The organism is Nonomuraea sp. CX421 (assembly GCF_059358955.1).
This window is the reverse complement of record NZ_JCADBK010000010.1, coordinates 1-114,776: the sequence shown is the minus strand read 5'-3', so window position 1 is coordinate 114,776 and position 114,776 is coordinate 1. Positions and strand designations below refer to the sequence as shown.

The 114,776-nt window shown below is 72.3% G+C and carries 98 protein-coding genes (1 of these 98 running past the window's edge); 49 read left to right on the top strand and 49 right to left on the bottom strand.

The window, feature by feature from the left end; all coding sequences use genetic code 11:
* Window positions 1-171 carry the 3' end of a phosphoenolpyruvate--protein phosphotransferase gene (gene ptsP, locus AC5L3X_RS19890; RefSeq protein ID WP_494858674.1) on the top strand. It extends 1,455 nt beyond the left edge of the window, so only the last 171 of its 1,626 coding nucleotides appear in the window; the start codon falls outside the window, past its left edge; it ends in the stop codon at window positions 169-171.
* On the opposite strand, the gene AC5L3X_RS19885 is transcribed toward ptsP, so the two are convergent.
* The gene (locus AC5L3X_RS19885; protein ID WP_494858672.1) at window positions 168-3,182 is read right to left on the bottom strand and encodes an AfsR/SARP family transcriptional regulator; all 3,015 of its coding nucleotides are present in this window, start codon (window positions 3,180-3,182) and stop codon (window positions 168-170) included. The two genes, ptsP and AC5L3X_RS19885, sit on opposite strands and share 4 nt — an antisense overlap.
* A 184-nt stretch (window positions 3,183-3,366) precedes the next feature.
* Here AC5L3X_RS19885 and AC5L3X_RS19880 point away from each other — a divergent pair, with 184 nt between their 5' ends.
* Together AC5L3X_RS19880 and AC5L3X_RS19875 are read left to right on the top strand one after the other, a co-directional pair.
* Window positions 3,367-11,880, top strand: a complete 8,514-nt coding sequence (locus AC5L3X_RS19880) for a golvesin C-terminal-like domain-containing protein (protein WP_494858671.1) — start codon at window positions 3,367-3,369, stop codon at window positions 11,878-11,880.
* Window positions 11,881-11,942: 62 nt separating this feature from the next.
* The gene (locus AC5L3X_RS19875; RefSeq protein WP_494858669.1) at window positions 11,943-12,392 is read left to right on the top strand and encodes a hypothetical protein; all 450 of its coding nucleotides are present in this window, start codon (window positions 11,943-11,945) and stop codon (window positions 12,390-12,392) included.
* A gap of 13 nt (window positions 12,393-12,405) precedes the next feature.
* On the opposite strand, the gene AC5L3X_RS19870 is transcribed toward AC5L3X_RS19875, so the two are convergent.
* Window positions 12,406-14,880 carry an ATP-dependent Clp protease ATP-binding subunit gene (locus tag AC5L3X_RS19870; protein WP_494858667.1) on the bottom strand — a complete coding sequence of 825 codons (2,475 nt, stop codon included), beginning with the start codon at window positions 14,878-14,880 and terminating at the stop codon, window positions 12,406-12,408.
* Window positions 14,881-15,113: 233 nt separating this feature from the next.
* Here AC5L3X_RS19870 and AC5L3X_RS19865 point away from each other — a divergent pair, with 233 nt between their 5' ends.
* A complete protein-coding gene (locus tag AC5L3X_RS19865) occupies window positions 15,114-15,803 on the top strand; it encodes an HAD family hydrolase (RefSeq protein ID WP_189122951.1) in 690 nt (229 codons plus the stop codon).
* A gap of 148 nt (window positions 15,804-15,951) precedes the next feature.
* Window positions 15,952-17,376, top strand: coding sequence for an NADP-dependent phosphogluconate dehydrogenase (gene gnd, locus AC5L3X_RS19860; RefSeq protein ID WP_494858665.1), 1,425 nt, complete (start codon window positions 15,952-15,954; stop codon window positions 17,374-17,376).
* Window positions 17,377-17,454: 78 nt separating this feature from the next.
* Here gnd and AC5L3X_RS19855 read toward each other — a convergent pair whose 3' ends face one another.
* Window positions 17,455-18,237: an acyl-CoA thioesterase domain-containing protein gene (locus AC5L3X_RS19855; protein ID WP_494858663.1), complete on the bottom strand. Its 783-nt coding sequence runs from the start codon at window positions 18,235-18,237 to the stop codon at window positions 17,455-17,457.
* Between the two features lie 70 nt (window positions 18,238-18,307).
* On the opposite strand from AC5L3X_RS19855, the gene AC5L3X_RS19850 reads away from it, so the two are divergent.
* A complete protein-coding gene (locus tag AC5L3X_RS19850) occupies window positions 18,308-18,739 on the top strand; it encodes a type II toxin-antitoxin system PemK/MazF family toxin (RefSeq protein ID WP_494858661.1) in 432 nt (143 codons plus the stop codon).
* A 47-nt stretch (window positions 18,740-18,786) separates the two neighbouring features.
* Here AC5L3X_RS19850 and AC5L3X_RS19845 read toward each other — a convergent pair whose 3' ends face one another.
* Window positions 18,787-19,194: a cupin domain-containing protein gene (locus tag AC5L3X_RS19845; protein WP_494858659.1), complete on the bottom strand. Its 408-nt coding sequence runs from the start codon at window positions 19,192-19,194 to the stop codon at window positions 18,787-18,789.
* Window positions 19,195-19,320 (bottom strand): hypothetical protein, encoded by a 126-nt coding sequence (locus tag AC5L3X_RS19840; protein WP_494858657.1) that lies wholly within the window; start codon window positions 19,318-19,320, stop codon window positions 19,195-19,197.
* 150 nt (window positions 19,321-19,470) lie between these two features.
* On the opposite strand from AC5L3X_RS19840, the gene AC5L3X_RS19835 reads away from it, so the two are divergent.
* The 5 genes from AC5L3X_RS19835 to AC5L3X_RS19815 all read left to right on the top strand — a co-directional run bounded on the left by AC5L3X_RS19835 (window position 19,471) and on the right by AC5L3X_RS19815 (window position 24,063).
* Window positions 19,471-20,220: a DUF3152 domain-containing protein gene (locus AC5L3X_RS19835; RefSeq protein WP_494858656.1), complete on the top strand. Its 750-nt coding sequence runs from the start codon at window positions 19,471-19,473 to the stop codon at window positions 20,218-20,220.
* Window positions 20,221-20,336: 116 nt separating this feature from the next.
* Window positions 20,337-21,455, top strand: coding sequence for an MBL fold metallo-hydrolase (locus tag AC5L3X_RS19830; protein WP_494858654.1), 1,119 nt, complete (start codon window positions 20,337-20,339; stop codon window positions 21,453-21,455).
* 117 nt (window positions 21,456-21,572) lie between these two features.
* Window positions 21,573-22,487, top strand: coding sequence for a pirin family protein (locus AC5L3X_RS19825; protein WP_494858653.1), 915 nt, complete (start codon window positions 21,573-21,575; stop codon window positions 22,485-22,487).
* A 146-nt stretch (window positions 22,488-22,633) separates the two neighbouring features.
* Window positions 22,634-22,960 carry a hypothetical protein gene (locus AC5L3X_RS19820; RefSeq protein ID WP_494858652.1) on the top strand — a complete coding sequence of 109 codons (327 nt, stop codon included), beginning with the start codon at window positions 22,634-22,636 and terminating at the stop codon, window positions 22,958-22,960.
* A 329-nt stretch (window positions 22,961-23,289) separates the two neighbouring features.
* Window positions 23,290-24,063 (top strand): hypothetical protein, encoded by a 774-nt coding sequence (locus tag AC5L3X_RS19815; protein WP_494858651.1) that lies wholly within the window; start codon window positions 23,290-23,292, stop codon window positions 24,061-24,063.
* 67 nt (window positions 24,064-24,130) lie between these two features.
* On the opposite strand, the gene AC5L3X_RS19810 is transcribed toward AC5L3X_RS19815, so the two are convergent.
* The 3 genes from AC5L3X_RS19810 to AC5L3X_RS19800 form a co-directional block, all read right to left on the bottom strand.
* Window positions 24,131-25,132 carry a coiled-coil domain-containing protein gene (locus AC5L3X_RS19810; protein WP_494858650.1) on the bottom strand — a complete coding sequence of 334 codons (1,002 nt, stop codon included), beginning with the start codon at window positions 25,130-25,132 and terminating at the stop codon, window positions 24,131-24,133.
* A gap of 155 nt (window positions 25,133-25,287) precedes the next feature.
* The gene (locus tag AC5L3X_RS19805) at window positions 25,288-25,812 is read right to left on the bottom strand and encodes a hypothetical protein (RefSeq protein WP_189123153.1); all 525 of its coding nucleotides are present in this window, start codon (window positions 25,810-25,812) and stop codon (window positions 25,288-25,290) included.
* A 2-nt stretch (window positions 25,813-25,814) separates the two neighbouring features.
* Window positions 25,815-26,576, bottom strand: coding sequence for a bestrophin-like domain (locus AC5L3X_RS19800; RefSeq protein ID WP_494858648.1), 762 nt, complete (start codon window positions 26,574-26,576; stop codon window positions 25,815-25,817).
* Window positions 26,577-26,846: 270 nt separating this feature from the next.
* Between AC5L3X_RS19800 and AC5L3X_RS19795 the strand changes: the two genes are divergently transcribed.
* A complete protein-coding gene (locus tag AC5L3X_RS19795) occupies window positions 26,847-27,197 on the top strand; it encodes an avidin-fold protein (protein WP_494858647.1) in 351 nt (116 codons plus the stop codon).
* A 31-nt stretch (window positions 27,198-27,228) separates the two neighbouring features.
* On the opposite strand, the gene AC5L3X_RS19790 is transcribed toward AC5L3X_RS19795, so the two are convergent.
* Window positions 27,229-27,864, bottom strand: coding sequence for an Lrp/AsnC family transcriptional regulator (locus AC5L3X_RS19790; protein WP_189122961.1), 636 nt, complete (start codon window positions 27,862-27,864; stop codon window positions 27,229-27,231).
* A 108-nt stretch (window positions 27,865-27,972) separates the two neighbouring features.
* Between AC5L3X_RS19790 and AC5L3X_RS19785 the strand changes: the two genes are divergently transcribed.
* From AC5L3X_RS19785 to AC5L3X_RS19755, 7 genes are all read left to right on the top strand, one after another.
* Window positions 27,973-29,547, top strand: coding sequence for an ABC transporter substrate-binding protein (locus tag AC5L3X_RS19785; RefSeq protein WP_494858645.1), 1,575 nt, complete (start codon window positions 27,973-27,975; stop codon window positions 29,545-29,547).
* 19 nt (window positions 29,548-29,566) lie between these two features.
* Window positions 29,567-30,679, top strand: a complete 1,113-nt coding sequence (locus tag AC5L3X_RS19780) for an ABC transporter permease (protein WP_225262331.1) — start codon at window positions 29,567-29,569, stop codon at window positions 30,677-30,679.
* Window positions 30,676-31,542, top strand: coding sequence for an ABC transporter permease (locus tag AC5L3X_RS19775; RefSeq protein WP_189122963.1), 867 nt, complete (start codon window positions 30,676-30,678; stop codon window positions 31,540-31,542). The genes AC5L3X_RS19780 and AC5L3X_RS19775 overlap by 4 nt, the downstream gene beginning before the upstream one ends.
* Window positions 31,539-32,399, top strand: a complete 861-nt coding sequence (locus tag AC5L3X_RS19770) for an ABC transporter ATP-binding protein (RefSeq protein ID WP_494858644.1) — start codon at window positions 31,539-31,541, stop codon at window positions 32,397-32,399. The genes AC5L3X_RS19775 and AC5L3X_RS19770 overlap by 4 nt, the downstream gene beginning before the upstream one ends.
* Window positions 32,396-33,301, top strand: a complete 906-nt coding sequence (locus tag AC5L3X_RS19765) for an ABC transporter ATP-binding protein (protein WP_189122965.1) — start codon at window positions 32,396-32,398, stop codon at window positions 33,299-33,301. Before AC5L3X_RS19770 ends, AC5L3X_RS19765 begins: the two co-directional genes overlap by 4 nt.
* A gap of 52 nt (window positions 33,302-33,353) precedes the next feature.
* On the top strand, window positions 33,354-34,331 hold the full coding sequence (locus AC5L3X_RS19760; protein WP_494858643.1) for a M24 family metallopeptidase: 978 nt from the start codon (window positions 33,354-33,356) through the stop codon (window positions 34,329-34,331).
* A gap of 96 nt (window positions 34,332-34,427) precedes the next feature.
* The gene (locus AC5L3X_RS19755) at window positions 34,428-34,736 is read left to right on the top strand and encodes a DUF6401 family natural product biosynthesis protein (protein WP_494858855.1); all 309 of its coding nucleotides are present in this window, start codon (window positions 34,428-34,430) and stop codon (window positions 34,734-34,736) included.
* 41 nt (window positions 34,737-34,777) lie between these two features.
* On the opposite strand, the gene AC5L3X_RS19750 is transcribed toward AC5L3X_RS19755, so the two are convergent.
* Window positions 34,778-35,599, bottom strand: coding sequence for a mechanosensitive ion channel family protein (locus AC5L3X_RS19750; RefSeq protein ID WP_494858641.1), 822 nt, complete (start codon window positions 35,597-35,599; stop codon window positions 34,778-34,780).
* Between the two features lie 161 nt (window positions 35,600-35,760).
* On the opposite strand from AC5L3X_RS19750, the gene AC5L3X_RS19745 reads away from it, so the two are divergent.
* Window positions 35,761-36,351, top strand: coding sequence for an acyclic terpene utilization AtuA family protein (locus AC5L3X_RS19745; RefSeq protein ID WP_189122968.1), 591 nt, complete (start codon window positions 35,761-35,763; stop codon window positions 36,349-36,351).
* Between the two features lie 137 nt (window positions 36,352-36,488).
* Complete coding sequence (gene menC / locus AC5L3X_RS19740; protein ID WP_494858638.1) at window positions 36,489-37,589, top strand: o-succinylbenzoate synthase; 1,101 nt, start codon at window positions 36,489-36,491, stop codon at window positions 37,587-37,589.
* A 43-nt stretch (window positions 37,590-37,632) separates the two neighbouring features.
* On the opposite strand, the gene AC5L3X_RS19735 is transcribed toward menC, so the two are convergent.
* Window positions 37,633-38,943 carry a serine hydrolase domain-containing protein gene (locus AC5L3X_RS19735; RefSeq protein ID WP_494858636.1) on the bottom strand — a complete coding sequence of 437 codons (1,311 nt, stop codon included), beginning with the start codon at window positions 38,941-38,943 and terminating at the stop codon, window positions 37,633-37,635.
* Window positions 38,944-39,203: 260 nt separating this feature from the next.
* On the opposite strand from AC5L3X_RS19735, the gene tuf reads away from it, so the two are divergent.
* Entirely contained in the window at window positions 39,204-40,370 is a 1,167-nt protein-coding gene (tuf, locus tag AC5L3X_RS19730) for an elongation factor Tu (RefSeq protein WP_494858634.1), read from the top strand.
* A 60-nt stretch (window positions 40,371-40,430) separates the two neighbouring features.
* Here the strand turns inward: tuf and AC5L3X_RS19725 are convergent, their stop codons facing one another.
* The gene (locus AC5L3X_RS19725) at window positions 40,431-43,361 is read right to left on the bottom strand and encodes a glycoside hydrolase family 2 TIM barrel-domain containing protein (RefSeq protein ID WP_494858632.1); all 2,931 of its coding nucleotides are present in this window, start codon (window positions 43,359-43,361) and stop codon (window positions 40,431-40,433) included.
* 100 nt (window positions 43,362-43,461) lie between these two features.
* Here AC5L3X_RS19725 and AC5L3X_RS19720 point away from each other — a divergent pair, with 100 nt between their 5' ends.
* Window positions 43,462-44,010, top strand: coding sequence for a dihydrofolate reductase family protein (locus AC5L3X_RS19720; RefSeq protein ID WP_494858630.1), 549 nt, complete (start codon window positions 43,462-43,464; stop codon window positions 44,008-44,010).
* On the opposite strand, the gene AC5L3X_RS19715 is transcribed toward AC5L3X_RS19720, so the two are convergent.
* Window positions 43,955-44,332 (bottom strand): hypothetical protein, encoded by a 378-nt coding sequence (locus AC5L3X_RS19715; RefSeq protein ID WP_494858628.1) that lies wholly within the window; start codon window positions 44,330-44,332, stop codon window positions 43,955-43,957. The genes AC5L3X_RS19720 and AC5L3X_RS19715 overlap by 56 nt on opposite strands.
* Window positions 44,333-44,454: 122 nt before the next feature.
* On the opposite strand from AC5L3X_RS19715, the gene AC5L3X_RS19710 reads away from it, so the two are divergent.
* The gene (locus tag AC5L3X_RS19710; protein ID WP_494858626.1) at window positions 44,455-44,592 is read left to right on the top strand and encodes a hypothetical protein; all 138 of its coding nucleotides are present in this window, start codon (window positions 44,455-44,457) and stop codon (window positions 44,590-44,592) included.
* Here the strand turns inward: AC5L3X_RS19710 and AC5L3X_RS19705 are convergent.
* The 3 genes from AC5L3X_RS19705 to AC5L3X_RS19695 form a co-directional block, all read right to left on the bottom strand.
* The gene (locus AC5L3X_RS19705; RefSeq protein ID WP_494858624.1) at window positions 44,558-45,802 is read right to left on the bottom strand and encodes a M20 metallopeptidase family protein; all 1,245 of its coding nucleotides are present in this window, start codon (window positions 45,800-45,802) and stop codon (window positions 44,558-44,560) included. The genes AC5L3X_RS19710 and AC5L3X_RS19705 overlap by 35 nt on opposite strands.
* A 91-nt stretch (window positions 45,803-45,893) precedes the next feature.
* The gene (locus AC5L3X_RS19700) at window positions 45,894-49,277 is read right to left on the bottom strand and encodes a phosphodiester glycosidase family protein (protein WP_494858622.1); all 3,384 of its coding nucleotides are present in this window, start codon (window positions 49,275-49,277) and stop codon (window positions 45,894-45,896) included.
* Between the two features lie 84 nt (window positions 49,278-49,361).
* On the bottom strand, window positions 49,362-51,569 hold the full coding sequence (locus AC5L3X_RS19695) for a hypothetical protein (protein ID WP_494858620.1): 2,208 nt from the start codon (window positions 51,567-51,569) through the stop codon (window positions 49,362-49,364).
* A gap of 337 nt (window positions 51,570-51,906) precedes the next feature.
* Here AC5L3X_RS19695 and AC5L3X_RS19690 point away from each other — a divergent pair, with 337 nt between their 5' ends.
* Both AC5L3X_RS19690 and AC5L3X_RS19685 read left to right on the top strand, forming a co-directional pair.
* Window positions 51,907-52,515 carry a hypothetical protein gene (locus AC5L3X_RS19690; protein WP_494858618.1) on the top strand — a complete coding sequence of 203 codons (609 nt, stop codon included), beginning with the start codon at window positions 51,907-51,909 and terminating at the stop codon, window positions 52,513-52,515.
* A 252-nt stretch (window positions 52,516-52,767) separates the two neighbouring features.
* Window positions 52,768-53,490 (top strand): VIT1/CCC1 transporter family protein, encoded by a 723-nt coding sequence (locus AC5L3X_RS19685; protein WP_189122980.1) that lies wholly within the window; start codon window positions 52,768-52,770, stop codon window positions 53,488-53,490.
* Window positions 53,491-53,507: 17 nt separating this feature from the next.
* On the opposite strand, the gene AC5L3X_RS19680 is transcribed toward AC5L3X_RS19685, so the two are convergent.
* The 6 genes from AC5L3X_RS19680 to AC5L3X_RS19655 all read right to left on the bottom strand — a co-directional run bounded on the left by AC5L3X_RS19680 (window position 53,508) and on the right by AC5L3X_RS19655 (window position 60,833).
* A complete protein-coding gene (locus AC5L3X_RS19680) occupies window positions 53,508-54,143 on the bottom strand; it encodes a LysE family translocator (RefSeq protein ID WP_494858616.1) in 636 nt (211 codons plus the stop codon).
* 37 nt (window positions 54,144-54,180) lie between these two features.
* Window positions 54,181-56,367, bottom strand: a complete 2,187-nt coding sequence (locus AC5L3X_RS19675; RefSeq protein WP_494858615.1) for an alpha-galactosidase — start codon at window positions 56,365-56,367, stop codon at window positions 54,181-54,183.
* A gap of 58 nt (window positions 56,368-56,425) precedes the next feature.
* Window positions 56,426-58,057 (bottom strand): glucose-6-phosphate isomerase, encoded by a 1,632-nt coding sequence (gene pgi / locus AC5L3X_RS19670; protein WP_494858614.1) that lies wholly within the window; start codon window positions 58,055-58,057, stop codon window positions 56,426-56,428.
* 97 nt (window positions 58,058-58,154) lie between these two features.
* Entirely contained in the window at window positions 58,155-59,861 is a 1,707-nt protein-coding gene (locus AC5L3X_RS19665) for an IlvD/Edd family dehydratase (RefSeq protein WP_494858612.1), read from the bottom strand.
* A 48-nt stretch (window positions 59,862-59,909) separates the two neighbouring features.
* Window positions 59,910-60,377, bottom strand: a complete 468-nt coding sequence (locus AC5L3X_RS19660) for an ATP-binding protein (RefSeq protein ID WP_225262217.1) — start codon at window positions 60,375-60,377, stop codon at window positions 59,910-59,912.
* Window positions 60,378-60,407: 30 nt separating this feature from the next.
* Window positions 60,408-60,833 (bottom strand): ATP-binding protein, encoded by a 426-nt coding sequence (locus tag AC5L3X_RS19655; RefSeq protein WP_189122985.1) that lies wholly within the window; start codon window positions 60,831-60,833, stop codon window positions 60,408-60,410.
* Between the two features lie 90 nt (window positions 60,834-60,923).
* Here AC5L3X_RS19655 and AC5L3X_RS19650 point away from each other — a divergent pair, with 90 nt between their 5' ends.
* The 4 genes from AC5L3X_RS19650 (at window position 60,924) to AC5L3X_RS19635 (ending at window position 66,194) form a co-directional block, all read left to right on the top strand.
* Window positions 60,924-63,227, top strand: a complete 2,304-nt coding sequence (locus AC5L3X_RS19650) for a phosphoketolase family protein (RefSeq protein ID WP_494858611.1) — start codon at window positions 60,924-60,926, stop codon at window positions 63,225-63,227.
* Window positions 63,203-64,372, top strand: coding sequence for an acetate/propionate family kinase (locus AC5L3X_RS19645; RefSeq protein ID WP_494858610.1), 1,170 nt, complete (start codon window positions 63,203-63,205; stop codon window positions 64,370-64,372). The genes AC5L3X_RS19650 and AC5L3X_RS19645 overlap by 25 nt, the downstream gene beginning before the upstream one ends.
* Window positions 64,373-64,542: 170 nt before the next feature.
* Window positions 64,543-65,025 (top strand): cation:proton antiporter regulatory subunit, encoded by a 483-nt coding sequence (locus AC5L3X_RS19640; RefSeq protein ID WP_358472246.1) that lies wholly within the window; start codon window positions 64,543-64,545, stop codon window positions 65,023-65,025.
* Window positions 65,026-65,090: 65 nt separating this feature from the next.
* On the top strand, window positions 65,091-66,194 hold the full coding sequence (locus AC5L3X_RS19635; protein ID WP_494858608.1) for a cation:proton antiporter: 1,104 nt from the start codon (window positions 65,091-65,093) through the stop codon (window positions 66,192-66,194).
* Window positions 66,195-66,251: 57 nt separating this feature from the next.
* Here the strand turns inward: AC5L3X_RS19635 and AC5L3X_RS19630 are convergent, their stop codons facing one another.
* Window positions 66,252-67,106 (bottom strand): helix-turn-helix domain-containing protein, encoded by an 855-nt coding sequence (locus tag AC5L3X_RS19630; protein ID WP_189122990.1) that lies wholly within the window; start codon window positions 67,104-67,106, stop codon window positions 66,252-66,254.
* Window positions 67,107-67,254: 148 nt separating this feature from the next.
* On the opposite strand from AC5L3X_RS19630, the gene AC5L3X_RS19625 reads away from it, so the two are divergent.
* Both AC5L3X_RS19625 and AC5L3X_RS19620 read left to right on the top strand, forming a co-directional pair.
* Window positions 67,255-67,854, top strand: a complete 600-nt coding sequence (locus tag AC5L3X_RS19625; RefSeq protein ID WP_494858606.1) for an NADPH-dependent FMN reductase — start codon at window positions 67,255-67,257, stop codon at window positions 67,852-67,854.
* A gap of 61 nt (window positions 67,855-67,915) precedes the next feature.
* On the top strand, window positions 67,916-69,328 hold the full coding sequence (locus AC5L3X_RS19620; protein WP_494858604.1) for a dihydrolipoyl dehydrogenase family protein: 1,413 nt from the start codon (window positions 67,916-67,918) through the stop codon (window positions 69,326-69,328).
* Between the two features lie 5 nt (window positions 69,329-69,333).
* Here AC5L3X_RS19620 and AC5L3X_RS19615 read toward each other — a convergent pair whose 3' ends face one another.
* Both AC5L3X_RS19615 and AC5L3X_RS19610 read right to left on the bottom strand, forming a co-directional pair.
* Window positions 69,334-70,008 carry a DedA family protein gene (locus AC5L3X_RS19615; RefSeq protein WP_494858602.1) on the bottom strand — a complete coding sequence of 225 codons (675 nt, stop codon included), beginning with the start codon at window positions 70,006-70,008 and terminating at the stop codon, window positions 69,334-69,336.
* Window positions 70,009-70,163: 155 nt separating this feature from the next.
* Entirely contained in the window at window positions 70,164-71,102 is a 939-nt protein-coding gene (locus AC5L3X_RS19610; RefSeq protein WP_494858853.1) for a fatty acid desaturase family protein, read from the bottom strand.
* 326 nt (window positions 71,103-71,428) lie between these two features.
* Between AC5L3X_RS19610 and AC5L3X_RS19605 the strand changes: the two genes are divergently transcribed.
* The 4 genes from AC5L3X_RS19605 (at window position 71,429) to AC5L3X_RS19590 (ending at window position 74,455) form a co-directional block, all read left to right on the top strand.
* Window positions 71,429-71,872 carry a CBS domain-containing protein gene (locus AC5L3X_RS19605; protein ID WP_494858600.1) on the top strand — a complete coding sequence of 148 codons (444 nt, stop codon included), beginning with the start codon at window positions 71,429-71,431 and terminating at the stop codon, window positions 71,870-71,872.
* A gap of 187 nt (window positions 71,873-72,059) precedes the next feature.
* Window positions 72,060-73,406 carry a TrkH family potassium uptake protein gene (locus AC5L3X_RS19600; RefSeq protein ID WP_494858598.1) on the top strand — a complete coding sequence of 449 codons (1,347 nt, stop codon included), beginning with the start codon at window positions 72,060-72,062 and terminating at the stop codon, window positions 73,404-73,406.
* The gene (locus tag AC5L3X_RS19595) at window positions 73,399-74,058 is read left to right on the top strand and encodes a potassium channel family protein (RefSeq protein ID WP_494858596.1); all 660 of its coding nucleotides are present in this window, start codon (window positions 73,399-73,401) and stop codon (window positions 74,056-74,058) included. Before AC5L3X_RS19600 ends, AC5L3X_RS19595 begins: the two co-directional genes overlap by 8 nt.
* Window positions 74,059-74,167: 109 nt before the next feature.
* Window positions 74,168-74,455 carry a HesB/IscA family protein gene (locus AC5L3X_RS19590; RefSeq protein ID WP_189122996.1) on the top strand — a complete coding sequence of 96 codons (288 nt, stop codon included), beginning with the start codon at window positions 74,168-74,170 and terminating at the stop codon, window positions 74,453-74,455.
* A gap of 64 nt (window positions 74,456-74,519) precedes the next feature.
* Here AC5L3X_RS19590 and AC5L3X_RS19585 read toward each other — a convergent pair whose 3' ends face one another.
* On the bottom strand, window positions 74,520-75,500 hold the full coding sequence (locus tag AC5L3X_RS19585) for an acetylxylan esterase (RefSeq protein WP_189122997.1): 981 nt from the start codon (window positions 75,498-75,500) through the stop codon (window positions 74,520-74,522).
* A 104-nt stretch (window positions 75,501-75,604) separates the two neighbouring features.
* Between AC5L3X_RS19585 and AC5L3X_RS19580 the strand changes: the two genes are divergently transcribed.
* Both AC5L3X_RS19580 and AC5L3X_RS19575 read left to right on the top strand, forming a co-directional pair.
* A complete protein-coding gene (locus AC5L3X_RS19580; protein ID WP_494858593.1) occupies window positions 75,605-75,880 on the top strand; it encodes a hypothetical protein in 276 nt (91 codons plus the stop codon).
* Between the two features lie 39 nt (window positions 75,881-75,919).
* A complete protein-coding gene (locus AC5L3X_RS19575) occupies window positions 75,920-77,257 on the top strand; it encodes an alpha/beta fold hydrolase (protein WP_494858591.1) in 1,338 nt (445 codons plus the stop codon).
* A 130-nt stretch (window positions 77,258-77,387) separates the two neighbouring features.
* Here AC5L3X_RS19575 and AC5L3X_RS19570 read toward each other — a convergent pair whose 3' ends face one another.
* On the bottom strand, window positions 77,388-77,837 hold the full coding sequence (locus AC5L3X_RS19570; protein WP_494858589.1) for a GlcG/HbpS family heme-binding protein: 450 nt from the start codon (window positions 77,835-77,837) through the stop codon (window positions 77,388-77,390).
* 211 nt (window positions 77,838-78,048) lie between these two features.
* Between AC5L3X_RS19570 and AC5L3X_RS19565 the strand changes: the two genes are divergently transcribed.
* Window positions 78,049-79,782 (top strand): PucR family transcriptional regulator, encoded by a 1,734-nt coding sequence (locus tag AC5L3X_RS19565; protein WP_494858587.1) that lies wholly within the window; start codon window positions 78,049-78,051, stop codon window positions 79,780-79,782.
* 51 nt (window positions 79,783-79,833) lie between these two features.
* On the opposite strand, the gene AC5L3X_RS19560 is transcribed toward AC5L3X_RS19565, so the two are convergent.
* The 5 genes from AC5L3X_RS19560 to AC5L3X_RS19540 are packed head-to-tail and all read right to left on the bottom strand — an operon-like array spanning window position 79,834 to window position 83,840.
* Window positions 79,834-80,208, bottom strand: a complete 375-nt coding sequence (locus AC5L3X_RS19560) for a Rieske (2Fe-2S) protein (protein ID WP_494858585.1) — start codon at window positions 80,206-80,208, stop codon at window positions 79,834-79,836.
* A 13-nt stretch (window positions 80,209-80,221) separates the two neighbouring features.
* Window positions 80,222-81,418: an NAD(P)/FAD-dependent oxidoreductase gene (locus tag AC5L3X_RS19555; protein WP_494858583.1), complete on the bottom strand. Its 1,197-nt coding sequence runs from the start codon at window positions 81,416-81,418 to the stop codon at window positions 80,222-80,224.
* Window positions 81,415-81,741, bottom strand: a complete 327-nt coding sequence (locus tag AC5L3X_RS19550; RefSeq protein ID WP_494858581.1) for a Rieske (2Fe-2S) protein — start codon at window positions 81,739-81,741, stop codon at window positions 81,415-81,417. The genes AC5L3X_RS19555 and AC5L3X_RS19550 overlap by 4 nt, the downstream gene beginning before the upstream one ends.
* Entirely contained in the window at window positions 81,738-82,433 is a 696-nt protein-coding gene (locus tag AC5L3X_RS19545; RefSeq protein WP_494858579.1) for an iron-containing redox enzyme family protein, read from the bottom strand. Before AC5L3X_RS19545 ends, AC5L3X_RS19550 begins: the two co-directional genes overlap by 4 nt.
* A gap of 9 nt (window positions 82,434-82,442) precedes the next feature.
* Window positions 82,443-83,840: an aldehyde dehydrogenase family protein gene (locus AC5L3X_RS19540; protein WP_494858851.1), complete on the bottom strand. Its 1,398-nt coding sequence runs from the start codon at window positions 83,838-83,840 to the stop codon at window positions 82,443-82,445.
* A gap of 345 nt (window positions 83,841-84,185) precedes the next feature.
* Between AC5L3X_RS19540 and AC5L3X_RS19535 the strand changes: the two genes are divergently transcribed.
* Entirely contained in the window at window positions 84,186-85,763 is a 1,578-nt protein-coding gene (locus AC5L3X_RS19535) for a hypothetical protein (protein ID WP_494858577.1), read from the top strand.
* Here the strand turns inward: AC5L3X_RS19535 and AC5L3X_RS19530 are convergent.
* Genes AC5L3X_RS19530 through AC5L3X_RS19520 form a run of 3 tightly spaced genes read right to left on the bottom strand, consistent with a single transcriptional unit; the run spans window position 85,760 to window position 88,243 of the window.
* Window positions 85,760-86,578, bottom strand: a complete 819-nt coding sequence (locus tag AC5L3X_RS19530; protein WP_494858575.1) for a MerR family transcriptional regulator — start codon at window positions 86,576-86,578, stop codon at window positions 85,760-85,762. The two genes, AC5L3X_RS19535 and AC5L3X_RS19530, sit on opposite strands and share 4 nt — an antisense overlap.
* A gap of 45 nt (window positions 86,579-86,623) precedes the next feature.
* Window positions 86,624-87,385: an ABC transporter permease gene (locus AC5L3X_RS19525; protein ID WP_494858573.1), complete on the bottom strand. Its 762-nt coding sequence runs from the start codon at window positions 87,383-87,385 to the stop codon at window positions 86,624-86,626.
* A 9-nt stretch (window positions 87,386-87,394) separates the two neighbouring features.
* Window positions 87,395-88,243, bottom strand: coding sequence for an ABC transporter ATP-binding protein (locus tag AC5L3X_RS19520; RefSeq protein ID WP_494858572.1), 849 nt, complete (start codon window positions 88,241-88,243; stop codon window positions 87,395-87,397).
* 165 nt (window positions 88,244-88,408) lie between these two features.
* Here AC5L3X_RS19520 and AC5L3X_RS19515 point away from each other — a divergent pair, with 165 nt between their 5' ends.
* Window positions 88,409-89,422: a hydroxyacid dehydrogenase gene (locus AC5L3X_RS19515; RefSeq protein ID WP_494858570.1), complete on the top strand. Its 1,014-nt coding sequence runs from the start codon at window positions 88,409-88,411 to the stop codon at window positions 89,420-89,422.
* Window positions 89,423-89,535: 113 nt separating this feature from the next.
* Entirely contained in the window at window positions 89,536-91,929 is a 2,394-nt protein-coding gene (locus AC5L3X_RS19510; RefSeq protein ID WP_494858568.1) for a penicillin acylase family protein, read from the top strand.
* A gap of 52 nt (window positions 91,930-91,981) precedes the next feature.
* On the opposite strand, the gene AC5L3X_RS19505 is transcribed toward AC5L3X_RS19510, so the two are convergent.
* The 10 genes from AC5L3X_RS19505 to AC5L3X_RS19460 all read right to left on the bottom strand — a co-directional run bounded on the left by AC5L3X_RS19505 (window position 91,982) and on the right by AC5L3X_RS19460 (window position 103,246).
* Window positions 91,982-93,091 (bottom strand): ABC transporter ATP-binding protein, encoded by a 1,110-nt coding sequence (locus AC5L3X_RS19505; RefSeq protein ID WP_494858567.1) that lies wholly within the window; start codon window positions 93,089-93,091, stop codon window positions 91,982-91,984.
* The gene (locus tag AC5L3X_RS19500) at window positions 93,088-94,866 is read right to left on the bottom strand and encodes an ABC transporter permease (protein ID WP_494858565.1); all 1,779 of its coding nucleotides are present in this window, start codon (window positions 94,864-94,866) and stop codon (window positions 93,088-93,090) included. Before AC5L3X_RS19500 ends, AC5L3X_RS19505 begins: the two co-directional genes overlap by 4 nt.
* A gap of 67 nt (window positions 94,867-94,933) precedes the next feature.
* Window positions 94,934-96,016 carry an ABC transporter substrate-binding protein gene (locus AC5L3X_RS19495; RefSeq protein WP_494858564.1) on the bottom strand — a complete coding sequence of 361 codons (1,083 nt, stop codon included), beginning with the start codon at window positions 96,014-96,016 and terminating at the stop codon, window positions 94,934-94,936.
* 161 nt (window positions 96,017-96,177) lie between these two features.
* Window positions 96,178-96,882 carry a response regulator transcription factor gene (locus AC5L3X_RS19490; protein ID WP_494858562.1) on the bottom strand — a complete coding sequence of 235 codons (705 nt, stop codon included), beginning with the start codon at window positions 96,880-96,882 and terminating at the stop codon, window positions 96,178-96,180.
* Between the two features lie 9 nt (window positions 96,883-96,891).
* Window positions 96,892-97,782 carry a sensor histidine kinase gene (locus tag AC5L3X_RS19485; protein ID WP_494858560.1) on the bottom strand — a complete coding sequence of 297 codons (891 nt, stop codon included), beginning with the start codon at window positions 97,780-97,782 and terminating at the stop codon, window positions 96,892-96,894.
* Between the two features lie 151 nt (window positions 97,783-97,933).
* Window positions 97,934-98,440, bottom strand: coding sequence for a methyltransferase family protein (locus AC5L3X_RS19480; RefSeq protein WP_494858559.1), 507 nt, complete (start codon window positions 98,438-98,440; stop codon window positions 97,934-97,936).
* A gap of 77 nt (window positions 98,441-98,517) precedes the next feature.
* A complete protein-coding gene (locus tag AC5L3X_RS19475) occupies window positions 98,518-99,447 on the bottom strand; it encodes a hypothetical protein (protein ID WP_494858558.1) in 930 nt (309 codons plus the stop codon).
* A 270-nt stretch (window positions 99,448-99,717) separates the two neighbouring features.
* Window positions 99,718-100,428, bottom strand: coding sequence for an ABC transporter ATP-binding protein (locus AC5L3X_RS19470; RefSeq protein ID WP_494858556.1), 711 nt, complete (start codon window positions 100,426-100,428; stop codon window positions 99,718-99,720).
* Between the two features lie 58 nt (window positions 100,429-100,486).
* Window positions 100,487-102,274, bottom strand: coding sequence for a dipeptide/oligopeptide/nickel ABC transporter permease/ATP-binding protein (locus AC5L3X_RS19465; protein WP_494858554.1), 1,788 nt, complete (start codon window positions 102,272-102,274; stop codon window positions 100,487-100,489).
* Entirely contained in the window at window positions 102,275-103,246 is a 972-nt protein-coding gene (locus AC5L3X_RS19460; RefSeq protein WP_225262208.1) for an ABC transporter permease, read from the bottom strand.
* Window positions 103,247-103,442: 196 nt separating this feature from the next.
* On the opposite strand from AC5L3X_RS19460, the gene AC5L3X_RS19455 reads away from it, so the two are divergent.
* Entirely contained in the window at window positions 103,443-105,041 is a 1,599-nt protein-coding gene (locus tag AC5L3X_RS19455; protein WP_494858552.1) for an ABC transporter substrate-binding protein, read from the top strand.
* Window positions 105,042-105,109: 68 nt separating this feature from the next.
* On the opposite strand, the gene AC5L3X_RS19450 is transcribed toward AC5L3X_RS19455, so the two are convergent.
* The 3 genes from AC5L3X_RS19450 to AC5L3X_RS19440 are packed head-to-tail and all read right to left on the bottom strand — an operon-like array spanning window position 105,110 to window position 108,715.
* Window positions 105,110-106,702 carry a PucR family transcriptional regulator gene (locus AC5L3X_RS19450; protein ID WP_189123011.1) on the bottom strand — a complete coding sequence of 531 codons (1,593 nt, stop codon included), beginning with the start codon at window positions 106,700-106,702 and terminating at the stop codon, window positions 105,110-105,112.
* Window positions 106,692-107,444 carry a GNAT family N-acetyltransferase gene (locus tag AC5L3X_RS19445; RefSeq protein WP_494858550.1) on the bottom strand — a complete coding sequence of 251 codons (753 nt, stop codon included), beginning with the start codon at window positions 107,442-107,444 and terminating at the stop codon, window positions 106,692-106,694. Before AC5L3X_RS19445 ends, AC5L3X_RS19450 begins: the two co-directional genes overlap by 11 nt.
* Window positions 107,441-108,715, bottom strand: a complete 1,275-nt coding sequence (locus AC5L3X_RS19440; RefSeq protein WP_189123013.1) for a serine hydrolase domain-containing protein — start codon at window positions 108,713-108,715, stop codon at window positions 107,441-107,443. The genes AC5L3X_RS19445 and AC5L3X_RS19440 overlap by 4 nt, the downstream gene beginning before the upstream one ends.
* A gap of 118 nt (window positions 108,716-108,833) precedes the next feature.
* Between AC5L3X_RS19440 and AC5L3X_RS19435 the strand changes: the two genes are divergently transcribed.
* Genes AC5L3X_RS19435 through AC5L3X_RS19420 form a run of 4 tightly spaced genes read left to right on the top strand, consistent with a single transcriptional unit; the run spans window position 108,834 to window position 113,074 of the window.
* Window positions 108,834-110,354, top strand: coding sequence for an N-acyl-D-amino-acid deacylase family protein (locus AC5L3X_RS19435; protein ID WP_494858548.1), 1,521 nt, complete (start codon window positions 108,834-108,836; stop codon window positions 110,352-110,354).
* Window positions 110,355-110,374: 20 nt separating this feature from the next.
* Entirely contained in the window at window positions 110,375-110,965 is a 591-nt protein-coding gene (locus AC5L3X_RS19430; protein WP_494858546.1) for a GNAT family N-acetyltransferase, read from the top strand.
* Window positions 110,966-110,967: 2 nt separating this feature from the next.
* The gene (locus tag AC5L3X_RS19425) at window positions 110,968-112,269 is read left to right on the top strand and encodes an RNA polymerase sigma factor (RefSeq protein WP_494858545.1); all 1,302 of its coding nucleotides are present in this window, start codon (window positions 110,968-110,970) and stop codon (window positions 112,267-112,269) included.
* 43 nt (window positions 112,270-112,312) lie between these two features.
* On the top strand, window positions 112,313-113,074 hold the full coding sequence (locus AC5L3X_RS19420; RefSeq protein ID WP_189123016.1) for an SDR family NAD(P)-dependent oxidoreductase: 762 nt from the start codon (window positions 112,313-112,315) through the stop codon (window positions 113,072-113,074).
* Between the two features lie 27 nt (window positions 113,075-113,101).
* Here the strand turns inward: AC5L3X_RS19420 and AC5L3X_RS19415 are convergent, their stop codons facing one another.
* The gene (locus AC5L3X_RS19415) at window positions 113,102-113,287 is read right to left on the bottom strand and encodes a hypothetical protein (protein WP_494858543.1); all 186 of its coding nucleotides are present in this window, start codon (window positions 113,285-113,287) and stop codon (window positions 113,102-113,104) included.
* Window positions 113,288-113,540: 253 nt separating this feature from the next.
* Here AC5L3X_RS19415 and AC5L3X_RS19410 point away from each other — a divergent pair, with 253 nt between their 5' ends.
* Window positions 113,541-114,068, top strand: coding sequence for a hypothetical protein (locus AC5L3X_RS19410; protein ID WP_189123018.1), 528 nt, complete (start codon window positions 113,541-113,543; stop codon window positions 114,066-114,068).
* 181 nt (window positions 114,069-114,249) lie between these two features.
* Window positions 114,250-114,654, top strand: coding sequence for a VOC family protein (locus tag AC5L3X_RS19405; RefSeq protein ID WP_189123019.1), 405 nt, complete (start codon window positions 114,250-114,252; stop codon window positions 114,652-114,654).
* Window positions 114,655-114,776 lie beyond the last annotated feature (122 nt).

Sequence of the window (114,776 nt, the reverse complement as noted above, 5' to 3'; positions counted from 1 at the left end):
GGCAAGCCGGTCGGGGTGTGCGGCGAGGCGGCCGGTGATCCGCTCCTGGCGCCGATCCTGGTCGGGCTGGGGGTGACGAGCCTGTCGATGGCGGCGGTCTGCGTGCCCGCCGTACGCGACGAACTGGCCCGCCACACCCTGGACGAGTGCCGCCGCCTGGCGGGTGGTTAGCCGAGCGCGTCGTCCGCCGCGGGCGTCGGGCTCGGCTCGGGGGTGTCCACCTCGGCGAGCAAGGCGAGGGCGCGGCTTCTGCTGGCATCGGCGGTCACCGGGTCTCCGTGCGCGGCCTGCGCGTCGCCGAGCGCGTTGAGCGCCCGCGCCTCCCACAGCGGGCTGGGGATCGCGGCGAAGATCCGGACCGCCTCCGTGAGGTGACCGATCGCCTGGTCGGGCTCACCGCGCCGGTGGTGCGTGATCCCCAGGCCGGTGCGGATGCGGCCGTCGGTCAGGGGTTCGCTGAGCGGCCGGTTGAGGGCGAGCGCCTGGCGGAAGAGGCCGGCGGCGGCTCCGTAGGCGCCGGTCTCCAGCCGCACCAGGCCGAGCGCGTAGCGGGCCTCGGCCTCCTCGCGCGGGTCGCCTAGCTCCTCGGCGATGCCCAGCATCTCCTTGAACATGGCCTCGGCCCGGTCCACCTGGCCTGAGCCGAGCTCCAGCTGGCCCAGCCAGTAGAGCACTTCCGCCCGGACCCGCCGGTCGCCGTCGCGGCCGACCGTGAGCGCCCGTTCGAGGTGCGGCCGGGCCTGGTCGAACCTGCCCATCTCCACCAGCAGCTGGCCCAGTGAGCGCAGCAGGAGCGTCTCGGCGCCGCGGTCGCCCGAGGCGCGGTGCACCTCCAGCGCCTCCTCGTGCCGGGCGACGGCCTGGTCGTAGCGGCCGATCATGCCTTCGATGTGCGCGGCGATGCCCAGGGCGTAGACGCGCCCGCGCGGCTCGCCGACCTCCCGGAAGGTGGTCACCGCCTCGTCGAGCGCGACCGCCGCCTCCGAGTAGTCGTGCCGGTAGGCGCCCAGCATGCCCATGCCCATGAGCATGGTCGCCGTGCCGCGCCGGTTTCCGGCGCGACGGGTGCAGGCGATGGCCCAGCGCAGGGTGTCCTCCCAGTCGTCGTTGTGGCCACGGGTCAGGAACAGCGCGTACGTGCTCGCGACCAGGTCCCAGCACAGCTCGTCCAGCCGGTACTCGGCGGCCTGGCGCACCCCCATGACGATGTTCAGGTGCTCGGTCTCGTACCAGGCGAGAGGGTCGTCATCGATCCGCCCGGCCAGCGCCTCGACGGCGGGCGTCCAGCGCGGCGCGGCGCCGTGCAGGGTGGCGAAGTCGCCGCCGGACAGCGCGATGTGCGCGCGTTCGGCGAGGGCCAGCCAGCCGCCCAGGGCGCGGGCGACGGCCGGGCGGGGGTCCTCGGCGGTCATCTCGCGGGCGAACAGCCGGATGAGGTCGTGCAGGTGGTAGTGCCCGGACACGGTGCCGGACGATTCCAGCAGCCGCACGTCCACCAGCTCGCCGATCAGCTTCCCGGCCTCGGCGAGGGCGACGTCGAGCAGCGCCGCGCACACCCAGCCGGCGAAGTCGGGCGCGTACAGGTGGCTCAGCAGATGCAGCAGGCGGCGGGCCGGCGGGCTGAGCCGCTGGTAGCTGAAGGAGAGACTGACCCGCATCTCGAGGTCGCTGTGCGCGAGCTCGTCGAGCCGCCTGTTCTCGTCCGCGAGCCGGCCGGCCAGCTCCGTCACCGTCCAGCCCGCGTGGGTGATGAGCCTGGCTCCGGTGATGCGCAGGGCCAGCGGCAGGTAGCCGCAGAGCCGGGCCAGCTCGCGGGCGGCGGCGGCCTCGGCGGCGATCCGCGCGGCTCCCACCATCCGGCCCAGCAGCTCGACGGCCTGACCGGCCTCCAGGACGTCGAGGTCGACCAGCCGCGCGCCCGGCAGGCCGGCCAGGCGGGAGCGGCTGGTCAGCAGCACGGCGCAGCCGGCCGTGCCCGGGATCAGCGGGCGCACCTGCGCCTCGTCGGCGGCGTCGTCGAGCACCACGAGCACCCTGCGGTCCGCCAGCCGCGACCGGTACTCCTCGGCGCGCTCCTCCAGGCCGCGCGGGATCTCCGGTCCGGCGACGCCGAGCGCGCGGAGGAAGCGGGCGAGCACCTCGCCGGGTTCGGCCCGCTGGCCCTGCCGGCCGCCGCGCAGGTTGACGTAGAGCTGGCCGTCGGGGTAGGAGCCGGACAGCCGGTGCGCCACGTGCACGGCCAGCGCGGTCTTGCCCACGCCGGCCTGGCCGGCGATGCCCAGCACCGTCACGGCGGCGGTGTCGCGGCGCGCGCGCAGGACCTCCGAGACCTGTCCCGCGATCCGGTCCCTGCCGGTGAGGTCGGCGATGTCGGGAGGCAGCTGGCGGGGGCGGGCCTCCCGCGCCCGCGCCTGGGCGGGCGCGGTGTGGTCCAGCGAGCTGTCGTGAGTCAGAATCGCCCGTTCCAGCTCGCGCAGCTCGGCGCCCGGTTCGAGGCCGAGTTCCGCGACGAGCGCGGCGCGAGTGGCGCGGTAGACCTCCAGCGCCTCCGCCGTACGGCCGTCGCGGTGGAGCGCCAGCATGAGCAGCGCGGACAGCCGCTCGCGCAGCGGATGCTCGCGCACCAGGGCGGCCAGCTCGCCGGAGATCTCGTGGTGGAGGCCCAGACGCAGCTCGACCTCCAGGCACTCCTCCAGGACGGCCAGGCGCTGCTCCTGCAGGCGGCGGGCCTCGGCCACCACGAGGTGGTTGTCGATGTCGGCGAGCGGCTGGCCGCGCCAGAGCGCCAACGCGGCGCGCAGCCGGGCCGCCGCCTCATGCTCGGTGGGCGCCCGGCGTCCCTCGGCGACCTGTTGCCCGAAGGCGAGCAGGTCGAGTTCGTCGGCCGTGGCGCTCAGCAGGTAGCCGTGGGGCCGGGTGGCGATCGTCTGGTCGGGGACGCCGCCGGTGGTCAGGGTCCTGCGGAGCCGCCCCACCCCGTTCTGGATCTGCCGGCGGGCGGTGGCGGGCGGCTGTCCGGCCCAGACGGATTCGATCAGCGAGTCGACGGAGACCAGCCGGTTGGCGCGGAGGAGCAGCACCGCCAGCAGCTCCCGCTGGTTGTGGCCGAGAACGGGGACCGGACGGCCTGACGCCGTGACCTCCAGCGGGCCCAGGATTCCGAACCACGCGACACCGTGCACATTCTCGCCTCCGATCAGGATTCGAGTCGTGTGATGCGGAAGATCAAGTGTAGTAAGGAGATATTGTCATTGCTTGTTTTGATTTGACAGATATTCAGACCGCATTCCTCCTTTGCGGTTATGGCGGATTTATGACGGCGCCTGGCGACACTGAGTCTCCCCGTCCGCCCCGCAGGGAGGCGCCATGTCCCGCCGGTCGTCCGCCACGGCCCTGTTCCCCCTGTTGACCACGGTCTCGCTGGTGCTGGCCGGCCTGACCGCTCCCTCCTCGCCCGCGGCAGCCGCGCAGTCTCCGCGGGCCGCCGAGAGCGTGGCCGGAGCCGTGGCGTCACCGGCCGACCCGCCGCCGGGCCGGCGAGCCGGGCCGGCGAAGCGGGTCAAGGAGCTGACCGGTCAGCGAACCGCCCACCGGCGAGTCTTCGCCCTTGAGGACGGGCGGGTGCAGCACGAGGTGTCGGCGGCCCCTCTGCACTACCGCGACGACGCCGGCGACTGGCGGGCGATCGACACCAAGGTGACGCCGACGAAGCGCCGCGGATTCGCGTTCGGCAACGAGAGCAACAAATTCCGGAGTTTCTTCGGGGCCGAGGCCGGATCCCTGGTGCGTTTCGAGGCCGCCGGCGGCGCGCTGACGTTCGGTGCCGCCGCCGCGGAGCCCGGCCCGCCGCGGGTGCGCGACAGCGTGGTGACGTACGCCGGAGCTCTGGGTGAGGGCACCGATCTGGTCTACGAGGTGGGCCGGGACGCGCTCAAGGAGAAGATCGTGCTGAGCCGGCCGCCGGCGGGCGAGGCGGTCTACCGGTTCACGGTCCGGGCGGAGGGCCTGCGCGCCTGGCAGCGCCCGGACGGTTCGATCGTGTTCCATCGCGGCGACTTCGACGGGCCGCCCGTGCTGGTGATGCCCAAGCCGTTCATGGTGGACTCCGCCGACGACGCCTCCTCCCCGTACGGCAAGGCGTGGAGCGACGCGGTGTCGCAGTCGATCTCGTGGGACGGGGAGCGGCTGCACGTGACCGTCACCGCCGACCGCGGGTGGCTGTCGGCGCCGGGCCGCCGCTATCCGGTGGTCATCGACCCGACGGTCAAGATCGCGCCGCCGCCGACGCAGTCGCAGGACACGATGATCACCTCGGACTCGCCGGACTCCAACCACGACGCCTCGTGGCGGCTGTCCGTGGGCACGACCGACAGCGGGGTGGCGCGGTCGCTGCTGAAGTTCCCGCTGACCGAGGTGCCCTCCGGCACCAGAATCGACTCGGCGCAGTTGCAGCTCTGGTACGACCAGCAGCACACCGACGACACGGCCGCGGTGACCATCGAGGCCCGGCGGGCCACGGCGGCGTGGGACGAGACGAGCGCGACCTGGAACAACGCCTCGGCCCTGGCCGGAGAGCTGGGCACCAACACGGCGCAGGTGGACGACGGCGACCCCTGGCAGACGGCGGCGACGGGCTCGTGGGCCGCCTCGGCGGCCGACACCCAGCACGCGGTCAACGGCGACTTCCTGGTCAGCAGGAACGCCACCACCGGCGACGCCTACACGTGGTATCCGATGGTGACCGAGCCGGGCACCTACCGGGTGGACGCGCACTACGTGACGGGGCCCGACCGAGCGGCCAACGCGCCGTACACGGTGTCGTACGCGGGCGGCTCGGCCTCCTACCCCGTGAACCAGTCGGGCACCGGCGCCGCCGGCGTGTGGCGGACACTGGGCAGCCACCCGTTCGTCGCCGGCACCACCGGGACGGTGCGGCTGGGCGACGTCACCGACGCCGGCAAGGCGGTCGTGGCCGACGCCGTGCGGCTGGTCAAGGAGGCCACGGCGGTCCGCCCGGCCGGGGACGAGAGCAGCGCCTGGCACTCCTTCAGCGTGCGCGACATCGTGCAGGGCTGGCTGGACGGCTCGTACCCCAACCACGGGTTCGTGCTCAAAGCGCGCGACGAGAACACGCCCGGCGCGGGCGGCCCGCGCTACGAGGGCAGTGTCTACGCCTACAACGGCGAGACCGCGACCTACCCGAGGCTGGTGCTGACCTACGGCCGTCCGGGTGTCGAGGTGAAGCCGCCGCGGACGATCCACGCCACCGGGGCGGAGCTGTCGTGGCCGGCCTACGCGGACCCGTGCGCGTTCTGCCCCGACGACGACATCGTGGAGTACCAGGTGCACCGCAGCGCGCGCCAGACCTTCACCCCGTCGGCCGCCACGCTGGTGGCGCCGCTCGCGCCGCAGGCGACCGGCTACACCGACACGTCGGCGGCGCCCACGGCGGCCGACGATCCCGACCCGTTCGGCAACGCCTACTACTACAGGGTCGCGGTCAGGACCCGTGACGGGCAGGTGACTCCGGGGCCGACGCAGCTCGTCCGGCTGCCCAAGGCGGGCCGGGTGACGAAGATCTACCAGTCGGGGGTGGGCGACACCACGCTGTCCTCGGCACTGCCGGACACCAACCTCGACCGGCTCACCGGGCAGCCGTGGCTGTCGGTGGGCAACAACTCCGCCACCCACGGCACCACCCGGGCCCTGCTCAAGTTCCCCGACCTGGGCATACCGTCCTCGGCACGGGTGCTCGACGCCGAGGTGAAGCTGTGGACCGCCGGCGTGACCGGATCCGCCGACGCAACCTGGGAGCTGCGCGGCCTGAGCCGCGACTTCACCGAGAACACCGCCACCTGGAACAGGGCGGCCCAGGGCACCGCCTGGACCACCCCGGGCGGCGACCACACCGCCGTGGCCGGCAGCGCCACCGGCTTCACCAACGACCCGCGCCGCCGCAACCTCAAGGCGACCTCGCTGGTGGCGCAGTGGGTGGCCGATCCCGCCTCCAACCGAGGCATGTTGCTCAAACTGGCCAACGAGGCCACCCCGCTCTCCCGCGCGATCTTCCTGTCCGGCGAAGCCGAAGAGCCGGAGCTGACCCCGCAACTGGTGTTGACCTACCTGCAGGCCACCCCGGAGAGCACCTACCATGTGCCCGACACCCCGCCGGCGCTCACGGCCGACACGACCGTGACGATCCCGGCCACCGTCACCAACACCACCCCGGCCACGCTCAGCCGGGCCGACTGGGTGCTGTCCTACCAGTGGACGCGCCCCGACGGCACCCCGGTGAGCACCCAGCAGCTGCAGACCCCGCTGCCCAGGGACCTGCCCTCCGGCGACACCGTCACCGTGGCCGCCCAGGTCAAGGCGCCTCCCGCGTCGGCCGAGGGCAACCGGCGCGCCGACCACGTGCTGGCCTGGAACCTGTACGACAAGGCCACCGGCACCTGGCTCTCGGCCGCGCCGGCCAACCCGGTCGCCGCGCTCCCCCAGTCGCTGGCGGTGCAGGAGCCCACGTCCGACCAGATCGGGCTGGAGAAGTTCTACGCCTACTCCGGCAAGGCCACCGGAGCCGGCGGCAGCCTGGTCACCAACCTGTACGCCGGCAACGCGGTGTGGTCCTACAACGCCTTCACCAACCCCTCGCGCGGCGTGGCCACCTTCGTCCGCCTGGCCTACAACTCCGCCGATACCTCCGACTCCACCACCGGCTTCGGCTGGTCGCTGCAGGCCGGCTCCCTCGTACGGCTCGCCACGCCACTGGACTTCCACCCCAACCCCAGCCCGACCACCGTCACCCTGACCGACGGCGACGGCACCTCCCACCGCTGGATCTCCGACGGCGCCGGTCAGTGGACCGCCCCCGCCGGAGTGAACCTGCGCCTGCAACGGCTCGTCGTCTGCGCCAACAAGCAGGAGGAGCCGCGCGCCTGGGTCATGACCCGGCCCGACCGCACGCAGTTCTTCTACGACTGCCAGGGCCATCCCACCTCGATCGCCGACAACAACGGCAACCGGCTGGACTTCACCTACGAGGTGCGCAAGTCGAACAACAAGCCGACCAAGTTCCTGCGCTACCTGACCGACCCGGCCGGCCGACGGACCCTCACCCTCGACTATCACGCCAAGGGCGAGGCGTACGACTACATCGACGACACCACCTGGACCCGTAAGCCGGGCACCTCGCTGACCAACCCGCACATCATCGACCACGTCAAGCGGATCACCGACGTCTCAGGCCGCGCGCTCACCTTCGCCTACACCGACAAGGGCCTGCTCGGCGAGCTGATCGACGGCGACGGCACCGCCCAGCCGAAGGTGTTCAAGTTCGCCTACGACATGACCCAGGGCAACAAGAACGTCAAACTCGTCAGGATCATCGACCCGCGCGGCAACGCCACCACCGTCGGCTACCACTCCCGGCCCGAGGACCCGCCCGCGTTCAAGTGGCGGGCCAAGTCCATCACCGACCGGCTCGGCGGTACCACCGCCTTCGCCTACACCGACCCCGACGGCAGCGCCGGCCGGCAGATCCAGACCGTGGTCACCGACGCCCACACCCGTGCCTCCACCTACCTGCTGGACGGCCTCGGCCGGCCGGTGCGGATCACCGACGCCAAGAACCAGGTCACCAAGCTGGGCTGGGACACCGGCAACAACGTGGTCAGGCTGGAGGAGGCCAACGCCGCCGTCACCACCTGGGCCTACGACCCCAAGACCGGCTACCCGACCGAGGTCAGGAACGCCGAGGCCAACAAGAACGGCTGGCCCGGCACTGTCCTCACCTACCAGACCGGGCTGAACGGCTACACGGCCGACCTGACCGGCAAGAGGTCACCGGAGGGCCGTGCCTGGTCGTTCACCTACACCCCTGCCGGGGACCTCGCCACGGTCACCGACCCCGCGGGCACGGCCACGTCCACCGCCGGCGACTACACCACGGCGTACACCTACGACACCTGGGGGCAGTTGCTCACCGTCACGGACGCAGGCGGCAACACCACCGGCACCGCCCCCGGCGACTTCGACCCCACCGGCTATCCGCAGAAGATCACCGACCCGCTCGGCAAGTCCACCACGTACGCCTACGACCCGCGCGGCCAGGTCACCGAGGTCGTCGACCCGCTCGGCGCGAAGACCACCCAGACCTACGACGTCTTCGGCCGGCCGCTCGACCACAAGACGCCCAAGGACCAGGCCGCGGGCGTGTTCGTCACCACCCCGGCGCCCGTCTACGACGCCAACGACAACGTCACCCGCTCCACCGCGCCCAACGGCGCCGTGACCGACGCCGTCTATGACAAGGCCGACCAGGTCTCCCACGTCCTCGCCCCGAAGGACAACGCCTCCCACCCCGAGCGCAGGGCGTCGTTCACCTACGACAGGAACGGCAACCTGCTGACCCAGACCGAGCCCAAGGGCAATCTGACCGCCACGGCCGGCGACCACACCACCACGTACGCCTACGACGAGCTCTACCAGCTCACCTCGGTCACCAACGCCAAGGGTCACAAGCTCAGCTACACCTACGACAACGTCGGCAACCTGTCCAAGGTCTTCGACCCGCGCAAGAACGCCACCCCCGACACCGAGGACTACACCGCCTGGTACTGGTACGACCTGAACCACCGGGTGCGGGCCGCGATCGGCGCGACGGTCAAGGGCAAGGTGACCGACTACGACCGCGACGGCCTGGTCGTCGGGTCCACCGACGAGACGGGCAACAAGACGCAGATCGTCCTGGACGCCCGCGGCAAGCCCGCCGAGGTGCGGATCCCGCACCGGAACGAGGGCGGCACCGTCACCTACCGGACCATCCGCTACGCCTACGACCAGGTCGGCAACCGCACCAAGGTCGTCACCCCGCGCGGCGCCGCCACCGCCGCGGCCGACGATTTCGTCCACCAGACCGTCTACGACGAGCTCAACCGGGTCAAGGAACGGCTCACCCCGTACGACCCGGCCGATGCCCGCCACAAGACCCCGGACCGGACGATCTACTCCTACGACGCGGCCGGCCGGCTGGCCACCGTGTCCGCTCCGCCGTCCAACGGGCAGACGGTCCGCAACGACACCAGGTACACCTACTGGGACAACGGCTGGGTCAAGACCTCCACCGACCCGTGGGACATCGCCGCCTACTACGACTACAACGCCCTCGGCGAGCAGACGGTCCGCATCCTCGGCTCGGCCGGTGGGTCCTCCAGCCGCTGGATGGTCTGGGACCACTACCCCGACGGCAAGCTCAAGTCCCGTTCCGACCTCGGTGTGCCGGTCGGCAGCCAGGTCGTGCTGGTGGACGACTCCGACCTCGGCAACGTCAGGTCCACCGGCGCCTGGACGACGGCGACCACGGGCGGCGGCTTCCAGGGGCACGGTTACCGGACGCACGCGGCGGGCTCGGGCACCGACGCCTTCGAGTGGACCCTGAACGTGCCGCAGGCCGGCGATTACGAGGTCTTCGTCCGGTATCCCGCGGTCACCGGCGCCTCCACCGGCGCCCCCTTCAAGGTGACCCGTCCGGCCGGCGTCACCGACAAGCCGGTCGACCAGACCAGGAACCCAGGGGCCTGGGTCAGCCTCGGCAGCTACGCCTTTACCGAGGGCAACACCGCCAAGGTGTCGCTCACCCAGAGCGCCGCGGGCGTCGTGGTCGCCGACGCGGTCAAGCTCGTACGGAACCACAGCGGCGACACCGACAACGAACGCAAGGACTTCGGCTACGCCTACGACCCGAACGGCAACCTGACCTCGATCACCGACACCAGCCCGGGACGGCGCGTCGACTCCTTCACCGTCGGCTACACCGAGCTGAACCAGGTCGGCGAGGTCAAGGAGCACAAGGACGGCACGGTCAGGAGCACCACGTCCTTCACCTACAACCCCAACGGCGCCCCGGAGACCACCGCCCACGACGGGCGGCACGCCAGATACGACTACGACACGCGAGACCTGGTGTCGAAGGTGACCAGCGGTAGGACCGCCACCGACCCCGCCCCGAAGATCACCACGTTCACCTACACCGACAGGGGCGAACGGCTACGTGAGGTGAAGGGCAACGGCAACACCGTCGACCACACCTACTACCTGGACGGGTTACCGCGCACGCAGGTGGAGAGGAAGCCCGACGGCACCGTGGTGTCCGAGCACACCCTCGCCTACGACCCGAACGGCAACCGCGTCAGCGACGTCGCGAGGACCATGAACGCCGACGACCACGCGGCCTACCTGGCGACGACCTCCGCCTACACCTACGACCCCCGCGACCGGATCGCCACACTCACCAGGACGGGCGCCGGCGCCGGCGCCGAGAGCTATGTCCACGACGCCAACGACAACGTCGTCTCCCAGACCGTGAAGGGTGCCACCAGCACCTTCGCCTACGACCGCAACCGCCTGCTCAGCGCGGCCTCGGGGTCGGTCACGGCCCACTACAACTACGACCCGTTCGGCAGGCTCGACACCGTCACCAGCGCGGGCGCGATCATCGAGCGCAGGACGTACGACGGGTTTGACCGCCTCGCCGAGCACCGCGAGTTCGAGACCGGCGGCACGACGACCACCAGGTACGCCTACGACCCCCTCGACCGCACCGCGGCCAAGACCACCCGCGCCGGCACCGCTCAGGAGAAGACGACCTCCTTCGACTACCTCGGCCTGTCGGGCGAGGTCCTCGACGAGGAGGTCGCGGGCCGGGTCACCCGCTCCTACCAGTACTCCCCGTGGGGAGAGCGCCTCTCCCAGATCAGCACCGGCGCCGATGGCACCGAGGAGCCCGGCTACTACGGCTACAACGCGCACACCGACGTCGAGCAGCTCACCGGGCAGAGCGGCGACACCCGGTCCACCTACGGCTACACCGCCTACGGACAGAACGACGACGCCCGGTTCACCGGCGCCGACAAGCCGGACACCGCCGACCCGGCCAAGGAGCCCGACAGCCCCTATCGGTTCAACGCCAAGCGCTGGGACCAGGCCTCCGGTGACTACGACATGGGCTTCCGCGACTACAGCCCCGGCCTGAACCGCTTCCTGACCCGCGACATGTACACCGGCGCCCTCGCCGACCTGAACCTGACCGCCGACCCGTTCACCGGCAACCTGTACGCCTTCGGCGGCGGCAACCCGATCTCGAACGTCGAGCTCGACGGCCACATCCCCGACGACTGCGTGCGGGGCGGGCTGAGCTGCGGCACGGGGGACGACGGGACCTGGAGGGTCGAGCCTCGCGATCCCGGCCCGACGCCCGCCGAGCAGCAGGCCGCCGCCGAGGCCGCCGCGGTCGCCGACATCGCGGAGCTGGACGAGGCCTACGCGGCCGGCACCGTCGACAAGTACACCTACACCGACCTGCTCGCCAAGGCGCTGGCGCAGTTCATGACGCCGAGGACGAGGAGCAGCGTGACCCTGGCGGTCGGCATGTTCGAGACGCATGAGGGCGAGGAGGTGATCGCCGTGGCGTCCAGCGAGAGCCGCGCCAGCGGAGATCCGTACTTCCGCTCCAGTCTGGCCGAGTACCTGGAGACGCGGGACGACTTCATCCAGGTCGGCGGGACGGAGGGGCACGCGGAGATCAAACTCATCGAGTTCGCGACCTCGCAGGAAGGCTACATCGGCTCCGCCGAGGGCTGGAAGATGACGTCGGTCGGCGCGAGCCGGCCCATCTGCCAGGGCTGCGCGCGGGAGATCTCGGACGAGACCCCCGCCATGACCCGGACCCGCCTGCGCGACCCGCACGACTGGTCCGCGCACATCTACCTCGGCTCCAGGCAGGAGGCCGCCGAGCATCACGCCACCATGGCGGCGACCGGCGCGGCCGGGACTCTGATGGACCTGCGCTCCATGATCCTCAAGTTGACGATCTACCGGAAGTGACCACAGGAGGTGAGGCCGCGGCCGAGTAGAGTCGGCCGCGGATCCCATCGGAAGGAGCACACGTGGCAGCGGCGGGTTTCCCGGCGTTCGAGCCCCTCTACCACCAGATCGTCGCCGCGTACGGCGCCGACGGGGTCGCGTCGCGCACGGCCGGCGTGCTGCGCGGTCTCATCGCCGGGTCCTCCGCACTGAGCCCGGACGACCTGGCCCGGCTGCTCGCCGCGCTCGACGACAGCGGCGGCGGCGCGGCCGCCCGGGCGCTCCATGAGGAGTGGGACGACGACTACCTGCGGTTGTCGGACGAGCGTGGTGACGATCCGGCCGCCCGTGCGGCGCTCTACCGCGGCCTGGAGAGGTCCAGCCTGGCCTCGGCCGTGGCCGAGTTCAGGACCCTCGACTGCCGCGAGTTCCGCGACTTCAGCGTGGTGCTGCGCGAGCTGGGCGTCGGCCTGGACTGGGACCACGAGCGGCTGATCGCCGCCGTCCGGGCGGAGCTGGCCCTGCCCGGCTGACCGTCGCGCCGCGTCAGGCGCCGACCGGTTCCGGGTTGTGCGCGCGCAGGGTGAGCTGGTCGTTCTCGACGTCCACCGTCACCCGGCCGCCCTCCCTGACCTCGCCGGTCAGCAGCATCGTGGACAGCCGGTTGTCCAGCTCCCGCTGCACCGTGCGGCGCAGCGGCCGGGCGCCGAACTCCGGCTGGTAGCCGCGTCCGGCGAGCCAGTCCTTGGCCGCGTCGGTGACCTCCAGCGCCACGTCCTGGCCGCGCAGCCGCTGCCGGGTGCGCTCCAGCATGAGCTCGACGATCTGCCGCAGCTGCTCGCGCTCCAGCCGCTTGAAGATGATCGTCTCGTCGATGCGGTTGAGCAGCTCGGGCCGGAGCGAGTGCCGCAGCAGCTCCATGAGCTGGTCCTCCATCGGCGTCTCCGCCTCCAGGATCATCTGGGCGCCGATGTTGCTGGTCATGATGATGATCGCGTGCGTGAAGTCGACCGTCCGGCCCTGGCCGTCGGTCAGGCGGCCGTCGTCGAGCATCTGCAGCAGGATGTTCATCACGTCGGGGTGGGCCTTCTCGATCTCGTCGAGCAGCACCACGCAGTGCGGGCGGCGGCGGACCGCCTCGGTGAGCTGGCCGGCCTCCTCGTACCCGACGTAGCCGGGAGGGGCGCCGACCAGCCGCGAGACGGTGTGCCGCTCCTGGAACTCGCTCATGTCGAGGCGGACCATGTGGTCCTCGCCGCCGAACAGGGCCGCGGCCAGGGAGCGGGCCAGCTCGGTCTTGCCCACCCCGGTCGGGCCGAGGAACAGGAAGCTGCCGATGGGGCGGCGCGGGTCCGACAGGCCCGCGCGGCTGCGGCGCACCGCCTCGGCGATCGCCACGACCGCCTCGTCCTGGCCGATGACCCGCCGGTGCAGGTGCTCCTCCAGGCGCGTCAGGCGCTCGCGCTCCTCCTCGGTCAGCTGCGTGACCGGGATGCCGGTGCGCCGCGAGACGACCTCGGCGACGTCCTCCACCGTCACCACCGGCACCTCGTCGCGGATCTGCTGGGCGCGCCGCAGTTCGGGGCGGAGCTTGTCCACCTGAACGGTGAGCTCCTTGGCCCGGTCGAAGTCCTCGGCGGCGACCGCCTGGTCCCTGTCGCGGCGCAGCGCGTCGAGTCGCTCCTCCAGGTCGCGCACGTCGTTCGCGGGGGTGCGGGAGCGCAGCCGTACGCGGGCCGCGGACTGGTCCATCAGGTCGATGGCCTTGTCGGGCAGGAAGCGGTCGGCGATGTAGCGGTCGGACAGGACGGCGGCGGCGCGCAGCGCCTCGTCGGAGAGCCGCACCTGGTGGTGGGCCTCGTAGGCGTCGCGCAGGCCGCGCAGGATCTCGACCGTCTCCTCGACGCTGGGCTCGGGGACGAGGATCGGCTGGAGGCGGCGTTCGAGCGCGGCGTCCTTCTCGATGTTCTTGCGGTACTCGTCGATCGTGGTGGCGGCGATGGCGTGCAGCTCGCCGCGGGCCAGGGCGGGCTTGAGGATGTTCGCGGCGTCCATGCCGCCCTCGGCCGACCCGGCGCCGATCAGCGTGTGCGCCTCGTCGATGAACACGATCGTCTCGTCCGCGTGGGCGCGCACCTCGTCGATGACCTTCTTGATGCGCTCCTCGAACTCGCCCCGGTACTTCGTCCCGGCCACCATGCCGGTCAGGTCGAGCCCGATGACGCGGCGGTCCTTCAACGTGTCGGGAACGCTGCCGTTGACGATGCGCTGCGCGATGCCCTCGACGATCGCGGTCTTGCCCACGCCCGGCTCGCCGATGAGCACGGGATTGTTTTTGGTACGCCGCGACAGCACCTCGATGGCCTGCTCGATCTCGTCCTCGCGGCCGACGACCGGGTCGAGCCGGCCCTGCCTGGCCTCCTCGGTCAGGTCGCGGCCGTACTCGTCGAGCGAGGGCGTGTCTCCCCCGCCGGCGCCCCGGCGCTCCTCGCCGCGGGCCATCGCCTTCTGCAGGGTGTCCAGCGTGACGTTCTGCTCCTGCAGGAGTTCGGCCGAGGTGGAGCCGGGGTTGGCGGCCAGGGCGAGCAGCAGGTGCTCGGGGCCGATGTAGGAGGAGCCGAGGGCTCGGGAGATCCGCTGGGCGTCCAGGATCGTCCGCTTGGCGGCCGGGGAGAGCGTCGACGGCGGCGAGAGGGGGCCCGAGCCCTCACCCGTGACGGCGAGGACGCGGTCGTGCAGCCGGCTGACGTCCACGCCCGCGGCCTGCAGCAGAGCACGCGTCTGCTCGGTCTCGGTGAGCGCCTGGAGGAGGTCGAGGGCGTCCAGGTCGGTCGCGCCGCGCTCACCCGCGCGCTCCATGGCGCCGGTCAGGACCTGGCGCGCGGAGTCGCTCAGCAGCTTGCCGATGTCCACCCGTTGCACGCTCGGCCGTGCCGGCGGCCAGGAGTCACCGAAGATCCGCCCCGTCAGCTCCTCGAACCGGCTGAATGGATCCCCACCGAAAAATGACCTATCCGACATCGGGTGTTCCCCTTTCAGGCACTAGGGGACCCCTTGCCGCGTACGTCACAGAACATAGCCAACGGCCAGACGGCGAACCGCAAAGAGTCGGCGACTCCCCTCAGAGCCAGCCCGCCTCGGTGGCGATCCGGACCGCGTCCGTCGGGTGTGCCGCAGCCGATGAGGAGACGATCAGCGCGGCCCCGCGTCCGCCCGCGATGATGATCCGGATCCGGGCGTGGTGTCATGGGGGCATGGACTTCCCGCACGCTCCGGCACCGGCGTTTCTCTTCGATCTCGACGGCACCCTGATCGACAGCGTCTACCAGCACGTGATCGCCTGGCGGCAGGCGCTGTCCGGGATGGGGATCGATCTGTCGGTCTGGCGGATCCACCGGCGCATCGGGATGAGCGGCGGCCTGTTCGTCAGCGCGCTGCTGCGGGAGACCGGGCTGAAGCTGACCCAGGAGCAGATCGACGAGCTGCAGAACACGCACGCCGACGCCTACACCGAGCAGGCCGGCTCGGTCAGGCCGCTGCCCGGCGCCCCGGAGCTGCTGGCCGAGCTGACCTCGCGCGGCGTGCCGTGGGCCATCGCGACCAGCGGCTACGCCCGGACGGCCCGGCTCGCCCTGGGCCTGCTGGGCCTGCCGGAGGACACCCCGCTGGTCACCCGCGACCTGGTACGCCGGGCGAAGCCGGACCCCGATCTGTTCCTGGCCGGTGCGGCATTGCTCGACGTTGACCCGCGCCATGCCATGGTGGTGGGCGACAGCGTCTGGGACCTGCTCGCGGCCCGCCGGGCGGGCTCGCTGGGGATCGGGCTGCTGTCCGGCGGTTACGGCAGGGACGAGCTCGAGCGGGCCGGCGCCTTCCGCGTGTACGCCGACCCGGCCGACATGCTGGACCGGCTCGACGAGCTGGGCGTGCGCCAGAGCGACTGACGGCGCGGGCCAGACGCGGACAGACGCGGACAGGCGCGAACAGGCGCGAACAGGCGCAGACAGGCGTGGGACATGACCGGGGCAGGCGCCGGACATCCGGGCGAACCTCCGGGGCCTGATCGTGCGTATCCACGACAGAGGAGCTGAGATGGACTTGGCGGACATCGGCGTCACCGGTCTGGCGACCATGGGGCGCAATCTGGCACGCAACCTGGCGAGGCACGGCTACGCCGTGGCCGTGCACAACCGGTCGGCGAGCCGTACCCACGACCTGATGAAGGAGTTCGGCGGCGAGGGCACGTTCGTGCCGTCGGAGGAGATGGCGGGCTTCGTGGCGTCGCTGAAGCGGCCCCGGCGCGCGATCATCATGGTCAAGGCGGGCGCCGGCACGGACGCGGTGATCGACCAGCTCGCGGAGCTCATGGAGCCGGGCGACATGATCGTCGACGGCGGCAACGCGCACTTCGCGGACACCCGGCGGCGCGAGGCGGCGCTGCGGGAGCTCGGCATCCACTTCGTCGGCACCGGCATCTCCGGCGGCGAGGAGGGCGCGCTCAACGGGCCGAGCATCATGCCGGGCGGTTCCAAGGAGTCGTGGGAGGAGCTGGGCCCGATCCTGCAGGACATCTCGGCCAGGGTGGACGGCGTGCCGTGCGCCGTCCATGTCGGTCCCGACGGCGCCGGGCACTTCGTGAAGATGGTTCACAACGGCATCGAGTACTCCGACATGCAGCTCATCGCCGAGTCCTATGACCTGCTGCGCCAGGCGCTCGGCGCCACCCCGGCCGAGCTGGCCACGATCTTCCGCGAGTGGAACCAGGGCGAGCTCGACTCCTACCTGATCGAGATCACCGCCGAGGTGCTCGACCAGGTCGACGAGGCCACCGGCAGGCCGTTCGTGGACGTCGTGGTCGACCAGGCCGAGCAGAAGGGCACCGGCCGCTGGACCGTGCAGAGCGCGCTGGACCTGGGCGTGCCGGTGACGGGCATCGCCGAGGCGGTCTTCGCCCGCGCCCTGTCGGGCCACCCGGAGCAGCGCCGGGCCGCCGCTGGGCTGGAGGGGCCGAAGCTGTCCGGGGTGGGCGGGCGCGAGCTGGTCGAGGACGTCAGGCAGGCCCTGTACGCGTCCAAGATCGTCGCCTACGCGCAGGGCTTCGACCAGATGGCCGCCGCCTCCCGGGAGTACGGCTGGGACCTCCAACTGGGCGCGATGGCCACGATCTGGCGAGGCGGCTGCATCATCCGGGCCAAGTTCCTCGACCGGATCCGCACCGCCTACGACGCCGACCCCGGGCTGCCGACGCTGCTGGCCGATCCGACGTTCGCGGCGGCGCTCAACCTCGCCCAGGACTCCTGGCGGCGCGTCGTGACGACGGCCGTCCAGATCGGCGTGCCCACGCCGGGCTTCTCCTCGGCCCTGGCCTACTACGACGGGCTGCGGCGCGACCGGCTGCCCGCCTCGCTGGTGCAGGGACTGCGCGACTACTTCGGCGCGCACACCTATCACCGCGTCGACCGGGAGGGCGCCTTCCACACCGACTGGTCGGGCGACCGCGCCGAACGCCCCGCCTAGCCACCCGGCGCCGCGACGCACGCGCTACGGCGCCACGGCGCACGCGCGATGACGCTACGGCGTCACGGCGCTACGGCCTCACGAGGTCGAGGCCGGTGTGCCGGGCGCCATGGCGTTGGCGACGGCGGTGACCAGGCAGAACCCGATCGGCCCGGCGGCGTCGTGGAACGTGCACTGCCCGGTGGCGATGCCGTCGGCGCTGAGATGGCCGGTCGACTCGACGCCGATCAACTCGCCCTCGGGCAGCCGGCCCAGGGTGAGCGTGTAGTCGGCGTTGATGAACGGGAGGCCGCCGGCGCCGCCGTTGCTGAGCGGGCTGGCAAAGTCGGCCGCCAGCGCCACCCGGGTGAACGGCGTGATCTCCTCGTCGTCCACCAGCGGGTGGCGCTCACGCAGCCAGACCCGATGCGGCCCCGGCTGGGCCCACTCGGTCCGCCACCACAGGTCGAACGGCGGCGTCCACTCGCCGGCCTCCAACGGCGGGTCCTCGGGCGGAGGCTCGTCCCACATGGGAGTGATGAGCCGCTCGCCTTCGGGCTGCGCGCCCTTCCTGAGCAGTACGGCGCCGGCCCGGCCGATCACCCCCTGGTCGGTGCGGATCACGGCGTCGGCCACCCGGATCCTGCGGCCGTCCCTGACCAACTCCGTCTCGACGGTCACCGGCAGCAGCGGGCTGTTGCGGAACAGGTCGACCGTGAGCCTGGCGAAGCTCAGACCAGGCGCGCCGTACTCCTGCTCGATGGCGCGGGCGGCGAGCCCGCCGAGCAGGCGGCCGTGGAGCATGTCGGGGGACCAGGGGCTGCGGGCGTGCGGCTCGGGCACGAACTCGCCCTGCTTACGCGTGAAGAACGCTGACGTCACAGAATCGGATTCTAGTTCTTGCGGTGACTCTCCGCCCAGTCCCCGGCGGCGGGCGCGTAAGATCCCCTGCGTGCGCGATTCAGGTGAAGATCCCAGGCCCGCCAGGGGCGCGGTGCGCGAGATTCACTCGCTCGACGGGGCCGCCCGGCTGTCCTACTCCCCCGACCTCGACGGCCTCGCCGACCCCGGTGAGATCGTCTGGGCCTGGGTGCCCTACGAGGAGGACCCAGGGCGCGGCAAGGACCGCCCGCTGCTGGTCGTCGGCCGCACGGGCCACCGGCTGATCGCCATGATGCTGTCCAGCCGCGGCGACGACGGCGCCGACTGGCTGGAGGTCGGCGCCTGGGGCCGCGACGGCAAGGTGTCCCACCTGCGGCTCGACCGGGTCTTCGTGCTCGACGAGGACGACATCCGGCGCGAGGGCGCCGTCCTCGACGGCGACCGGTTCGCCCGCGTGGCGGCCCGGCTGATGACGATGTACGGCTGGACCGCCGGCCGCTAGCCCCCGCTCCACTCGGTGATCTCGCCCGGGCGTGACAGCGGAAGCCGCTACCCCCTGCTCCACTCGGGGGTCTCCCCCGGCGCGTGACACCGGAAGCCGGGGGCTCCTTCGAGCGCCTTCTCCTCGCCTCCCGGCGTGTAGGTGACGATCAGCCGGAGCGGGCGCCAGGTCGTGTTGTACGTCGAGTGGTCGACGCCCATCGGGATGTGCACCGTGTCGCCCTCGCGGATCGGGAACGGATCGCCGTCGCCGACGGTCTGCTCGGCCTCTCCGGAGACGACGTACAGGATCTCCTCCGCGTCCGGGTGGTTGTGCCGGGCGTGGCCCTGGCCGGGGTTGACCACGACCTCGCCGAACGTGCTGCCCGCTCCCGGGATGAGCGACGGGGTGACGAACCACTTGATCGAGCCCCAGTCGAGCGACATCGTCGACACGGAGTCGGGATTGACCAGCATCTAGGTCTCCAGGCTGTTGAAGGCCGCCACCTGCTCGGTGATGGCGCGTCCGGCGGAAGGAGATCGGCCGGCGAGGCTCCAGGGCGGCCTTCCGCCGCCCGGTGTGCCCGCGAGTTCGGCCGTCATGCTCCGACGTTAACCGGCCGGAGCGCGATCGGCCGGTCACACAGAATCATCACCGGCCCGCCGGACGGGCACGAGCCCGCCTGGCCGCCCCGGGTGACCCGGGCGTCGTATGATCGTCACCTCCCCACGGTGATCGAGTGGGGAGGCGCGTTGCGTCGGTCAGTGGTGCTGGTCCTGATCCTGCTGGCGGCCGGTTGCGGCGCGCAGTCTCCTTCGGCGCCCCCGCCGTCGGCGTCCGAGACCTCCTCCCGGCCGCCCTCGGCGCTCCGCCCGCCGGGGCCGCTCCGGCCGACGGCTCAGCGCCGCCCGGCCCGCGAGCCGTCGCCGGCCGCCGAGGCCAGGCCGGTGAAGGTGCCGTACACCGCCTCAGGCCGCTACTCGGTGGTGCGCGGGAGAGCTCCGGCGCGGCCCGGGCCGGGCGAGGTGGTGCGCTACCTGGTCGAGGTGGAGGGCGGCCTGCCGTTCGACGGCGACGCGTTCGCGGCCGCGGTGCACCGCACGCTCAACGACCCGCGCGGCTGGGCGCCGTTCCAGCGCGTCGACCACGGCCCGGTACGGGTCCGCGTGGCGCTGTCCAGCCCGGCCATGACGGACCGGCAGTGCCTGCCGCTGCGCACCGGCGGCGACCTGTCGTGCTGGAACGGCACCCGTTCGATCATCAACGCGCGGCGCTGGGCCACCGGCGTCCCGCAGTACGAGGGCGACCTGGCCGCCTACCGTGACTACGTGATCAGCCACGAGGTGGGGCACAGCCTCGGCCACGGCCACACCGGCTGCCCCGGGCCCGGGCGGCCGGCCCCCGTGATGGCGCAGCAGTCGAAGTCGCTCGGCGGCTGCCGCCCCAACCCGTGGCCGTACCCCTCGCGGCCGAAGGACCGGCGTCCGGGACATGACCGCTGAACCACGGACACATCAACTGATCAAAATCTATCGCGATATATCGTAGAAATCGGGAACATGGGGAACGGCCCAACCGGTTGAGCACAACAGAACCGATACTCAGGGGAGTGTGAGCGATGGCAGGACTTCGGACGGCACGGCGAATCCTCCTGGGAGGGGCGGCCGTCACGGCGGCGGGGCTGGCCCTTCGCGACGTCCCGGCCGAGCTGGGCGTGCGGCCGCTGACGTCGGGGCCGGACCGGACGGCCAGGATGTGGCGCTCGCCGCAGTTCAGGGACGGCAGGTTCGTCAACACGATGGCGGAGCCGACCGTGGTGAACACGCCACCCCCCGGCCTGGTGCGCGAGCTGGCCAGAAACCGCGAGCAGCGCCGCCCGGCCGGGCCCATCCCGGTGCGCGTCCCGCCGACCGGCGAGCCTTCGCCCACCGGCGTCCGCGCGATCTGGTACGGCCACGCGTCCACGCTGGTGGAGATCGAGGGGCGGCGGGTGCTGTTCGACCCGGTGTGGAGCAGGCGCCCCTCCCCCTCACAGCTGGTCGGCCCCAAGCGGCACCATCCGCCGCCGGTGCCGCTCGCCGAGCTGCCGCGGGTCGACGCCATCGCGATCTCGCACGACCACTACGACCACCTCGACCGGGCCACGGTGCGCTCGCTGACCGCCACGCAGAAGGCGCCGTTCCTGGTGCCGCTGGGCATCGGCGCGCACCTGGAGCGCTGGGGCGTGCCCGCCTACCGGATCATCGAGCTCGACTGGGAGGAGGAGGCCGAGGTGGCGGGGCTGCGCCTCGTCGCGACGGCCGCCCGCCACTTCTCCGGCCGCTCGCTCACCCGCAACGACACGCTCTGGGGGTCGTGGGTGGTCGCCGGGCCGACCAGGCGGGTGTTCTACGCGGGCGACTCGGGCTACTTCGAGGGCTACCGGGGCATCGGCGCCACGCACGGGCCGTTCGACCTGACCCTGATGCCCATCGGGGCCTACAGCCCCGCCTGGCCGGACATCCACATGGACCCCGAGGAGGCGGTCAACGCCCATCTCGACCTCGGTGGCCGGCTGCTGCTGCCGGTGCACTGGGCGACGTTCACGCTCGCGCTGCACCCGTGGGCGGAGCCGGTGGACCGGCTGTGGCGCGAGGCCAAGGCCCGCGACGTCCCGATCGTGGTGCCCCGGCCCGGCGAGGCCGTGGACACCGACGCCACGCCGGCGGTCGACGGCTGGTGGGAGACCCTGGGCTGACCTTCCGGCGGTCGACGACTCGTTGGATGGCGCGGGTGGACGACGCGGGGGTCGCAGGGGGGACGCGGGGGGACGCGGGGGACGCCTCCGCCCGCCGCGCCGCCGTACAGTCAGGGGGTGAGCAACCTGGAACAGGACCCCCGCGAGATCCGGTGCCACGCGGACGCGGCGACCGCGAGCAAGTCGCTGGCCGGGCGCGACGTGCCGCTGGGCGGGCCGCGCGCGATGCGGGTGAGCCGCACGCTGCCCGGCGTGCGGCGGCGCATGATCGGCGCATGGTGTTTCGTCGACGCCTACGGCCCCGAGGTCGCCGCGATGCGGGTGCCGCCGCACCCGCACACCGGGCTGCAGACCGTGAGCTGGCTGGTGGCGGGCGAGGTGCTGCACCGTGACAGCCTGGGCAGCCTCCAGCCGATCCGGCCGGGGCAGCTCAACCTGATGACGGCCGGGCGCGGCATCTCCCACTCGGAGGAGTCCAGCGCGGCGGTGCTCCACGGGGTGCAGCTGTGGGTGGCGCTGCCCGCCGAGCACCGGCACGTCGTGCCCGCGTTCGAGCACCATCCGGCACTGCCCGCGCTCACCGGTCCCGGCTTCGACGCCAGTGTGATCATGGGGTCGTTCGGCGGAGTGACATCACCGGCGACCGCCTACAGCCCGCTCGCGGGCGCCGAGATCACCGTCGCCGGTGACGCCGAGCTGCCTCTCGACCCCGCCTTCGAGCACGGCGTCCTGCTGCTCGACGGCGTGGTGGAGCCGCTGGAGGCCGGCCCGCTGCGCTACCTGCCGCCCGGCCGGGCGAGCCTGCGCGTGCGCGGCGACGGCCGGATCCTGCTGATCGGCGGCGAGCCGTTCGGCGAGGAGATCGTGATGTGGTGGAACTTCGTCGGGCGCACCCACGACGAGATCGCCGGCTTCCGCAAGGAGTGGATGGAGGGCGACGGGTTCGGCTCGGTGACCGGGTTCGACGGCGAACCGCTCCCCGCGCCCGTGATGCCGGGCACCCGGCTGCGGCCGAGGGGCCGGGTCCGCTAGCCGTTCGTCCCGCGCTCCTCCTCGTGGCGTCGCATCGCGGCACCACCGCCACAACCGCCCGCCGCATCAGTGAACTCCCCGCCGCCCAGTCCACTCAGCCCTGAACACGTTACGTAATCGACCGCCTACGGTCTAGGATCATCCGTATGGCCTCCTCCGTCACACAGCTGGAGATTCGCGTGGCGCGCCTCGAGCGCCGCGCGGACAACCAGCGAGAAGACATCAACGTCATAACGTCCGATCTATGCAAGATTCTGGAAACTCAAGATCAAATTCTGAAAACCCAAGACCTCCACTCGAAGTCACTTCAGCACCATTCGCAGATCCTGGACGACCACACCCGGGTCCTGAACGACCACTCTCGGGTCCTGAACGATCACTCTCGGACCCTGAACAAGCACACACGCATGTTCGAGACGCTGTTCGAGCACTTCGGCATCGCCCTCCCCGTGGAAGACAACCTCAGCAACTGACCACGATCCCCCAGGGCTCCAGGAAGCTTCCTGGAGCCCGTTTCTCCATGTTCCCAGGCTTCTCACCGACGGCCGTTGCGGCATCAATCTGATCAGGTCGCAAACTCGCCCGGCCCTGGGCAGGAGACCGGCAAGCGGGTAAAGCTTGATCGTCCACAAGCCGACATGCGGAGGTCTGATGCTGCGACGCTTGCTAGGCGGCGAGATTCGCCGTGCCGCCTCACAAACACACGCCGCCCGCGTCCAAGGAGGGCGACTGCTGAGCGAAGCCCGCGAAGAACTCAACCGCGCGGACGCAAAGGCACAGGTATTGGCTCGTCAACTACTGCATGCGGGCCTCCGACCCACGCGGCGCAGATGACAAGGCACTGCTCTGCTTCACCACACCTGCTCGTGGAGACTCCTACGACTTCGATGTCACCGTGCGGCTGTCGTGGACTTCAGCCGGTAAAAGGCAGGCCGTCAGCCCTCGGGCCGTGGAGTGGCATTACGTCACCAACCAGGTGCGCGGTTGCGTCCGGGCAGAGGCTCGCGCCTTCTCGCCGTTTCGGCCAGGCGAGGCCGAAGCGGCGGTCAACACGGCACTGGACCGGTTGTTCACCGACCTGCCACATCACCAGGTACTGCTGACCTGGAGCGGGAAGGCGGAGATGAGCTCCGTGGCGGAGGTACGCCACCTCCAGCAGAAACGAGTCAAAGAGCTTTATGAGATCAACTCCGGCTCAGCCGCGGCACGACTGCGCGCCGAGCAGACCCACGAACTGCGTCTGGCCTGGGAGGCCTTTCTCACAGAGGCGTCCACCAGTTGGTACGCGCGCTACGCCGTTCAGCTCGCGGAAAACCCCCAGACGGTGGCCGAGGTGCTTGCCACAATGCTCGAAGACCGTGAGAACACCGCCGCCCGCTTCCTCAACAAGCTTGACGCGATGGTAACCGCACATGAGCGGAGCAACGTGTTCGACATGGTGATCGGCAGTGACAGCGCACTGCGGCACGTCATGCAAGTCTTGGGCCTGTCGGTGCCGCCGCGGGACCCCGACCCGCTGCTCGGACCGCCTCCAGATGCGTCGTCCTCCTCAGAGCACGGGGCCGACCACACCTGAGTCGCGCCTTCTGGACACTCCCGCAGTAGAGCACCACCCGCGCAACCCGGGGCAGTCGCCTCGAATGTCAGTAGACCGAGATGTGCGGGTGGTCGTAGTGGTTGGCGGTGGCGCCGCCCCGGTCGGACATCGTGCGCCAGACGCCGGTCCGGGCGTGCCAGATCCGCTGCCGGTAGATGATGTACATGATGCCGAGCCGCTTGGCGTTCTTGATCGCCCAGGCGGCGATCTGGTCGCCGCGCCGCACCTCGGCCGCCGTCGGCATCGCGCCGCCGCGGCTCAGCATGAAGTCGCACGCCCGCCCCAGCGGGTGCTCGCCGCCGTCCTGGATCGCCCGGTAGCACCCGATCCCGTACGGCACCGCGAACCGTTCCTGGATGAGCATCTTGACCAGGCGCATCCGGGGTGTGACGTGGTCGGCGCCCTCGGGCAGCTGCGGGACCCAGGTGCCGTCCGAGCGCCGCACTCCGGGCGCCTGGTGCAACTGGTCGATCTTGTCCCGGATCTTCTCGATCAGCTTCTCGGCCTTGGCCTTGCGCCGGTCGAGGTCCTTCACCTGCCTGCCGAGCTCTTCGGCGCTGGCCGCGGCCTCGTTCCTGGCCTGCTCGTGGCCGTCTCTGACCTGGGCGAACCCGCTCAGCCTGGCGTTCTGGAGGTCCACGAGGTGACGGCTGAGCGCCAGCCTGCCGAGGACGTGGCCCGGGTCCTCGGTGCGCGAGATCATCACCGCCTCGTTGGAGGCGCCGCCGGTGTAGAGGGCGACGGCCATGCTTCGCAGCTGGGTGGACTCGTGGTCGAAGACCTGTTGCGCGGCGGCCAGCTTCGCCTTGGCCGCCTTCTCCGTCTTCTCCGCCTTCTCGTGGGCGATGCGGCCGTTGTAGTAGTCGGCGATCAGCGTGTCCGACTCCTTCTGGAGGGCCGCGAGTTCCTTCCTGAGCTGGGCGACGGTGGGTTTGGGCGCCGCCTGTCCGGGCATCGCGGCCACCGTCACCACCAGCACCGCGATCACCGTGAGGGTGAGGGCTCGGAGCGGACCACACCGCCGGCCGGCGGGGGACGCAACCGCCACGCTTCTCCTTCGCCCGTGGGACAGGGCGGATCCCCGGCGGTCGTGACGAGCCGCAGGGTGCCCTCTTTCGGAGCTGATAGTAGAGGATCACGCGACTTCGCTGGCAATTACCGCGTTTTTGGCGATACGGCCTGAACATGGCCCGCCGGGCGCCGTCAGCGGGCGAAGGCGATGGCGGTGGTGGAGGCGATCACCGTCGTCAGCACGACCATGAGGAGCACGGTGCGCAGCGGGCTGCGGCGTTGGGGAGCGGGCTCGGCGGGCACGACGCGGGGCCGCGCCGCCTCGACCCGGACGGGCTGCGGGGTCGGCTTCGGAGAGCGGGTGGTGCGCACCGGTGCCGGAACTCGGACCTCGGCCCGCACCGCGCGCGGTGTGGGGACCCGCGTGGGTGTGGGTCTGGGCGTGGGCGTGGCTCGGGGGGTCGGCCTGCGCGTGGGGGTCGGTGCGGGCGTCGGCGCGACGGTCGGAGTGGGGGTGACGATCACCGGCGGCACGATCACCGGCGGCGGCCCGCACGACCCGAGGTGGATGCTGACCAGGGGCAGGTCGAGGCAGATGGTCACCCCGAGGAGGCCCGAGGAAGGCGGCCCGCCGTCGGGATCGGCGGCGGCCGGGCCGCTCACGCACAGGGCGAGCAGGGTGCCGGCGAGGAGCAGCGGCGTGCGCCTGACGCCCACGGTCACACGCCTCCGGAGATCCGGGCGAACTGCTGGAGCGCGGCCCGGAAGGCGTCGGGCTCGACCGCGAGCGGCCCGTCGAAGACATGGGAGATGTCCCAGGTCAGATAGGTGCCGAAGCCGAGCATCGCGGCCATCGCGACCAGCGGCAGGATCGCCGCGCCGCGTGGCCGCGCGCCGGCGAGGAACGGGAACACGATGACCACGGCGCCGGTGAGGATGGTGAGCACCAGCACCCCGGGCGGCGGGGTGGTGGCGGCGTCGGCGGTGCGCTGGGCACGCGCGGCGGCCAGCGTGGCCAGGTGTTCCAGCACTTCGGCCTTGGCGTTCAGAGCGGCGTCGTCGGTCGCCTCGATCGCGATGACCCGGGTGCGGAGCGCCTCGAGCCGCTCGGTGGACACCGGGTCCATCCGGCCCTGGCCCATGACCGGCCATTCGTCCCTGACCACGAAGGCGACGTAGTCGCGCAGGCCCGCGCGGACCAGGTCGGGAGCGGGCAGGTCGGTGGCCGACCAGTAGGCGTCGATCGCCGCCTGGCTCTCGGCGTGGGTGTTCTGCCTGGCGGCGTCGGCCGTGGTCCACGGCACGATGATCGCGATGGCGAAGACCAGCAGGAACAGCGCCGACAGCATCGAGCCCGCGTGACCTGCCGAGGTCCCGCCGGGCTCGGGGTCGTCGCTGCCCTTGCCGGTGAACCTGAACAGCAGCGCGGCGAGGGCCACCACGCCCACTGCCGCCGCGACCGCGAGCGTGTACGCAATCATGAAGATCTCCAAACCCGGGGGCGAACACTGACCGTCACCTGACTATCACAGTACGCATCCGGAGTGTTGGCACTACGCGGGTAAAACAGCGGCGAAGCGCGGAGCCCCGTGTCCGGGAGCGCCTCCGAGGGCGTGGCGAGCGACGACTGCGCCGGGAGCCGTCGCATGGCGCCGGGACGGCTGGACGGATCGTCCGGGCGAGGTCCGCGGGCCGCGCCATTCGTCCAGCCGTGTGCGCGCCATCGGGAAATACCAGCACCATGACTCCCCGTGAACCTTCTCAACGGCCGCAGATTCGTGATGGTGAGCTCGACGGCGAGCGCGGTGGACCCGGAACGGCCCACCGAGTTCAGGTACCAGGAGGCGGACGGCGTGGTGTGGGGCAGCTACACCGGCGACACCGTCATCCACGGGCGCTTCGTCGGCACCAGGGACGGTGACGTGGTCTCGATCGCGTACGCGCACGCGCTGAAGGCGGGCGGCAAGGCGGAGGGCCAGGGCAGCAGCCGCATCGAGACCGAGGCCGACGGCAGGCTGCGACTGGTGGAGGAGTTCCGGTTCGAGGGCGACGACACGGTGCACGTGAGCGTGTGCACCGAGGCCGTCGCCCCGCGCGGCTAGCCTGTTCGCCGCCGGACGACCGAGGGACCGCTCACTCGTCCTTCCGCAGGGCGGCGCGGCCCTCGGCTGCGCCGACGAAGCGCATCTTGCCCAGGGGCACGTCGCCCTGGGTCTCCTGCGCGCCGCGCCGGGCGGATCTCGGCTTGCCGCGGTCACTCGGCAGCACGTACGGCCGCTTGAGCACCTCGTCCAGGATGAACACGGTCTCCGTCGCCTTCACGGCCGGGATGCCGGCCAGCCGGTCGGTCACCATGGCGTGCACCTCGGCCACGTCCGCCATCCGCACCAGGATCATCGCGTCGTGCTGGCCGGTGGTGATCGCGCAGTACTCGACCTCGGGCATCCTGGCCAGCTCGGCTCTGAACTGCTTCCACATCTGCTGCCGCACGGTCACGAAGATCAGCGCGGTGATGCCGAGACCGGTCCTGACGTGGTCGATCTCGGCGGTGAACCGCTTGATCGCCCCGTCCGCGCGCAGCGCCTCGAACCGGGTGTAGGCACTGGCCCGGGAGATGCCCACCCGCTCGGCCAGCGCGGACACCGAGATCCTGCCGTTCTCGCGCAGGACCTCCAGGATCTTCAGATGGGTGGCGTCCAGTTCGAGACCGATGCCGATCCGTCCAGACGAAGCACCACCGCTGCCAGCATTTCTGGAAATTTCACTCATTGATACCCCTTGCCCATTTATATACGTCTTGCCGACCAGACAATGCCTGGACGATCTGCCGCACAATCCTCGGCATATACCGACCAATCGTCCATCTGGAGGACACACATGGCGACCCGCTCGCAGACAGCGGCTGTGCTGCTCGCCGGTGCACTCGCCCTCGCCGCCTGCGGAAGCGGCGGCGCCCAGGCGCCCGCGGCCCAGAGCGGCGCGAAGACGCTCGTCATCGACACGTCCTTCGACCTCAAGACGGCCGACCCCGGCCGCACGTACGAGCCCACCGGCCTGATCGTGGGCAAGGCCACCTATGAGACCTTGCTCACCTTCGAAGGCGCCGACGTGACCAAGCCGGTGCCCGCGCTGGCCGAGTCGTACGAGCTGTCGGAGGACGGCAAGGTCGTCACGCTCAAGCTGAAGCAGGGCGCGACGTTCGCCGACGGCTCGCCGATCACGGCGGACGACGTGGTCTTCTCGCTCACCCGGGTGCGCGACATGAAGGGCACCCCGTCGTTCCTGCTCGACGGCGTCGAGGTGGCCAAGACCGACGACACGACGGTCACCCTGACGTCGAAGGCGCCGAACCCGGCCCTGCCGTACATCCTGCCGAACCCCGCGCTCGGCATCCTCAACAGTAAGGCCGCCCAGGCCAACGGCGCGACCGCGGACGCGCAGGACAAGGCCGAGCAGTACCTGAACGCCAACTCCCTGGGCTCCGGCCCGTACACGATCGAGTCGTTCAACGTGAGCAGCCAGGTCGTGCTCAAGGCGAACCCGAAGTACCACGGGACCAAGCCCGCCTACGACAAGGTCGTGATCCGCAACGTCGAGGCGGCCACGCAGAAGCTGAACGTGCAGCGCGGCGACAGCCAGGTGGCGCTCAACCTGTCCGGCGACCAGGTCACCGGCATGCCGTCGACCCTGCAGGTCAAGAAGACGGCCTCGGCCAACGTCATCTTCCTGCTGGCCAACCAGAACTCCGGCGTCAGCAAGACCACGCCCAACCCGAAGTTCGTCGAGGCGGTGCGCAAGGGCGTCGACTACGCCGGTCTGCTGGAACTGGCCGGCGAGGGCGCCACGCAGGCGCCCGGCGTGATCCCGTCGCAGCTGCTCGGCGCGCTGCCCGCGGACGAGGCGCCGAAGCGTGACGTCGAGGGCGCGAAGGCGGCCCTGGCGGCCAGCGGGCTGTCCAACCCGACGGTCAAGCTGGAGTTCCCGTCCGAGCTCACCGTCAACGGCCTGTCCTTCCAGCCGCTGGCCGAGCGGGTCCAGGCCAACCTCAAGGAGGTCGGCATCACGGTGGACCTGGCGCCGGCGCCGGTGACCGTCGCGCTGGACAACTACCGCAACGGCAAGGAGGAGATGGGCCTGTGGTACTGGGGCCCGGACTACCCGGACCCGAGCGACTACCTCGTGTTCACGCCCGGCAAGACGGTCGGCGAGCGGGCCGGCTGGAAGGCCGGTTCGGACAAGACGATCGAGGAGTCCGCCGAGAAGGCGGCGGCCGCGGTGGGCGACGACGCGCGCAAGGAGGCCTACGCCGACATGCAGCGCAAGCTCAACGCCGCGGGCCCGTTCATCCCGCTCCTCCAGCCGAGCCAGAACATCGTGACGGCCGCCTCCGTGACGGACGTGGAGTACCACCCGGTGTGGACGGTCGACATCGCCGACCTCGGCGCCAAGTAGGACCAGCGACGTGTCCGAGATGGACGACGCCACGGGCGCGGCGGCCTCCCCGCCGCGCCCGTCCGGCGATCCCCCGCCCGCCACGGCCCGCAGCCGGCGGCGCGGCGGGACGCACCCGCTCGCCCGGTTCCTGATCCGGCGCATCCTCACGGCCGTCCTGCTGGCCTGGGGCATCACGCTGGTCACCTTCGTGCTGACGAACCTGGTGCCCGGCGACCCGGTGGCGGCCAACCTGGGCCAGCGAGCGCTGGGCGACCCGGCCATCGTCGCCCAGTGGCGGGCCGAGCACGGGCTGGACAAGCCCCTCTGGCAGCAGTACGGGCTCTACCTGCAGGGCCTCGTCCAGGGCGACCTGGGCACCAGCCAGCAGAGTCACCGGCCGGTCAGCGAGGACCTGGCCGAGTTCGTGCCGGCGACCCTGGAGCTGGCCGGGGCGGCGATCGTCGTCTCGCTGATCCTCGGCGTGGCGTTCGGCGTGGTGGCGGCGCTGCGCCGGGACCGGTTCGCCGACCACGCGCTGCGGGTGCTGAGCCTGATCGGCATCTCGGTGCCGACGTTCTGGCTGGCGCTGGTGGCGTTCTACGTCTTCTTCTACCGGCTGCAGATCACCCCGGGCAGCGGACGCGTCGACCCGGCGCTCGGCGGCGCGCCGCCGGTGACCGGGCTGCAGACGATCGACGCGCTGCTGGCGGGCCGGTGGGACATCTTCGTCTCGGCGGCCGGTCACCTGGTCACGCCCGCTCTGGTGCTGGCGCTCTACACGATCGGCCTGCTCACCCGGTTCACCCGCTCGGCGGTGCTGGAGGTGCTCGGCCAGGACTACGTGCGCGCCGCCCGGGCCAAGGGGCTGCCGGGCCGGGTGATCCTGTTCCGCTACGTGCTGCGCTCGGCGCTGGTGCCGATCATCACGGTGGCGGGCCTGGCCTTCGGCAGCCTGCTGTCCGGGACGGTGCTGGTCGAGGCGATCTTCGCCTGGCCGGGCATCGGCCAGTACGCCTACAAGAGCGCCACCACCCTCGACCTGCCCGCCGTCATGGGCGTCGGCCTGGTCGTGGGGGTGGTGTACCTGGTCATCAACCTGATCGTGGACGTCCTGTACGGCGTCATCGATCCCCGCGTGAGGTCGCAGTGAGACGGGATCGCAAGGGGCTGCTCGGACGGCTCCCGGAGGCGTGGCGGCAGCCGCTGGCCGTGGTCGGCATCGTGGTCGCGGCGGCCTGGCTGGTCATCGCGGTCGCCGCGCCGGTGCTGGCGCCGTACGATCCGCTGGCCCAGGAGCTGCCGAGGCTGGCCGCGCCGGGCCCCGGGCACTGGTTCGGCACCGACCAGCTCGGCCGCGATGTGCTCAGCCGGGTTCTGTACGGCGCGCGGGTGTCGATCCCGCTGACGTTGCTGCTGGTCGTGATGTCGGTGCTGGTCGGCGGCCTGCTCGGCGCCTGCGCCGGATATTTCGGTAGATGGGTGGGAGAGTCGATCATGCGGCTGGCGGACCTGGTGTTCGCCTTCCCCACGGTGATCCTGGCCATGGTGGTGGCCGCGGCCCTCGGCGCCAGCCTGACCAACGCGGTGCTGGCCGTGCTGGTGGTCGCCTGGCCGTCCTACGCCCGGGTCACCCGGGGGCTGGTGCTCGGCGTGCGGGAACGCGAGTTCGTGCTGAGCGGGCGGCTGCTGGGCTTCTCCGCCTGGCGCTCGCTCCGCGTCGACGTGCTGCCGAACGTGACCGGCCCGGTGCTGGTCCTGGCCACGCTGGACATCGGCACCGCGCTGCTGCTGCTGTCGGGCCTGTCGTTCCTCGGCCTCGGCGCCAAGCCGCCGTCCCCCGAGTGGGGGGCGATGGTGGCCGGCGGCGTGGAGGTGTTCGACAGCTGGTGGGTGGCGACGTTCCCGGGGCTGGCGATCCTGACCGTGGTGCTGGCGTTCAACTTCCTCGGCGACACGCTGCGCGACGCCCTGGACCCGCGTACCGCCCGTGCCATCAAGGAGCGTGCACTGTGACCTCGCGGAGCGTGCTGGACATCAGCGGGCTGAAGGTGTCGATCGGCGGCCGGGAGGTCCTGCGCGGCGTCGACCTGTCCCTGGCCGAGGGCCGGGTGCACGGCCTGGCCGGGGAGAGCGGGTCGGGCAAGACGATGACCGGCCTGGCCGTGCTCGGGCTGCTGCCGCACGGCGCGCGGGCGACCGGCCGCATCGCGCTCGGCGACCGCGACCTGCTGACGCTGCCGCCCAAGGAGCTCAACCGGGTACGCGGCGGCGAGGTGGCCATGGTCTTCCAGGACCCGGCGACCAGCCTGCACCCGATGCTCACGGTCGGCAGGCAACTGACCGAGCACATGCGCCACCACCTCGGCGTGGACAAGGCGGAGGCGAGGGCCAGGGCGGTCGAGCTGCTCGGCAAGGTGCGCATCCCGGGCGCCGATGAGGCGTTCGGGCGCTTCCCGCACCAGTTCTCCGGTGGCATGCGCCAGCGCGTCGCGATCGCCATCGCGCTGGCCTGCTCACCCAAGGTGCTGATCGCCGACGAGCCGACGACCGCGCTGGACGTGACCGTGCAGGCGGGCGTGCTCCGGCTGCTGCGCGGCCTGTGCGACGAGCTCGGGCTGGCGGTGCTGCTCGTCACCCACGACCTGGGCGTGATGTCGGCGATCGCCGACGAGGTGAGCGTGATGCGGGAGGGCCTGGTCGTCGAGACCGGGCCGCGCGGCCAGGTGCTGCGCGAGCCCGCGCACCCCTACACCCGCTCGCTGCTGGACGCGCTGCCCGACTCGTCGCCCGAGCCGCCCGGTTCGGCACCCGAGCCGACTGACGCGCGGACTGACTCGTCACCTGATTCGCCGACGGGAGAGACCGCATGACGCTGGATATCAGGGACCTGGTCGTGGAGCACCGCTCCCCCGGCCGCCCGGTCGTGCGGGCGGTGGCGGGGGCGAGCCTGACCGTCAGCCCGGGCGAGGTCGTCGGCCTGGTCGGCGAGTCGGGCTGCGGCAAGTCGACGCTGGCCCGCGCGGCCTGCGGGCTGAACCCGGTCACCGAGGGCTCCATCACCTTCGAGGGCCGGCCGGTCGCCCCGCTGGGGCTGCGCCGCAGGCGGGAGACGGGCATCCAGATGGTGTTCCAGGACCCGTACGCGTCGCTGAATCCGCGCCGTCGCGTGGGCGACCAGATCGCCGACGGGCTGCGGACCGCGCGCGACACCGCCGCCACCCCCGCCGACCTGCTGGAACGGGTGGGCCTGCCGCGTGACTTCGCCGGACGGCATCCGCACGAGTTCTCCGGCGGGCAGCGGCAGCGCGTCGCGATCGCCCGGGCGCTGGCGGCCAGGCCGCGGATGCTGATCGGGGACGAGCCGATCTCCGCGCTGGACGCCTCGGCCCAGGCGCAGGTCGCCACCCTGATGCGGGACCTGGCGGTGGACGCGGGCGCCGGCCTGCTGTTCATCAGCCACGACCTGTCGGTGGTGCGGCTGATCGCCGACCGGATCGCCGTCATGTACCTCGGCAGGATCGTCGAGGTGGGCGACACGGCGGAGGTGTGGGCGAACCCCCGGCACCCGTACACGCGGGCGCTGCTCGGGGCCATCCCCCGGCCCGACGGGATGGGCGTGCTGCCCGCCGAGCTGCCGGGTGACGTGCCCGATCCGGCCAACCCGCCGGGAGGGTGCCGGTTCCACCCGCGTTGCCCGCTCGTCATGGACGTGTGCCGGGACGAGGAGCCCCGCTTCGGCCCGGTCGCCTGCTGGCTGCACGAGGCGAAATGACGCGATTGAGATGACACGTCTGGAATGATCCAATGGACATGAAGCGGCTGACATGACGACGGGGGCGCGGGTGACCGCCGCGCGGGCGGCCATGGCCGAGGCCGGTCTCGACGCGCTGGTGCTGCGCCCGTCTCCCGATTTCCGGTTCCTGGGCGGGCGGGACGGCCCGTACCTGGTGCTCACCCCGGACGCGCTCGCCGAGACCGCGGATCCGGGACGGCTGCTCCCCGGGAAGGCGCGGCGGGTCGGGGTGGATCCGGAGATGCGGGTCCGCGAGCTGTTCGCCCTGGCGATCGAGGCCGAGCTGGTGCCGGCCGCGCTGGCGCTGGCACCACTGCGGCTGCGCAAGGAGCCTTCGGAGATCGAGGCGGTCGGGCGGGCGGCCGCGGCGGCGGAGGCGGTTCTCGGGCAGGTACGGGAGCTGGCCTGGTTCGGCGCGACCGAGCGGGCGATGGCGGCCAGGCTGCGGATGCTGGCGCTGGAGACGGGCTGCGAGGAGGTGCTGTCCCTCCGGGTCGCGGCGGGCGAGCACACGGCGCGGGCGGATCACGTCCCGGGCGAGCGCGTGATCAACCCGGGTGACGCGCTGCTGGTCTCGCTCTGCGGCCGGTGGGACGGCTACTGCGCGGAGGTGGGACGGGTCTTCGCGGTCGCCGAGCCGCCGGAGGACTACGAGGCCATGTACTCGGTGGTGGTCGCCGCGCACGCCGCGGCCCTGCGGGCGGCGGGCAGGGGGGCCACGGCCGCCGCGGTGGCCGCCGCCGCCGCCGACGTGATGGACGGCAGCGGTTACGGGTCCTTCGCCTCGGACCGCTCCGGCAGGGGCGTCGGCCTGGGCCCCGACGAGGGCCCGTGGCTGCGGCCGGGCGACGCCACGGTCCTGGAGCCCGGGATGGTGCTCTGCCTGGAACCGGCCGTCTACGTGCCCGACCTGTTCGGAGCCCGGCTGGCGGACACCGTCGTCTGCGCCCCCGAGGGTCCCGTCGCGCTCAGCGTCTCCCCGCGTGCCCTGCATGTTCTCGACCGCTGAGGGCCGGGCGCGGGTCGCGTCGGGGCGTTCGTCCGGCGGGTGGTACTTCATCCCGCGTGGACGAGCATTTTAATTGGACATTAAGGTTATTTGGTGATGTTTGAGGATGGCTGGGCGGCTGCGCCCTTGCGGTGGGTGATGGACACGGTGGGTCACACCCACCTGGACCGGATGGCCGTCGAGCCCGGTCTGGTGGCTGCGGTGGATCAGCATGCCGCGGCGCTCCGGGACGCGATCCCGCTCGACCGCGAGACGCTGGGCGACTACCTGCTGGGGTTCGCGGACGAGTTGCGGCACCTGGGCTGGACGCCCGGCGGCGAGGACGACCTCGCCACCGTACGGCTGACCGCGGTCTGCTGGCTGGCACGCGAGCTGGGCCTGCTCGCCGACGAGTCCCCCGCCTGAGCCGGACCGGGACCGGTGGGTCCCGGTCACTGTCAGGCGGTTCAGAAGTCCGGGCGGTCCCGGCCGGTCGTGCCCCCCGGTTCGGTACGAGGGGCCGCTCCGCCCGGCTCTCCGTGGACGGGTGCGGCCGGTTCGCCGGCCGGCGCCATCCGCCGGGCGTCCTCCCGTCCTCTCTGATAGGCCTCGGCATGGGCCTTGGCCTGCGGGAGCTGCTCCTCCATGTTGCCCAGCCAGCGTTCCCAGCGCTGCTGCATGGGCCGCACCAGGCCGCCGCCGATGCCGATCGCGGCGATGGCTCCGATCGTGGCGAGCACGGTGATCAGCACCGGCGTCGTGACCGTGGTGGCCACGCCGATCTGGTTGAGGGCGGCGATGATGCCCAGCGCCCAGATGAACACCGCGGCGGCCGTCCCGAGCAAGGAGCCGTAGGACAGGCCGCCCAGCGCGCCGGAGATGACGTCCTTGACGGCGCTGGCGATGGCGCCGGCGATCACCACGATGATGATGGCCACGACCGCCGCCGGTAGCCAGCCGACCACGGCGTTCAGCAGCGCCGAGATCGGGTTGGGTCCGAAGACGCTGAAGGCCATCTGCAGCGTGACCAGCAGAATGGCGTAGAAGACCACTTTGCCGACCAGGCCGCTGGCGGTGTAGTTGCCGCGTGCCAGCGCGCGGCTCACGCCGCTGCGCTGCACCGCCCGCTCGAAGCCCACCTTCTCCAGGATCTTCTCGGCGATCTTGCCCAGCACCTTGGCGATGAGCCAGCCGATGATGAGTATGACGATGAAGGCGATCAGCCTCGGGACGAACGTGGCGATCTGCCGCCAGACATCCGTGAGGCCTTGGCCAATGTTGATATCCACGTCTCCCCCTTCGAGGCTTACGCCAACGCGCTACCCTGAGCGCTCCGCCTCACACACGCAGAGCGACGAAACAGCGCCCGCCGGCTCATCATCCAGCTCTTCACCTGGTCAAATAATCGTCACCGTGTGTGATCGAAGTGGTCAACGGGTAGTCATGCCGCATGTTGCGGATCGGCCGCTGGGGCGTCGCCGAGTCGAGGGACGTCGTCGCCTGCGGATGGCGTGACAGCCGTCCGGGCCGGGCCCGGACCGGCATCAAGCTGATCTTCGAGGCGGGCGGGGCGATGCCCGACCTGCCGGGCCTGCGCGTCGGCACGCGGGCCGTCCGGGGCGCCGAGCGGATCGCGCAGGAGCTCTGCCAGGGGCTCGACCTGGTCCTCACCGAGCCGGGCGACCCGGCGGCGGCGGTGGTGGCGGCCGCCATCTGGCACTACGGGTGGGCCCTCGGCGACCTCGACGCACTGGCCGGCGCGACGGTGGGCGGGCTGGCGCTCGCCGGGCAGCCGGTGCCGTGCGTGCTGGAGATCCGCCGCGACGGCGGCACCGCGCTGCACGGTGACGTCACCGTCGAAACCGTGCTGGCCCGCCTGTCCGCGTGCTTCCCGGCCGGCCGCCACGCGACGCCCGAGGTGACGGTGCCGCTGCGCTCGGTGCGCCTCAGCCCGGGGACCCCGTCCGGTGTCCGGATCGCCCCGTGCCGCGGCGAGCCGGGCCTGGCGGCGTCCCGGCGTCCACCGCGCCCCCGTTCCTGACCGGGCCGTCGGGCGCGACCAATCGGGGGCGCCGTCTTGGTGGCCCCGCACGAATCCCGCCCGCCGCGCCGTGTCATACGGTGGCCGTGACACCGGCGGGCAGGGGCACACGTCCTTCCCACTACGCAGGAGAGCGCATGAAGATCACTGGAGTCGAGCTGCGCCGGATCGCGATGCCCCTGGTGGCACCGTTCCGCACCTCGTTCGGCACCGAGACGGCGCGCGACGTGCTGCTGGTCCGGGTCGTCACACCCGAGGCCGAGGGCTGGGGCGAGTGCGTGGCGATGTCGGAGCCGCTCTACTCCTCGGAGTACGTGGACGGCGCGGCCGAGGTGATCCGGCGCTTCCTGCTCCCCGCGCTGCCGGGTGACCTCGACGCCCACGCCGTGGGCCGCGCGCTGGAGCCGGTCAAGGGCCACCGCATGGCCAAGGCGGCGGTGGAGACGGCCGTGCTGGACGCGCAGCTCCGTGCCGCCGGCGAGTCGTTCGGCCGTTTCCTGGGCGCGGCGCGCGACCGGGTGCCGTGCGGCGTGTCGGTCGGCATCATGGACTCGATCCCACGGCTGCTCGACGCCGTCGGCGGCTACCTGGACGAGGGCTACGTACGGATCAAGCTGAAGATCGAGCCGGGCTGGGACGTCGAGCCGGTGCGGGCGGTGCGCGAGCGGTTCGGCGACGACATCCTGCTCCAGGTCGACGCCAACGCCGCCTACACGCTGGTGGACGCGCGGCACCTGGCCAGGCTGGACGAGTTCGGGCTGCTGCTGATCGAGCAGCCGCTGGCCAACGACGACCTCGTGCAGCACGCCCGGCTGGCCGGGCAACTGCGCACGCCGATCTGCCTGGACGAGTCGATCGAGTCGGCCGAGCACGCGGCGGCCGCGATCGCGCTCGGCTCCTGCTCCATCATCAACATCAAGCCGGGCCGCATCGGCGGATACCTGGAGGCTCGCCGCATCCACGACCTGTGCCGGGCCAACGGGATCGCCGTCTGGTGCGGCGGCATGCTCGAGACCGGGCTCGGCCGCGCCGCGAACGTGGCGCTCGCCGCGCTGCCCGGCTTCACGCTGCCCGGCGACACCTCCGGCTCGCGCCGCTACTACGCGACCGACATCACCGAGCCGTTCGAGCTGTCCGACGGCCATCTGGCGGTGCCGTCGGGGCCGGGGCTCGGCGTGGAGCCGATCCCGGCCGTGCTCGACGAGGTCACCACGTCCACCGAGTGGATCCCGCTCTAGCCGACCGCCCTCCCGCGCTGCTCCCGGGTCTCGCCCGCGGCGCTCAGCCGGTTCTGGGCGTGGCGCGGGCGCCCAGGTGCACGTACGGGGAGCCGTCGGGCAGCTCGTAGAACACGACCGAGGTCCAGGCGGGGTCACCGGGCAGGCGTCCGACGAAGGTCGTCTCGTCCACGGGGACGAGGTCGGCCTCCTGTGGCGGCTTCAGCGCGGCGAGCGGGCCCGTGTTCTCCAGGCGCAGCCGGAGCCCGCCGTCGCGCCCGGCGAACGTCAGGCGGGTGCCGACCCGTTCGTAACGGCCCGCGTACCTGGCGGCGTCGACCTCGACGGGCGTCTCGGGCGGGCCGAGCGCGGGCGGCACGGTCAGGCCGTCGAGCTCGGCGAACAGCTCGGTGACCAGGGCGCGGGCGAAGGCGGCGCTGTGGCCGCCGTTGGCCGTCACGCAGGCGATCGTGCCGGTGCCGGGGACGATCCAGAGCATGGCGTGCTGGCCGATGGTGTTGCCGCCGTGGGAGATGACGCGGTGGCCGTCCCACTCGTCGAGGATCCAGCCGATGCCCCAGTGCCGGCCGAGGGTGTACGGGTTGGGGATGTCGACCTGCGGCTCCCACAGGGCGCGCGGATCGTCCAGCAGGCCGCCGTCGAGGTGGGCCCGGGCGAAGGCGACCACGTCGGCGGGCCGGGCGCAGATCAGCCCCGCGGGCCCGACCGAGCGCATGAGACCCCAGATGGGGGCGGGCTGGCCGTCCAGGTGGCCCGTGGCCGAGCGGAAGCGCAGCACGTCCTCGGGCAGGGTCCAGGTGTGGGTGAGGCCGAGAGGCTCGACGATCCGCTCGCGTAACACGTCGTCCCAGCGTTTGCCGTCGAGCTGTTCCAGGATGCGGCCGGCGATCACGTAGCCCGAGTTGCAGTAGGACTGGGTCACGCCCAGGGGGTGGTTCTGCGCCAGGTCGGCGCAGGCCTCGACGTACCTGCTGACGCAGTCGTCGCCGCGTCCCGTGTCGAGGAACAGGTCGCCGTCGATGCCGCTGGTGTGGGTCAGCAGGTGCCGGATCGTGACGCTCCTGGTCACGCCGGGGTCGGCCACCCTGAACTCCGGCAGCACCTCCAGCACCGGGGTGTCCGGCCCAGGGCCGCCGCGCTCGGCCAGTTGCATGAGCATGGTGGCGGTCCACACCTTGGTGACCGAGCCGATCTGGAAGAGGGAGTCGGGGGTGACCTCCACGCCGGTGGCCCTGTTGAGCACCCCGGCGGCGAACTCGTGCACCTGCCCGTCATGCAGGTAGGCGAGGGCCGCGCCCGGCACCTCGTACTCGGCGATCAGCTCGGCGAGCCGGCGACCCGTTGTTCCAGCCACGCGTTGGTCCTCTCGTTGCGGTCGGCAATTCACACATATTGCCGGAATAATCCGTTGCCACCCGGTGCTGAGAGCCACATCATGGTCATCATGTTCCGGCACGCTCAGCTCTCGGCGCCCGCACCCGCGGGCGCGTTCGAGCGTGCCTTCGACGGCCTGGAGCGCTGACCTCTTCCCGTAAGTCCTGAGTGTGACCCGGCGGGGGGAGGTAGCCGACCCTGACGGGTCACCACGGATCCAGGCTTCGAAGGAAAGAGATCATGGCCAAGCAGGCCTACGCGCGCAACAAGCCGCATCTCAACATCGGCACGATGGGCCACGTCGACCACGGCAAGACCACGCTGACCGCCGCGATCACGAAGGTGCTCGCGGAGCGCGGGCAGGCGAGCTACACGCCGTTCGAGCGGATCGACCGCACCCCGGAGGAGCACTCCAGGGGCATCACGATCAACATCTCGCACGTCGAGTACGAGACCGCCGGCCGGCACTACGCCCACGTGGACATGCCGGGCCACGCCGACTACGTGAAGAACATGATCACGGGGGCGGCGCAGCTCGACGGGGCCATCCTCGTCGTGTCCGCGCAGGACGGCATCATGCCGCAGACCCGGGAGCACGTGCTGCTCGCCAGGCGGGTCGGCGTCGAGCACCTGGTCGTCGCGGTCAACAAGGCCGACGGCGCCGACCCGGAGCTGACCGACCTGGTCGAGCTGGAGCTGCAGGAGCTGCTCGCCGAGCACGGTTACGACGACGTCGCGATGGTCCGGGTGTCCGGGCTGCGCGCCCTCGCGGGCGACCCGGAGTGGACGGCGTCGATCGACGCCCTGCTGCGGGCGGTCGACGAGCGCATCCCCGTGCCGGTCCGGTACGTGGACGCGCCGTTCCTGATGCCCGTCGAGAACGTGCTCACGGTCACCGGCCGGGGCACGGTCGTCACCGGGGCCGTCGAACGCGGCACGGTCCGCGTCGGCGACCAGGTGGAGGTCGTCGGGTTCGGCGACGGGTTCACCGCGGTGGTGACCGGGGTGGAGACGTTCGGCAAGACCATGGAGCGGGGCGAGGCCGGCGACAACGCCGCGCTCCTGCTGCGCGGTGTCCGCCGCGAGCAGGTGCGGCGCGGCATGGTGCTGGCCGCGCCGGGCAGTCAGCGGGCTCACCGGACGTTCACCGCCCGGCTCCACCTCCTCACGCCGGAGGAGGGCGGGCGGCGGCGGCCGGTCGCGCCGGGATACCGGCCGCAGTTCTACCTGCGGACCACCGATGTGCCGGGGCAGCTGCTCCTGGACGGGCCCGCCCGGCCGGGTGACACGGTCGAGGTGACGGTCGAGCTGGGCAAGGCCGTCGCGGTCGAGCCGGGGCTCGGCTTCGCGATCCGCGAAGGCGGCCTGACCGTCGGCGCGGGCACGGTCCTCGCCGTCCCCGCCTGACCATCGGGGGACCGGCCGGGATGTTCCCGGCCGGTCCCGCCGAGTGGTCAGGCGGGGAGGTCAGACCGGCCTGAAGCTGAGGCGGAAGGTCGTCTCCGCCGGCCTGAGGTCGTACCGGGGCAGGGTGCCGGGGCCGCAGCTCGCGGTCCCGACGCCCTGCTGGGCGAGGTCCAGGTTGACGTGTACGCGCCCGCCCGGAGCGAGGTCGGGGCGGTGGCGGGCGCGTTCGAGGTCGGCCGTGGTCCAGCGCCGGGCGGTCAGCCCGAACACCGGGTCGCCGGTGACCCGGAGCCCCCGTCCGGAGCCGGTCAGCTCGGCCCAGCGGACGTCGGCCCGGTGACCGTTCTCCTGGGGGTAGACGTACGGCGTCTGCAGTTCCTCGACGGTGGCGGACCACCTGCCCACCCTCGCGGCCAGGCCGGTGTCGGGGTACGCCTCGCCGGGGCCCCGTCCGAACCAGGTGACCCGTTCGAAGGACGCGGGCAGCGCCATGACGACGCCGATCCTCGGCACGGGCTCGGCCCACTCCCCCTCGGGGACAAGGTCCACGGTCAGCCCGAGGCCGTCGTTCACCTCGGTCCACCGGTAGTCGACGCGCAGGCCGAGGTCGGTGGCGGCGGGCGCGACCCTGGTGCGCACGACCAGGCCGTCGCCGGTCTCCACGGAGTCCACCCGGTGGGTGAGCCGGTGCAGGCCGAGCCGCCGCCAGGTCCGTACCAGCCCGCCGTAGCGGTCGTTGTCGATCGGCGCCCGCCACAGCTCCAGCCGCGGCCCCTCGACCTCCATGCCGAACAACCGCACCAGCCGCCCGGTGGCGGGGTCGAAGTGCCCGCCGCCGACGACCACCTCCCCCACGCCGACGCCCGGCCCACCCGCCCCCACGACCGAGGCCGGGACCGGATTTCCCGGACCGGAGGCCGCCACGTCCGAGACCGGGTTCGCGGGACCGGCGACTGCCGTGTCCGAGGCCGGGGTCGGGACCGGGTTCGCGGGACCGGTCGCTCCGCCCGGCGTCGGCGCGGGGACGGGCGGTGACAGGCGGGACTGGGCCCAGGCCACCTCGTGGCCAGCCCCGGCCCACGGCTCGTCGGCCGCCAGCACGGCGCGAACGGTCAGCCAGCGCTCACCGTCGCGTCCTTCACTGCCGTCTGCGCCGGGCAGGGCGGGTAAGAGGGCCTCGCCTCCGGTGGCCGGCACGTCGAGCGTGAACTCACTGACCGGCACCCCGTCCACCTCGACGACGCCGAGAAAGGCCAGCGACGAGAGGTCGCGGAAGCCGTACCGGTTGACGATCCGCACCGCGTCGCCGGTGAACTCGAGCCGGACCGGCTCGAACACCTTCTTGAGGTCGAGCAGCCCGGGCGACGGTGTCCGGTCGGGCAGGACCAGCCCGTCGACCACGAAGTTCGAGTCGTGCAGCGGCTCACCGTAGTCGCCGCCGTAGGCGTACTCCAGGACCGGGTGCGCCAGGCCGTGGTCGATCCACTCCCAGACGAACCCGCCGGCCAGCCTCGGATGGCGTTCGAACAGCTCCTGGTACTCGGCCAGCCCGCCGGGCCCGTTGCCCATGGCGTGGGCGTACTCGCACTGCAGGAACGGCATCGCGCGGCGCCGCGCGTCGAGGGCGGGGTCGGCGAGCGGCTCCTCCGCGCCCCGCCCGATGGCCTCGACCTCGGCGTGCGTGGCGTACATCCGCGAGTAGACGTCGGTGTCGGCGCAGGAGGGGTCGCCCTCGTAGTGGATCGGCCGCGAGGGGTCGCGCTCTCGGGTCCAGGCGGCCATGGCGGCGAGGTTGCGGCCCACGCCCGCCTCGTTGCCGAGTGACCACATGATCACGCTGGGGTGGTTCTTGTCCCGTTCGACCATGCGGCGCATCCGGTCGAGGCACGCCTCGGCCCAGCGGGGGTCGTCGGCGGGGTTGCCGCGCCAGTCGACCTGGCCGAAGCCGTGCGTCTCCAGGTCGCACTCGTCGATCACCCACAGGCCGAGCTCGTCGCAGAGGTCGAGGAAGGCGGGGTGCGGCGGGTAGTGGCTGGTCCTGACGGCGTTGACGTTGTGCCGCTTCATCAGCAGCACGTCCTCGCGCATGGTCTCGTACGGCACCGCTCGGCCGTGCTCGGGGTGGAACTCGTGCCGGTTGACGCCCTTGAGCAGCAGGGGGCGCCCGTTGGCCAGCAGGACGCCGTCCTCGATGGAGACGGTGCGGAAGCCGACGCGCAGCCGTACGGACTCGTCGGGCAGGGTCACCACCGCGTCGTAGAGGCGGGGCGTCTCGGCGGTCCACGGCTCGACGTCGAGCGTGATCTCGGTGCCGGCCGGCAGGTCGGCGACGCCGAGCTCGGGGACGCTCAGCCGGCCGGAGCCGTCGAAGGAGAGCGTGCCGCGGCCGCCGGTGCAGGAGGCGTGGACGAAGACGTCGGCGGCCGAGCGGGTCAGCGTCACGTCGCGGAAGATGCCCGGCAGCCACCACATGTCCTGGTCTTCCAGGTAGCTCGCGGCCGACCACTGGTGGACGCGCACGGCCAGCACGTTGCGTCCCGGCACCAGGTAGGGGCCCGCGTCGAACTCGACGGGCAGCCGGCTGCCGGTGGAGAAGCCCAGCTCGTGGCCGTTGAGCCAGACCTTGGCGCAGGAGTCGACGCCCTCGAAGCGCAGCCGGCCGCCGCTCCAGTCGTGCGGCAGGTCGAAGGCGCGCCGGTAGTCGCCGGTCGGGTTGTCGTCCGGCACGCGCGGCGGGTCGAGCGGGAAGGGATAGGAGACGTTCGTGTAGGCGGGGGCGCCGTGCCCGTGCAGCGGCCAGTGCGACGGCACGGGCAGGTCGTGCCAGGCCGAGTCGTCGTAGCCGGGTTCGGCGAAGGCCGGGGACATACCGGCCGTGGGTGACAGGCGGAACCGCCAGGTGCCGTTCAGATCGAGGGCGGGGGCGTCGGAGCACAGGGCCGCTCGCGGGTCGAGACGGCCGGAACCTGGGGTGAATTGTTCGCGTTCCATCGCCGGAGAGCCTAAAGGCTCGTCCGGTTCACGTCAGCGATGAGTTCTCCGCCCGTTCGCGGTCTACCAGGACGGTCAACCGGACGACGAGAGGAGCGACATGGGTGACGTCGTGCTGAACATGACGGTGTCGGTCGACGGGTTCGCCACCGGACCGGGTGGTGATCTGGGACGGCTGCACGAGTGGATCTTCAGCGAGGCCGAGGCGGACCTGGAGGTCGCCGGCGAGTTCGCCCGCGAGCCGGGCGCCTACGTGATGGGCATGGGCATGTTCCGGGCGGGGCTGGAGCCGTGGGGGGAGGCGCCGCCGTTCCCGTGGCCGGTGTTCGTGCTCTCCCATCAGCGACGCGAGCCGCTGGTCAAGCCGCCGGCGACGTTCACGTTCGTGACCGACGGAGTGGCGAGCGCGGTGGAGCGGGCGCGGGCGGCGGCCGGCGACCGGGACGTGTGGGTGGTCGGCGGCGTGGACGTGTGCCGGCAGGCGCTGGCCGCCGGGCTGGTCGGTGAGCTGCGGCTGCACGTGGCGCACGTGCTGCTCGGCGAGGGGCTGCCGCTGTTCGGCGACGGGCGGGCGCCGGTGGAGCTGGAGGTGGTCAGGACACTGGTGACGCCCGCGATGACGCATCAGACGTTCCGGGTGGTGACCTGAGCGTCGCCCGCTCCAGGCGCAGCTCGCGCGCCGTCCTGGCGACGTACGCGAGCAGGCCGGCCCGGTCGGTGCCGGGGCGCAGCAGCGCGCGCAGCGTCCAGCCGGCCAGGCGGGGCGTGGTGAGCGCCTCCCCGGGCCGGACGATGCGCGAGTAGACGTCCAGGAAGCGCCGCATGAGGGCCGGGTCGGCGCGCAGCGCGCGGCGCATCTCGACGTCCAGCGGCCCGACGGGCTCGGCCCGGCCGGTGCGCTCGGTCCAGTAGAACGTCTCCAGGCACTCGCGGTCGCGCCGCCGCTCCCAGGCGGCGACCGCCGCGTCCACCCCGTCCGGTGCGCCGAGTGCTTCCTGGAGGGCTGGGGCCGCCTCTCCCGCTGTCGCGGTGCCGGCCTGTCCGGCGAGGGTCTCTCCCAGCAGGCGGCCGAAGCGCAGGGCGTTTCAGCGGGATGGCCGAGGCCACCTCGGCCGAGTGGCTGAAACGCGGCCGGCTGACCCGCCACCAGGTGCACGAGTTCCTGGAGGAGACCCTGGTCAGGCTGCTGGAGGACGTCATACCCCGGGTTCTTGACGATCCGCCGCCGTGAGATAGCCGGCCAGCAACGCCTCGGCCACGTCCGCGACGGCCCCCGGGCCGGGCAGGAACTCCGCGCTGTGCAGCCCCGACACCGTGTCCACCCCGACGAACATCATCAGCGACGGCGCGACCGACGCGTAGTAGGCGAAGTCGTCGGCTCCGCACGACCGCAGCTCCTCGGTGACGGTCCTGCCGCTGTGCCGCAGCAGCTCTCCCGCCTGCATGGCCAGGTCCTCGTCGTTGGCGAGCACCGGCTCGCCGGGCAGCACCCGCACCTCCGCGTGGCAGCCGTACGCCCTCGCCACGTCCTCGACCAGCTGGGTGAAGCGGTCGTGCAGCTCGAAGCGCCACCGCTCCGACATCGCCCGCAACGTCCCCCGTGCCGTGGCCTTGGACGGGATGACGTTCGGCGCCGTCCCCGCGTTGATGGTGCCGAACGTGACCACGGTCGGCACCATCGGGTCGGCGACGCGGCTGACGAGCTGCTGCGCGGCCGCGATGACCTGGGCCAGGCCCACGACCGGGTCGCGGGCGAGGTGCGGGTAGGCGGCGTGCCCCGCCGAGCCCCTGATCGTCAGCTCGAACTCGTCGGCCGAGGCGTTGACCGGGCCGGGCGTGCAGGACACCATGCCAGCGGGCAGCACGGGCTGCACGTGCGCGCCGATCATGGCGCGGACCTGGTGGCGGTCGAGCACTCCCGACTCGACCACGTCGTAGGCGCCCGATGGGAAGCCCTCCTCCCGGGGCTGCAGCACGACGAGCAGCGGAGCCACGGTGGCCGGTCCCGGACCGGCCACCGGGGATCTCCGCGGCCCCCAGGCCTCGCCGTTCTCGCCCGATCCGGGCCAGGACTCCCCGGCGGCCCGGACCTTGTCCACCGCGCGGGCCAGCGCGACGACGGCGGCCAGGTGCACGTCGTGCCCGCAGGCGTGCATGGCGCCGTTCGCCGAGGCCCAGGTGACGCTGGTGCGTTCGGCGATGGGCAGCGCGTCCAGCTCGCCGCGCACGCCCACCGACGGTCCCGGCCCGCCGATCCTGACGACGGCGCCGGTGTCGGCCACGTACTCGACGAGCCCGCCCGTCAGGGCGTCGAGCACCAGCTTGAGGCTGGGCCCCTCCTGCCCTGACAGGCACGGCTGCGCGTGCAGCTCCCGCCTCAGCCTCTCGGCGGCGGGCAGCTCGGCCCGCAGCGCCTCCCGCAACAGCGCCCCCGTACCCACGCGTGCTCTCCCTTCTCCGGCCGGATCTCGCCCGCCCCTACCCGCGTGCGCGTCTGGATCACCCGTCACCGGCGATGGGATCGCCGTCAGGTCAGGCGGCGGCCTTGGCCGCCACCGCGATCACCGCCTCGCGCTCCACGCCGCTGACCGTCACGGTGACCGTGACCTGGCCCGCGCGCAGCGCGGTGAGCGTGCCGGTGTCCGGGTCGAGGACGGCGACGTGCCGGCTCCCGGCCGACGAACGCGAGCCGACGTGCAGGCCGGCCGAGCCGGACCACCGCACGGACACGGGATGGGCGGCGGGCACCGTCCGGGCGCCCTGCCGCACCGTCGCCGTGACCGAGGCGGTGCCGCCCACGGGGAGCGAGGCCGGCGCCGTCAGCGTCAGCTCGTCCACGTGCGGGCGGATCTGGGCGCCGATCCAGGTGGGCGCGTCCACGAACCAGTTGCGCCGGACGTGCTCGGCCTCCCGGGCGCTCACCGGGTCCACGCCCCACAACGACCAGCCGGTGAACCCGCCGTCGTCCGCGGGCGTGGCCGGGTTCTTGCCCGAGTTGCCGTTGATGACGTACGGCACCGCGTCGACCCGCGCCGCGTGGAAGGTGCCGACGTGCGCCCCGATGAACGCGGCGCCCTTGCCGGTCGTCCGCTGGAAGTCGGCCAGCCAGCCCTCGACCAGCGCGGCCTCCTTGCGGTCGCCCAGCTGACTGCCCTTGCCGGGCGTGGGGTCGCGCGGCGGCACGTGGAAGACCACCGCCACCGAGCCAACCGACGCGTCACGGGCCGCCGCGTCGAGTTGCGAGCGCAGCAGCGCGACCTGTTCGTAGCCGCCGCCGCGCAGATTGAGCCGCGAGGTGTCCAGCGTGACGAACCGGGTGCCCTTGTGGTCGAAGGTCCGGTACGTGTCACCGAACACGGCCTTGAAGTCGTCGATCCTGCCGCCCATCACCTCGTGGTTGCCGGGCACGTAGTGGTAGGGCAGTGTCCCGCCCAGCTCCTCGTCGAGGATCCTCTTGGCCAGCGCGAAGTCCGCCGGCGACGCCTCGTCCACCAGGTCGCCGTTGATCAGCAGGAAGTCGGGCGCGGCGGCCTTGATCTCGCGCAGCGTGCGGCGCGCGTTGCGGACGATGTCGCTGTCCGGGTCGCGCGCGACGAACTGGGCGTCCGACATGACCGCGAACCGCCACGGCATCCCGGCCACCTCCGGCCGGACCACCGGATCGGCCACCTTGGCCACGGCCGGCGTCTCGACCGACGGCGGCACCTTGGCCACCAGCCCGTCGATCAGGATCTCGTTGGTGTACCTCTGGTCGGCCTTCGTCTCGGCCACGTAGAAGCGGCGCAGCCGGAGCGGGTGCTCGACGCCCGCCGGCACGGCGAACTCGACGAACTTCCAGCCGGTCCACGTCATGTAGGGGCCGCGCAGGATCTGCGACTGGCCGAGCGCGTCGTAGAACTCCAGGCTGGGCCACTCCCCCTTGCCGGTGGAGTGGATCCACATCCCGAACGCCTGCGGCTGGCCCGGGATCTCCAGTTGCCGGGGCGGGCTGGCGTAGGCGGCCCGCGTCGCCGTGGACTGGGTGAAGTCGTAGGCCAGTTTGAGCCCGCCCCCGCTCTGTCCCGGCGCCGCCGACAGCGAGCCGGTGGCCCGGGCCGCGGCGAAGGCCCAGGAGCCGGCGTCCTCGAAGTCGGCCACCGGTCTGTCCTCGAAGCCCACGGTGACGGGCACGGCGGCGCTCACCTTGCCCACCTTGGCGGTGATCAGGCCCGAGCCGGTGTCCCGCTTGGCCTTCACGGTGAAGTAGCCGTGCTCCGACGGCGTCACCTCGAACAGGTCGCGGTCGTAGGACAGGGTCAGGTCGCCGGGCTCGATGGGCGCGGAGTTGCCGTTGCGGTCGTAGCCGACCACGCCGAACGTGGCGGTGCCGGAGGCTCCGGGCAGGCCGACCCGGTCGGCGGTCATGCCGAGGCGTCGCAGGGGCTGGAGCACGGTGAGCTCCAGGGCGCCCTTGGCGTCGCCTCGGGAGGCGGTGACGGTCGTCTGGCCGGGCACCAGGGCGTGGAACCGCCCGTCGCGGATCACGCCGTGCGCGATCGGCGCGGCGTTCCAGGACGGCGTTCCGGCGGCGGGGCCGTACGTCTCGTCGTATCCGGCGGCGGTCAGCCGCCTGGTGAGGCCAGGGAAGACGCGGTCGGGGCGGCCGCCCGCGACGGGCGAGGCGCCGGGCGCGCGGGCGGGGTCGGTGGCGGTCTCCAGCCAGAAGCCCTTCAGCTTGCCGCTGCCCTCGGGCGCGTACAGGGCCAGGCCGTTGGGGACGTGCCGCTCGCCGCCATCGGACGGGCTGTTCTCGACCTGCGCCTCGGCGGAGCCGGGCTCGCGGGCGAGCAGGGTCGAGGAGCCGCCGCCGTCGAGGTTGAGCGCGTTGGCGGCGCCCAGCTCGGCCATCAGCTCGGCCAGCTCGTCGAGCGTGACGCCGCGGCTGTCGGCCTGGCGGCCGTCCACGGTCAGCAGGTGCATCGTCCGGCCGTCGGCGGAGAAGCCGACCGCGGTGCGCGGATGCGCGGCCGGGTCGGCCGATTTCTGCACCACGCCGTCCTTGACCAGGACGTAGTTGCCGCCCACCGCCGCCTTGACGGCGCCGCCGTCTGACGCCTTCGGCCGGTACGTCACGTCGACGCGGTCGCCGGTCTTGAGCGCGGCCAGGGCGGCGGCACCGGCGTCGCGGCCGAGCAGGATCGTGGTGCCGGCGGGGATCGGGCCGCTGCCGGCGGCCTGGCGTACCTCGGTGACGACCCCGTCCACCAGCTCGACCTCGGTGACGGCGGTGGCGCCCTCGACGGCGCGGGCCCGCGAGTAGGAGCCCCACAGCGGTGTGAACAGGCCGGCCCCGCCCGCCTGGACGAGCTGGTTGAACTGGGTGAGCGTGATCGGGGAGCCGCCGGCGGGGGTGGCGGTGCCCTCGAAGTACATCTTCAGCACCCGGCCCACGCCGTCGCCGGTGATCGCGACGGCGTTCTCGTGTCCGGCGATGGGCGACTGGACGAGCGAGCCGTTCTGGACGCCGATGCCCTGGGCGGCGCCGGAGTTGTTGATGTCGAAGAAGTCGCCGTTGACGGCGGCGACGGCGCGAGCGCGGTTGGCCGGGCCGGACAGCGGCTCGGTCTTCGACACCTCGCCCGAATAGACGTAGTCGGCCTTGGCGCTGCCGAGGTCGGCGGTGAGCGCGTCGGCGCGGAGCCAGCCGAGCGCGTCGTAGCGGTCGAACGAGGTGAGCGAGATGCCGGGGGCGACGGGCCGGGTCTTCCGGTCCGTCTCCAGCCGCTCACCGGAGGCGGCGGCGAGCAGGGTCGAGGGGGGCGGGTAGGACGACGCGGTGAGCGCGTCCTCTGCGGGGGGCTGCGGATCGGCCGACGCGGGCGCCGCGACGCCTAAGACGAGCGCGGCGGCCACGGCCGCGTAACGGAGGGTCTGCACGACCGAACTCAATCGCCCGTGGCTATTGTTTTCAAGACTTGGCGATGAACTAAAGGAAAATTTCAGACTCTGATCGGGCCGCGGTCAGGCCTTGCCCGGCACGGGATCGGCCAGCGGCGCCGGTTCACCGGACCTGCCGGGCTCACCGGACCTGCCGGGCTCACCGGACCTGCCGGGCTCACCGGGCTCACCCGGCCCGGCCGGCTCGCCGCCGAGCGGCTGCGTCTGCTCCGGCAGCCGCAGCCCGGCGTAGAGGACCAGAGGCACGGCCAGCGCCACGACCATCGACAGGACGGCCGTGCCGGAGTCGTTGACCAGCATCCCGACCACGCCGCTGACCAGCGCCCCGATGAGACCGGCGCGCAGCATCGGGGCCCGAGCGAACGCCTGGGGCAGCAGGCCCGCGCTGGCCTGCCCGGGCCGCAGCAGCGCGAAGACCAGGAACGCCAGGCCGACGATCACGATCGGCATCAGGTTGGGCGAGAGCATGGTGTTGAGCATGGCGCCGAGCTTGCGGCCGATCATGGGCAGGAACGTCCCTTCGATCACCTGCCCGACGAACCGGCCCAGGTGCGTCTGGGAGGCGGGCGGGCGCAGGTGGTCGAGCACCGCGATGACCGACACGGCCAGGCCGCCCAGCACGCAGAACCCGGCGAGCTTCGCCGGTGAGACCCGCTTGCCCGCCACGAGCAGCGCGGTCACGGCGATGCCCGGGACGAACGCGATCACGCCGCCGAAGTCGCTGCCGATGCCCGGCCAGCCGGCCAGCAGCATGGCCGCCACGCCCAGCGTCGCGACGATCGTCACCGCGAGCCGACGCCGCCCGGCGCGCACCAGGTGGTCGGCGGCGACCGCGGTCACCATGAGCACGGCCGTGGCCAGCAGCGCGAACGGGATGTTGGCCAGCCCGTGGTAGCGCCCGCCGACCACGGCGGTGTAGCCCATCAGGCTGTTGAACTGCAGGGGCGTGCCGGTGAGCAGGTCGCCGACCAGGACGGCGGCGGTGACCCCGGCGACCACGGCGGGCGGCCCCAGCGGGTGGCGCCGCCACGGCCCGGCCATCGCCACCAGCAGGATGAGCCCGGCCAGGCCGACCACCCCGCCGACCAGCGCCACCGCGGGCTGGTCGCCCCGCGCCCAGGGCAGCAGGTTGACCAGGTACGTCGAGACGGGGACGGAGGCGAGCCCGAGCGCGACCACTCCGACGGCCATCGGCCGCCTGCGCCGCGCCAGCAGGAGGTAGGCGATCACGTAGAACACGACCTGGCTGATGGCGAACGCGGTGAAGAACACGCCGGTGGTCAGCCGTACGGTCGTGCCGGCCAGGTCGGCCCTGCGCAGGTCGGCGGCGGCCTCGTCGAGACCGGCGGTGCGGCCGAGCGCCCACGGCGAGCCGATGACGGTCGGCGGGATGGCGACGCCGGCCGCGGTCAGCACGGTGGGCGCGATGTCGGGCAGGATCACGATGTCCTCGCGCCGCGTGGACGTGGTGCCGACGAACGCTCCGGCCGCTCCGGGCCGCTTCCACATGACGACCCGCAGATGCGGCACCGAGCCGTGGTCGCCGATCCCGGCGAGCACCACCTCGGCGTCGGCGGGGATCCTGGCGAGGGCCGCCCCGACCTCGGCGTCGGCGGCGCGCACCGCCTGCTCGCGGCGGGCGGGGCCGAGGGCGTCGGGCTCCTTGGGCAGCCGGCCGTCGGTCAGGTAGGGGCTGATCAGCTCGTCCACGTCGACGGCGACGACCTTGCAGCGTGACCAGTCGGTCAGGCCGGCCGGGTCGGCGGCGTAGAGGTCGACGGAGCCCTTGCGGTCGGCCAGCGCCAGGGCGGCGCCCCGGCCGACCGCGGCGGTGCATTGGCCGGCCGCGTGCACGGCCTCGCCGAGGGTGCCGGCGTAGGTGCCGTCGCGCTCGCCGAGCAGGTCGGCGAAGCCGGGAACCGTCGCGCCCGTGCCCTGTGGGGCGGGCTCGGGCGGCAGGCCGCAGCCGTGGCCGACGGCGGACCGCACCCCGGCCGAGACGGTCAGCCAGCCGTCGTGAGGACAGGTGACGGTGCCCAGGGTCTTGACCGAGACCGAGCCGAGCCCGCTCTGCCCGGCCAGCCGCCACAGGTGCGGGGTGATCGCCGGGTCGAGGTCGTCCCAGTGCAGGCCGGGCACTCCGATGAAGGCCACCCGCCCGTCGGCCTGGCTCGCGGCCTGACCCGTGTCCTGGGCGGCGGCGAGCGCGCCCGAGGCGGGCAGCGCCCAGCACAGCGTCGCCGCGACCACGAGCAGTAGCGCCTTCCTCACCATCGGCCCCCATAAGAGTGAGGAGCCCGCGGCGGAGATCTCCGATGCGCCCCGCGGTGCTCACGTCGGGAAAGTCGTCGGCAACCTAGCACGGGGCCGTCCGCCGTCGCGTCACCTTTTGATCAACGTTCCGCCCGCGTTGTCGCACCCGCCGTGCCGCGGTCCAGGCCGGAGGTTTCACCCGGTGCCGGACCCATCACTGGCGTCCGCGCGGCCGACGGCGCAGACTGGAAGGACGGCGATCCGTGGAAGTGGAGCACCCGTGGACAACAACCTAGATCACATGCCGGTTCTGTCCCGAGGTAGGCATCGAAACCCGAAACGTGGTGCCTGCTTCATGGAGCTGGCGTCCTACCTAGCCGGAGAACGGTGGAGCGATCACCCGGCCTGCACGCACCCGCTGCTGGCCGCTCTCGCCCGCCTGGTCAACGACAATGTCGGCGACAAGAGTCGCGCCGAGCTCGTCGACCTCGTCCCGTCGATCATCGGCCTGGCCGGTGACGACCTTCGCGTGGACGCGCGGCTCGCGTTGCGCTGCGCGACGACCGCGCTGCCGGTGGCGGCGGCCGAGCGCCAGCTCGCCCTGGCGGTGTCGGTGCTGGCCGCCGAGGAGATGCTGGCCAGGCTCGACGGCGCGCCGTCAGGGCGGATGAGCGAGCGCAGCAGGGAGGCGATGGCCCAGGTGCCGCAGGCGGCCGAGCAGGCGAGGCGGTTCAGCCGGGCGGCGCGCATCACCGAGAAGGGCTTCCGCCGCTACGCCGCGCCCAACGCGGTCCAGCTCTCGGTGGTCGGGATCGTGCAGGCGTGCATCCCCGATCCGGACAGGCTGCTCCGTGAGCTGCTGGCGGGCGCGATCGGCGACTGCTCGGCGCTGATCCGCGGCGTGGGCCCGGCCGCCGGGGCGGAGACTCCTCGCGAGGAGGGTGCCGTCCCCGTCCACGCCTGAGGCGTCCGGCCGAGCCGGGGGTGATTCCGGTCACCTCCGGGCGGTGGCGCGCACCCTCTCGCGGCGGTCCCGGAGGGTGGCGATCAGCTGATCAGAGGCGGCTGACCTCCTTCGTCATCCGCCCGGATTTTCACGACATACTGTCACCAAACCAATGAAAGCGCAGGTCAGGCAAGCCTCTCCTTCGTTGCGACACGTACGGAAATATGTCTAAATTTTCATACGAGTTGTGATCAGGAGGGGAAAGTTTTCATGACCATCGAGCTCGCCCAGCCGCACTCCCCGGAGCGGCATCACACCCACCGGGACGTGTCCGGAGGGTGGTTGCGGCCGGCGGTGTTCGGCGCGATGGACGGACTCGTCTCAAACTTCGCGTTGATCGCCGGAGTGGTGGGCGCGGCGGGCGCGGGCCAGGCGGCAGTGCTGGCGGGGTTCGCGGGCCTGGCCGCCGGGGCGTTCTCGATGGCGGCGGGCGAATACACGTCGGTGAAGTCGCAGACGGAGCTGATGCGCGCGGAGATCGCCGTGGAGCGCCGCGAGCTGGCCCGCGACCCCGACGGAGAGCAGGCGGAGCTGGCCGCGCTGTACCGGTCCCGCGGCCTGGACGCCGAGCTGGCCGAGCAGGTGGCCGCCGGGCTGTCGGCCGACCCGGAGCAGGCGTTGCGCGTGCACGTACGCGAGGAGCTGGGCGTCGACCCGGACGACCTGCCGTCGCCCTACCTGGCCGCCGCCTCGTCCTTCGGCGCGTTCTCCGCCGGGGCACTGGTGCCGCTGGTGCCGTTCCTGTTCGGGGCGTCGGGGCTGGGGGTGGCGGTGGTGCTGAGCGTGCTGGCGTTGTTCGGGTTCGGGGCGGTGGTCGCCCGGCTGACCGCCCGGCCGTGGTGGCTGGGCGGCCTGCGGCAGCTGGGGCTGGGCGTCGGCGCGGCGACCGTCACCTACGGGCTCGGCCACCTTCTCGGCGTCACGATCGCCTGACATTCCACGGGCACGCGCTAGGGACGACCGGCGGCCGCCAGGTTGACGCCGAGCCCGATGAGGGCGGCGCCGGTCAGACCGTCGATGCTCCGGCGTACGGCCGGCCTGGCGAACACCTTGCGCAACGCCCCCACGATGTTGGCCACCACCATGAACCACGCCACGGTCCCCGCGAGCGCGATGACCGACAGCACCAGCGCGTCGCCCAGCGCGGCGTCAGAGGCGACGAACTGCGGCACCAGGGCTACGAAGAACAGCGCCGCCTTGGGGTTGAGCACGTTCGTCAGCAGCCCTTCGGCGAACGCCGCCCACGAGCTCCGGCCACCCGGATCCGGCACGTCCAGGCTCAGCTCGCCGCCCGAGCGCAGGGCCGCCCGCAGCGCCTTGACGCCGAGGAACAGCAGGTAGGCGGCGCCGACCACCTTGACCACGGTGAAGGCCACCGCCGAGGCCGCCAGCAGGGCCGCGATGCCCGTCGCCGCGGCCGCCACCCAGGCGGACACCCCGAGGGAGATGCCCGCCGCGGCCGCCATGCCGTGGCCGCGACCGGAGACCGCGGAGCGGCGGACGACGACCGCGAAGTCGGGCCCGGGAGACATCGCCCCGAGCATCACCACTCCGCCGAAGGCCACGATCTGCGTCACAGAGGTCATGACGCCCTACCCTACGGCGCGCGGGCGGGCCGAAGCCCTATGTCCGTCGCAGCACCACCATCTCGCTGCGGTAGTCGGCGCCCGCGTGCCGCCAGGTCGGCAGGACCAGGCCGTGGTGCATGAGGGTGGCGCCGTGCCGGTCGACGCCATGGGAGTCCCGGTAGACGGCGTCGGGGTCGAGGCCGGCCAGCCGCAGCCGCCGGGGCGGCCGCCGGTCCAGCGTGTACGGGTTGTAGGCGAGCACGACGACCCGGTCACCGAGGGTGTACTGCACGGCCGAGGCGGTGCTGCCGGGCGTGCCGGCCAGCCGGTGCAGGACGCCGTGCTGGATGACCGGCCGCACCGCCTTGTAGTCGGCGACCAGCCGCCGCGCCTCCTCCAACTCCTCGTCGCTCCACCGGGTCAGGTCGCCGCCGATGCCGAGCGTGCCGGCCATGGCGACGTGGAACCGGTAGCGCAGCGGCACCGCGCGACCGGTGATCGGGTTGGGGCTGTCGGTCACCCAGCAGGACATGGCGCTCGCCGGGTAGAGGTAGGAGAAGCCCTGCTGGATCGGCTGCCGGTCGCGGGCGTCGGTGTTGTCGGAGGTCCACACCTGGTCCGTACGCCGCAGCACGCCGAAGTCGATCCGCCCGCCGCCGCCGGAGCACGACTCGATCCTGAGCCGGGGATGCCGCCGGCGCAGCTCGTCCATGATCGCGTAGACGCCTCTGGTGTGCTCGATCCAGAGCAGGTCGCCGCCCTCGGCCCAGCCGGCCTGGCTGAAGCTGCGGTTCATGTCCCACTTGAGATAGGCCAGGTCGTGCTCGCCGACCAGGCCGTCGAGCCAGCCGAGCGCCCAGGCGCGCACGTCGTCACGGGCGAAGTTGAGCACGAGCTGGTTGCGCATGGTGTCGCGGCGGCGTCCGGGATAGTGCAGCACCCAGTCGGGACGCTCGCGGTAGAGGTCGCTGTCGGGGTTGACCATCTCGGGCTCGACCCAGAGGCCGGGCAGCATGCCTAGCTCGCGGACCCCGGCGAAGAGCGCGCCCAGGCCGCGCGGGAAGCGGTCGGGGTTCGGCCACCAGTCGCCGAGGCCACGAGTGTCGCCGGTGCGCCGGCCGAACCAGCCGTCGTCCACGACGAACAGCTCCACGCCCAGGCCGGCGGCCCTGCGGGCGAGGTCGAGCTGGCCCTCCTCGGTGACGTCGAACCAGGTGGCCTCCCACGAGTTGTAGAGCACGGGCCGTTCCTCGTCCGGAGTGGGCAGCACATGCCGGCGGGCGTGGTCGTGCCAGGCCCGGCTGGCCGCGCCGTGGCCGCCGTCGGTGTGCAGGCCGAGCGCGGGCGGGGTGCTCAGGGTGGCGCCGGGGGCGAGCGGCCAGGACAGGCCCTCGTGGCCGAACCCGGCGCTGACCGCCACGTCGCCTTCGGGCCGCCGCTGGGTGGTGAGTCGCCACGAGCCGCTCCAGGCCAGCGCCACGCTCCAGACCCGGCCGCTGGTCTCGGTGGCGTCACCGATCATGATCCACGGGTTGGCCTTGTGGGAGGTGGTGCCGGTCCGGCTGGTGAACGTCGTCTCGCCGGGCGGCAGCTCGCCGTGGTGCACGTGGGTCTCGCTCCCCCACCCGCCCGCCACGCCGGTGTAGCGGAACCCGGCCTGCTCGGGGATGACCCAGCTCCCGGAGTCGGCCCGCAGCAGCCGCACCGGCTCGGCCGACTCGTTGGTCAGGGTCACCCAGCGCTCGATGACGTCGCAGTCGTCGAAGACGCGGAAGTGCAGGCCGACGCGCAGGCCGCAGACGTGGTCGCGCAGCACGAGGCCGAGCTCGTTCTCGCCGTGGACGGCCTGCTCGAAGCCGAGCTCGACCGAGCGCACCCCGCCCGGGTGGACGGCCTGCAGCGACGGCACGCCCCAGCGGCGGCCGCCGTCGACGGGCAGCAGCTCGCCGGCGTCGGCGGGGTCGAGGAAGCCGGTGGGGATCCCGCCCGGCAACGGGTCGGTGAGCTGGCCGAGCGCCGCGACGGGTGGGCGCGGGCCCCAGTAGCGCTGGACGACGCGGCTCTCTCCGCCCGTCGCGGCACGCGGCTCCGCTCCCGGCCCGTCGTCCGGGCCGATGTCGATCTCCACGCCGGTCCCGGCGTCGGCCGTCGCCGGGACCGTCTCGACGCTGAAGACGTACGCGGTGGCCGGGGTGAGCGCCGCCCAGGTGTGGTCGCGGCCGGGTACCGGGATGAGGGGCATGCCTGAGATCGTCGGACGGCCGGGCCCCGGCCGTCAACGCGGGCACGCCCCGGGGCGGTCAGGGACGCCGGCCGCGCAGCTCCCGGTAGGCGCGCACGAGCCGCTCGGTGGACGGATCAGGGAAGGTGACCGGCGGCTCCTCGGAGGTGAGCGCGGGCGCCAGGTCGAGCGCCATCTTCTTGCCCAGCTCGACGCCCCACTGGTCGAAGGAGTCGATGCCCCAGACGGTGCCCTCGACGAACACGATGTGCTCGTAGAGCGCGACGAGCTGGCCCAGTGTGAAGGGGGTGAGCTTGGGCGCCAGGATCGTCGAGGTGGGCCGGTTGCCCGGCATCACCTTGTGCGGGACGAGCCCGGCCGGCGTGCCCTCGCCGGCGATCTCCTCGGCGGTCCTGCCGAACGCGAGCGCCGAGGTCTGCGCGAACAGGTTGGCGTTGAGCAGGTCGTGCATGCCCTCGCGGTCCTCGAACGGCTCGGCGAAGCCGATGAAGTCGGCCGGCACCAGGCGGGTGCCCTGGTGCAGCAGTTGGTAGAAGGCGTGCTGGCCGTTGGTGCCGGGCTCGCCCCAGAAGATCTCGCCGGTGGCGGCGGTGACGGGCTCGCCGTCGGCGCCCACCGACTTGCCGTTGGACTCCATGGTCAGCTGCTGCAGGTAGGCCGGGAAGCGGTGCAGCCGCTGGCTGTAGGGCAGGACGGCCCTGGTCTCGGCGCCGAAGAAGTTGGAGTACCAGATGCCGAGCAGCCCGAGCAGCACGGGCATGTTGGCCGCGAAGGGCGCGCTCCGGAAGTGCTCGTCGATGACGTGGAACCCGGCCAGCATCTCGCGGAACCGCTCGGGCCCGATGGCGAGCATCAGCGACAGGCCGATCGCGCCGTCGTAGGAGTAGCGCCCGCCCACCCAGTCCCAGAAGCCGAACATGTTCGCGGTGTCGATGCCGAACTCGGCGACCTTGGCGGCGTTGGTGGAGACGGCCACGAAGTGCCGGGCGACGGCGTCCTCACCGAGCGCGCCGACCAGCCAGTCGCGGGCGACCTTGGCGTTGGTGAGGGTCTCGAGCGTGGTGAACGTCTTGGAGCTGATCACGAACAACGTGGTCGCGGGGTCGAGCCCGGCGAGGTTGCCGGTGATGTCGGCCGGGTCGATGTTGGAGACGAACCTGGCCTGGACGCCCGCGTCGGCGTAGTCGCGCAGCGCCTCGTAGGCCATGGCGGGGCCCAGGTCGGAGCCGCCGATGCCGATGTTGACCACCGTCGTGATCGGCTGCCCGGTGGCGCCGCGCCACTCGCGGGAGCGGACCCGGTCGGCGAAGGCGCTCATCCTGCCGAGCACCTCGTGCACGTCGGCGGTCACGTCCTGGCCGTCGACGACGAGCGCCGCGCCGGGCGGCGTGCGCAGCGCCACGTGCAGCACCGCCCGGTCCTCGCTGACGTTGATGTGGTCGCCGCGGAACATGGCCTCGACGCGCTCGCGCAGCCCGGCCCGCTCGGCCAGCGCCACCAGCAGGTCGACGGTCTCGGACGTCACCCGGTGCTTGGAGTAGTCGAGGAGCAGGTCACCGGCGGTCAGCGTCATCCGCCCGGCGCGGCCGGGGTCCTCGGCGAACAGCTCCCGAAGGTGCCTGCCCGCCAGCTCCTCGTGGTGCTTGGCCAGAGCCGTCCACTCGTGGCTCCGGGTGATGTCGCCGCCCACGTCTTCCTCCTCGTACCGTCGAAAACCGATCACATGCTGCCGTAACCCCGTACCCGGCTGGGACGATTCCGCGCACGGCGGAGTGACTCTTCAGCCGTCAGTGGGAGTCGCGGCCCACGCCCGCGCCGCTCGACCCGGTGAGGAAGTCGAGGTCGGCTCCCCGGTCGGCCTGGGTGACGTGGTCGACGTAGAGGCGTTCCCAGCCGCGTACGGGGCGGGCGTGGCCGGTCATGACCGGCTCGCGGGCGGCCAGCTCACCGGCGGGCAGGTCCACGTCGAGGCGGCGGGCGGCCACGTCGAGCACGATGGGGTCACCGCTGCGCACCCGGGCCAGCGGCCCGCCCGCGGCGGCCTCCGGCGCGACGTGCAGGACGACCGTGCCGTAGGCGGTGCCGCTCATCCGCGCGTCGCTGATCCGCACCATGTCGCGCACCCCCTTGGCCAGCAGTCTGGCGGGCAGCGGCAGGTTGCCGACCTCCGGCATGCCCGGGTAGCCCCTGGGCCCGCAGCCGCGCAGCACCAGCACGGACGTCTCGTCCACGTCGAGGCCGGGTGAGTCGAGCCGGGCGTGGACGTCCTCGATGCCGTCGAAGACGACGGCCCGGCCGCGGTGCCGGAGCAGTTCGGGCGAGGCGGCGGCGGGTTTGATCACGGCGCCGTCGGGGGCGAGGTTTCCGCGCAGGACCGCGATGCCCGCGTCGGGCAGCAGCGGGTCGGCGCGCCGCCTGATGACGGTCTCGTCCCAGACGACGGCGTCCGCGAGGTGCTCGACGAGCGGCCGGCCGGTGACGGTCGGCGCGGCGGGGTCGAGCAGGTCCTCGACCTCCTTCAGCAGGGCGAGCAGCCCGCCCGCCCGGAACAGGTCGTCCATCAGGTGGCGGCCGGCGGGCTGGAGGTCGGCGAGCAGCGGCACCCCGGAGCCCGCGCGGTCGAAGTCGTCGAGGGTGAGCGGGACGCCCAGGCGGCCGGCGATGGCCAGCAGGTGGACGACCGCGTTGGTGGAGCCGCCGATCGCGGCGAGGGTCACGATCGCGTTCAGGAACGAGCCCCTGGTCATCACATCGCTCGGGCGGCGGCCCCGGCGCACCAGCTCGACGGCGAGGCGGCCGGTCTCGTGGGAGCGCTGGAGCAGCCTGCTGTCGGGGGCGGGGGTGCCGGCCGTGCCGGGCAGGGTCATGCCGAGGGCCTCGGCCACGCAGGCCATGGTGGAGGCGGTGCCCATCGTGTTGCAGTGGCCACGGCTGCGGATCATCGACGACTCCGACCGCAGGAACGCCTCGCGGGACAGGGTGCCGGCGCGCACCTCCTCGCTGAGCCGCCACACGTCGGTGCCGCAGCCGAGGGGCACGCCGCGGAAGTGGCCGGTCAGCATCGGGCCGCCGGGCAGCACGACCGCGGGCAGGTCGACCGAGGCGGCGGCCATGAGCAGCGACGGGATCGTCTTGTCGCAGCCGCCGAGCAGCACCACGCCGTCGATCGGGTTGGCGCGCAGCATCTCCTCGGTGGCCATGGCGGCGAGATTGCGCCAGAGCATCGCGGTGGGCCGGACGTTGGTCTCGCCCAGGGAGACGACCGGCAGGTTGAGCGGGATCCCACCGGCCGCCCACACGCCCTGCTTCACGCTGTCGGCGATCTCGTTCAGATGGGAGTTGCAGGGGGTGAGGTCGGAGGCGGTGTTGGCGATCGCGATGTGCGGCCGCTCGCCGTCGAACGCCTCGTCCGGCAGGCCGCGGCGCATCCAGGCACGGTGGATCAAGGAGTTTCGGTCGTCACCTGAGTACCAGCGCGCACTGCGGAGACCCATGTCCGGCACCATATCGCGACCTGTCCGGATATCCAGGGGACGCCGGGGTCAGGCGCGGTCGGCGGACCCGCTCGCGGGCCGGTGGGACCGCTCGGCGCGGCCACCGGGCAGCTTCTTGGCGATGAGGACGGTGGTGCCGGCGGGGCCGGTCGCGAACACCGCGCCGTCGGTGAGCCGGCGGATCAGCCAGATGCCCCGGCCGCCGAGCTGGGAGGGCTCGGGCAGCTCCGACTCGTCGAGGTAGCGCGCGGGGATGCCGCCGCCGGAGTCTCTGACCTCGCAGAGCAGGGTCTCGCCCTCGCGCCACAGGCGCAGCCGCCCCTGCCCGCCGCCATGGGCCAGGACATTGACCAGACACTCGTTGACCGCCATGACGAAGTCTTCGAGCCGCTCGCCGATCAACCCCTGCTCGCGCGCGTGCCGCTGGACGGCGGCGCGGGTGTCGGCCAGGCTGCTCTCCGCGAAGAACGTGACGAACAACGGCGGGGGGCCGACATCACCGGAGTCTGTGTTCACCCGCCCGCCTACCAGAGCTGAATGGGGCCCTTACGGCACAGCGCCCTCGCGTGCGGAGAGGTCCATCGCGATGTGTACGGCGGTGCCATCCGGGCCGGTCGTAAGGGCGACCTTATCGGCCAGGCGACGGATCAGCCAAATGCCCCAGCCTCCCAGCGAGGACGGCGGCGGCGGATCGGTGCGGTCCAGCCGGCGCGCGGGGATGCCGGGCCCCTGGTCCTCGATCTCGCAGTGCAGGGCGCCTCGGCGGCACCACACGCGCAGCCGGCCGCGTCCGCCGCCGTGGGCGACGGCGTTGACCATGGCCTCGTTCACCACCAGGGCGAGGTCGATCACCCGCTCGGGCGACATTCCCTGGGCCCGGGCCAGGCTCATCGCGGCGGTGCGCGCCCGTGGGATGTTCTTCTGGGTAAAGGGAATGCTGAACGCCTGCTCGTCTGCTCTCCTGATCTCCATGACGCCTCGCTGCTCGACGGGTTCGCATCCTCTGCCCAGGAGAGGCGATCTAATCCGGTTGAGCCGCCAGTTTGGAGGAATCAGCTAGTCATGGATCAAATCGACGCTTTCTGGCGTGCGGCGAACTACCTGTCGGTAGGCCAGATCTACCTGCTCGACAACCCGCTGCTGACCGAACCCCTCCGGCCCGAGCACGTCAAGCCACGTCTGCTCGGCCACTGGGGCACCACGCCGGGGCTCAACTTCTGCTTCGCCCACCTGAACCGGCTCATCAAGGAGCACGACCAGGACATGATCTACGTCGTCGGGCCAGGGCACGGCGGCCCGGCGGCCGTGGCGCTGTCCTGGCTGGAGGGCTCCTATTCGGAGAAGTACCCGAACGTGTCGCGGGACGAGGAGGGCATGCGGCGGCTCTTCCGCCAGTTCTCCTTTCCCGGCGGCATTCCGAGCCACGTCGCGCCCGAGACGCCGGGCTCCATCAACGAGGGCGGCGAGCTGGGCTACAGCCTCGCCCACGCGTTCGGCGCGGCGTTCGACAACCCCGACCTGATGGTGGCGTGCGTCATCGGCGACGGAGAGGCGGAGACCGGCCCGCTGGCCGCCAGCTGGCACTCCAACAAGCTGCTCAACCGCCGGCGCGACGGCGTGGTGCTGCCGATCCTGCACCTCAACGGATACAAGATCGCCAATCCCACCATCCTGGCCAGGATTCCACTGGAAGAGTTGATCAAACTCATGGAGGGGTACGGCTACCGGCCTCACCTCGTGGGCCCGGACCACCTGGAGATGGCGACCACGCTCGACCAGGCCCATTCCGAGATCGCCGCCTACAAGGCCGGCAAGGCCGACCGGCTGCCGATGATCATTCTTCGGACGCCGAAGGGCTGGACCGGGCCCCGCGAGGTCGACGGCCTGCCCGTCGAGGGGACGTGGCGCTCGCACCAGGTGCCGCTCACCGACGTACGGAACCGGCCGGACCGGCTGGCCCAGCTGGAGGAGTGGATGCGCTCCTACCGGCCGGAGGAGCTGTTCGACGCCGACGGCCGCCCGGTGCCCGAGATCCTGCGGTCGGTGCCGGTGGGTCCGCTCCGGATGAGCGCCAACCCGCACGCCAACGGCGGCGAGCTGCTGCAGCCGTTGCGGCTGCCCGACTTCCGGTCGTACGCGGTGGAGGTGAAGGCGCCGGCCGTCCAGTCGACCGAGCCGACCCGGGTGCTGGGCGGGCTGCTGCGCGACGTCATCGCCGCCAATCCGTCGATCTTCCGGCTCATGGGGCCCGACGAGACCGCCTCCAACCGGCTCTCGGACGTCTTCTCGGTCACCGACCGGGCGTGGGACGCGGCCATCGAGCCGACCGACGAGCACCTGGCCCCGGGCGGGCAGGTCATGGAGGTCTTGAGCGAGCACCTGTGCCAGGGCTGGCTGGAGGGCTACCTGCTGACCGGGCGGCACGGCCTGTTCAACTGCTATGAGGCGTTCATCCATATCGTCGACTCGATGTTCAACCAGCACGCCAAGTGGCTGGAGTCGTCGCGGAAGATCCCGTGGCGGCTGCCGGTGGCCTCGCTCAACTATCTGCTGTCCTCGCACGTCTGGCGGCAGGACCACAACGGCTTCAGCCACCAGGACCCGGGCTTCCTGGACGTGGTGGTCAACAAGAAGGCCGAGGTCGTGCGGGTCTACCTGCCGCCGGACGCCAACACGCTGCTCTCGGTGGGAGACCACTGCCTGCGCTCGCGCGACTACGTGAACGTGATCGTGGCGGGCAAGCAGCCGGTGCTCGACCTGTTCACCATGGACGAGGCCATCGCCCACTGCACCCGGGGGCTGGGCATCCTGCCGTGGGCCTCGACCGACGCCGGGACCGATCCGGACGTGGTGCTGGCGTGCGCCGGCGACGTGCCCACCCTGGAGACGCTCGCCGCCGCCGCGCTGCTGCGCGAGTACCTGCCGCAGCTGAGGGTCCGGGTGGTCAACGTGGTCGACCTGATGCGCCTGCAGCCGCACTCGGAGCACCCGCACGGCATGTCGGACGCCGAGTTCGACACGCTGTTCACCGCCGACCGGCCGGTGGTCTTCAACTTCCACGGCTACCCGTCGCTGATCCACCAGCTCACCTACCGCCGCAACGGGCACCCCAACCTGCACGTGCGCGGCTACAAGGAGGAGGGCACCACGACGACGCCGTTCGACATGGTCATGCTCAACGACATCGACCGCTTCCACCTGGTCATGGACGTGATCGACCGTGTTCCCGGCCTCGGCAGCACCCAGGCCCACCTGCGCCAGCACATGATGGACTCCCGGCTGCGGGCGCGCGCCTACACCCGTGAGCACGGCGAGGACCTTCCGGAGATCAGTGGATGGACATGGCCGAACGCATTCTCGTCGTGAACACCGGCTCCTCCTCGATCAAGTACGAGCTGATCGACGTCGAGACCCGGGGCCGTCCGGCCCGGGGCCTGGTCGAGCGGATCGGGGAGGAGCGAGGCCGGCTCACGCACCACTGCGGCGACGATCCGCCGTACGAGAGGGAGGGGCGTTTCCCCGGGCACGCCGAGGGGCTGGCCGCGGTGCTGAAGGCGTTCGCCGAGGCGGGGCCTGAGCTCGACCCCGTGGCGGTGGGGCACCGGGTGGTCCACGGCGGCACCCTGTTCCGGGAGCCGGTGCTGGTCGACGATCGCGTGATCGCCCAGATCGAGGAGCTCGCGCCGCTCGCGCCGCTGCACAACCCGGTGAACCTGGTCGGGATCCGGGTGGCGCAGGACGCCTTCCCGGGGGTGCCGCAGGTGGCGGTGTTCGACACCGCCTTCCACCACACCCTGCCGCCGGCCGCGTACACGTACGCGGTCCCGGAGGAGTGGGGGGTGCGGCGGTTCGGCTTCCACGGCACGTCCTGCGCGTACGTGTCGGAGCGGGCGGCGGCGATGCTGGGGCGCGAACCGGAGCGCCTCAGCATGATCGTGCTGCACCTGGGCAACGGCGCGAGCGCCACCGCGATCGCGGGAGGCCGCAGCGTGGACACCTCCATGGGGCTGACGCCCCTGGAGGGCCTCGTCATGGGCAGCCGCTCGGGCGACGTCGACCCCGCCCTGCCCGGCTATCTGCAACGGGTGACCGGGATGGACGCCGAGGCCACCGAGCAGGCGCTGACCCGCCGCGGCGGCCTGCTGGCGCTCGCCGGCCACTCCGACATGCGGGAGGTACGGCGGCGCGCGGCCGGCGGCGACGAGCGGGCGCGCCTCGCCCTGGACGTCTACACGCACCGGATCCGCAAGTACGTGGGCGCCTACTACGCGCTGCTCGGCCAGGTGGACGCGATCGTCTTCACCGGCGGCGTGGGCGAGCACGACGCCGCCACCCGGGCCGCCTCGACGCGGGGCCTGGAGCGGCTCGGCATCAGCGTGGACCCGGTGCTCAACCAGGCCGAGTCCACCGGCGAACGCGCTGTGTCGCCCCCGGGCTCCGAGGTGGCAGTGCTCGTCGTCCCGACCGACGAGGAGTGGGAGATCGCCCGCCAGACACTGACCCTCTTGTGAACCGCTTTCTCACGAAGTATGACGACATCAAGTGAAATAGTCGGGCGGTCCCGGCAATGGGCCTACCATCTGTGCGTTGCCCGGAGATCTGGTTCCCCGACGGAACGGACAGATCTCCCAAACTGCTAAAGTAACCGCGAAATGCGTAAAACGGGTGGGTGGGATAGACGGTGGAGGTCGAGCAGACGGCGTTGCCCGGCATCGGGTTGCGTCACGAGTTCACTACGCGGTCAGGCCAGCGGATCGGTGTCATCTCACACCGAACCGGACGACGGGATCTGGTCATCTATGACAGCGAAGATCCTGACCGAGTGTGCGACTCGGTCAAGCTCAACGACGAAGAGGCCGACGCGCTGGCCGAGCTCCTCGGCGCTCCGCGCATCGTGCAGCGCCTCAACGCGCTCCACGAGCAGGTGGAGGGTCTGGTGAGCCTGCAGATCCCGATCCCGTCCGGCTCCCCGTACGTGGGTCGTCCGATGGCTGACGCGCGCGTACGGACGCGCACCAGCGCCTCCATCGTGGCGGTGGTGCGCAGCGGGCGGGTCTTCGCCAGCCCCGCCCCCGACTTCGTGTTCGACGAGAACGACGTCGTCGTCGTCGTGGGCAGCGCGGACAGCACCTCCGAGGTGACCGACATCCTGGCGCACGGGTAGGGCCGCGGGTGCACCATACCGCCATCCTTTTCCTCGAATTCGGTGCTGTTCTCCTGGGACTGGGCGTGCTCGGCGCGCTCGCGCTGCGCGTCGGCATCTCGCCCATCCCGCTCTACCTGATCGCCGGCCTCGCCTTCGGCACCGGCGGAGTGCTCCCGCTGGCCACCAGCGAGGATTTCATCTCCGTCGGCGCCGAGATCGGCGTCGTGCTGCTGCTGCTCACGCTCGGCCTGGAGTACAACGCCGACGAGCTCGTGGCGAGCCTCAAGGGCAACGCCCCCGCCGGCCTGGTGGACTTAGTGCTCAACGCCGCGCCCGGCGCCATCTGCGCGCTGCTGCTCGGCTGGGGGCCGGTCGCCGCGGTGGCGATGGCCGGCGTCACCTATGCCACCTCCTCCGGCATCACCGCCAAAGTGCTGTCGGATCTGGGGTGGATCGGTAACCGCGAAACACCGACCGTCCTGTCGTTGCTGGTCTTCGAGGACCTGACGATGGCGGTCTACCTGCCGGTGCTGACCGCCATGCTGGCCGGACTGAGCCTGGCCGCCGGGGCCGTCACGGTGGCGATCGCGCTGGCCACGGTGAGCGCGGTCCTGCTCATCGCGCTGCGCTTCGGCAAATGGATCGAGGCGTTCGTCTCCAGTCCCAACAACGAGGTGCTGCTGCTGAAGATCGTCGGGCTCGCGCTGCTGGTGGCCGGGCTGGCGCAGCAGCTGCAGGTCTCGGCGGCGGTCGGCGCCTTCCTGGTCGGCATCGCGCTGTCGGGGCAGCTGGCCCACGACGCGCAGGCGCTGCTGGCGCCGCTGCGCGACCTGTTCGCCGCGGTGTTCTTCGTCTTCTTCGGCCTGCAGACCGATCCCACGAAAATGCTCCCGGTGGCCGGCCTGGCCGCGCTGCTGGCCCTGATCAGCATGATCACCAAGCTGCTGACCGGCGCGTACGCGGCCCGCAGGGCGGGCATCGCGACGGCCGGCCGGGCCCGCGCGGGCATCGCGCTCATCCCGCGCGGTGAGTTCAACATCGTCATCGCCGGCCTGGCCGTGGCCGCCGGCGTGCATCCCGACCTGGGACCGCTGGCCGCCACGTACGTCCTCATCCTGGCGGCGTTCGGACCGCTCGCGGCCAAGCTCGTGCAGCCGCTGATCACGGCCATCGCCAAACGCGCCTGACCGGCCGCCGTCCCGGCCCCGCCCGCGCGCCCCACGCCGCGGGCGGGAGAGCCCGGCTCAGTCGTTCACCGCGCGCAGGCCGCCGGGACGGCGGCCGGACAGCCGGTCGAGCGCGAGCGCGGTCGCGTCGTCGGCCGGAAGGTAGACGACCAGGCGCTGCCCGTCCTTCACCGGCAGCTCCAACGTCTCGTAGGCCAGGCGCAACTCCCCCGCCTCGGGGTGTGTCAGCCGCTCGACCCCGGTGGGTGACGGCGGCCCGGCCGGTGCGGCCAGACGGTCGGCGAACGGGGCGCCCGCGACGACGGTCAGCTCGTCGGCGAGGTGCGACACGTGCGGGTCGTCGCGCGACGACTCGAGTTTGAGCACGGCCACCAGCTCGTCGGCGACACGCTCCCAGTCGGGGTAGACGGCCCGCGCGCGGGAGTCGGTGAACACGAACCTGACCAGGCTCGGCGGGTCACCGTCGAGCAGGCCGAGGGGGGCCGCCAGGCGTTCGTAGCCGGACGTGCGGGCGAGCACCTCACCGAGCCGGTTGAGCAGCAGAGCCGGTGCGGGCTCCAGGCGGTCGAGCAGCGCCCGCACCGTCGGCCGCACCGAGCGGGCGGGCGGCACACCGGCCGGGCAGAGGACGCCGCCGTCGGCCCCCTTACTCAGGCGGCGCAGATGGATCCGCTCCTCCGGGTCCAGACGCAGCACGTCGGCGAGCGCCCCGAGGACCTGCACGGACGGGTGACGGTCGCGGCCCTGCTCCAGCCGCGCCAGGTACTCGACGCTCACCCCGGCCAGCGTCGCCAGCTCGGACCGGCGCAACCCCGGCGTGCGCCGCCGGGCACCGGCGGGCAGCCCGACGTCGGCGGGGGTGACGGCTTCGCGGCGGGCGCGCAGGTAGGCGCCCAGCTCGTTGATGGTCACACATGGACACTACCGGCCGCCTCGTCCGGGATGGTGGCCCTGACAGTGCCCGTCCCGGCCCGGCCTTCCCGCACCTCGCCGAGCACCGCCAGCCTGATCGCAGCGGCGCCCGACCGGCGGGCGCCGGCGAGATCGACGGGAGTTCGGCATGTCCGATCAGAATCTCAAGCTCGTGGTGGTGCTCGGCAGCGTCAGGGAGGGCCGGTTCGGCCCGATGATCGCCGAGTGGTTCACCGGCGAGGTCCGGCGGCACGCCCGGTTCGACCTCGACGTCCTCGACCTGGCCGAGGTCGCCCTGCCGGCCGCGCTGCCCGCCGACCCCGACGTCCTGAAGGTCGCCGGCAGGCGCCCGGCCGAGCTGACCGCCCTCGCCGGACGGCTGGCCGGGGCCGACGCCTTCGTCGTGGTCACGCCGGAGTACAACCACAGCTACCCCGCCTCGATCAAGCACCTGATCGACTGGCACTTCACCGAGTGGCAGGCCAAGCCGGTGGGCTTCGTCTCCTACGGCGGCATGGGCGGAGGGCTGCGGGCGGTGGAGCACCTGCGCGGGGTGTTCGCGGAGATGCACGCGGTGACCGTGCGGAACACCGTGAGCTTCGACCAGCCCTGGGAGCGCTTCGGCGCCGACGGCGGGCCGGTGGACCCCGACGGGCCCGGCGGCGCGGCCAAGGAGCTGCTCGACCAGCTCGGCTGGTGGGGCTCCGTGCTGCACGACGCGCGGCTCGCCACTCCCTACACCCATTGAACGGGACCGCCGCCCCGCCGGTCGTGAAAGGCTGACGGCAGGACTGACAGGGGAGGCCGACGTGGGCGACGAGTTCGATGTGATCGTGGTGGGCGCCGGTCCCGCCGGTGAGAACGTGGCGGATCGGGTGGTGCGGGGCGGGCTCACGGCGGCCGTCGTGGAGCCGCGGCTGGCCGGCGGCGAGTGCTCCTACTGGGCGTGCGTGCCCAGCAAGGCGCTGCTGCGCCCGGTCGATCTGGTCGCCGAGGCCGGGCGGGTGCCCGGCCTGTCGATGGGGCCCGTCGACGTGAGCGCGGTGCTGGCCCGGCGCGACGAGGCGGTGTCCCACTACGACGACGCCGGCCAGGTCCGGTGGATCGAGGGCGTGCCCGCCGAGTTCGTCCGCGGGCGCGGGCGGCTCGACGGCGCCCGGCGCGTGCGGGTGAGCGCGCCGGACGGCTCCGAGCGGGTGCTGACCGCCCGGCACGCCGTGGTCCTGGCGACGGGCAGCACGGCCGCGGTGCCGCCGGTGCCGGGGCTGCGCGAGGCCGCCCCCTGGACGAGTCACGAGGTCACCGCGGCCACCTCGGTGCCCGAACGGCTGACCGTCATCGGCGGCGGCGTGGTGGCCTGCGAGATGGCCCAGGCCATGCACGGCCTCGGCGCGCGGCAGACGACCGTGCTGGTGCGCGGCGACCGGCTGCTCGACCGGATGGAGCCGTTCGCCAGCGAGTTGCTCGCCGAGTCGTTCGCCGACGCGGGCATCGAGGTGCGGACCCACACCGAGGCGGTCCGGGTGGAGCGGCCGGAGCCGGGCGGCAAGGTGACCGTGCACCTGCCGGACGGCCCGCCGATCGAGTCCGACGAGCTGCTGGTGGCGACCGGCCGCGTCCCCGCGACGATCGGGATCGGCCTGGAGACGATCGGCCTGCCCGGCAAGGGCACGGTCGAGGTGGACGACAGCATGCGGGCGACCGCCGTCGAGGACGGCTGGCTCTACGCGGTCGGCGACGTCAACGGGCGCGCGCTACTGACGCACATGGGCAAGTACCAGGCGCGGCTCTGCGGCGACGTCATCGCCGCGCGGGCCAAGGGCGAGCGCGACGACCTGCCGTCCCTGCGTGACACGGCCGACGCGTACGGGCCGCCGCAGGTGGTGTTCACCGACCCGCAGATCTGCGCGGTGGGGCGCACCGAGGCCGCGGCCCGCGCGGCGGGCTTCCAGGTGCGCGCGGTCGAGTACGACCTGGGCTCGGTCACGGGCGCCTACCTCCTCGGCGACGGCTACCGGGGGCGGGCCAAGATGGTGGTGGACGAGGAGCGGCGGGTGCCGCTCGGGGTGACGTTCGCCGGGCCGGGCGTGGCCGAGCTGCTGCACTCGGCGACGATCGCGGTGACCGGCGAGGTGCCGCTGGACCGGCTCTGGCACGCGGTCCCGGCCTTCCCGACGGTCAGCGAGGTGTGGCTGCGGCTGCTGGAGGCGTACGGGCTCTGAGCGGGTCAGTCCTCGCGGCTCCCGGCGACGTGGCGGCTCTTCCTGCTCTTGCGGCTCTCGGCGACGCGGCGGCCGACGAAGATCAGCAGGCCGAGCACGACCAGCACGAGCACCACTCTGGTGGCGCCGCCCACGTAGGTCTGCACCAGCGACCACTGATCGCCGAGCAGATAGCCGGCCAGCACCAGCACGGTGTTCCAGATGAGGCTGCCCAGGGCGGTGAGCAGGGCGAAGCCGGCCAGCGGCATGCGCTCCAGACCGGCCGGGATGGAGATCACGCTGCGGAAGCCGGGGACCATGCGGCCCAGGAAGACGGTCCTGCGCCCGTGGCGGGCGAACCAGTCCTCGGCCTTCTCCACGTCGGCGGGCTTCAGCAGCGGGATCTTGGCGGTCAGGGCGAGGATGCGCCGCCGGCCGAGCAGCGCCCCGACGCCGTACAGGACGAGCGCTCCGGCCAGCGAGCCGAGCGTGGTCCAGACCAGCACCTCCCACAGGGCCATCTCCCCCCGTGCGGCGGCGAATCCCGCCAGCGGCAGGATGATCTCGCTGGGCAGCGGCGGGAACAGGTTCTCCAGCGCGACGAGGAGCCCGGCGCCGGGCGCCCCGAGCGACTCCATGAGCCCGACCGCCCAGCCCGCGATGCCGTCAGGGGTCGTGGATGGGTTCATGGCTGTCGTCAACGCCGCTCCTGAGGGTCTCGCGGTGGCCGGAAGTGGACTTCTAACCGCTGCGCGCCGTTGTATGCGTGGGCCTCTGTATGCGTGGCCCTCTGTATGCGTGGCCCTCTGTATGCGTGGCCGTCTGTATGCGTGGCCGTAGCCCACGGCGGGCGAGATCAGCGGCGCAGGGGCTCTCCCACCGCGTGCAGGTGGCGCAGGGCCTGGCCCCATGAGGCGAGCAGCCCGCACTCGGTGTAGTTCACGCCCAGCGCCGCGCAGTGCTCCCGCACGAGGGGCCGTGCCCGGCGCAGGTTGACGCTCGGCATGCTCGGGAACAGGTGGTGCTCGATCTGGTGGTTGAGCCCGCCCAGGGCGGTGTCGACCAGGAGTCCTCCGGTCACGTTGCGGGAGGTGAGGACCTGGCGACGGAGGAAGTCGAGCCGGTCGCCGGCGGTGAGCACCGGCATGCCCTTGTGGTTGGGCGCGAACACGCATCCGAGGTAGACGCCGAAGAGCGCCTGGTGCACGATCATGAACACCACCGCCTTGCCCAGCGGCAGCATCGCGAGGATCCCGCCGAGATAGAGGGCGAAGTGGGCGAACAACAGCAGCGCCTCGGCCCACCGGTTCCGCAGGGTGGGGCGGCGCAGCCCGCGTACGCTCGACACGTGCAGGTTGACGGCCTCCAGCGTGAGCAGCGGGAAGAACAGGAACGCCTGGCGGCGGCCGATGAACCTGGCCAGGCCACCGCTGGCCTCGGCCTGCCTCACCGACCAGACGAGCACCTCGGGCGAGACGTCGGGGTCGTGGTCCTCGTGGTTGGGGTTGGCGTGGTGGCGGGTGTGCTTGTCCTGCCACCAGCCGTAGCCGAGGCCGATGCCGAGGTTGCCGACCAGCAGACCGGCCGTCGCGCTCGCCCGGCGGGTGCGGAAAACCTGGCCGTGCGCCAGGTCGTGGGCCAGCAGCGCGACCTGCCCGGACATCACGGCCAGGAAGAAGGCGACCGCGAGCTGCCACCAGGAGTCGCCGATCAGGGCGAAGGCGACCCACCCCCCGGCGAACAGGCCGCCCACGACGGCCATCCGCGCCGCGTAGTAGCCAGGCCGGCGCTCCAGCAGGCCCGCCTCGGCGACACGCCGCGACAACCGCGCGAAGTCGCTTCCCCTCTCGTCACGTTCGGCAGGAGGGCTCAGGGCTCTCACAAATGTCACGGTTCCTCCGATGCGGGGTGGTGGGTGGTAGGCCCCAGCATGGTCGCTCAGCGGAGGAACCGGAGCCCTGCGCGCACCCCGGCCCATGGTAGGGCCAGCCATACCATCCGGATCGTCCTGGAATGGCCCGTCCATCCGCTGACCGGGGGATAATGCCGGTTGTGAGCCGATAGGTTGGCCCGGGCGCCGGGAAGCTGGGTCGGTGTTCGTTCACCTCGGGAGGACCCCCCATGCGTGCCATCGACCTCGTCACCGAGTTCCCCACCGTCACGGTCGACACCCCGGTGATCGACGCGGCTCGGCTGCTGGCCGACCAGGACCTGCCCGGCCTGATCGTGGTCGACGAGCGGGGCCGGCCGCTGAGCATCCTGCCGGGCACCCAGGTGCTGCGACTGGCCGTCCCCACCTACTGCATGGACGATCCCGCGCTGGCCCGCGTGGTCGACGAGGCGCACGCCGACCTGTTCCTGCGCTCCCTGGCCCACCGGACCGTGCGCGAGGCGCTGCCGGACAAGCCGCGCGAGCTGCCCGTGAGCGGGCCGGACGCCACGGTGCTGGAGCTCGCGGCGCTGATGGCGCGTACGCACAGCCCTCTGGTCGCCGTGGTCGAGGACGGCTCGGTGCGCGGGGCCGTGACCCTGCAGGCGCTGGTGGATCGCCTGGTCCGGGACTGAGGGAGCTCCCGCGCGGCGGAGAGGCAGATCACATATGCCGTCAACGCGACATGCCTGTTACGGTAGGCCACTGCGCCGGGGAAGCCGGTCGGCAGATCATCGGTGTCGCGTGGGACTTCGGAGGCGTTCGTGACTCTCCTTGCCAGTGCTGAAGTCGTGTGACGGCTTGTCCGGAAGACCGCGCCGGGTGAGGTCATCTCGCCTCCTGTCACGTTTCCACCATCCCACCCAGGTCATCGTGACCGGGTTCGGCGCCGCCGTGCTGCTGGGCACGCTGCTGCTGGCGCTGCCGGTGGCCACCACGACGGGTGAGTCCGCGGGCTGGCTGACCGCGCTGTTCACCGCCACGTCCGCCGTGTGCGTGACCGGCCTGGTGATCGTGGACACCGAGGCGCACTGGTCGATGTTCGGCGAGATCGTCATCGCCGGGCTGTTCCAGGCCGGTGGCCTGGGCATCATGACTCTGGCCACCGTCTTCGCCGTGCTGGTCGCGGGCCGGCTCGGGCTGCGGGCCCGGCTCGCGGCGCAGGCCGAGACGCGCACGCTGAGCATGTCGGACGTGCGCCAGGTGCTGCGCAAGGTGCTGGTGTTCAGCCTGGTGTGCGAGAGCGTGACCGCAGTGGTGCTCACCGTCCGGTTCGTGACCGGGTACGGCGAGCCGCTCGGCCGCGCCGCCTACCTCGGGGCCTTTCACGCGGTGTCGGCGTTCAACAACGCCGGGTTCGCCCTGTGGCCCGACAGCCTGATGCGGTTCGTCGCGGACCCGTGGATCTGCCTGACGATCGCGGCGGCCGTGATCGTCGGCGGGCTCGGCTTCCCCGTGGTGTTCGAGCTGGCCAGGTCGTGGCGGCGGCCCAGCCGCTGGTCGGTGCTGACCCGGATCACGGTGACCGTCACCGTGATCCTGATCGGCTCGGGCACGCTGGTGTTCCTCGGCGCCGAGTGGCACAACCCCAGAACGCTCGGGCCGCTCGACGACGGCGGCCGGCTGCTCGCCGCCTTCTTCGCCTCCGTCATGCCCCGTACGGCCGGCTTCAACAGCCTCGACATCACCGCGATGACCCCGTCCAGCTGGCTGGCCACGGACGTGCTGATGTTCATCGGGGGCGGCAGCGCGGGCTCGGCCGGCGGGATCAAGGTGACCACGTTCGGGCTGCTGGCGTTCGTCATCTGGGCCGAGCTGCGGGGCGAGAACCGGGTCAACGTCGGTCATCGCCGCGTCCCCGAGTCGGCCCAGCGCCAGGCGTTGTCGATCGCCGCGATCAGCGTGATCCTGGTGGCGGTGTCGACCTACGTGCTGCTCGTGCTGACCCCGCACAGCCTGGACCAGGTGCTGTTCGAGGTGATCGCGGCGTTCAGCACGGCGGGCCTGTCCACCGGCGTCACCGCCGAGTTGTCGCCGGCCGGGCACGTCCTGCTGCTGTTGCTCATGTTCGTGGGCCGGATCGGCCCGCTCACGCTCGGCTCCGCGCTGGCGTTGAAGGAGCGTCAGCGCCGCTACGAACTACCCGAGGAGCGGATCATCGTTGGCTGACAAGAGAAGCGATCCGGTCGTGGTGATCGGGATGGGCAGGTTCGGCACCTCGCTGGCGCTGGAGCTTTCCCGGCACGGCACCGAGGTGCTGGCCATCGACCATCGTCCCAAGGTGGTGCAGTCGCTGGCGGGGCAGATCACGCAGATCGCCGTCGCCGACGCCACCGACATGGAGGTGCTGCGCCAGCTCGGCGTGCCCGACTTCTACCGCGCGGTCGTGGCCATCGGCGGCGACCTGGAGGCCAGCATCCTCACCGCGTCGCTGCTGGTGGAGCTGGAGATCGACGACATCTGGGCCAAGGCGGTCAGCAAGCAGCACGGCCGCATCCTCAGCCGCATCGGCGCCCACCACGTGGTGCTCCCCGAGCACGACATGGGCGAGCGGGTGGCGCACCTGGTGAGCGGGCGGATGCTCGACTACATGCAGGTCGACGCCAACTTCGCGCTGGCCAAGACGCGGCCGCCGAAGGACTACGTGGGCGCCCCGCTGGGTGAGTCCAACCTGCGCCGCAAGCACGGCATCACCGTCGTCGCGGTCAAGAGCCCCGACGAGGAGTTCACCTACGCCACGGCCGAGACGGAGCTCACGTACAACGACGTCATCATCGTGTCCGGCCGCACCGAGGACGTGGAACGCTTCGCCGAGCTGTAGGTCCTGCCCCCACGGGGATCCGGAAAGAAATCCGACCACAGATGGTTGGGTCCCCCTGAGGCGGGAAGGGCAGGCAATTCATGTACGTCGACCGTGAGGAGGAGCCGTAGTGCTCACCCTGACCGCCAACGCAGCCCAGGCCATCCGTGACCTGACCGCGTCCGCACCTGAGCCTGAGCAGGGCGGCATCCGCATCTCGTCGCAGGGAGAGGGCTCGGGTTCGCTCACCCTTTCGCTGGCGACGCAGCCGGAGCCCGCCGACGAAGTGGTCGAGACCGAAGGCGCCCGCGTCTATCTCGACCCTGTGGCCGCCACCGTCCTGGAGGACAAGTCCCTGGACGCCGGCGCCGACGACAAGGGGGCCGTGTCCTTCCTGGTGACCGACCAGAACGTCTGACCGCCGATCGCCGGGCCCGGTGCGGCGGGGGGCCGTGCCGGGCCGGCGGCGACCGGCTTTCGGATCAGCCGTCCGCGAGCAGCTCGCGCAGATGGCGGAGCTGCTTCTCGCGCTGGAATCCCGCCCCGCCCTCGTGGCCGTTCCACGGCCAGACCGTGATCTCCTTCGGCCCCTGCCAGTGGTTGTAGGCGCCGAAGACCGTCGACGGCGGGCACACGTCGTCCATCAGCGCCACCGAGTACAACGCGGGCACCCGGCCTCGGGCGGCGAAGTTGAGCCCGTCGAAGTAGGCCAGCGTGGCGAACACCCGCTCGGCGCCGTCCCTGCGCGAGGCCAGGAACCGCACGATCTCCTGGTACGGGTCGCGATCGGTGATCTCGACGGCCCGCCTGAAATCGGTCAGGAAGGGCACGTCGATGAGCGCCCCCTTGACCGAGGGGCGCAGCGCGGCCGTGGCCTGCGCGATGCCGCCACCCTGGCTGCCGCCCGACACCACGATGCGCGCCGCGTCGACGGCCGGATGCGCGGCGGCCGCGTCGACCGCCCGGACCGCGTCGGTGAAGACCCGCCGGTAGTAGTAGGTCTCGGGGTCGAGGATGCCGCGGGTCATCATGCCCGGCGCCTGGGCGTGGTCGCCGCCGTGGGGGTCGCCCGTCACGCCGGGATGCTGCGGGCTGGCGCCGCCGTGACCGCGCGTCTCCATGACGAACACCGCGTAGCCCGCGGCCGGCCAGAGCAGGTGGTCGTGCGGGAAGCCGCGGCCGCCGCTGTAGCCGATGTAGTGCATGACGCAGGGCAGCGGCCGATCGGCGCCGCGCGGGGTCAGGAACCAGCCGTTGACGCGGTGGCCGCCCCATCCGGCGAACGACACGTCGTACACGTCGACCGCGGCCAGCGGCAGGTCGTACGGGGTGAACGTGGCGGCCAGGTCGAATTCGCCCGCCTCGGCCAGGGTGCGTGACCAGAAGGCATCGAAGTCGGCGGGCTCGTCCCGTTCGGGACGGTAGGAACGGAGCCGCTCGATCGGCAGGTCGAAAAGCGCCACGACAAACTCCCAATCAGTAGATGAATTGCTGATATTTCATCGCATGTCCGGGGCAGGTGCCATCCGGTGCTCTGAGGCGCCCGTTCGTGGGTAGGTGCGGCGGAATGAACGATCAAGTGGTGCAGATCCTCCATCCCCGGCTCCACTCCGACCTGGTCATGGAGGTCCCGTCGGATCCCGGCGACTTCCTGCTGCTGTTCACCGACGGCTCCGAGTCCCGCGCGTCGGTGGTCGCCGACCAGAGCGGCCGGCCGACGCTCAAGGCCGGCGCGTACATGACGCCCGACGGCGGAGTGGTCGACGCGTGCGTGTGGAGCGTGCGGGAGACCGTGCGGCGGGGCGGGCGGGTCACCCTGCGGCTGGGCCGCCCGCTGACGTGATATCCCCCCTCGGGGAGAGCTTTGTACTAGTTTCGCCGTGTGCGTGTTCTCGCCCGGTGGGTCGTCCGGCTGCTGACCGGGCTCGGGGTGCTGGCGCTGGCGCCGGTCCTGGGCCTGGCGGCGCTGGCTGGGACGGCGATGCTCGGCACCGGCCCGGACGTCTTCGCGGCGGCCGGGCTGGCCGTGTTCGGCGCGGTGTTCTTCGTCGGCCTGCTGCGCTGCGTGCCGCGGCCCCAGGTCGCCTGGGGGCGCTGGGCGCGCGCCGGGGCCGTCCTGGCCGTGGAGGCGCTGGTGGTCTGGCAGGTCACGTCCGCCCTCATCCACCCTCCCCCGCCGGACGCCGCGCCGTCCCGGGTGTCCGGGCAGAAGGAGTGGCGGCTGGACACGGGGTCCCGGCTGGCGTACGTGCGGGTGGCGCCCAAGCGGGTGACCCGGGCCGAGCCGGTCGTGTTCCTGCACGGCGGCCCCGGGCGGGCCGACCTGGCCCGCGACTCGGCCTTCTACGGCGGGCTCGCCGCCGACGGCTACCAGGTGTACGTCTACGACCAGCTCGGAGCCGGCCGGTCGGCGCGGCTGGCCGACCCGCGAGGCTACGGCCTGGAGCGTGACACGGCCGACCTGGAGGCGGCCCGCCGTGTCATCGGGGCCGAGCGGCTCGTCCTGATCGGCCACGGCCACGGGGCCCGGCTCGCCGCCGCCTACCTGGCCGCGCATCCGGACCGGGTGAGCCGGGTGGTCCTCACCGACCCGGCGAGCCTCGACTCCTCCGCCGCCGACCGGGCCACCGCCCTGTTCGGCCCGGCCGGGTCCGGGGCGCCCTCGACGCGCATGCTCGCCGTCTACACGCTGCTGCGCGTCGATCCGGCCGCTGCGCACGCCTTCGCGGGGGACGACGAGCTGGACGCCCGGCTTCCCCGGCCCGCCGGTCCGCCCTGTCGCGCCGCCTCACCGGCACCTCGGGGATCGCGCCCGACGGCGACTCCGGCGCCGCCCGCGACCGCGCGCCCGGCCGCGCGCCCGTCTTCGGCCCCGTCTTCGGCCCCGTCTTCGGATTCGCCCTCGTCTTCGGCCTCGCCGCCGCCCGGCGAGCTCGGTGGGTACGCGCACCTGGCCGCGCGGCCCCTGCCCCGGGGCGTGCGGCCGGGTCTCGCCGGGCTGTCCGTGCCCGCCCTGGTCGTCAAGGGCGGCTGCGACGAGCAGAACTGGTCGTCGGCCGTGGACTACCGGAAGGCGCTGCCCGGCGCGCGGCTCGTCCACCTGGAAGCGGCCGGCCGGGACCGGCCGTACCTGAACGTCCTGCGATCGTTCCTGAGGGGCGAGCCGGTGCGGGAGTACACCGCCGACACCCCGCCGCCCGGCTATCGCGGCCCGCACTGACCGAGCCCGCCCGGACCGGACCCGCACCGCCCGGACCCGCACCGCCCGGACCCGCACCGCCCGGACCCGCACCGCCCGGACCCGCACTGATCAGACCACTGACCAGACCCGCACCGGCCGGGAGCCCGGGTCAGCCGGCGGAGGTGGCGATCTTCTCCTGGAAGGCGCGCAGGGCGGCGGCGCCGACCGCCTTGTCCTGATCGCCATTGCCCCCGCTCACCCCGATCGCGCCCACGATCTGGCCTTCGTGCACGATCGGGAAGCCGCCCACGAAGACCGCGAACTTGCCGGGATGCATGTGGGCGATCCCGAAGGCCTCGTTGCCCGGGAGCGCGGGCCCGTCCGGAGGCTCGTTGAAGCGGTGGGTGGCCCGCTGGTGTCCCGCCGCCGTGAACGCCTTGGCGATCGCGATCTCCACGCCGGTCAGCCGGGCACCGGTCATCCGGTGCAGCGCGATCGGATGGGCGCCGTCGTCGGCGACGCAGATGGTCTGCAGCACGCCGATCCGCCGAGCCTCCTGCTCGGCCGCTTCGAGCATCACGAGGGCGTCTTCGAGCGTCAACCGGTGTACGAGATGCATGATCCCTCCAAGGAACGGCAAGCGAGCGCGCACGGCTCTAGCCCAATTGGCCGGAAATAATCGGCTATTGCGCTAGAAAACGGGAGAAAGCAAACTGTGGAGAACTCCTTCCCGCTGCGAGACGGGACCTCCTACACCCCGTCAGTCTCCGAGCGACCCTGACCTCGATCAATGGACAGAATGCCGAACCAGCGGGACAGGATTTGGGCACATGGCACATCAGCAGCACAACGGTCACGGCATCGACTGCAACGGACGGATTCCCCTGCGAGAGCTCCTGACGGAGCCCCTGCTGCGCGGCAGGCTGCTCGGAGGTGAGGCGGGGCTGGACCGGGCCGCCTCCTGGTGCCTGCCGTTGTCGGAGCTGGGGGCGCACGACGACCTCTCCGGCGTGGCGGTGCACCTGCCGGCCTCGGCGCTGGTCTGCTCCGAGGAGGCCCACCGCCTGGTCGCGGCCCTCGCCAGGCGCGACGCGGCGGCGCTGCTCGCCTGGCCGTCGCCGGAGGAGCCGGAGCCCGACCTGGCGGCCGCGGCCGGGGCCGCGGACGAGGCCGGGGTGCCGCTGCTGCTCCTCGGCGCGACCGCCGACTACCGGGCCGTCGGCCGGCTCGTCGGCCAGAAGGCCCTGGCCCAGGCCACCCATGTGCTGGAGTACAGCACCCGGGTGCACCGGGCGCTGGCCGAGGTGCTCTCCCGCGGCTCGGGGATCCCCGCCATGGCCAGGGCCATCTCCGGGCTCTCGCGCGGGCCGGTGATCGTGCTCGACGCCGACGGCGAGACCCAGGCGTACGCCGGCTTCGACTCCCCCGGCCTCGACCCGTGCGAGATCGCCGAACTGCTGGCGGAGCGGTTACCGGAGCTCCGCGCCGACGGCACCGCCGCCGACGTCGTGGAGCTGGACCTGCCGCCGCGCCCGACCCGGGTGCTGATCGCGCCCATCGTGGTCGGCGGCGACCTGTACGGCAGGCTGGTCCTGGTCGAACCCCGCACCCCGCCCGACGAGCACGACCTGGCCCAGCACCGGGTGGTGGCCGAACACGGCGCGACGCTGACCGGCTCGGAGATGCTGCGGCAGCGCTCGGTCCGGGCGGCCGAGGAACGGGCCCGCGGCGACTTCGTCGACTCGCTGGTGCACGGGCGCTTCACCGACCCGCACGCGCTGGCGGCCCGCGCCCGGCACCACGGCTTCGACGTCGCGGGCCGCTACGCCGTGCACGCCGTGACGGCCGCCGCGCTGGTCCCGACGGGCCGGCGCGACCAGCGGCGGGCGGCGACCGTGACGCGCGTCGCGCAGGGCGTCGAGCCGTCGGGCAACCGGTGGACCCTGGCGGCGGCGGTCGGCACCGTCATCGTCGTCATCAGGCAGGTGCCGGAGGGTGACCCGCTGAAGGAGCAGCGCGCGGTCACCCAGTTCGCGCAGCAGCTGCACCGTACGCTCGCCCCGCACCTGGGCGACGACCTGCGGATCACGTCGGGCCGGCCGGGCGAGGGCGCGGCCGGTGTGGCGGCCAGCTACTACGAGGCGCGGGTGGCGATGGGCCTGGCCAGGCACGCCGGCGCGGCGCCGGTGTGCGGCTACGACGACCTGCGCATCTACGCCGCGCTCAAGGACGTGGCCGCGAGCACCGAGGGGCAGGCGTTCGCGCGGGAGATCCTGGAGTCGCTGCGCCGGGTGCACAGCCAGACCGGCGACCTGGAGCAGGTGGTGATCGCCTACATCAAGTCGGCGGGCAACCTGAACGCCGCGGCCCGCACGCTCAAGCTGCACCGCAACACCATGCTGTACAAGCTGGACCGCGCGTCGCGGGCGCTGCGCATGGACATCAGGTCGGCCGACGCCCAGTTCATGGTCTGGCTCGCGCACCACATCGACACCCTGGCGACGGTCACCGGCGCCCTCACCGAGGAGCTCGCCCCGCCCGCCGAGGACGTCCTCGTCCCCTGACCGGGCTCCCGATCGTACCTCTGATCGGGAGCCCGACCGGGGACTCGGCCGTCAGCCCGGCACCCCGCTCTGGCGGCGGCGGGGCCGGCCGCCGGTGGCGTCCGGCGGGACCCGGACGAAGATCTCGCCGTCCGTCTCCCGGACGGCGTACACCCTGATGGGACGGGTGGCCGGCGGCTGGATCGGCTCGCCCGACTCGTAGTCGAACACGCTGCCGTGGCAGGAGCAGAGCAGCCCGTCCTCGGTGGCGTGGCCGGAGGAGAGCAGGCAGTCGAGGTGGGTGCAGTAGTTGGACATGGCGTGCACGCGCCCGTCCCAGCGCGCCACCGCGATCTCGACCTCCCCCACGTGGAAGCGCCGTACGATCCCGTCGGGCACCTGCCCGGACCGGGCCACCCGCTGGTAGTCGTCGTCCCGCTGGTCCATGGTCGTCCTCCACTCACAACAGGTCGGTCAGGTCCGTGTCCTCGTCGGCCAGCACGCGCGGGTCGGGCGCGGCGCGGGCGGCGATGAGCTGCCTGGCCACGGCCACCTCGCCGCCCCGTTCCATGCCGAACGCGGCTTCGAGCCGGCCCTCGCGCAGGTAGAAGGCGGCGAAGTCGAGCTCGCCGGCCGAGCCGCGGATCACGATCTCGTCCCAGCGGTCGGCGTGGCCGGCGTACTGCAGGTTGCGGTCGAACTGGTCGGACCAGAACCAGTGCGGCGCGGTGTAGGGCGTGGCCTGGCCGAGCAGGTTCCGGGCGGCGGCCACGCCGTGCGCGCTGGCGTGGTCGAAGTGCTCCACCCGGACGTGCCTGCCGTACAGCGGGTGGTAGTGCCTGGCCACGTCGCCCGCCGCGTAGACACCCGCCACGCCGGTGCGGCAGTGCTCGTCCACCAGCACGCCGTCGTCGAGCGCGAACCCGGACAGCGCCTCGGTGTTGGGCACCGTCCCGGCGCCGACGACGACCACGTCACCCTCGACGGTCTGGCCCGTGCCGGTGGTCACGACGGCGCCCTGACCGGTCTCGGTGTAGCCGGTGACGGTCACCCCGGTGCGCAGGTCCACGCCGGAGGCGCGCTGCAGCGCCGCGCACGCCCGCCCGGCCTCGTCGCCGAGGACCCGCCGGAGCGGGGTGGGCAGGCATTCGAGGACGGTCACCTCGGCGCCCCTGGCCAGGGCGGTGGAGGCGACCTCCGATCCGATGAAGCCGGCGCCCACGACGACCACGCGGGCGCCGGGTTTCAGGTCGTCGCGGAGCCGGTCGGAGTCGGCCACCGTGCGCAGGTACCTGACCCGCTCCCCCTCGACTCCGGGGAGCCTGCGCGGCCTGCCGCCGGTGGCGATGAGCAGCGCGTCGGCGGTCAGGACCGCGCCGCCGGCCAGCCGTACCTCTCGGCCCCGTACGGTCTCGGCTCGGACGCCGAGCCGCAGCTCCACGTCGTTGGCCGCGCACCAGGCGGGGTCGAGCAGGGTCAGCTCGCCGGGCTCGGCCTCGCCGGCCAGGTACTCCTTGGACAGCGGCGGCCGCTGGTAGGGCGGGGCGTGTTCCTCGCCCACGAGCAGCACGCCCCCGTCGTAGCCGCGGCGGCGCAGCGTCCGGATGGCGACGGCGGCGCTCTGACCGCCGCCCACCACGATCAGCGACCGGATCACCGGGCCTCCTCGGCGACCCTCGGGCGGGGATCGACGTACACGGCGTCGTCCTCGACCCGCACCTGGTAGACGGGCTGGCAGGGCTCCTGGCCGTCGGCCCGGCCGGTGGCCGGGTCGAAGGACCACTGGTGGCCGGGGCAGATGATCCGGCCGTTGAGCACGGTGCCCCGGGTCAGCGATCGCTGCTTGTGCACGCACACGTCCCGCAGGGCGTAGACGGTCTCGCCGATGAGGAACAGGCCGATCTGCTGGTCACCGACGGACACCAGCTTGCGCCGGCGCCTGGCCAGCTCCCTCACCGAGGCGACCTCGACCCAGGTCATGACGCTTTGACGTAGTGGTCGTACAGGCCCTGGGTGTAGGAGTAGCGCATCTCCGCGCCCCACCGGCACATCTTCAGGCAGCGTTGCTGCAGCTCGGGGGTGTCGGCGTGGTCGAGCACGATCTGGTAGCCGCGCTCGCCGTGCACCTCGTCGGAGGTGATGTGCAGGTCGAAGAACTCGATCTCGTCCTCGGTGAACCCGTACACCTCGCGCAGCGGCACGATCTGCTTGCGGTAGATGCTCGGCACCTGCGACTCCAGCCCGACCACGAGCGCGGCCGTGGCGACCACGAAGTGCTCGCGCATGGAGACCGCGTAGCACCACGACTGCAGGCCGCGGGTGACGGGGTTCATGTTGTCGGGGTCCTCGACGCGCTCCCGGGTGGTGCCGCACGCCTCGGCGAACTTGATCAGCAGGTCGGTGTGCCGGATGTCGGCGAGCTCCTCCTCGTACATGTTCTGCAGGGTGAAGTCCTTGGCGCCGGTGTACTCGTCGGGGGTGTTGGCGTAGACGTAGGCGAGGTAGTCGGCGAACGGGCCCACGTAGTGGTAGTGGTTCTCGGCCCAGCGGGCGAAGTGCTCGCGCTTGAGCTTGCCGTCGGCCCAGGCCTGGCTGAAGCTGGCGTTGGCGGCCTGGCGGCCCTTGATGGCGTCCTGGAGTGCCTGGCGGAACTCATCCTTTGACAGCAGCATGTCCGGCTCCTATTCCGGGGGCGACAGGTACACGGTCTTCTCACAGGTGTAGAAGTGGGTCAGCGCGGGTCCGGCCTGTTCCTTGAGCGGCTGCTCGATGCCGCCGAACGGGACGTTCATCGCCATGCCGGTGGTCGGCTGGTTGATCTTGACCAGGCCGGTGCGGCTCCTCCTGGCGAAGGCCAGCGCCCGGCCGAGGTCACGGGTGACGATCGCGGAGGCGAGGCCGTAGTCGGCGTCGTTGGCCAGCGCGAGCGCCTGCTCGAAGTCGGCGGCCCGCTGGAAGGCCAGCACCGGGCCGAAGATCTCCTCGCGGGCCAGGCGCATGCCGGGCTCCACTCCGGCGAAGACGGCCGGGGTGACGAAGTAGCCCTTGCCCGGCAGGCGCTGCCCGCCGGTGACCAGCTCGGCCCCCTCCTCCTGGCCGATCCGCACGTAGCCGAGGGTCTTGTCGAGCTGGAAGGCGGCGGCGAGCGGGCCGAGGTCGAGTCCCTGGGTGAGCTTGACGACCCGTTCCAGCAGCGGGTCGTGCGTCTCGGGCAGCGCGATGACCCTGCTGGTGCCCGTGCACGCCTGGCCGCTGAGGCCGAAGGCGCCCTTCACGATGATCCGCGCGGCCCGGTCCAGGTCGGCGTCGGGCAGCACCACGACGGGGTTCTTGCCGCCCATCTCCAGCTGGACGCGGCGGGGCGGGGCGGTCGCGGCGTGGATGGCGCGGCCGGTGGCGGTGGAGCCGGTGAAGGTGACGGCGCCGATCCGTCCCTCGGCGGCGACGGCCGCGCCGGCCTCGGCTCCGCCGTGCACGAGCGCCACGGCCCCGGCCGGCAGCCCGGCTTCCAGCAGGGCCTCCACCAGCCGCTGGGCGAGCAGCGGGGTGATCGGCGACGGCTTGAACACGACGCCGTTGCCGGCCGCGAGCGCGGGGCCGAGCTTGCGCGAGGGGATGTTCAGCGGGAAGTTCCACGGGGTGATCGCGCCGACCACGCCGACCGGCTCGTGCCAGGTGTAGACGAGGCCGCCGTCGTCGGCGGGGTGCGCGGCACCGGCGACGCGGTGCGCCTCGGCGGCGTAGTAGCGCAGGTTGAGCGGGGTTCGCGTGGTCTCCATCGCGGCCTCGGCCGGGCTCTTGCCCTCTTCCCTGGCCAGCTCGGCGGCGAGTTCCTCGCGGCGCGCCTCCAGCAGGTCGGCGGCGTCGCCGAGCACCCGCGCGCGGCGGTCCGGCGTGGTGGCCGCCCAGTGGAGGGCGGCCTCGGCGACCGCCTCGGCCGCGTCCCGGACGTCGGCCGCCGCCGACTCGGGGAACTCGCCGACGAGGTCGTCGGGGTCCGCCGGGTTCTCGCGGACGAAGGTCGCCCCGCTCCGGGCCGGCACCCACTGCCCGCCGATCAGGTTGAGCCCGCGATGCATGCCCACGCCCGCTCCTCCTTCGCCATCAGGTACGGCCCCGCCGCGGTCTCCGGGCTCCGGCCGGAGGCGGCCCGGTCCACCCGCACCGGACTCAGTGTTGGCGAGGCAGCCAGACCGTCGATATGGGATAAGTGCCGCACCTGCGGCGGAAAACATGGGCTATCTGCACATTTCCGAAATGTTGGCCTTGAACGCCACATCACCGGCAAGCTGCACAAACGATCATGTGTCTAATGTGCAGTTTTCTCATTGTCCGCGTTCAGGACACCGAGCAGATTCTGTGCATCTGCTTACCGCCAGGTACGCGATGCCGTACCGAACCCGAGTCTCCTGATGGGAGATGCGATGAACCTGGGCACCGCTCACTGGATCTATCTGGCCGGCATCATCGTGATCATCGCTGTCATGATCACGCGGAAGAACATCGTCATCCCGGCGGTGGCGGCCACCTTTCTCACCGCCTGGGCCTTCACCGGCGACCTGGTGAAAGGTCTGCAGTCGGTCTTCGGCGCCAGCCTGACCGCGGCGGCCGAGCTGTTCAACATCTTCCTCATCATCGCCCTGGTGACCGCGCTGCTCGGCGCGTTACGGGCGCTCGGGGCCGACCAGCGGATGATCGAGCCGTTCCGCACGGTCATGCGCAACGGGCACGCCTCGTTCTGGGTGATCGCCGGCGTGACGTACGTGATCAGCCTGTTCTTCTGGCCGACCCCGGCGGTGCCGCTGATCGGCGCCATCCTGCTGCCGGCGGCGATTCGCGCCGGGCTGCCGCCACTGGCGGCCGGCCTGTCGATGGCCGTCGCCGGTCAGGGCATGGCGCTGTCCAGCGACTACGTCATGCAGGTGGCCCCGGGCCTGTCGGCCAAGGCGGCCGGCGTGTCCACCACCGTGGTGGCCGACCGGTCCATGGTCCTGTCGCTGATCGTCGGCGGGATCGCCCTGGGGCTCGGCTATCTCATGGCGCGCAGGACGATCAGCGAGCCGAGCGTCGAGCACCTGGTGAGGTGGGAGGGCAAGGCCGAGGTCACCGCCCTGGCGGAGCCGGCCGCCGCCCAGGCCGTCCGGGACCTCGAGGCCGCCAAGGGAGTGCCCCGCCCGCCCGCCGGGCAGGCGACCCTCGTGACGGCGGCCGAACCTGCGGCGCGAAACGGAGGGACGGCGGTGGCCACGGCCGACGCCGGGCCGCCGTCCGGCGGCGGCTCCGGAACGTCGCGGGCGGGCCGGTCCAAGGCGTTCGCGATCATCGTGCCTCTCACGCTGGCCGCGCTCGTCGGCTACATGCTGCTGGGCAAGTTCACCGACCTGGTCCCCGAGACCATCGGCGGCGAGGCGGCGGCGCTGGTGGGCGGCGTGGTGGCGGTGCTGCTGCTGTTCGCCACGTTCGTCGGCGACGGCCGCCGGGCCCTGGAGACCTGCGCCGACCACGTGGTGGACGGCCTGGTGTTCGCGGTCAAGGCGATGGGCATCGTGCTGCCGATCGCGGGCTTCTTCTTCATCGGCAACGCCGACTTCGCCGGCCGCATCATGGGCCTGCCGGAGGGATCCCAGGCGCCCAACTTCCTGTTCGACCTGGTCAGCGGGGCCCAGCAGGGCATCCCGCAGAACGGCTTCCTGATGACGTTCGCGATCCTGATCGTGGGCATCATCACCGGCCTGGACGGCTCGGGCTTCTCGGGCCTGCCGCTGACCGGTTCGCTGTCCGGCGCGCTCGGCCCGGCCGTCGGGATGGACCCGGCGACGCTGGCCGCCGTGGGCCAGATGGGCGCCATCTGGTCCGGCGGCGGGGTGCTCGTCGCCTGGTCGTCGCTGATCGCGGTGGCCGGGTTCGCCCGGGTGCCGGTGCTGGACCTGGCCCGCAAGGCGTTCATCCCGGTGATGGCGGGGTTGTTCGTGGCGGCCGTCTTCGCGGTCGTCGTCTACTAGCCGGGTCGATGATCCGGCGCGGGCGCCGGTGCGGGTGACGCGTCCGCGGGCCGGCCGGGCGGCTGTGCCAGCCGCTCCGGCCGGGTCCAACCGGCCCAGCCACGCTCGCGCAGCAGGGCCAGCAGCCGCTCCGACCTCGGGTCGGCCTCGACGAGAAGGGCGTCGACCAGGTCGTACGCCAGATCGTCGGGCAGCAGCTCGCCGGAGGTGTGCGCCTGCTCGGCCAGGCCGGCCAGGATGTCGGCGATCTCCTCCAGACGCGGGTCGTCGCCCGTGCCGCTTTCCAGGAGCGCCGACCCGACCTGGTAGAGCCGAACGATGTGCGGGTCCTCCAGCTGCGCGAGTTTGCCGGGCATGATGTCGCGGACGTAGTCGGGCCAGCGGGCCGCGACCAGGATCCACCCGTCCCGCTCAGCCTCGACCATCCGCTCTGACGCGCCGATCTCCCGAAGCCGGTCCAGAAAGAAGGTCACCTCCGGCGGGAGCGCCAGACTGTCCCCGGCGGCGAGCCGCGCGATCTGCTCGCGGCTGGTCTCCAGCCGTTCGATCTCCTCGCGCAGGCGGCCGTCGATCCTCCGGACCGCTTCGGCGAAAGCCGGCGGATCGGCGTCGAGCATCTGACCGATCTGGGACAGCGGCACGCCGGCGCCGGCGAGGCTGCGGATCTTGATGAGGGACACGACCGCCGTCGCGCCGTATCGCCGGTAGCCCGAGGCATCCCGCTCCGGCTCGGGCAGGAGACCGATCTGGTGATAGTGCCGCACCGCCCGCACCGTGACACCCGCGTACGCCGCGAGTTGACCGATCGTCAGCATGCTCTGATTCTGCTCTCGACTCGCCCGGACCCGGTCGACGCCGGCTCAGGAGATCCTGCGCCGGTAGGTGAGGCCGGCGAAGAGGTAGGCCACGACGAGGACGCCGGCGCACCAGGCGAGGGCGGTCCAGACGTCGGCGCCGACCGGCCGCTGGGTGAGCAGGTCGCGGATGGCGTTGACGATGGAGGTCACCGGCTGGTGTTCGGCGAAGGCGCGCAGCGGGCCGGGCATGGTGTCGGTGGGGACGAAGGCCGAGCTGATGAACGGCAGGAAGATGAGCGGGTAGGAGAACGCGCTCGCGCCGTCCACGCTCTTCGCGGTGAGGCCGGGGATGACGGCGATCCAGGTCAAGGCCAGGGTGAACAGGATGAGGATGCCGGCGACCGCGAGCCAGGCCGGCACTCCGGCGCCCGAGCGGAAGCCGATGAGCAGGGCGGCGAGCACGACGAGCGCGAGCGAGATCAGGTTGGCGGCCAGTGAGGTCAGCACGTGCGCCCACATGACGGACGAGCGGGCGATCGGCATGGACTGGAATCTCTCGAAGATCCCGCCCTGCATGTCGGTGAAGAGGCGTAACGCGGTGTAGGCGATGCCCGAGGCGATCGTGATGACCAGGATGCCGGGCAGCAGGTAGTTCACGTACGAGACCGTCCCGGTGTCGATCGCGCCGCCGAACACGTAGACGAACAGCAGCAGCATGGCGATCGGCGTGATCGCGGTCGTGATGATGGTGTCCAAGCTGCGTGTGACGTGGCGCAGGGTCCGTCCGGTGAGGACGGCGGTGTCACCCAGGAAACGCGTGGCCATTGTCGTTCCTCACTTCTCGGTCGGCCGGACTTCGTGGTCTTGGCGGCCCCTGCCGGCGGCACCGTCCCTGTCGCCTTCGCCGGCATGGCCGACGACCGCGAAGAAGACGTCTTCGAGGGAGGGCTGCTTCTCGACGTACTCCGCCTTGGCGGGCGGCAGCAGCCGTCTGAGCTCGGCCAGGGTGCCGTTGACGATGATCCGGCCCTGGTGGAGGATCGCGATCCGGTCGGCGAGGTGTTCCGCCTCCTCCAGGTGCTGGGTGGTGAGCAGCACGGTCGTGCCGCCCTCGGCGAGCTCCTTGACGGCCCGCCACACCTCGACGCGCGCCTCGGGGTCCAGCCCGGCCGTCGGCTCGTCAAGGAAGATGACCGGTGGACTCCCGGCGAGACTCATCGCGAGGTCCAGACGGCGGCGCATGCCACCGGAGTACGTCGCCACCCTCCGGGCGCCCGCCTCGGTCAGCGAGAAGCGCCTCAGCAGGTCGTCCGCGACCACGCCAGGGTCCTCGACATGCCACAGTCTGGCGACCAGGACGAGGTTCTCCCGCCCGGTGAGGATCCCGTCGACCGCCGCGAACTGCCCGGTGAGACTGATGGACCCGCGTACGCCGGCGGCCTGCGTCACGACATCGAAGCCGTTCACGCGGGCGGTCCCCGCGTCGGCCCTGAGCAGCGTGGACAGGATCCTCACCACCGTGGTCTTGCCCGCCCCGTTCGAGCCGAGCAGGGCGAAGACGCTGCCCCGCGCCACCTCGAAGTCCACGCCGCGTAGCACTCGCAGCTCCTTGTACGCCTTCTCCAGGCCCCGCGCGTGGATCGCCGGCCCCTGAACCTGATCGGTTGTCGGAAGGATGCTCATGACGGCCAGCATGGGGGGTTGACGCAGCGTCATGGTCAAGCCCCGGCGCGGATTCGACGCGGCCACCCGAACGGAGGCCACGGCCGGCGACGGCGGTCCCGGGCAGGACGCCGAGAGTACGGTGGTCCCCGGAGTCCCCGCATTCGGCCCCAGGAGTTCATCGCGGTGAAGAACCGGCCCGAGGTGCTCGTCGTCATGGCGGGCGAGACGTACGAGCAGCTGTTCGACGAGCCTCGCCGGGACCGGCTCGCGCGGCTGGCGGCGGTGCGTGACCCGGTCCAGGTGGCCGAGCTCGACTCGGCGGCGGCGCGCGAGCGGCTGGCCGAGGCCGAGGTGCTCATCACCGGATGGGGCTGCCCGCCTCTGACAGTGGAGGTGCTGGCCCGCGCGCCGCGGCTGCGGGCGGTCCTGCACGCGGCCGGCAGCGTCAAGGGGCACGTCACGTCCGCCTGCTGGGACCGGGGCCTCGTCGTGACGTCGGCGGCGGCGGCCAACGCGATCCCCGTCGCCGAATACACGCTGGCGGCCGTGCTGATGGCCGGCAAGCGCGCCCACCGCTTCGCCGCGCTCTACACCGGCCACCCGGGCGTCTGGGGGCCGTGGCGCGACTCGCCGCCGAACCCGTCCAACTACCGGCGCACCGTCGGCATCGTCGGCCTGTCCCGCGTGGGCAGGAGGGTCGCCGAGCTGCTCCGCCCGTTCGACGTCCGCGTGCTCGCCACCGATCCGTACGCCTCGGCCGCCGACGCGTCGGCTCTGGGCGTCACGCTGGTGGGGCTGGAGACGCTGCTCGGCGGCAGTGACACGGTCACCCTGCACGCTCCGGAGCTGCCGGAGACGCGCCATCTGCTGGACGGCGGGCGGCTGGCCCTGCTGCCGGACGGCGCGACCGTGATCAACACCGCCCGCGGCAGCCTGGTCGACACCGCCGCGCTGACCGCCGAGTGCGTCGCCGGGCGGCTGGACGCGGTCCTCGACGTCACCGACCCGGAGCCGCTGCCCGCCGGCTCGCCGCTGTACACGCTGCCCAACGTCGTGCTGACCCCGCACATCGCGGGCGCGATGGGCACCGAGACGCACCGGCTGGCCGACGCCGCGCTCGACGAGCTGGAGAGCTTCGCCGGGGGGCTCCCGCAGCGGCACCCGGTCGGCGGCGGCGACCTGACGCGCATCGCCTGACGGCGCCCGCGCCCCGGGCCGGCCACCGGCTGTGGCCGATCAGCCCAACCACCGGCGGCCCGTTGGGCTGATTCGACGATGCACCGCCGGGGGCGCGGACGGACACTCGCGGCATGATCAGACGCCTGTTAGGCGCGCTGGCCCTGGTGGCGGTGGGCGTGGTGGCACCCGCCTCGACCGCCCAGGCCACGGGCTACACCGCGACCATCCGCTACACCGAGTACGGCGTGCCGCACATCACGGCCACCGGCTACGGCGACGCCGGCTTCGGCCAGGGCTACGCCATGGCCAAGGACAACCTCTGCACCCTCGCCAACGGGTACGTGACCGTGCGCGGCGAGCGGTCGCTGTTCTTCGGCCCCGACGGCGACGCGTCCGGCGTGAACTCCGAGCCGCTGCGCGTGCCCGCCTCCAACGTCTACTCCACGGCGAGCAAGAACATCGACAGTGACGTCTTCTTCCGCGGCCTGTTCGCCACCGGGAAGCTGGAGGAACTGCTCGCCAAGCCGTACCCGCTGGGCCCCAGGGCCGAGGTGCTGGAGATCATCCGGGGCTACGTCGCCGGCTACAACAAGCTGCTCTCGCAGGGTGGCGTCACGGACGCGCGGTGCGCCGGCAAGCCGTGGCTGCGGCCGATCACCGAGAACGACGCCTGGAAGTTCGTCTACGCGCGGCTCATGTACGGCGGCCTCGGCCAGTCGGCGGCGGGCATCGCGCGGGCCGACGCGGCACGCGGCACCTCGACCGAGGAGACGACCGAGCAGGAGGCCGTCGCCGCCGCCCAGAAGATGGTCTCCGAGCGGCAACTCGGCAGTAACGCGGTCGCCGCCGGCTCCGCCCTGTCGGCGAACGGCCGCGGCCTGCTGCTGGGCAACCCGCACTTCCCCTGGCACGACGGCCTGCGCTTCTGGCAGTCGCACCTGACCATCCCCGGCACGCTCGACGTGTCGGGCGGCTCGCTGCTCGGCCTGCCGGGCGTTCAGATCGGCTACACCTCCGGCGTGGCCTGGAGCCACACGGTGAGCGCGGCCTACCCGTTCGTCGTCCACGACCTCAAGACCGTGCCCGGCTCGCCCACCTCCTACCTGGTCGACGGGCGGATCGAGCAGATGACCAGCCGGTCCTTCGCGGTGCCCGTGCTGGGCGGCGGCACCGTGACCCGCAGGCTCTGGTACAGCCGCTACGGGCCGGTCACCACCCAGGTGGGGCCGCTGCCGCTGCCGTGGGGCGCGATGCTGGCGTTCTCCGTCGCCGACGCCAACATCGACAACCTGCGGGCGGTCAACGCGTGGTTCGACATGGACCACGCGCGGAGCACGGCCGACATCGACCGGGCCCTGCGCGCCAACCAGGGCATCCCGTGGGTGAACACGATCGCGGCCGACTCGGCGGGCAACGCCTACTTCGCCGACATCCAGGTCGTGCCGAACGTCTCCGACGCCAAGGCCGCCGACTGTCTCACGGTGCTGGGGCAGGCCGTGGCCAACTACTACCTGACCATCCTGGACGGCACGCGCTCCTCGTGCGTGCCGGGCGACGACCCGGACGCCCTGGTGCCGGGCACGTTCGGCCCGGCCAACCAGCCGTCGAAGACGGTCCGGACGTACGTGCAGAATTCCAACGACAGCCCGTGGCTGGTCAACCACCACGCCTCCGACTGGTTCACCACCCTGCCCCGGGCCATGGTGAAGACGAACATCGCGCAGGACCTGCGCACCAGGTACGGGCTGACGGCGATCCCGGCCCTGGGCGCCTCGCTGACCCGGGCGTCGATGGAGGGGCTGGTCTTCTCCAACCGGTCGCACGCCGCCACCCTGGCCCTCGCCGACACGGTCGCGATGTGCCGCAGCATGCCGCTGGGCTTCGCCCCGTCCGACGTCGGCCCGATCGCGGTGGGCGACTCCTGCGACGTGCTGGCGAACTGGGACGGGCGCAACGACGTCAACAGCCGCGGGGCACTGTTGTTCCAGCGCTTCTGGGAGCGGGCCACGCTCGGCGCGACCCTCGTGGAGCAGGCCACGAAGAACCCGTGGAAGAACCCGTTCACGGCCACCGACCCGATCGGCACCCCCAACGGCATGGCGGCGGCGGCCGGGCACCGCATCGACTTCGGCAACGCCCTGCGGGACCTGGCGTCGGCCGGGATCGCGTACAACGCCAGGTTCGGCGACCACCACTACGCCACGCGCAACGGCACCCGGATCCCGATCCACGGCGGCGGCTCGACCGGCGGCATCTACAACGTGAACATCGCCCAGTGGGACCCGGCCAAGGGCTACACCGAGATGCTGCACGGCTCCAGCTACGTCCAGGCGGTGTCGTTCGACGGCGACGCCTGCCCTGACGTGCGCGGATTCCTGACGTACTCACAGTCGGAGAACCCGAACTCGCCGCACTACGCGGACCAGACCGTGGAGTTCTCCGCCAAGCGCTGGATCACGCAGCGCTTCTGCGAGGCCGACATCCTGGCCTCACCGGCCCTCACGACCGTGACCGTCACCGGCTGACCCGGCCGGGGGCCGGAGGCGGGCCACCTCCGGCCCCTTGCGGCACGGCTGGTCAGTCCTTGTTGAGGACGTACGCCCGCGCCGGGTCGATGGTGACCGTGACATGGGTGCCCTCGGCGAGCAGGCGCCGCGGCTCCGGGCCGGGCACCGTCACCGCGAGCGTCCCGGCGTTCGTCTCCACCTCGTAGTCGACGCTGTGACCGTGGAAGGTGGAGCGCAGCACCGAGCCGACGCCGCCCTCGGGCGCGGCGGCCAGCGAGAGGGTCTCCGGCCGCAGCATGAGGTACGCGGCGCCGTTGGCGCGCACGTCCGGGTGGGCCGCGACCGTCATCTCCCGGCCCAGGGCGCTGATCACCGTGCCGTCCGCGTCCATCCGCTCCGGGACGACCTCGATGAAGTTGGCCCGGCCGATGAAGTCCGCGACGAACACCGTCGCCGGGCGGAAGTAGATGTCGGCGGGGGCGGCCGCCTGCTCGATCCGGCCCTTGTTCATCACCACCACCCGGTCGGACATGGTCATCGCCTCGTCCTGGTCGTGCGTGACGTACAGGCTGGTGATGCCGAGCCGGCGCTGGATGCGGCGGATCTCGGCGCGCATGGCGCCGCGCAGCTTGGCGTCGAGGTTGGACAGCGGCTCGTCGAAGAGCAGCACCTTGGGCTGGACGACGAGCGCGCGGGCCAGCGCGACGCGCTGCTGCTGGCCGCCGGACAGCTCGTGCGGGCTGCGGTTCTCCAGGCCGAGCAGGTTCATGCTGGTGAGCGCGATCTTGATGGCGGCCTCGGTCTCGTCCTTGCCGCGCCGCTGGGTACGCAGGCCGTAGGCGATGTTCTCGCTCACGGTGAGGTGCGGGAACAGGGCGTAGCTCTGGAACACCATGGCCATCGGGCGGCGTTGCGCCGGCATCGCGTCGATCACGTCGCCGTCGAGCCGGACGTGTCCGCTGGTGGCCTCCTCCAGCCCGGCCACGATGCGCAGGGTGGTGGTCTTGCCGCAGCCGGACGGGCCGAGCAGGGTGATGAACTCGCCGGGCGCGACGTCGAGCGTGACCGCGTCGACGGCGACGACGGGCGCCGCGCCGCGGCTCTCGAACCTCTTGGTCAGCCTGTCCAGATGGAGGCGGCCGGCGTTCTCGGAATCGGTGGTGACGCGCGTGGCGGTCAACGTCTGTGCCTTTCGGTGGAGCCGGCGACCCGGTGAAGTGTGGCGTTCCGTCCGACCAGCAGCCGGATGACCCCGAAGCCCGCGAGCACGATGGCGGTCAGCACCGTGCAGTAGGCGAACGCCACGCCGTACCGGCCGGTGCTCGCGGCGCTGAGGATCTGCGAGGTGATGATGCGGGTGCCCGGGGTGACCAGCAGGATGATCGTGGAGATCGAGGTCATGCACCGGGCGAAGCTGTAGCTGAGGCCGGTGAGCAGGGCGGGGCGGATCAGCGGCAGGGTGACCTTGCGGAACGTGCGCAGCGGCCCGGCGCCGAGGTCGGTGGACGCCTCCTCCAGGCTCGGATGCAGCTGGGACAGCGCCGCCGTGCCGGTGCGCAGCCCGGCGGGGACCGAGCGGACGATGTACGCCAGCACGATGGCGATCGACCCGCCGGCGATCGCGCTGCCGCCGACCAGGCCGGGCAGCACCAGGAGGTCTCCGACGTACCGGTCGGGCCGGTAGGCGAGCAGGTAGCCGATGCCGAGCACGGTGCCCGGCACGGCCACGCCGAGCGTGCCGGCGAAGTCGAGCCAGCCTCCGGCGCGCGGCAGGTGCCGGACCGCGAGCCAGGCGATGACCAGGCCGAACACGCTGGCGATGGGGGTGGCGACGATGGCCAGCGTGGCCGTGTCCGCGATCGCCTCCCGGCCGACGCCGAGCAGCACCTCGTGCAGGTGGGCGAAGGTGAGCGTGTAGTCCACGCCGAACACCCGGGTGACGCCGCCGGCGATGACGGTGCCGTACAGGGCCACGATGACCAGCGCCACGAGCACGGCCAGAGCGTAGACGGGCCAGCGGACCCAGCCGGTGATCAGATGCACGCTGCCCGAGGGCTTGCCGGTGATGGTGGTGCGGACCTTGCGGCTCAGCCAGTAGCGCTGCGCCAGGAAGACGCCGATGGACGGCACCAGCAGGATCAGGCTGTAGACCGAGGCGCTGGTGGTGTCGTACTCGCCGGTGATGGCCAGGTAGGCGCGGCTGGCCAGCACCGTGTAGTCGCCGCCGACCACGAGCGGGTTGGCCAGGTCGGCGATGGCCTCGACGAACAACAGCAGGAACGGCGCGGCGAGACCGGGCGCCAGCAGCGGCAGCATCACGGTGCGGAAGATCCGCCAGCGGGACGCGCCCAGGGTCATGGCGGCCTCCTCCATCGCCGGATCCAGGCCGCGCATCATGCCGAGCAGGCCCAGGTAGGCCACCGGGAACAGGGACAGCGCCAGCACGAACACCAGGCCGTCCAGCCCGTAGATGTCGTATTCCAGGCCGAGCAGCTCGTGGGTGATCAGTCCCCGCCGTCCGAACAGCACGATGGTGGCGGTGGCCACCGCGAACGGCGGGCTGATCACCGGCACGAGCGCGACCAGGTGCAGCACCCGCTTGCCCGGCACGTCCAGCCGGGTCTGCACGAAGGCGAACAGGAAGCCGATCGCGGTGCCGGCCAGCCCGACCAGCAGGCCGAGGACGAGGGTGTTCCACAGGATGCGCAGATCCACCGCCGAGGTGAAGAACTCGGCGTAGCGCGGTATCGCCTCCGCCGAGAACGCCGACGCCAGCACCGCGCCGATGGGGAGGACGGTGCCGATGGTGACGAGCGCGACGCAGGCGGCGATCGCCAGCAGCACGCTCAGTTCGCGGCGCCGGCGGCGGGGCCGGCGTCCCGGTCCGGGCGGGCCGGGCGGGCCGGTGGCGCCGGTGAGCGGCGGCGGATCGGAGGAGTGGGTCAGGGTGGTCATGGTGGTTCTCCCGCTGGTGGTGAAACCGGCCGGGAGCGGGCCCTCGTATCGCCCCCGGCCGAAGCCGTCAGTCCTTGGGGGCTTGCGCCACTTCGGTGTCGAACCGCCGGGTCAGGGCGGACTTGACGGCGCCCGCGGCGACGCTGTCGTACTCGACGAGCTTCACCGTCGCCAGGTCCACGGTCTTGTCCGACTTCTTCGCGGCGGGGTTCGTCGGCGCCTGGTAGGACTTGACGGTCGGCCCGATCTCCTGGGCGGCCGCGGTGAGCGCCCAGTCGATGTACTTCTTCGCGCTGACCGGGTTGTGCGCCCCCTTGATCAGCGCGACGCCGCCCACCTCGTAGCCGGTGCCCTCGGCCGGGAAGGTGACCTCCAGGTCGGTGAAGCCCTGCTCGCGGGTCGCGACGCAGTCGTGGGAGAAGACGACGCCGACGCCGATCTCGCCGCGCGCGACCTGCTGCGCGGGCGCGGCACCGGACTTGCTGTACTGCAGCACGTTGGGGTGCAGCTTCTTCATGTACGCCAGCGCCCCGTCCTCGGAGCCGCCGTTGAGCAGCACCTGGGTCCACAGCGCCGTGTAGGCGGTGCCGGAGGTGGAGGGATGGGCGATGCCGACGTTCTGCTTGAGCGCCGGGTTCAGCAGGCCCTGCCAGGAGCCGGGCGCCGTCACCCCCTTCTCCCCCAGCACCTTGGTGTTGTTGCAGAAGCCGAGCACGCCCACGTAGACGCCGGTCCAGGCGCCCGCCTCGTCCTTGTACCGGGCGGGGATGGGGGCGGCGTTCGGCGACACGTAGTTCTCCAGCAGTCCCTGGCCGGCCGCGGCGGCGTAGCCGTCGGCGGGGCCGCCGTGCCACACGTCGAACTCCGTGTTGGCCCGGCCGGCCTGGATCCTGGTCAGCGCCTCGCCGCTGGACAAGCGGACGAACTCCGCCTTGACCCCCGTCGCCGTGGCGAAGCCCTCGGCCATCGCCGCGCACCACTCCTCCGTGGCTCCGCAGGCCACCGTCACCTTGCCGGTGTCCGCGGCGGCCGCGTCGGCGGGGCCGGCCGGGCCGGTCGAGGTACGGGCGCAGCCGGTGACGGCCAGCGCGATCACGCCGGCCAGCGCCGGCAGCGACCGCCGGGCGCGGCCGCTGAGGTGTGGAGTCATGGGGGCCTCCTGGATCGACCAGCGCCGGGGCGGGCGGGCCGCTTGGTTGGTGTGTACCGACGGTAGGCCCGCCGCGCACCCCGCTCCGTAACAGCGCCGTGAGCGTTGGTGACAGCGCCGTCACCCGCGACGCGCCAGGGCGGCGTCGTGGAGCCCCCCTGCTAGGGGCCGTCGTCGCCGGGGGGCAGGTGCGGCATCATGTAGCCCACGCCGCGCACCGTCTGGACGTACCTCCCGGCATCGTCGCCCAGCGTGGCCAGCCGCGACCGCAGCCGGTACACGGTGGTCTTCACCACGTCGCGGCCGCCGACCAGATCGGCGGTGCCCCACACCGCGCGCAGCAGGTCCCGCCACGACTGCGGGCTGCCGCGCCGCGCCGCGAGATGGGCGAGCAGCTTGAACTCGGTGTACGGCAGCTCCAGCCTCCGGCCGGCCACGGTGACGGTGTGCAGCGCCGAGTCGACGACCAGCTCCCCGACCCGCAGCACCGCTCCCTCGCCGCCGCCCCGGCGGCGGCGCACCAGCGCCTGCGCCCGCAGCGCGACCTCCCTCGGGTGGAACGGCTTGGTCACGTAGTCGTCCGCGCCGCGCTCCAGCCCGGCGATGATGTCCTCGTGTTGCGCCAGCGCGGTCAGCAGCATGATCGGCACGTCCGACCGGGCCCGGATCCGCTCGCAGAGCGCGAGCCCGTCGAGCGTCGGCATGAGCACGTCGAGCACCACCAGGTCCACGTCGTAGGTGCGCAGCACGTGCATCGCGGTCGCGCCGTCGTGTGCCGTGTGCACCGTGAAGCCCTGTGTCTGCAGCGCGAACTCGACGATCGCCGTCATCTGCGGTTCGTCGTCGACGACGAGAGCGGTGGCCATCGGGTCCCCTCAGCCGGGCAGGCTCAACAGAAAGGTGGTGCCGTGCATGGACGTGGTGTCCACCAGGATGGACCCGCCGTGCAACTCGACGATGGTCTTCGTGATGACCAGGCCGAGCCCGGTGCCGTCGGCCAGCGGGCGTCCCGTGGCGAACCGGTGGAACAACCGCCGGCGCTGCTCCCGCGTCATCCCGGCGCCGTCGTCGGTGACGTACACCGCGATCCCGACGTAGGTCCCGGTGTCGACGACCGCCACCCGCACGTCGATGCTGCCCCCGACGCTGGTGAACCGGCTGGCGTTGGACAGCAGGTTGGTCAGCGCCTGGGTGAGCAGCAGCGGGTCGGCGGCGATGTCCGGGGTGACCTGCGGAGTGTCCAGCGTGATCCGCTGCCGGCGTTCCGCGCACAGCGCGCGCATCGCGGTGACCACGTCGCGCGCGATCACGGACACGTCGACCCGCTCCAGACGCGGCGTGAACAACCCGGCCTCGATCTTCGCCTGGATGAGCAGGCTCTCGCACAGCGCGATCACATGCGCGCACTGCCGGTCCACGACGGCGAGGAAGCGTTCCTGCGCCGTGGTCAGCGGCCCCGGCGACCGTTCCACCAGCAGGTCCACGGCCCCCTTGATCATGCTGAGCGGGGTACGCAGCTCGTGGCTGAGCGACGTCACCTGCTCGGCCCGCCGGTCGACCAGCTCGCCCAGCCGGTCCAGCTCGGCCTGCTGCGCGGCCACGATCCCGCGCAGCCCCGCCACGGCCAGCCCCGCCCCGCCGACGAACCCGGCCACCCCCGCCGCCACCGGCCACGGCCCGGCCACCACCGCGGCGACGGCACCGGACGTGCCGACGAGCCCGGCCAGCAACGGCAGCCGCGGGAACCGGGACACGACTCGCCGCACGACTCGGGACAACCTGCCTGGTAGGGATGCTGATGTGATCTCCATGTCGCCTCGCAGCGAACATATCAGCACGCTTTCGCCCAGACATCTGCTGATTTCACCCCCTTGTCAGGCCGCTGCCCGTCAGGGATCCCGTCCAGGTGGAGCGGCCTCAGGGCCGGTAGGCGTGGATCGTGGGCCACCAGCCGGGCACGGCCGCGCGGTAGCGCTCGTAGTCGGCGCCGAATCTGCGGCGCAGCGCCGGCTCCTCGTAGAAGCGGGCGAACAGCACCACGGGCACCGCCACGGCCACGGCGTAGAGCAGCAGCCGCCCGTCGCCGAACAGCATGGCCTGCCCGACGACGCAGCCGAGGACCGCCACGTACATCGGGTTGCGCACGTATCGGTAGAGGCCGCCCACGACGAGCCGTTCGGGCGGCGCGATCGGGACAGGCGTGCCAAGGCCCTCGACCACGAACCGGGCGAACGCGTGGACCAGCACCGCCAGCCCCGCGACCACGAGCAGCGTCCCCAGCACGCGCAGCGGGACCATGGCCCAGGGCGCGAACGGCTCACGCGCCTGCCAGCCCGAGACCCACCACGGGCCGAGGAGGGCGGCGGTGCCGGGGGCGGCGGCGAAGAAGGCGGCGCTCACCACGGCCGCGGGCGTCCTGCGCATGACCGCACCTCCCGGCGCATAATTCATTATGCGATGAGTTTAAGCATCGGGCCGTCCGCAGGTCAACAACAGGGACTTCATGACGTCATGTATCGCACGATCTTGTCGCCCCCCACGCCCCACAGCAACGTCCCTCCTGCGGTCTGGGTCACCGCGGTGATGGGGCCAGGCGGCCGGACGGAACGCCATGGTCCGTCTCCCCGCGTCAACAGGCGATAGCCATCGGGGCCTTCAGGTGTCCAACGGGTGGTGGCTGCCCAGAGCGCTCCGCGGCTGTCGCGGGCCAGACCGGTTATCTGCCCGCCGCTCACGTCGACGGCCTGCCAACTACCGCCGTTCCACTGGTACAGCACTGGACGAAAGGCGCCGTCCGGGGTCGTGAAGCCGCCCGCGGCCCACACCTTGTCGCCGTCAACAGCCAGAACCGCTTTGAGTGTCGTGTCGAAGCTGACTGCCGACTCCGCCACGGAAAGCGGCGTCCGCCGCCAGGATCTCCCGTCGAAATACGCGGCGGCCGGGACACCGCAGGTCCCCCTGCCACATGGCGTGGAAACCTCACCCACCGCCCAGATGCTCTCCGGCGACAACGCCTGAGCGGCTTGCACGTTGATGGGGATCGGGTGGTCGGTCCAGCGACTCCCGTCGAAATAGCGCGCCTTGCGGCCGAACGTCCATGCACGACCGCCGGGCAGAGCCAGCACTTCCTCCTGCCGCATCCCAGGCGTGTGGGACCATCGCTGCCCGTCGAAGTGGAGCAGCCCGTCCTCGCCGCCTTCGGGATCGTGAGCGATGACCCACACGTTGCCGGGGTCGGAGGCGTCCACCTTGGTGAGGTGACACATGCGCACCTCCTTGGGCAGAGCGTCCATGACCTTGCGCCAGCGCCTGCCGTCCCATTCCGCCAGCAACGGCTCGTGCCCGGCAGTGCTGTAGGCGCGTTCGCCCACCGCCCAGGCTCTGTCTTCGCCCACCGCCGCGACGTCGGTGAACATCACCGACTGAAACACTTGCTCCCTGTCGTCGCCCTTTTGACGGTAGACGACCTTCCATCGGCCCGCTGACCGTCTCGTCCGGGCAGGGATGGGAGTCTTGGTCGTCCTGTCGCCCGGCCCGTCTCCAAGAGACGGGCGAGCCGAGGGCGGCTCATGGGGCGCGGCCACGGAGCGACTCGGCGTGCCGGAGCCGGAGAGCTCACCGTTGGCCCCACACGCGGCGACCAGTGACATGATCACGCACACGGCGACACGCTTCATTTCCGTGATCTTAAACTGCCCCACTCACTGGCGCAGCCTCGGGATCGACTCCAGGAGGGTACGGGTGTACGGGTCCTGAGGGTCGGACATGACGGCGTCGACCGGGCCCTGCTCGACGACGCGGCCCTGGCTCATGACCGCCACCCGGTCGCTCACGTACCTGACGACGGCCAGGTTGTGCGAGATGAACAGCAGGGTGAGACCCAGCTCGCGCTGGATCTCGCGCACCAGGTTGAGCACCATGCCCTGCACCGAGACGTCGAGCGACGAGGTGATCTCGTCGGCGATCACCACCTCGGGCCGTGCCGCCAGCGCTCGCGCCAGGGCCACCCGCTGGCGCTGCCCGCCGGACAGGTGCCGGGGCAGCCGGGCGGCGTGCTCGCGCTCCAGGCCGACCAGTCCGAGCAGCCGGGCGACCTCACCGGCCGTCCGGCCGGACCGGGGCAGCGCCTCGGTGATGGCCGCGCCGATGCTCATGCGCGGGTCCAGTGAGGAGTACGGGTCCTGGAAGACGAGCTGGACGGCCCGCCTCCGGTCCGGCGTGATCCGGCCGGAGGCCAGCGGCACCAGCCCCACCGCCGCCCTGGCCAGCGTGGACTTGCCGCAGCCCGACTCCCCCACCAGGCCGGCGACCGTGCCCGAGGGCACCTCCAGGTCCACCCCGCGCACCACCTCGGCCGCGTGGCGGCCGCGGCCGAGCCGGACCCGCACGTCGTGGAACTCCAGCGCCGTCACGATCCCACCTCGTTCCCTCTCAGACGGTTCACCCTCTGATCGTTGTCTCTCGGATCGTTCACCCTGAGATCGTCCCGGCCGGACTCTCCGGCCGCATCGCGTCGCTCGCCACCGGCCTGTCCACCGGGTGCCAGCAGCGCACGCCCGCCTCCAGGGCGGGCAGTTCGTTCCGGCAGCGTTCGTCCGCCCGCTCGCACCTCGGCGCGAACGGGCAGCCCGCCGTCGGGTCGGCCGGTGACGGCATCCGCCCGGGGATCGTGGCCAGCGGGAGCGAGCGGTCGGCGGCCATGTCCGGCACCGACGCCAGCAGCGCCCGTGTGTAGGGGTGGGCGGGCCCGGCGAGCAGCCGCTCGACGGTCAGGTCCTCCACGATCACTCCGGCGTACATGACGAGCACCCGCGAGCACAGCTGCGCCACCACGGCGAGGTCGTGCGAGATGAGCAGGATCGCCGCGCCGGTGGTGGAGCTGACCTCGCGCAGCAGGTCGAGGATCTGCTTCTGCACGGTGACGTCCAGCGCGGTGGTCGGCTCGTCGGCGATGATCAGCCGCGGCCGGCCCATCAGACCCATCGCGATCATCGCGCGCTGGCGCATGCCGCCCGACAGCTCGTGCGGGTACTGCGCGGCCACGCGTGCCGCCGCCGCGATGTGCACGTCGTCCAGCCGGGTCACCGCCCGCTCCCAGGCCGCCCGCCGGGCCAGCCGCCCGTGCGTCCGGGCCACCTCGGCGAGCTGGGTGCCGACCCGCAGGGCGGGGTTGAGCGAGGTCATCGGGTCCTGGAAGACCATCGCGGTCTCGCCGGCCGTGATCGAGCCGGACACCACGCCGGGTGGTTCGACCAGGCCGGAGACGGCCAGCGCGGTGAGCGACTTGCCGGAGCCCGACTCGCCGACGAGGCCGACGCGCTCGCCCGGCGCGACCGTGAAGGACACGCCCTTGACCGCTGCGGCGTCGCCGTACGAGACGCGCAGGCCGGTGACCGTGAGGGCGTCGCCGGGCACGGGCCGGGCCGAGCGGCCGGACGGGCGCGTGACGGCGGCGCGCCCGCCGAAGACCTGGGCGGCGAACTCGCCCAGCACGTTGAACGCCAGCCCGGCCAGCACGACCGCGACGCCGGGGGCGAGGGCGGCGGCCGGGTTGAGGTAGACGCGGTTGAGGCCCTCGTTGAGCAGCAGCCCCCAGTCGTAGTCGGGCGCCTGCACGCCGAGCCCGAGGAAGGACAGCGCGGCGAAGGCCAGCAGCGCGCCGCCCGCGCCGAGGGTGGCCTGCACGATCAGCGGCTCCCCGATGTTCGGCAGGATGTGCCGGACCAGCATCCGGACCCGGCCGACGCCGAGCACCCTGGCCGCGGCCACGAAGTCGCGTCCGGCGACGGAGGCGGCGAGCGTCTGCGTGAGCCGGGCGAACGCCGGCACGCTCGCCAGCCCGATCGCCAGCGCCGCCGACCGGCCGCCGGTGCCCAGCACCACCGCGAGCACCAGCGCGATCAGCAGCCCGGGGAAGGCGACGACCAGACCGATGAAGCCGTTGACGAGCCGCCCGGCGCGGCGGCCGAGCACGGCGGGCAGACCGCCGAGCAGGAGCCCGCCGGCGACGGCGACGCCCGTGGCGAGCAGCGCCAGGCCGATGGTGGGGCGCGCGGCGACCATCACCCTGGCCAGCACGTCGCGGCCGAGGCCGTCGGTGCCCATCGGGTGGGCGGCCGACGCGCCCTGGGTGAGCGCCAGCGTGTCGGTCCTGACGGCGTCGTCGGCCCAGATGACAGGGCCGAGCACGACGGCGAACAGCAGGAACGCCAGCGACACGACCGCCGCGACGCCCAGCGGGCTGCGGAGCCTGCGCATTCAGTCCTCCCGGATCGTGGAGCGGGGGTCGAGCCTGCCCAGGGCCACGTCGACGGCGAGGTTCACCAGGAGCACGGCGCCGCCGTACACGAGCACGACGCCCTGCACGACGGGGTAGTCCTTGGCCTTGATCGCGTCGACCAGGGCGCTGCCGAGGCCGGGCCAGGCGAAGACGTTCTCCACCAGGACGCTGCCGGCGATCAGCCCGGAGATCAGCAGGCCGCCGATGGTGAGGGCGCCGGTGAGCAGGTTGGGCAGGGCGTGCCGCAGGTGGATGAGCCGGGCGGGCAGCCGTTTGGCGCGGGCGGTGCGCATGTAGTCGGACGACAGCACGCCGAGCGCCTCGACCCGGACGATCCGGCCCAGCGCGGCGGCCGGGCCGACGGCCAGCGCCAGCGTGGGCAGCACGTAGAAGCGCGGCCCCATCTCGCCGGTGACGTCGGCGACCGGCAGCACCTCCAGCGTGATCGCGAACACCACGATCAGCGCGACCGCGAGCAGGAACTCGGGCACGACGGCCAGCAGGCCGCTGACCCCGGTGAAGAGCAGCTCCGCGCCGCGCCGCCGGCCGCCGCGGGTCCAGGCGGCCATCGCCATGCCGACCGGGATCGCGGTGATCATCACGACCGCGAAGGCGACGAGGGCGAGCAGGGCGGTGTACGGCAGGCGGTCGGCGATGGTCTGGGCCACCGGCAGGCCGGAGACCATGGACTCGCCCAGGTCGCCGGTGAACAGGCCGCCCAGGTGGCGCGCGTACTGCTCCCAGATCGGCAGGTCGAGGCCCAGTTCGTGGGTGCGGGCGGCGACCAGCTCGGGTGAGGCGGTGATGCCGAGCGCCGCCCTGACCGGGTCGCCCGGGATGACGTGCACCATCGCGAACGTGGCCGTGATCAGTAAGGCCAGGGAGAGCAGGAAGCGGAGGAAGCGGCGGCCCAGGTACGCGGCCCAGGGGTGCCTCGGATGCACGGCCATGGCGGGCATCCTGCCATCCACCCCGCCGATCCGGAATCGTACGAATCGCCCAGTTAACGGGGCGAAGTATGTCCGCCCCCACAAGGAGTGGTCCAGATATACGGCGAAATTTCGTGGCTTTGTCGGATCCCACGATGACCAGGTCAGCCGCGGGGACCACGCTGGCCGATATCGCAACGGATGGATAGGAGATGATATGCGCGCTCGCCTGCTCGGGGTGCTCTGCGCGGTGGCCCTGGCGACCGCGGCGTGCGGGAACTCCGGCTCCGGTGACCCCGGTGGGGAGGCCAAGCCCGCGGGCTCCGGCCGCTACGCCACGGGTGCCACCTTCACCATGGCCATCATGGAGCCCGGCGACCTGAACCCGCTGATGACCGCCCTGTCCGACCCCCGGGGCGTCGACTTCTTCCTGTACGACACCCTGGTCTCCTACCAGGACGACGGCACGGTGCAGCCCGGCCTGGCCTCGGCCTGGAAGGACACGGCCACGTCGGTCGAGTTCACCCTGGCCAAGGGGGTGACGTGCGCCGACGGCTCGCCGCTGACGGCCGCGGACGTGGCCGGCAGCGTCAACTTCATCGCCGATCCGAAGAACAAGTCACAGTTGCTCGGCCTGTTCGTGCCCGCCGACCTCAAGGCCACGGCCGACGACGCGGCGGGCAAGGTGACGATGACGGTCGAGACGGCCGACCCGTTCCTGCTGCGCAGGCTGTCGTCGGTGTTCATCGTGTGCGGCAAGGGCCTGACCGACCCCGCCGGGCTCAAGGCCGGCAAGCACGGCACCGGCCTGTTCCAGATCACCGAGTCGGTGGCCGACGACCACTACACGCTGGCCAAGCGCCCCGAGTACGCCTGGGGCCCCGGCGGCGTGACCGGCGGGCAGGAGGGCCTGCCGGACAAGGTCGTGCTCAAGGTCGTCAAGAACGAGACGACGGCCGCCAACCTGCTGCTGTCCGGACAGCTCAACGCCGCCCACGTGATCGGCCCGGACCGGGCCCGGATGGAGGCCCAGAAGCTGTTCAAGAGCGAGATCCGGCTGATGTTCGGCGAGTTCACCTACAACCAGGCGCAGGGCCGGCCCACCCAGGACGAGCGGGTCCGTCAGGCGCTCACGATGGCGCTCGACCTGAACGAGCTCCAGCGGGTGGCGACCAGCGGCACGGGCGCGACACCGGAGGGCCTGAGCATGCAGCCCCGGGTCTGCCCCGGCGTCACCACCACCGCGCTGCCCCAGCACGACCCGGCGAAGGCGGCGGCCCTGCTCGACCAGGCGGGCTGGACCAAGGGCGCCGACGGCGTCCGGGCCAAGGACGGCAAGAAGCTGAAGCTGACGTACGTCTTCCTGACCGAGCACGGCGACCCCGGCAAGTCGGCGGCCGAGCTGATGAAGCAGAAGTGGACGGAGCTGGGCGTCGACACCGAGCTGAAGCAGATCCCCGGCACCCAGCTGGCCAGCGTGAGCGACGGTTCGATGGACTGGGACGCGGGCTGGATCCAGGTCAACGTGCCGCTGCCGAGCATGATGGTGCCGTTCCTGTCCGGTGAGGGCCCGCCGAAGGGCGCCAACTGGTCGACCATCAAGAACGCCGACTACGACCGCCTGATCGGCGAGGCGGCCAAGGCCACCGGCGAGGAGAGCTGCGCCAAGTGGAACGAGGCCGAGAAGGCCCTGTACCAGAAGGCGGACATCGTGCCGTTCGCGGACACGACCACGCCGCTCTACGGCAACGGCGCGGAGTTCGCCCGGCTGGGCGGCTCCTTCGCCCCGAGCACCATCCGGATGCTGGCCAAGTGATCGCCTGACGAGTGCCGCGCCCGGCGTGACGGGCGCGGCACTTGCGCCCGGTGCCAGGGGGCTCGCCGTCAGGAGTGCAGCCGCATCTGCAGACTGACGGCGAGACGGGCGTCGGGGTCGTCGAGGTCGAGCCCGGAGATCGTGGCGAGCCTGCGCAGCCGGTAGCGGAAGGTGTTCTGGTGCACCTGCACCGCCTTGGCCGCGGCGTGCACGTTGCCGAGCGCGTCGAGGTACGCCTTCAGGGTGCCGACCAGGTCCGTGCCGTGTTCGGCGTCGTAGGCGACCAGCTTCTCGTACGGCCCCGCCGGCGGCTGCTCCTCGGCCGCGACCAGGTCGCCCAGCTGCAGCAGGAGCGACTCGAAGTACACGTCGGCGTAGGCGGCGGCCACCCCCGACACCCCGCGGGCCCGCAGCACGCGCAGCGTCCGGGCGGCGTCGGACCGCGACCTGCCCACTTCGGCGAGCGTGCCGACCTGCCGTCCGACCCCGATCGCGGCCGGGAAGCGGCGCCCGGTCCTGGCCAGGAAGCTCTCCGCGACCCGCACCGCCCGCTGTTCGGCGTCGGCGGCCTGGGCGTGCAGGGGCAGCACCGCGTAGGCGACGCTGCCGATCAGCGCGGCGGCGGCGTGCGGGTGGATGGCGCCGACGTGCAGCGCGAGCGCGTCGCAGAACCGCTGCCGCTCCCCCTCGCGGCCGGCCACGTCGGCGAACGCGCTCTCGTCCAGTCCGGCGGCCAGCACGCAGACCCGCTCGGTGGCGATGCCGAGCCGGGCCGCCGCGTCGGCGGCGTCCCGGCCGCCCTCCAGCACCGTGGAGAGCAGGTCCGCGCGCAGGCGGCGTTGCGCGTCGGCTCCGGCGCGCTGCCGTAACAGGTGCAGCGCCACGATCTTGGCGGCATCGCCGAACGCCCGGCGCCGGTGCTCCGGCAGCGGTCCCGGCACGGTCGCCCACATCGAGCCGAGGATCTCGTCCCCGGCGCGCACCGCGATGGCGGTCCTGGGCAGCATGCCGCCGCCGAGGTCGAAGAAGATCGGCTCGCGGTTCTGGTACAGCTCGCGGTAGATGCCGCGCTCCTCCTGCAGCCGCTGGTACTTCTCCGGCACCTTGCGCCCGAGCACGGTCTCCACCCGGGCCTGGTCGGCCTCGTCCTGCCGGCCGGAGAACGCCAGCACCCGCGACGACCGGTCCTCGATCGTGATGGGCGCGTCCAGCAGCTCGCAGACGGCGTTGGCCAGCGTGAACAGGTCGTCGCCGGACCCGGCCGGCTCGCCGGGCGAGCCCACGTCGCCCTCGGCCAGGATCGACCGGAGCAGCGCCGCCACCTGCGCCCACGATGCGGCCCTGGTCAGGCCGAGCAGCACCACCCCGGTCTCCAGAACCTTCGCGCGCACCGTCTCGTCCACCGCGACGGGCGACTTCACCACCAGGCCGGCCGCCCCCATCGGGCCGAGCGTGGTGAGCAGCTCGCGGATGCGGTCGGCGCCCTCCACGCCCACGCCCAGCAGGATCGTGCCCGGCGGCACGATCTGGTCGTCCAGCGGATCGTAGATCTGCACGGTCGCCACCTCGACGTCCATCTCGCCCGGCGAGGCCACGATGTCGAGAAAGGTGGAGCCGAGATCGTCCAGAATGCGGCCAAGGGTGCTCAACCTAAGTCTCATCTCCCAGGAGATACCAGCCCTCGCGGGCGACGTCGACGATCACAATGCCCAGTTCACGTGCTGTGAGGAGCGCCTCCCGTACGCATGCGCGCCAGCGCTGGGCGGTGCCGGGCGCCATCGTGCGCAGCCGTTCGATGTCGTGCGGCATCGCGACCGCCAGCCGGGTCCCGCGCTCGGGGGTCCGGCCGGTGCGGACGGGCTCGTCGCCGTCGCGCCCGACCAGCACGAGCGCGTCGCGCGGATCGGCCTCGGGACGCGGGCCGGGCGGGGCCGACAGGTCCCACACGACGTAGATCCGGTCGGTCGCCTCGCCCGCGTTGATCGCGTCGCGCATGGTGCCGTAGAAGTCCGGCAGGTAGGAGCCGGCGCGGGCGCCCAGCTTGTGGAAGTTCAGGTAGGCGTTCCGGCTGACCAGCGGGTCGAACGTCCACGACACCAGGCTCACGCCCCTGGCCAGCGCCCACTCCCGCTGGTGGCGTTTGAGCGCGTAGCCCGCTCCCCCGCGAGCCCCCGGCAGCACGCCGGTGATGTGCGAGTGCAGGTGGCCGTCCTGGGCGAAGAAGCCGATGGAGACGCCGATCAGCTCGTCCCCCGCCCAGGCGCCCGCGACGTACCCACCGACGTGCGCGATCGTCCGGATCAGGCCCGGTTCCAGCAGCTCCCTGCCCCAGATCTTGGTGATCAGGTCGGCGGCCCGGTGGTGCTCGGCGACGGTGGTCAGCTCGGTGATGATGAGGGTCACGGGATCTTCGGGGTGGAGCGCACACCGAAGTACAGGTACGGCGAGCCGTCCGCCAGGGTGTGGAACACCGCCTTGGTCCACAGCCGGTCGCCGGAGCGGCGGGCGAGGAAGACGGAGTCCCCGGCCGGCACGAGCTCGAACTCCAGCGGCGACTGGAGGTCGGCGTACTCGCCGGTCGACTCGTAGGTGAGCCGCAGGTCGCGCACGGTGATCCGGGCGCCGGTGCGCTCGTACACGCCGTCGTGCCGGCCCGCCTCCACCGCCACCGGGGTCTCGGGCGGCCGCGGCGGCGCCGGCGGCCGGACCCCGCACAGCGCGGGGAAGAGCTGCTCGGCCACCGCCTGGATGAGGCCGTCGGTGTCACCGCCGTTGCACAGCAGCGCGACGACGACGTCCTGGTCCGGCAGCACCCAGAGCATCGCCGCCTGGCCGATCGTGTTGCCGCCGTGCAGCCGCACGGGCGTGCCGTCCCACGTGTCGAGGATCCAGCCGAGCCCCCAGTGCGTGCCGTACACCCTGCCTGGCAGCTCGATCTGCGGCTCGGCCATGGCCTGGACGCTCGCCCGGCTGAGGACGGCGGGCTCGACGAAGGCGCGGCCGAAGCGGACCAGGTCGGCGGCCGTGGCGCAGATCTGCCCGGCGGGGCTGTTGGAGCGGGTGATGCCCCAGACCCCGGTCGGCTCGTTGGCGTCGCCGAGGTGGCCGGTGGCCGCGCGGAAGCGGATCACGTCCTCGGGCAGCGTCCAGGTGTGGGTCAGTCCGAGGGGGTCGATCAGCTGCTCGCGCAGCGCCGTGTCCCACACCTTGCCGGTCACCCGCTCGACGACCCGGCCCGCGACGGAGAAGGCGCCGTTGCTGTAGGAGTGGGTGGCGCCGACGGGGTGGGTGAGGGGCCGGCTCGCGATGGCCGTGACGTACTTCTCCAGGCAGTCGTCGCCGCGGCCCGTGTCGTGGAAGAAGTCGCCGTCGATCCCGCTGGTGTGCGAGAGCAGGTGCCTGACCAGCACGCCGCCGCCGATCTCGGGCAGCACCTCGGCCACCGGGGTGTCGAGCGTCAGCCTGCCCTCCTCGACCAGGAGCATGATCTGGGCCGTCGTCCAGACCTTGGTCACCGAACCGATCTGGAACAGGGAGTCGGGCGTGGCCGCCACACCGGTGTCCAGGTTGAGCAGACCCGCGACCTCGCGGTGGGTCTCGCCCTGGTGCCAGTAGGCCAGGGAGGCCCCGGGCACGCGGAACTCCTTGATCAGTTCTGCCAGCCGAATCGTCATGCTGGCACGCTAGGCGGTCCGTCGGCCGCCTCTCTTCGTCGCATCGGACCAACACGGGCCACCTTGTTAGGTCATTCACGACAAGAATTTCCGGCATGTCAGGTGTTGGGTGGATCGCATGATTGATGTGATCCTGCGCGGCGGCACGGTGCACGACGGGCTGGGCTCGGCTGCCGAGACGGCGGACGTGGCGATCTCCGGGGGGCGGGTGGTCGCCGTCGGCCCCGGCCTCTCGGGCGCCCGCCGGGAGCTGGACGTGGCCGGGCTGATCGTCGCGCCGGGGTTCGTGGACGCCCACGCGCATTCGGATCTGGTGCCGCTGATGGACGAGCCGCAGCCGTTCAAGCTGCTGCAGGGCGTGACGACCGAGATCAACGGCAACTGCGGCTACTCCTACGCGCCCGACGCCTCCCGGCTGGAGGAGCTGACCGGGGTCTCCGTGCCCGACTGGACCTTCGCCGGATACCTGTCGGCCGTCGCCGTCGCCGGGCCGTCGAACCACGTGGCGACGCTGGTCGGGCACTCGACGCTGCGGGGGGCGGTGGCGGGGTTCGCGCCGGACCTGGCCGAGGGCGACCTGGACCGGATGTGCGAGCTGGCCGCCGACGCCTTCGAGGCGGGCGCGTGCGGGCTGTCCAGCGGGCTGATCTATCCGCCCGGGAGCTACGCCGGCACCGGCGAGCTGGTCGCGCTGGCCCGGGTCGCGCACCGGTACGGCGTGCCGTACACGACGCATCTGCGCGACGAGGGCGCCGCGGTCGGTGAGGCCCTGGACGAGGCCGTCGAGATCGCCCGGCGGGCCCGGGTGCGGCTGCAGGTGTCGCACTGCAAGGTCGCCGGCCGGCCCAACCACGGGCGGGCGTCCCTGCTGCTGGACAGGCTGCGCGCCGCGCGGGCCACCGGGGTGGACGTGCGCGGCGACCAGTACCCCTACCTGGCGGGCTCCACCGTGCTGGCGGCGCTGCTCCCGCCGTCGGCGCTGGCGGGCGGCCGACTGCGGGAGGTGCTCGCCTCCCCCGCCGAGCGCCTGCGGCTCCGCTCGGTGGCCGAGGCGGGCGGGACGGGTTCGGGGCTCTGGCGGGACGCCGTACCGGCCGGGATCCTCGTCACCTCGCACGCCGACGCCTCCTTCACCGGCCGCGCGCTGGCCGACATCGCCGGGGAGCGCGACCCGTGGGAGGTCGCCTGCGACCTCGTCGCGGCGGACCCGGCCGCGCAGATGGTGGTCGAGATGATGGCCGAGGAGGACGTGACCGAGATCATGGCCGATCCGCTCATCGCCATCGGCTCGGACAACGGGCCGCCCACCGGCCTGGAGCATCCGCGCACGTGGGGCTGCTTCCCGCGGTTCCTCGGCTGCTACGTACGGGAGCGGGGCGTGGTCGGCTGGGCCGAGGCGGTGCGCAAGATGACCTCCGCCACCGCCGACCAGTTCGGGCTGCGCGGCAGGGGGTGGCTCGGCGCCGGGGCGTACGCCGACGTCTGCGTCTTCGACCCGGCCACGGTCGGCCACGCGGGCACCTACACCGCTCCGTCCGCCCGTCCCACGGGCATCGTGCACGTGCTGCTGGAGGGGCGGGTAGTCGTGGAGTCGGGCGAGTTCACCGGCGGCCGCCACGGCCGCGTCCTGCGCCCCTGACCCGCGTTAGCGTGGGGCCGGTGGAGATCTACTCAGAGACCGACCGCCTTATCCTGCGCCGGTTCACCGGCGCCGACGCCGACCTTCTGTTCGAGCTGCACAACGACCCCGACGTCATGCGCTTCCTCAACGGCGGCAAGCCGACCCCCCGTGACGTGATCGTGAACGAGACGCTGCCCCGCTACGTCTCCTCAGGCTTCTTCGCCGCGATCGAACGCTCCACCGGCGCCTTCCTCGGCTGGTTCCACCTGCGCCCGCCGGAGGGCGGCGACCCCGCCGAGCCGGAGCTGGGCTATCGCCTGCACAAGTCCGCGTGGGGCAGGGGCTACGGCACCGAGGGGTCGCTCGCGCTGATCGACAAGGCGTTCGGCGAGCTGGGCGCCCGGCGCGTCTTCGCCACGACCATGGCCGTCAACCGGGGGTCGCGCCGCGTCATGGAGAAGTGCGGGCTGCGTCACGTGCGCACGTACTTCGACGACTGGCCCGAGCCCATCGAGGGGTCGGAGGAGGGGGAGGTGGAGTACGAGATCCTCCGCTCCGACTGGGAGGCGCGCGGCCCGGCCCGGCCGGCCCGTGACGAGGCAGTGAGACGGTCGCGAGGGCAGGGGTGAGCGTGCGGCATGACGCCGAGCCCGGCGGGCCGGCCGGCGATGGGATGGGGGCGCCGGAGGCGGGCGGCCCCGGGGGCGCGGACGTCTCGGTGGCCGAGGTCGAGCAGGTGTTCCGGCGGGAGTACGCGCGGGCGGTGGCCGTGCTGGTGGGCCGGTTCGGCGACATCGACCTGGCCGAAGAGGCGGTCCAGGACGCGTTCGCCGTGGCCGTGGACCGCTGGCCGGCCACCGGGGCGCCGCCGAGCCCGGCCGGCTGGATCATCACCACGGCCCGCAACCGGGCGATCGACCGGTTGCGCCGCGAGGCGTCCCGCGACGACCGGCACGCCGCGGCGGCCCTGCTGCACGCCTCAGGCGAACCGGCCGAGCAGGGTGCCGTGCCCGACGACCGGCTGCGCCTGATCTTCACCTGCTGCCATCCCGCTCTCGCCGTCTCCACCCAGGTGGCGCTGACCCTCCGCCTCCTCGGCGGCCTCGGCACCGGGGAGATCGCGCGGGCCTTCCTCGTGCCGGAGCCAACGATGGCGCAGCGGCTGGTCCGGGCCAAGGGCAAGATCCGTGACGCGCGCATCCCCTACCGCGTGCCGGCCGAGGCCGACCTCCCCGGCCGCGTGCGTGCCGTACTGGCGGTCGTCTACCTCATCTTCACCGAGGGCCACACCGCGAGCTCCGGAGCCGACCTGGTCCGCGACGACCTGTGCGACGAGGCCATCCGGCTCGGCAGACTGCTGGCCGAGCTGCTGCCGGACGAGCCGGAGGTCGTCGGCCTGCTCGCGCTCATGCTGCTCCTGCACGCGCGCCGGGCGACCCGTGCCACGCCCGACGGGAGCCTCGTGCTGCTGGCCGCGCAGGACCGCCGTCTCTGGGACCACGACCTCATCGCCGAGGGCCAGGAACTGGTCCGCGCGTGCCTGCGGCGCGACCGGCCGGGGCCGTACCAGATCCAGGCGGCGATCAACGCCGTGCACGCGGACGCGCCGCGCGCCGACGCCACGGACTGGGGGCAGATCCTGCGGCTGTACGACCAGCTTCTCGCGTGCGCCCCGACGCCGGTCGTGGCCCTGAACCGGGCGGTCGCGCTGGCCGAGGTGGCGGGCCCGGGCGAGGCGCTCGCCGTGGTCGACGGCCTCGGCCTGGACGCCTACCACCTGTTCCACGCGATCCGCGCCGACCTGCTGCGCCGCCTCGGCCGCACCGCCGAGGCGGCGCAGGCGTACGAGGAGGCCATCGCCCGCACGGGCAACGCCGCCGAGTGCGCCTTCCTCCAGGGCCGCCGCGACGCGCTCATCCCTGGTGAAGGGTGACCAACCTGGTGCACTGGTCAGACCAGTCGCTAGGGTGGCCCGCATGGGATATGACGCGTTGTTCCGCCTCGACGGGCGGCGGGCTGTGGTGATCGGCGCCGGGAGCGGCATCGGGCGGGAGTCGGCGCTGGCGCTGGCGGCCCACGGCGCGAACGTGGTGTGCGCGGACCGCGATCCGGAGTCGGCCGAGGAGACGGCGTCGCGCTGCGGCGGCACGGCCCGGGAGCTGGACGTGCTCGACGGCGGCTCCATCCAGGCGCTCGCCGCCGAGGCCCCCGCGGACGTGCTGGTGTTCACCCCGGCGACCAACGTGCGCAAGCGGCTGCTCGACTACTCCGCCGAGGAGTTCGGCCGGGTCGTCGACCTCAACCTGCGCGCCTCCTTCGACCTGGTGCGAGCGTTCGGGGCGGGGATGGTGGAGCGCGGGCGCGGGTCCATCATCGGGTTCGCGTCGATCCGGGCCTCGGTGACGGAGCCCGGCCAGGGCGTCTACTCGGCCACCAAGGCGGGGCTGGTGCAGTTGCTGCGCACGGCCGCCGCCGAGTTCGGGCCGCGCGGGGTGCGGGTCAACGCCATCGCGCCCGGGGTGGTGGAGACGCCGCTGACCAGCCAGATCAAGGCCGACCCCGCCTGGTACGACGCCTACGCGGCCAAGAGCGCGCTCGGCCGGTGGGCCCGCGCCGACGAGATGGCCGGGGCCGTGGTCTACCTGGCGAGCGACGCGGCCGGCTTCGTGACCGGCTCGGTCCTCTACGTGGACGGCGGCTGGACCGCGATCGACGGCCGCTTCGACCCGCCCAACTAGCGGCGGCCCACCAGGCGAGCCCCCCGCTCACGCCTCCGTGGGTTCGTCATAGCCCTCGGCCTGTCCGTGGACCTCCTCGTCGGGGTCGCCCTCCGGCTGGTTGGCCGGGTCGGTGGGCGAGGGGCTGAACTCGTCGGCGAACTCGGGTTCGCCGTGATCCTCTTCCGGGTCACGCCTGTCCGCCAAGGGTGCCGTCTCATCCGGCTGCGACATGCCGCTCCTCAGGTGATCGGGTCGGGTGCACGGGCCCCGTGTCTCGGCATCGGACCCGCATCTCGCCTGCCACAGAGAACGCCGGGCAAACCACACCGGCCATCGCCCCGGTCGCGCCGCCGCCCCTGCCGCACCCGGCGCGCCTCGCGCTCCACCAACGCGCGCCGGGCATCCCGGAGCGGGAGGCCACACGGGGAGATTATTTGGCGTTTGTGCAGGGTAGACGCCTGCAATGACTCGTCGAACGTCCGTCGTGGCAGCTCTGCTGACCGTCACCGCGGTCAGCGCCGGTTGCACCGGCCTGACCTACGACTCCGAGGACGTCACCCGCATCCACGCCCCGCAGAACGACGGCGCCAACGCGAGCGTCCGCACGATGCACCTGCGCAACGCCTTCCTGCTGGCCGGCGGACGCGACCTCGCGCTGTACGCCATCCTGGTCAACGACGGCAACCGGAGCGACACCCTGGAGCGGGTCACCGCGGGGCAGGGGGTGCGGGTACAGCTCCCCGCACCGGTGGACGTGCCGGCCAAGCGCCTCGTGGGCGCCGAGGGGCCGATCGCGACCGTCACCGGAGTGACCGGTTCACGCTGGGTGCCCATGACGTTCACGCTGAAACGCGCCGGCGAGATGCGCGTCATGGTGCCGGTCCAGGAGCGGAGAGGCCAGTACGCGACCCTGAGCCCCTCCGCGCCCGGCTCACCGACGCCCGCACCCGCACCCACCTCACCCGCTCCGTCCGCACCCCGCGGCCCCACCCCGCCCACCCGGACTCCCTGACCCCGGTCCGGCCGATGACGGCAACGCCGTGCGCTCGACGGCGCGGCGAGTCGTCCGGCTGCTCTCACGCGCCCGGACTGGCCCGCCTCGCTCCCTTGACCGAGCCGACTGGTTTAGAGTATTGCTTTAAAGTGCGACTCTAATCTAAAGCGTCGTCTCCCTGAGGTCATGGAGGTTTCCGATGGTCGTGCTGGGCGGATTCCATCACGTCAAGCTGCCCGTCTCCGACGTGCACAAGAGCCTTGAGTGGTACCGGCGGGTGCTCCGCCTCGACCTGGCGATCGAGTTCGTCGAGGACGGCGTGCTGCGCGGCGTGGCGCTGACCGACCCGGCACGGACGGTGACGCTGGCACTGCGCGAGGAGCCGCGGCTGGCCGCGCAGCTGAGCGGCTTCGACCCGGTCGCGCTCGGCGTGCCGACGCTGGAGGCGCTGCGGGCCTGGGCGGATCATCTCGACGTCCTGGGCGAACGACATGGCGAGATCGCCGAGGGCAGCGTCGGGTGGCTGATCCCCGGCCTCATCGATCCCGACGGCATCGAGATCCGCCTCTACACCCTGCAAGAGCAGTCAGCTTCTCGGCCGTGAACGACCAAGCTTGCAGCTCCTCGCCGTCGGTGGCTTCGACGGTCTGGTCCGCGTCAGGCAGCGTGACTCACTGCCCAGCCCGTCTCACCGCGTGCGGCGATGTTGCGGGCTGCGTTGACGTC

What these genes read in the sequence shown, in the direction of transcription:
- AC5L3X_RS19880 (WP_494858671.1), top strand. Translation starts at nt 3,367, where the DNA reads ATGTCCCGCCGGTCGTCCGCCACGGCCCTGTTCCCCCTGTTGACCACG.
- AC5L3X_RS19870 (WP_494858667.1), bottom strand. Translation starts at nt 14,880, where the DNA reads ATGTCGGATAGGTCATTTTTCGGTGGGGATCCATTCAGCCGGTTCGAG.
- AC5L3X_RS19865 (WP_189122951.1), top strand. Translation starts at nt 15,114, where the DNA reads ATGGACTTCCCGCACGCTCCGGCACCGGCGTTTCTCTTCGATCTCGAC.
- gnd (WP_494858665.1), top strand. Translation starts at nt 15,952, where the DNA reads ATGGACTTGGCGGACATCGGCGTCACCGGTCTGGCGACCATGGGGCGC.
- AC5L3X_RS19845 (WP_494858659.1), bottom strand. Translation starts at nt 19,194, where the DNA reads ATGCTGGTCAATCCCGACTCCGTGTCGACGATGTCGCTCGACTGGGGC.
- AC5L3X_RS19840 (WP_494858657.1), bottom strand. Translation starts at nt 19,320, where the DNA reads ATGACGGCCGAACTCGCGGGCACACCGGGCGGCGGAAGGCCGCCCTGG.
- AC5L3X_RS19830 (WP_494858654.1), top strand. Translation starts at nt 20,337, where the DNA reads ATGGCAGGACTTCGGACGGCACGGCGAATCCTCCTGGGAGGGGCGGCC.
- AC5L3X_RS19820 (WP_494858652.1), top strand. Translation starts at nt 22,634, where the DNA reads ATGGCCTCCTCCGTCACACAGCTGGAGATTCGCGTGGCGCGCCTCGAG.
- AC5L3X_RS19815 (WP_494858651.1), top strand. Translation starts at nt 23,290, where the DNA reads ATGCGGGCCTCCGACCCACGCGGCGCAGATGACAAGGCACTGCTCTGC.
- AC5L3X_RS19800 (WP_494858648.1), bottom strand. Translation starts at nt 26,576, where the DNA reads ATGATTGCGTACACGCTCGCGGTCGCGGCGGCAGTGGGCGTGGTGGCC.
- AC5L3X_RS19790 (WP_189122961.1), bottom strand. Translation starts at nt 27,864, where the DNA reads ATGAGTGAAATTTCCAGAAATGCTGGCAGCGGTGGTGCTTCGTCTGGA.
- AC5L3X_RS19785 (WP_494858645.1), top strand. Translation starts at nt 27,973, where the DNA reads ATGGCGACCCGCTCGCAGACAGCGGCTGTGCTGCTCGCCGGTGCACTC.
- AC5L3X_RS19780 (WP_225262331.1), top strand. Translation starts at nt 29,567, where the DNA reads ATGGACGACGCCACGGGCGCGGCGGCCTCCCCGCCGCGCCCGTCCGGC.
- AC5L3X_RS19765 (WP_189122965.1), top strand. Translation starts at nt 32,396, where the DNA reads ATGACGCTGGATATCAGGGACCTGGTCGTGGAGCACCGCTCCCCCGGC.
- AC5L3X_RS19760 (WP_494858643.1), top strand. Translation starts at nt 33,354, where the DNA reads ATGACGACGGGGGCGCGGGTGACCGCCGCGCGGGCGGCCATGGCCGAG.
- AC5L3X_RS19755 (WP_494858855.1), top strand. Translation starts at nt 34,428, where the DNA reads ATGTTTGAGGATGGCTGGGCGGCTGCGCCCTTGCGGTGGGTGATGGAC.
- AC5L3X_RS19745 (WP_189122968.1), top strand. Translation starts at nt 35,761, where the DNA reads ATGTTGCGGATCGGCCGCTGGGGCGTCGCCGAGTCGAGGGACGTCGTC.
- menC (WP_494858638.1), top strand. Translation starts at nt 36,489, where the DNA reads ATGAAGATCACTGGAGTCGAGCTGCGCCGGATCGCGATGCCCCTGGTG.
- tuf (WP_494858634.1), top strand. Translation starts at nt 39,204, where the DNA reads ATGGCCAAGCAGGCCTACGCGCGCAACAAGCCGCATCTCAACATCGGC.
- AC5L3X_RS19725 (WP_494858632.1), bottom strand. Translation starts at nt 43,361, where the DNA reads ATGGAACGCGAACAATTCACCCCAGGTTCCGGCCGTCTCGACCCGCGA.
- AC5L3X_RS19720 (WP_494858630.1), top strand. Translation starts at nt 43,462, where the DNA reads ATGGGTGACGTCGTGCTGAACATGACGGTGTCGGTCGACGGGTTCGCC.
- AC5L3X_RS19710 (WP_494858626.1), top strand. Translation starts at nt 44,455, where the DNA reads ATGGCCGAGGCCACCTCGGCCGAGTGGCTGAAACGCGGCCGGCTGACC.
- AC5L3X_RS19690 (WP_494858618.1), top strand. Translation starts at nt 51,907, where the DNA reads ATGGAGCTGGCGTCCTACCTAGCCGGAGAACGGTGGAGCGATCACCCG.
- AC5L3X_RS19685 (WP_189122980.1), top strand. Translation starts at nt 52,768, where the DNA reads ATGACCATCGAGCTCGCCCAGCCGCACTCCCCGGAGCGGCATCACACC.
- AC5L3X_RS19680 (WP_494858616.1), bottom strand. Translation starts at nt 54,143, where the DNA reads ATGACCTCTGTGACGCAGATCGTGGCCTTCGGCGGAGTGGTGATGCTC.
- AC5L3X_RS19675 (WP_494858615.1), bottom strand. Translation starts at nt 56,367, where the DNA reads ATGCCCCTCATCCCGGTACCCGGCCGCGACCACACCTGGGCGGCGCTC.
- AC5L3X_RS19665 (WP_494858612.1), bottom strand. Translation starts at nt 59,861, where the DNA reads ATGGGTCTCCGCAGTGCGCGCTGGTACTCAGGTGACGACCGAAACTCC.
- AC5L3X_RS19655 (WP_189122985.1), bottom strand. Translation starts at nt 60,833, where the DNA reads ATGGAGATCAGGAGAGCAGACGAGCAGGCGTTCAGCATTCCCTTTACC.
- AC5L3X_RS19650 (WP_494858611.1), top strand. Translation starts at nt 60,924, where the DNA reads ATGGATCAAATCGACGCTTTCTGGCGTGCGGCGAACTACCTGTCGGTA.
- AC5L3X_RS19645 (WP_494858610.1), top strand. Translation starts at nt 63,203, where the DNA reads ATGGCCGAACGCATTCTCGTCGTGAACACCGGCTCCTCCTCGATCAAG.
- AC5L3X_RS19625 (WP_494858606.1), top strand. Translation starts at nt 67,255, where the DNA reads ATGTCCGATCAGAATCTCAAGCTCGTGGTGGTGCTCGGCAGCGTCAGG.
- AC5L3X_RS19605 (WP_494858600.1), top strand. Translation starts at nt 71,429, where the DNA reads ATGCGTGCCATCGACCTCGTCACCGAGTTCCCCACCGTCACGGTCGAC.
- AC5L3X_RS19580 (WP_494858593.1), top strand. Translation starts at nt 75,605, where the DNA reads ATGAACGATCAAGTGGTGCAGATCCTCCATCCCCGGCTCCACTCCGAC.
- AC5L3X_RS19570 (WP_494858589.1), bottom strand. Translation starts at nt 77,837, where the DNA reads ATGCATCTCGTACACCGGTTGACGCTCGAAGACGCCCTCGTGATGCTC.
- AC5L3X_RS19565 (WP_494858587.1), top strand. Translation starts at nt 78,049, where the DNA reads ATGGCACATCAGCAGCACAACGGTCACGGCATCGACTGCAACGGACGG.
- AC5L3X_RS19560 (WP_494858585.1), bottom strand. Translation starts at nt 80,208, where the DNA reads ATGGACCAGCGGGACGACGACTACCAGCGGGTGGCCCGGTCCGGGCAG.
- AC5L3X_RS19550 (WP_494858581.1), bottom strand. Translation starts at nt 81,741, where the DNA reads ATGACCTGGGTCGAGGTCGCCTCGGTGAGGGAGCTGGCCAGGCGCCGG.
- AC5L3X_RS19545 (WP_494858579.1), bottom strand. Translation starts at nt 82,433, where the DNA reads ATGCTGCTGTCAAAGGATGAGTTCCGCCAGGCACTCCAGGACGCCATC.
- AC5L3X_RS19540 (WP_494858851.1), bottom strand. Translation starts at nt 83,840, where the DNA reads ATGCATCGCGGGCTCAACCTGATCGGCGGGCAGTGGGTGCCGGCCCGG.
- AC5L3X_RS19535 (WP_494858577.1), top strand. Translation starts at nt 84,186, where the DNA reads ATGAACCTGGGCACCGCTCACTGGATCTATCTGGCCGGCATCATCGTG.
- AC5L3X_RS19530 (WP_494858575.1), bottom strand. Translation starts at nt 86,578, where the DNA reads ATGCTGACGATCGGTCAACTCGCGGCGTACGCGGGTGTCACGGTGCGG.
- AC5L3X_RS19525 (WP_494858573.1), bottom strand. Translation starts at nt 87,385, where the DNA reads ATGGCCACGCGTTTCCTGGGTGACACCGCCGTCCTCACCGGACGGACC.
- AC5L3X_RS19520 (WP_494858572.1), bottom strand. Translation starts at nt 88,243, where the DNA reads ATGAGCATCCTTCCGACAACCGATCAGGTTCAGGGGCCGGCGATCCAC.
- AC5L3X_RS19510 (WP_494858568.1), top strand. Translation starts at nt 89,536, where the DNA reads ATGATCAGACGCCTGTTAGGCGCGCTGGCCCTGGTGGCGGTGGGCGTG.
- AC5L3X_RS19500 (WP_494858565.1), bottom strand. Translation starts at nt 94,866, where the DNA reads ATGACCACCCTGACCCACTCCTCCGATCCGCCGCCGCTCACCGGCGCC.
- AC5L3X_RS19495 (WP_494858564.1), bottom strand. Translation starts at nt 96,016, where the DNA reads ATGACTCCACACCTCAGCGGCCGCGCCCGGCGGTCGCTGCCGGCGCTG.
- AC5L3X_RS19490 (WP_494858562.1), bottom strand. Translation starts at nt 96,882, where the DNA reads ATGGCCACCGCTCTCGTCGTCGACGACGAACCGCAGATGACGGCGATC.
- AC5L3X_RS19480 (WP_494858559.1), bottom strand. Translation starts at nt 98,440, where the DNA reads ATGCGCAGGACGCCCGCGGCCGTGGTGAGCGCCGCCTTCTTCGCCGCC.
- AC5L3X_RS19465 (WP_494858554.1), bottom strand. Translation starts at nt 102,274, where the DNA reads ATGCGCAGGCTCCGCAGCCCGCTGGGCGTCGCGGCGGTCGTGTCGCTG.
- AC5L3X_RS19460 (WP_225262208.1), bottom strand. Translation starts at nt 103,246, where the DNA reads ATGGCCGTGCATCCGAGGCACCCCTGGGCCGCGTACCTGGGCCGCCGC.
- AC5L3X_RS19455 (WP_494858552.1), top strand. Translation starts at nt 103,443, where the DNA reads ATGCGCGCTCGCCTGCTCGGGGTGCTCTGCGCGGTGGCCCTGGCGACC.
- AC5L3X_RS19450 (WP_189123011.1), bottom strand. Translation starts at nt 106,702, where the DNA reads ATGAGACTTAGGTTGAGCACCCTTGGCCGCATTCTGGACGATCTCGGC.
- AC5L3X_RS19440 (WP_189123013.1), bottom strand. Translation starts at nt 108,715, where the DNA reads ATGACGATTCGGCTGGCAGAACTGATCAAGGAGTTCCGCGTGCCCGGG.
- AC5L3X_RS19435 (WP_494858548.1), top strand. Translation starts at nt 108,834, where the DNA reads ATGATTGATGTGATCCTGCGCGGCGGCACGGTGCACGACGGGCTGGGC.
- AC5L3X_RS19420 (WP_189123016.1), top strand. Translation starts at nt 112,313, where the DNA reads ATGGGATATGACGCGTTGTTCCGCCTCGACGGGCGGCGGGCTGTGGTG.
- AC5L3X_RS19415 (WP_494858543.1), bottom strand. Translation starts at nt 113,287, where the DNA reads ATGTCGCAGCCGGATGAGACGGCACCCTTGGCGGACAGGCGTGACCCG.
- AC5L3X_RS19405 (WP_189123019.1), top strand. Translation starts at nt 114,250, where the DNA reads ATGGTCGTGCTGGGCGGATTCCATCACGTCAAGCTGCCCGTCTCCGAC.